Origin of the sequence: Paenibacillus sp. FSL R7-0048 (assembly GCF_038004505.1) — a bacterium.
Classification (GTDB): domain Bacteria; phylum Bacillota; class Bacilli; order Paenibacillales; family Paenibacillaceae; genus Paenibacillus_AQ; species Paenibacillus_AQ odorifer.
On record NZ_JBBORF010000001.1, the window covers coordinates 3626145 to 3741487 of the forward strand.

General features: G+C 43.6%; 90 protein-coding genes (2 of these 90 cut by a window edge). 72 read left to right on the forward strand and 18 right to left on the reverse strand.

Annotation, left to right across the window (positions count from 1 at the left end; translation table 11 throughout):
* A protein-coding gene (locus tag NSQ91_RS16280) for an alpha-L-rhamnosidase-related protein (RefSeq protein ID WP_076184643.1) crosses the window boundary here: on the forward strand, window positions 1-2215 show its 3' portion. It extends 248 nt beyond the left edge of the window; the window shows 2215 of its 2463 coding nt (coding positions 249-2463); the start codon falls outside the window, past its left edge; it ends in the stop codon at window positions 2213-2215.
* Between the two features lie 59 nt (window positions 2216-2274).
* A complete protein-coding gene (locus tag NSQ91_RS16285; protein WP_340918810.1) occupies window positions 2275-3315 on the forward strand; it encodes a cache domain-containing protein in 1041 nt (346 codons plus the stop codon).
* Between the two features lie 370 nt (window positions 3316-3685).
* Here the strand turns inward: NSQ91_RS16285 and NSQ91_RS16290 are convergent, their stop codons facing one another.
* Window positions 3686-5413, reverse strand: a complete 1728-nt coding sequence (locus NSQ91_RS16290) for a cache domain-containing sensor histidine kinase (protein ID WP_162164258.1) — start codon at window positions 5411-5413, stop codon at window positions 3686-3688.
* Between the two features lie 31 nt (window positions 5414-5444).
* Window positions 5445-6728, reverse strand: a complete 1284-nt coding sequence (locus NSQ91_RS16295) for a response regulator (protein WP_076303722.1) — start codon at window positions 6726-6728, stop codon at window positions 5445-5447.
* A gap of 270 nt (window positions 6729-6998) precedes the next feature.
* Between NSQ91_RS16295 and NSQ91_RS16300 the strand changes: the two genes are divergently transcribed.
* The 5 genes from NSQ91_RS16300 (at window position 6999) to NSQ91_RS16320 (ending at window position 18031) form a co-directional block, all read left to right on the forward strand.
* A complete protein-coding gene (locus tag NSQ91_RS16300) occupies window positions 6999-9173 on the forward strand; it encodes a beta-galactosidase (protein WP_340918814.1) in 2175 nt (724 codons plus the stop codon).
* A 63-nt stretch (window positions 9174-9236) separates the two neighbouring features.
* Window positions 9237-11402, forward strand: coding sequence for a GH92 family glycosyl hydrolase (locus tag NSQ91_RS16305; RefSeq protein ID WP_340918817.1), 2166 nt, complete (start codon window positions 9237-9239; stop codon window positions 11400-11402).
* A gap of 412 nt (window positions 11403-11814) precedes the next feature.
* Window positions 11815-12912 carry a hypothetical protein gene (locus NSQ91_RS16310; RefSeq protein ID WP_280752981.1) on the forward strand — a complete coding sequence of 366 codons (1098 nt, stop codon included), beginning with the start codon at window positions 11815-11817 and terminating at the stop codon, window positions 12910-12912.
* 25 nt (window positions 12913-12937) lie between these two features.
* Complete coding sequence (locus NSQ91_RS16315) at window positions 12938-17860, forward strand: S-layer homology domain-containing protein (protein WP_340918822.1); 4923 nt, start codon at window positions 12938-12940, stop codon at window positions 17858-17860.
* 30 nt (window positions 17861-17890) lie between these two features.
* Entirely contained in the window at window positions 17891-18031 is a 141-nt protein-coding gene (locus NSQ91_RS16320) for a hypothetical protein (protein ID WP_179086266.1), read from the forward strand.
* A 117-nt stretch (window positions 18032-18148) separates the two neighbouring features.
* Here the strand turns inward: NSQ91_RS16320 and NSQ91_RS16325 are convergent, their stop codons facing one another.
* Window positions 18149-20890: a hypothetical protein gene (locus tag NSQ91_RS16325; protein WP_340918825.1), complete on the reverse strand. Its 2742-nt coding sequence runs from the start codon at window positions 20888-20890 to the stop codon at window positions 18149-18151.
* Between the two features lie 68 nt (window positions 20891-20958).
* A complete protein-coding gene (locus tag NSQ91_RS16330) occupies window positions 20959-21855 on the reverse strand; it encodes a ketopantoate reductase family protein (RefSeq protein ID WP_076190327.1) in 897 nt (298 codons plus the stop codon).
* Window positions 21856-22016: 161 nt separating this feature from the next.
* On the opposite strand from NSQ91_RS16330, the gene NSQ91_RS16335 reads away from it, so the two are divergent.
* From NSQ91_RS16335 to NSQ91_RS16385, 11 genes are all read left to right on the forward strand, one after another.
* Window positions 22017-22595, forward strand: a complete 579-nt coding sequence (locus tag NSQ91_RS16335; RefSeq protein WP_076190326.1) for a TetR/AcrR family transcriptional regulator — start codon at window positions 22017-22019, stop codon at window positions 22593-22595.
* A 594-nt stretch (window positions 22596-23189) separates the two neighbouring features.
* Entirely contained in the window at window positions 23190-23753 is a 564-nt protein-coding gene (locus tag NSQ91_RS16340; RefSeq protein WP_076190325.1) for a TetR/AcrR family transcriptional regulator, read from the forward strand.
* A gap of 73 nt (window positions 23754-23826) precedes the next feature.
* Complete coding sequence (locus NSQ91_RS16345) at window positions 23827-25014, forward strand: MFS transporter (RefSeq protein ID WP_254848961.1); 1188 nt, start codon at window positions 23827-23829, stop codon at window positions 25012-25014.
* A 5-nt stretch (window positions 25015-25019) separates the two neighbouring features.
* The gene (locus tag NSQ91_RS16350) at window positions 25020-26231 is read left to right on the forward strand and encodes an FAD-dependent monooxygenase (RefSeq protein WP_076190324.1); all 1212 of its coding nucleotides are present in this window, start codon (window positions 25020-25022) and stop codon (window positions 26229-26231) included.
* A 141-nt stretch (window positions 26232-26372) separates the two neighbouring features.
* Window positions 26373-28115 (forward strand): sensor histidine kinase, encoded by a 1743-nt coding sequence (locus NSQ91_RS16355; protein ID WP_076190323.1) that lies wholly within the window; start codon window positions 26373-26375, stop codon window positions 28113-28115.
* The gene (locus NSQ91_RS16360; RefSeq protein WP_081387763.1) at window positions 28031-29707 is read left to right on the forward strand and encodes a response regulator; all 1677 of its coding nucleotides are present in this window, start codon (window positions 28031-28033) and stop codon (window positions 29705-29707) included. The genes NSQ91_RS16355 and NSQ91_RS16360 overlap by 85 nt, the downstream gene beginning before the upstream one ends.
* On the forward strand, window positions 29704-31446 hold the full coding sequence (locus NSQ91_RS16365; RefSeq protein WP_076190321.1) for an extracellular solute-binding protein: 1743 nt from the start codon (window positions 29704-29706) through the stop codon (window positions 31444-31446). The genes NSQ91_RS16360 and NSQ91_RS16365 overlap by 4 nt, the downstream gene beginning before the upstream one ends.
* A 227-nt stretch (window positions 31447-31673) precedes the next feature.
* A complete protein-coding gene (locus NSQ91_RS16370) occupies window positions 31674-35024 on the forward strand; it encodes a glycoside hydrolase family 9 protein (protein WP_076190320.1) in 3351 nt (1116 codons plus the stop codon).
* Between the two features lie 121 nt (window positions 35025-35145).
* Entirely contained in the window at window positions 35146-36105 is a 960-nt protein-coding gene (locus tag NSQ91_RS16375) for an ABC transporter permease (RefSeq protein WP_038574490.1), read from the forward strand.
* Window positions 36106-36118: 13 nt separating this feature from the next.
* Entirely contained in the window at window positions 36119-37054 is a 936-nt protein-coding gene (locus NSQ91_RS16380) for a carbohydrate ABC transporter permease (protein ID WP_081383287.1), read from the forward strand.
* A 90-nt stretch (window positions 37055-37144) separates the two neighbouring features.
* Window positions 37145-38707: an ABC transporter substrate-binding protein gene (locus NSQ91_RS16385; RefSeq protein ID WP_076303712.1), complete on the forward strand. Its 1563-nt coding sequence runs from the start codon at window positions 37145-37147 to the stop codon at window positions 38705-38707.
* 102 nt (window positions 38708-38809) lie between these two features.
* Here NSQ91_RS16385 and NSQ91_RS16390 read toward each other — a convergent pair whose 3' ends face one another.
* The 4 genes from NSQ91_RS16390 to NSQ91_RS16405 form a co-directional block, all read right to left on the reverse strand.
* Window positions 38810-40570: an ABC transporter ATP-binding protein gene (locus NSQ91_RS16390; RefSeq protein ID WP_036677200.1), complete on the reverse strand. Its 1761-nt coding sequence runs from the start codon at window positions 40568-40570 to the stop codon at window positions 38810-38812.
* On the reverse strand, window positions 40570-42321 hold the full coding sequence (locus tag NSQ91_RS16395) for an ABC transporter ATP-binding protein (RefSeq protein ID WP_076130605.1): 1752 nt from the start codon (window positions 42319-42321) through the stop codon (window positions 40570-40572). The genes NSQ91_RS16390 and NSQ91_RS16395 overlap by 1 nt, the downstream gene beginning before the upstream one ends.
* 118 nt (window positions 42322-42439) lie before the next feature.
* Entirely contained in the window at window positions 42440-43495 is a 1056-nt protein-coding gene (locus NSQ91_RS16400) for a HAMP domain-containing sensor histidine kinase (protein WP_081383288.1), read from the reverse strand.
* Complete coding sequence (locus NSQ91_RS16405; RefSeq protein ID WP_036677195.1) at window positions 43492-44166, reverse strand: response regulator transcription factor; 675 nt, start codon at window positions 44164-44166, stop codon at window positions 43492-43494. Before NSQ91_RS16405 ends, NSQ91_RS16400 begins: the two co-directional genes overlap by 4 nt.
* A gap of 325 nt (window positions 44167-44491) precedes the next feature.
* On the opposite strand from NSQ91_RS16405, the gene NSQ91_RS16410 reads away from it, so the two are divergent.
* Window positions 44492-45457, forward strand: coding sequence for an aldo/keto reductase (locus NSQ91_RS16410; protein ID WP_076303711.1), 966 nt, complete (start codon window positions 44492-44494; stop codon window positions 45455-45457).
* 36 nt (window positions 45458-45493) lie between these two features.
* Window positions 45494-46345, forward strand: a complete 852-nt coding sequence (locus tag NSQ91_RS16415) for an aldo/keto reductase (RefSeq protein WP_076281834.1) — start codon at window positions 45494-45496, stop codon at window positions 46343-46345.
* A gap of 116 nt (window positions 46346-46461) precedes the next feature.
* Here NSQ91_RS16415 and NSQ91_RS16420 read toward each other — a convergent pair whose 3' ends face one another.
* A complete protein-coding gene (locus tag NSQ91_RS16420; protein ID WP_076303710.1) occupies window positions 46462-47958 on the reverse strand; it encodes a glycoside hydrolase family 43 protein in 1497 nt (498 codons plus the stop codon).
* A gap of 174 nt (window positions 47959-48132) precedes the next feature.
* On the opposite strand from NSQ91_RS16420, the gene NSQ91_RS16425 reads away from it, so the two are divergent.
* The 7 genes from NSQ91_RS16425 (at window position 48133) to NSQ91_RS16455 (ending at window position 59066) form a co-directional block, all read left to right on the forward strand.
* Complete coding sequence (locus NSQ91_RS16425) at window positions 48133-49047, forward strand: ArsR/SmtB family transcription factor (protein WP_340918844.1); 915 nt, start codon at window positions 48133-48135, stop codon at window positions 49045-49047.
* A gap of 193 nt (window positions 49048-49240) precedes the next feature.
* Window positions 49241-50221 (forward strand): phosphotransferase enzyme family protein, encoded by a 981-nt coding sequence (locus NSQ91_RS16430; protein WP_340921500.1) that lies wholly within the window; start codon window positions 49241-49243, stop codon window positions 50219-50221.
* A gap of 71 nt (window positions 50222-50292) precedes the next feature.
* Window positions 50293-51216, forward strand: coding sequence for a phosphotransferase family protein (locus NSQ91_RS16435; protein WP_340393537.1), 924 nt, complete (start codon window positions 50293-50295; stop codon window positions 51214-51216).
* Window positions 51217-51443: 227 nt separating this feature from the next.
* Window positions 51444-54095: an endo-beta-N-acetylglucosaminidase gene (locus tag NSQ91_RS16440; protein ID WP_340918847.1), complete on the forward strand. Its 2652-nt coding sequence runs from the start codon at window positions 51444-51446 to the stop codon at window positions 54093-54095.
* Between the two features lie 285 nt (window positions 54096-54380).
* Window positions 54381-56996, forward strand: a complete 2616-nt coding sequence (gene ppsA, locus NSQ91_RS16445; RefSeq protein WP_340918850.1) for a phosphoenolpyruvate synthase — start codon at window positions 54381-54383, stop codon at window positions 56994-56996.
* A 92-nt stretch (window positions 56997-57088) separates the two neighbouring features.
* Window positions 57089-57697, forward strand: coding sequence for a TetR/AcrR family transcriptional regulator (locus NSQ91_RS16450; protein WP_076133162.1), 609 nt, complete (start codon window positions 57089-57091; stop codon window positions 57695-57697).
* 172 nt (window positions 57698-57869) lie between these two features.
* Entirely contained in the window at window positions 57870-59066 is a 1197-nt protein-coding gene (locus NSQ91_RS16455; protein WP_340918853.1) for a metal-dependent hydrolase family protein, read from the forward strand.
* A gap of 49 nt (window positions 59067-59115) precedes the next feature.
* Here the strand turns inward: NSQ91_RS16455 and NSQ91_RS16460 are convergent, their stop codons facing one another.
* Together NSQ91_RS16460 and NSQ91_RS16465 are read right to left on the reverse strand one after the other, a co-directional pair.
* The gene (locus NSQ91_RS16460; RefSeq protein WP_405168259.1) at window positions 59116-59841 is read right to left on the reverse strand and encodes a LysE family transporter; all 726 of its coding nucleotides are present in this window, start codon (window positions 59839-59841) and stop codon (window positions 59116-59118) included.
* Between the two features lie 59 nt (window positions 59842-59900).
* Window positions 59901-60422, reverse strand: a complete 522-nt coding sequence (locus tag NSQ91_RS16465) for a DUF3231 family protein (protein WP_036677170.1) — start codon at window positions 60420-60422, stop codon at window positions 59901-59903.
* Between the two features lie 179 nt (window positions 60423-60601).
* Here NSQ91_RS16465 and NSQ91_RS16470 point away from each other — a divergent pair, with 179 nt between their 5' ends.
* A complete protein-coding gene (locus tag NSQ91_RS16470; protein WP_175617339.1) occupies window positions 60602-60772 on the forward strand; it encodes a hypothetical protein in 171 nt (56 codons plus the stop codon).
* 644 nt (window positions 60773-61416) lie between these two features.
* On the opposite strand, the gene NSQ91_RS16475 is transcribed toward NSQ91_RS16470, so the two are convergent.
* Window positions 61417-61965, reverse strand: a complete 549-nt coding sequence (locus NSQ91_RS16475; protein ID WP_076130485.1) for a TetR/AcrR family transcriptional regulator — start codon at window positions 61963-61965, stop codon at window positions 61417-61419.
* A 182-nt stretch (window positions 61966-62147) separates the two neighbouring features.
* On the opposite strand from NSQ91_RS16475, the gene NSQ91_RS16480 reads away from it, so the two are divergent.
* The 3 genes from NSQ91_RS16480 (at window position 62148) to NSQ91_RS16490 (ending at window position 64991) form a co-directional block, all read left to right on the forward strand.
* A complete protein-coding gene (locus NSQ91_RS16480; protein ID WP_076184955.1) occupies window positions 62148-63149 on the forward strand; it encodes an NADP-dependent oxidoreductase in 1002 nt (333 codons plus the stop codon).
* A 232-nt stretch (window positions 63150-63381) separates the two neighbouring features.
* Window positions 63382-64134 (forward strand): SDR family NAD(P)-dependent oxidoreductase, encoded by a 753-nt coding sequence (locus NSQ91_RS16485; protein WP_076130487.1) that lies wholly within the window; start codon window positions 63382-63384, stop codon window positions 64132-64134.
* Window positions 64135-64418: 284 nt separating this feature from the next.
* Entirely contained in the window at window positions 64419-64991 is a 573-nt protein-coding gene (locus NSQ91_RS16490) for a TetR/AcrR family transcriptional regulator (protein ID WP_076130488.1), read from the forward strand.
* Window positions 64992-65212: 221 nt separating this feature from the next.
* Here the strand turns inward: NSQ91_RS16490 and NSQ91_RS16495 are convergent, their stop codons facing one another.
* Entirely contained in the window at window positions 65213-66922 is a 1710-nt protein-coding gene (locus NSQ91_RS16495; RefSeq protein ID WP_076130489.1) for a glycoside hydrolase family 2 protein, read from the reverse strand.
* Window positions 66923-67072: 150 nt separating this feature from the next.
* On the opposite strand from NSQ91_RS16495, the gene NSQ91_RS16500 reads away from it, so the two are divergent.
* From NSQ91_RS16500 to NSQ91_RS16515, 4 genes are all read left to right on the forward strand, one after another.
* Entirely contained in the window at window positions 67073-67915 is an 843-nt protein-coding gene (locus NSQ91_RS16500) for a helix-turn-helix transcriptional regulator (RefSeq protein WP_076184951.1), read from the forward strand.
* Window positions 67916-68028: 113 nt separating this feature from the next.
* Window positions 68029-68811: an ABC transporter ATP-binding protein gene (locus NSQ91_RS16505; protein WP_076130491.1), complete on the forward strand. Its 783-nt coding sequence runs from the start codon at window positions 68029-68031 to the stop codon at window positions 68809-68811.
* Between the two features lie 296 nt (window positions 68812-69107).
* Window positions 69108-69791, forward strand: a complete 684-nt coding sequence (locus tag NSQ91_RS16510) for a MarR family winged helix-turn-helix transcriptional regulator (RefSeq protein ID WP_076130492.1) — start codon at window positions 69108-69110, stop codon at window positions 69789-69791.
* 234 nt (window positions 69792-70025) lie between these two features.
* Window positions 70026-71378 carry an MATE family efflux transporter gene (locus tag NSQ91_RS16515; RefSeq protein WP_340918861.1) on the forward strand — a complete coding sequence of 451 codons (1353 nt, stop codon included), beginning with the start codon at window positions 70026-70028 and terminating at the stop codon, window positions 71376-71378.
* A gap of 129 nt (window positions 71379-71507) precedes the next feature.
* On the opposite strand, the gene NSQ91_RS16520 is transcribed toward NSQ91_RS16515, so the two are convergent.
* Window positions 71508-72485 carry a biotin--[acetyl-CoA-carboxylase] ligase gene (locus NSQ91_RS16520; protein ID WP_340393557.1) on the reverse strand — a complete coding sequence of 326 codons (978 nt, stop codon included), beginning with the start codon at window positions 72483-72485 and terminating at the stop codon, window positions 71508-71510.
* 246 nt (window positions 72486-72731) lie between these two features.
* Here NSQ91_RS16520 and NSQ91_RS16525 point away from each other — a divergent pair, with 246 nt between their 5' ends.
* The 14 genes from NSQ91_RS16525 (at window position 72732) to NSQ91_RS16585 (ending at window position 87246) form a co-directional block, all read left to right on the forward strand.
* A complete protein-coding gene (locus NSQ91_RS16525) occupies window positions 72732-73283 on the forward strand; it encodes a biotin transporter BioY (protein WP_076277335.1) in 552 nt (183 codons plus the stop codon).
* A gap of 119 nt (window positions 73284-73402) precedes the next feature.
* Window positions 73403-74836, forward strand: a complete 1434-nt coding sequence (locus tag NSQ91_RS16530) for a helix-turn-helix domain-containing protein (RefSeq protein WP_340918869.1) — start codon at window positions 73403-73405, stop codon at window positions 74834-74836.
* A 161-nt stretch (window positions 74837-74997) separates the two neighbouring features.
* Entirely contained in the window at window positions 74998-75705 is a 708-nt protein-coding gene (deoD, locus tag NSQ91_RS16535) for a purine-nucleoside phosphorylase (RefSeq protein WP_076130497.1), read from the forward strand.
* Window positions 75706-75752: 47 nt separating this feature from the next.
* Window positions 75753-77057: a purine/pyrimidine permease gene (locus NSQ91_RS16540; RefSeq protein WP_076302118.1), complete on the forward strand. Its 1305-nt coding sequence runs from the start codon at window positions 75753-75755 to the stop codon at window positions 77055-77057.
* Between the two features lie 15 nt (window positions 77058-77072).
* Window positions 77073-78254 (forward strand): NupC/NupG family nucleoside CNT transporter, encoded by a 1182-nt coding sequence (locus NSQ91_RS16545; protein WP_036677141.1) that lies wholly within the window; start codon window positions 77073-77075, stop codon window positions 78252-78254.
* A 20-nt stretch (window positions 78255-78274) separates the two neighbouring features.
* On the forward strand, window positions 78275-79462 hold the full coding sequence (gene deoB, locus NSQ91_RS16550) for a phosphopentomutase (RefSeq protein WP_076190302.1): 1188 nt from the start codon (window positions 78275-78277) through the stop codon (window positions 79460-79462).
* A gap of 386 nt (window positions 79463-79848) precedes the next feature.
* Window positions 79849-81552, forward strand: a complete 1704-nt coding sequence (treC, locus tag NSQ91_RS16555; protein ID WP_076281817.1) for an alpha,alpha-phosphotrehalase — start codon at window positions 79849-79851, stop codon at window positions 81550-81552.
* Between the two features lie 50 nt (window positions 81553-81602).
* Window positions 81603-83573, forward strand: a complete 1971-nt coding sequence (gene treP / locus NSQ91_RS16560; RefSeq protein ID WP_340918875.1) for a PTS system trehalose-specific EIIBC component — start codon at window positions 81603-81605, stop codon at window positions 83571-83573.
* A gap of 164 nt (window positions 83574-83737) precedes the next feature.
* Window positions 83738-84457 (forward strand): trehalose operon repressor, encoded by a 720-nt coding sequence (treR, locus tag NSQ91_RS16565; RefSeq protein WP_036677129.1) that lies wholly within the window; start codon window positions 83738-83740, stop codon window positions 84455-84457.
* Between the two features lie 23 nt (window positions 84458-84480).
* Entirely contained in the window at window positions 84481-84594 is a 114-nt protein-coding gene (locus NSQ91_RS32065; RefSeq protein WP_139330042.1) for an RCC1-like domain-containing protein, read from the forward strand.
* Between the two features lie 175 nt (window positions 84595-84769).
* Window positions 84770-85780, forward strand: coding sequence for a phosphotransferase enzyme family protein (locus NSQ91_RS16570; RefSeq protein ID WP_076190299.1), 1011 nt, complete (start codon window positions 84770-84772; stop codon window positions 85778-85780).
* Window positions 85781-85917: 137 nt separating this feature from the next.
* Entirely contained in the window at window positions 85918-86505 is a 588-nt protein-coding gene (locus NSQ91_RS16575; RefSeq protein ID WP_076184931.1) for a DUF1349 domain-containing protein, read from the forward strand.
* A 157-nt stretch (window positions 86506-86662) separates the two neighbouring features.
* The gene (locus tag NSQ91_RS16580) at window positions 86663-86926 is read left to right on the forward strand and encodes a hypothetical protein (protein ID WP_081388227.1); all 264 of its coding nucleotides are present in this window, start codon (window positions 86663-86665) and stop codon (window positions 86924-86926) included.
* Between the two features lie 128 nt (window positions 86927-87054).
* Window positions 87055-87246 (forward strand): hypothetical protein, encoded by a 192-nt coding sequence (locus tag NSQ91_RS16585; protein ID WP_076130505.1) that lies wholly within the window; start codon window positions 87055-87057, stop codon window positions 87244-87246.
* Window positions 87247-87338: 92 nt separating this feature from the next.
* Here NSQ91_RS16585 and NSQ91_RS16590 read toward each other — a convergent pair whose 3' ends face one another.
* Window positions 87339-88151 carry a class I SAM-dependent methyltransferase gene (locus NSQ91_RS16590; protein WP_339281041.1) on the reverse strand — a complete coding sequence of 271 codons (813 nt, stop codon included), beginning with the start codon at window positions 88149-88151 and terminating at the stop codon, window positions 87339-87341.
* A gap of 431 nt (window positions 88152-88582) precedes the next feature.
* Between NSQ91_RS16590 and NSQ91_RS16595 the strand changes: the two genes are divergently transcribed.
* On the forward strand, window positions 88583-89848 hold the full coding sequence (locus tag NSQ91_RS16595) for a YncE family protein (protein ID WP_340918881.1): 1266 nt from the start codon (window positions 88583-88585) through the stop codon (window positions 89846-89848).
* A gap of 71 nt (window positions 89849-89919) precedes the next feature.
* The gene (locus NSQ91_RS16600; protein ID WP_339167884.1) at window positions 89920-90114 is read left to right on the forward strand and encodes a hypothetical protein; all 195 of its coding nucleotides are present in this window, start codon (window positions 89920-89922) and stop codon (window positions 90112-90114) included.
* Window positions 90115-90248: 134 nt separating this feature from the next.
* On the opposite strand, the gene NSQ91_RS32070 is transcribed toward NSQ91_RS16600, so the two are convergent.
* Entirely contained in the window at window positions 90249-90776 is a 528-nt protein-coding gene (locus NSQ91_RS32070) for a DUF1036 domain-containing protein (RefSeq protein WP_445670804.1), read from the reverse strand.
* Between the two features lie 560 nt (window positions 90777-91336).
* Here NSQ91_RS32070 and NSQ91_RS16610 point away from each other — a divergent pair.
* The 4 genes from NSQ91_RS16610 to NSQ91_RS16625 all read left to right on the forward strand — a co-directional run bounded on the left by NSQ91_RS16610 (window position 91337) and on the right by NSQ91_RS16625 (window position 94153).
* The gene (locus tag NSQ91_RS16610; protein WP_076184924.1) at window positions 91337-91972 is read left to right on the forward strand and encodes a TetR/AcrR family transcriptional regulator; all 636 of its coding nucleotides are present in this window, start codon (window positions 91337-91339) and stop codon (window positions 91970-91972) included.
* Window positions 91973-92179: 207 nt separating this feature from the next.
* Entirely contained in the window at window positions 92180-92320 is a 141-nt protein-coding gene (locus tag NSQ91_RS16615) for a hypothetical protein (RefSeq protein ID WP_179086262.1), read from the forward strand.
* A 241-nt stretch (window positions 92321-92561) separates the two neighbouring features.
* Complete coding sequence (locus tag NSQ91_RS16620) at window positions 92562-93572, forward strand: LLM class flavin-dependent oxidoreductase (protein WP_076130511.1); 1011 nt, start codon at window positions 92562-92564, stop codon at window positions 93570-93572.
* Between the two features lie 65 nt (window positions 93573-93637).
* A complete protein-coding gene (locus tag NSQ91_RS16625) occupies window positions 93638-94153 on the forward strand; it encodes a nuclear transport factor 2 family protein (protein ID WP_340918888.1) in 516 nt (171 codons plus the stop codon).
* A gap of 195 nt (window positions 94154-94348) precedes the next feature.
* Here NSQ91_RS16625 and NSQ91_RS16630 read toward each other — a convergent pair whose 3' ends face one another.
* A complete protein-coding gene (locus NSQ91_RS16630; RefSeq protein ID WP_340918891.1) occupies window positions 94349-94999 on the reverse strand; it encodes a helix-turn-helix transcriptional regulator in 651 nt (216 codons plus the stop codon).
* Window positions 95000-95165: 166 nt separating this feature from the next.
* Here NSQ91_RS16630 and NSQ91_RS16635 point away from each other — a divergent pair, with 166 nt between their 5' ends.
* The 9 genes from NSQ91_RS16635 to NSQ91_RS16675 all read left to right on the forward strand — a co-directional run bounded on the left by NSQ91_RS16635 (window position 95166) and on the right by NSQ91_RS16675 (window position 107398).
* Window positions 95166-96569 carry an MFS transporter gene (locus tag NSQ91_RS16635; protein WP_340918893.1) on the forward strand — a complete coding sequence of 468 codons (1404 nt, stop codon included), beginning with the start codon at window positions 95166-95168 and terminating at the stop codon, window positions 96567-96569.
* Window positions 96570-96590: 21 nt separating this feature from the next.
* Complete coding sequence (locus NSQ91_RS16640) at window positions 96591-96947, forward strand: HesB/IscA family protein (RefSeq protein ID WP_076130520.1); 357 nt, start codon at window positions 96591-96593, stop codon at window positions 96945-96947.
* Window positions 96948-96970: 23 nt separating this feature from the next.
* Entirely contained in the window at window positions 96971-97255 is a 285-nt protein-coding gene (locus NSQ91_RS16645; protein WP_076217679.1) for a HesB/YadR/YfhF family protein, read from the forward strand.
* A 155-nt stretch (window positions 97256-97410) separates the two neighbouring features.
* Window positions 97411-98208: an AraC family transcriptional regulator gene (locus tag NSQ91_RS16650; protein WP_254848963.1), complete on the forward strand. Its 798-nt coding sequence runs from the start codon at window positions 97411-97413 to the stop codon at window positions 98206-98208.
* A gap of 208 nt (window positions 98209-98416) precedes the next feature.
* Entirely contained in the window at window positions 98417-99727 is a 1311-nt protein-coding gene (locus tag NSQ91_RS16655) for an NtaA/DmoA family FMN-dependent monooxygenase (protein ID WP_340393584.1), read from the forward strand.
* Between the two features lie 25 nt (window positions 99728-99752).
* Window positions 99753-100802: an NAD(P)/FAD-dependent oxidoreductase gene (locus NSQ91_RS16660; protein ID WP_340918897.1), complete on the forward strand. Its 1050-nt coding sequence runs from the start codon at window positions 99753-99755 to the stop codon at window positions 100800-100802.
* A 25-nt stretch (window positions 100803-100827) separates the two neighbouring features.
* Window positions 100828-101775 carry an ABC transporter substrate-binding protein gene (locus NSQ91_RS16665; protein WP_340918900.1) on the forward strand — a complete coding sequence of 316 codons (948 nt, stop codon included), beginning with the start codon at window positions 100828-100830 and terminating at the stop codon, window positions 101773-101775.
* 133 nt (window positions 101776-101908) lie between these two features.
* Window positions 101909-103828: an AraC family transcriptional regulator gene (locus NSQ91_RS16670; protein ID WP_340918903.1), complete on the forward strand. Its 1920-nt coding sequence runs from the start codon at window positions 101909-101911 to the stop codon at window positions 103826-103828.
* A gap of 273 nt (window positions 103829-104101) precedes the next feature.
* A complete protein-coding gene (locus NSQ91_RS16675; protein ID WP_339167898.1) occupies window positions 104102-107398 on the forward strand; it encodes a chitinase N-terminal domain-containing protein in 3297 nt (1098 codons plus the stop codon).
* Window positions 107399-107535: 137 nt separating this feature from the next.
* Here the strand turns inward: NSQ91_RS16675 and NSQ91_RS16680 are convergent, their stop codons facing one another.
* Entirely contained in the window at window positions 107536-108210 is a 675-nt protein-coding gene (locus NSQ91_RS16680) for a hypothetical protein (RefSeq protein ID WP_340918906.1), read from the reverse strand.
* Between the two features lie 239 nt (window positions 108211-108449).
* Between NSQ91_RS16680 and nikB the strand changes: the two genes are divergently transcribed.
* From nikB to NSQ91_RS16720, 8 genes are all read left to right on the forward strand, one after another.
* On the forward strand, window positions 108450-109388 hold the full coding sequence (gene nikB / locus NSQ91_RS16685; RefSeq protein ID WP_340918909.1) for a nickel ABC transporter permease: 939 nt from the start codon (window positions 108450-108452) through the stop codon (window positions 109386-109388).
* Window positions 109389-109411: 23 nt separating this feature from the next.
* Window positions 109412-110257, forward strand: a complete 846-nt coding sequence (nikC, locus tag NSQ91_RS16690) for a nickel transporter permease (protein WP_076184910.1) — start codon at window positions 109412-109414, stop codon at window positions 110255-110257.
* Window positions 110254-111039 (forward strand): ABC transporter ATP-binding protein, encoded by a 786-nt coding sequence (locus NSQ91_RS16695; protein WP_340918912.1) that lies wholly within the window; start codon window positions 110254-110256, stop codon window positions 111037-111039. The genes nikC and NSQ91_RS16695 overlap by 4 nt, the downstream gene beginning before the upstream one ends.
* A gap of 37 nt (window positions 111040-111076) precedes the next feature.
* A complete protein-coding gene (locus NSQ91_RS16700) occupies window positions 111077-111925 on the forward strand; it encodes an ATP-binding cassette domain-containing protein (protein ID WP_340918915.1) in 849 nt (282 codons plus the stop codon).
* Between the two features lie 18 nt (window positions 111926-111943).
* Window positions 111944-113617: a nickel ABC transporter substrate-binding protein gene (locus NSQ91_RS16705; protein ID WP_340918918.1), complete on the forward strand. Its 1674-nt coding sequence runs from the start codon at window positions 111944-111946 to the stop codon at window positions 113615-113617.
* Window positions 113617-114369: a class I SAM-dependent methyltransferase gene (locus tag NSQ91_RS16710; protein WP_340918921.1), complete on the forward strand. Its 753-nt coding sequence runs from the start codon at window positions 113617-113619 to the stop codon at window positions 114367-114369. Before NSQ91_RS16705 ends, NSQ91_RS16710 begins: the two co-directional genes overlap by 1 nt.
* The gene (locus NSQ91_RS16715) at window positions 114370-114966 is read left to right on the forward strand and encodes a class I SAM-dependent methyltransferase (protein WP_076126515.1); all 597 of its coding nucleotides are present in this window, start codon (window positions 114370-114372) and stop codon (window positions 114964-114966) included.
* A 256-nt stretch (window positions 114967-115222) separates the two neighbouring features.
* A protein-coding gene (locus NSQ91_RS16720) for an alpha/beta fold hydrolase (RefSeq protein WP_076190287.1) crosses the window boundary here: on the forward strand, window positions 115223-115343 show its beginning. The gene runs 869 nt beyond the window's last position; only the first 121 of its 990 coding nucleotides appear in the window; the start codon lies at window positions 115223-115225; its stop codon lies beyond the right edge, outside the window.

Here is a 115343-nt window from a genome sequence, read left to right on the forward strand (position 1 = left end):
TGAAGAATTCAGTCTGGACAATGTTCTACAACCAGGTTTAAATGTGCTTGCTGTTATGGTCGTTCATTATGCAGGGACTACGCCCTTTGAACTGGGTGAAGACGGACCTTTGTCCGTCTGGCGCTCGCAAAAAGGCGGGCTGCTTGTGGAAGCGGCAGTTACACAAGGCGGGCAGCTAGTACAGGAGCTAAATACGGATAGCTCATGGAAAAGTATTAAGGATCGCAGCTATAAGCTCCAGCAGTTTCCGATCATACGCTGGATGGGTGGACTGGAAGAGGTGGAGGGTGTCGAAGCGCTGCTGGATTGGACACTGCCCGAATATGATGACAGTGCCTGGCTTGCTACCGGAATTGTGCAACCGGTGCGGGATGAATATGGCCAATTAACCCCTTGGCAGCTGGCCCGGCGTCCGATTCCGCTGTTGTATGAGCGGGAGCAATTTTTTCTGAAGCTGATGCGCAGCAGTAGCGGGGAAGGGCATGCCTTTTTTGAGGAAGGGCATAGTCTGGAGCTGCGAAATGGAGATGGCGGCGCTTCACCCAACGCAGTACTGCCTTCCGCTGGAATAACAATAGAAGCAGGGCAACATTTTTGGTTGGAGTTGGATGCTGGCGAGCTAACCACAGGGTATTTGCAGCTTAGACTTCTTGGAGGCAAAGGTAGCCGGATTACCCTACTATGCGCTGAGTGTTATGAAGAAGAAACGGGGGATGATGAGATTCGCCGCAAAGCTGTCCGCGATAATACGAAGGAACATGTATTAAGAGGCGGTTACGACAGCTATCACCCGGCAGGTTACGGCATCTCTGCGCGGATGGAAATCTACGAACCGTTCTGGTTCCGTACCTTCCGCTATGTACGGCTGGAAGTGCAGGCTGGTGTCGAGCCTCTAACGATTTCCAGCTTTAGCTATAGGGAGACCGGATATCCACTGCAGCCGGAAGGAAACTTTCACTGCTCCGATGAACAATATAACCAACTATGGGAGCTCAGTATACGAACACTTCAGCGCTGCATGCATGAGACCTACGAGGATACTCCGTATTATGAACAGCTGCAGTATACCATGGATACCAAACTGATGATGGAGTTTACGTACCTATTATCAGGGGACGACCGGTTAGCGCGGAGAGCTATGGAAGATTATAAGGCCTCTCAGCTACCAAACGGGATGCTGCAAAGTCGCTATCCCTCAGTGCTGCCGCAGGTCATTCCTTCCTTCTCCCTATATTGGATCGGAATGATTCATGACCACTACAGATCCTTCGGGGATATGGCCTTGGTGAATCAGTACCGGTTAGCGCTGTTATCTGTGCTGGACTGGTTCGATCAACATCTGACTCCGGAGGGTCTGGTGGACAGAACGCCCCGCCAATATTGGAATTACTTCGATTGGGTGGAGGAATGGCCGCTCGGCGCACCGGATTGTACGGATGATGCACCCGCAACCGTACTGAGCCTGATGTATGCGGCCGCGCTGGAGCAAGCGGCTGAATTGCTTGCAGCCAGCGGTTGGACACAGATTGCTGGTGAACTGCGTCAACGCAAAGCGGCGGTCAACGCTGCGGTAATGGATTGCTGCCGGCTAACGAACAGTCTGCTGTTCCGCGACAGTCCGGAGGCAACTGCGGGAACGCAGCATAGCCAGCACACGCAGGTCTGGGCGGTTTTGGCGGGCACAGTGGATGTTGTAGAAGGGGCGGCACTGCTGGAGTCAACGTTAACAGACACATCACTGGCTAAGCTTTCGTTGCCGATGAGCTACTATCTATTCCGCGCGCTAGAGAAATGCGGAATGTATGACCGCTCGTTCGGACTATGGACACGGTGGTTGAAGCAGTTGGAGCTTAATCTCACTACACTTCCAGAAATAGATTCAACTGGCACCAGAAGTGACTGCCACGCATGGAGCGCACTGCCGATCACTGAGTTCACCAGAGGGATATTGGGTGTCCAACAAGGAATAGAGGGAATAACTATAAAGCCCCACTATGGAGAACTGCGGCAGGCCAGCGGAACCGTAAGTACAAGTATCGGCCCAATAAACATCAAATGGGAGATCCGTTCAGTAACAGGACAGGAGATCTTCCACATGAAAGCTTTTTGGCAAGCCGGATCGGCAATTACAATAATTCTGCCTAATCATGAAGTGCATGAGACAGATGAGGGTTCCTTTTACAAGGAGATCGACATTAGTCACCTTAGCTGTTAGTCTGATTTCAGTTGATTTTGTTTTCATGATTCATACACCGGAGGGGATGGGGAAGTCATATGTTCAGATCGTTCGGCCGCAATATCCGCCTAATCCTGGTGTTGTTCATTACTGTCTATATTGTCGCTTCGAGCTTCATTCTGTACCGTACTATGGAGCATAGAAGCCTTGACATGCTGCGGCAGCTATCCGTTCAGTACACTGGCCAGCAGCATAAGAATACACTTCTGTTCATGAACTGGCTGGAGGAGACCTCGAAGCTTATATCCAACAACCAGGTGGTGCAGAATGCGCTGAAAAAACCAACATATGACGGGGCAATCTCTCCGATACTTGAGGGCATACGTTCTTCCAGTAGTGACATTCTCGGCATTTACATTTGGGGAGAAGCAGGGGGAACTTACTCCTCAAGCAATGTTTCCGGGTTGCTGCCCTTTGCAGAGATCAAAAAAGAACCAGGGATGGAACAATTTCTAAATAACCGAGAGCAGGCTTTGCGCTGGACGGTGCTGAACCGGGAGCATCTAATGAATGCACCTTCGGATCTGCGCGACCGTCTGTTACTTGAAGTAAAAATTCAGGGTTCGATGGGAGACATCCTTGGTCTGCTCTCGCTCGAAGTGGAGATTGACAAGCTTTACAGCTTCTACCTATCTGGCGAGAATACAATCTACGGGGGAAATGAAGTTTACCTACTGACCGGAAACGGGAAGCTATTGAGTGCTGCCGATGTCCCGAAGGAGCGCCTGCAGGAGATCAAAGCAGCACTAGTTACTTCGGAAAAAGCTACCTTGCCTGAGCCTGTGACACAGGGTATCGATCAAAATAGTACAGGCAGAGGTGATGCAGATCTGCTGGAGCGGGAAACGGCTGACGGCCTGATTTTGCTCTATCCACTACCGGAATCGGCAGAGCGGATTGTCACCTATATCTCAGCAGATGGCATGAATGCAGAGCTGCGAACGTTTAAGTATTTAATGCTCGCCCTGAACCTCGTAGTGTTCATAGTGTTCTGGCTGCTGATCTCAGTGCTTAGCGGCAGTATAGTTAATCCACTGAAGCAGTTGTACCTGAAGATTAATTCAACAATGAAAGACTAAGATAAGATGGAGTCTGAATCATGAAAATCGCTAACCGAAATGTATTTCATACATCTAGCGTGGGCAATAAACGGATGAAGTAAGATATAGTTGTATTCAGTACACTTATTATTCGGAAAGTTAGTTGCTTCCAACAGAATTGGAACGTATAGATGTACCAAATACACTTAAACTTCTGCTCGCTGCAAAAAAAGGGTGCTTTAGCTGTATTAAATACAACTAAAGCACCTATAATTCTCGAAAGTATCTTTAATTTGCCACTACTCAGAATAAAACAAGAAATCGTCTTTTTAAGCAAAGTAGAAGTCCCGCCTACCCACTCAAAAAGGATCGATTTCTTTGTTATGTCCGCATTTATAAACTAAATTCGCTAATTGGGCAGTTCCTTCTTCAAGTTGATCGTAACTGTGGTGCCTTGCCCCGGTGTGCTGGAGATACTTAAACCATATTGAGGGCCATATTCCAGTTTAATTCGTTCGTCCACATTTCTTAGTCCATACCCGCTCTGAAACAACACATCTTCCTTGGCTTGGCTAAGCGTCGCACCGTTGGAAAATCCCACCCCGTCATCAGTCACTGTGAAGCGAATCTCATCTGCCACTAATTCGCCTTTAATCCAGATTCGGCCCATCCCGCGTTTCTCGCTGATGCCGTGTTTGATCGCATTCTCTGCAATAGGCTGAAGAATCAGCTTCAGAATGCGAACCTTGCGCAGCGATTCCTCAATCTCGTATTCAATCTCGAACTTATCCGGAAACCTCATTTGCTCAACTGTCACAAAACTCTGCACCAAGCGGATTTCTTCGTCCACGGTCACGAACTTGTCGCCTTTATGCAGGCTGATTCGAAAAAAGGTAGCTAATGAAGAAATCAGCCGTTCGATATCGGGCTGCTTCTTCAGTCGGGCAATCCAGGCAATTGCATCCAGTGTGTTGTAGAGAAAATGGGGATTGATCTGTGATTGAAGTGCGGTCAGCTCAGCTTTCCGTTGCTTTTCTTTCTCCTCATCTTTCTCCAGCATTAATTGGCTGATCCGCTCCACCATCTGATAGTAGCTGTTCTCAAGCTGAAAAATCTCATCAACCTGACCGCGCTGTTCATAAACAGCGGCCAGATCTTTTTTGCCAAACAGGCTCAGCTTCTTCTTCAAGTTCAGCAGTGGACGGGTGATTTTGGCTGCCAGATAGAAGGAAAAAATCAGCAGCACAATAAAGGTAACGCTGGCGAACAAAAGCGCATTTTGATTGCCTTTGGCGATTCCCGAGAGCAGTTTGTGATTGGAAATCACGCTGGTGAATTCCCAGCTGACCCCAAGTGTCTCCAACCGGGGATTCAAAGGATAAGTAGCAATGATGTAGGAATTTCCGTTATCTGACCAGGTACGATAGCCTTCTTTTTTACCTGGGCGAAGAGGGGCGTTTTCCTCCAAAAAATTGCCCAAGAGCCGTTTGTCGGGGTGAGAAATAATCCGATTGTCGGAAGTCAGGAAGGAGTAGCCGATGCCAGTGAAGCTGGAGGAATACAGGTCCGCCAAAGCAGCCTCCCTGACATAAATGATCACGACCCCGATATTTTGTCCAGTATTGAAATTGCGGAACTGCTGGCCGAATGGAATATACGCATTGCCTTCTCCATCCCGTTTGATCTCACCGACAACAGGCATGCTGCTCTCCTGAATGCGTTTGATGAACAGGGCTTCAGGCACTTCCAGCATCTGCTCCTTAGACTGGTAAGAATAAAGCATATTATCGTTGGTGCTGATAATTACATTACCCACCAGGTCGTTCTGGGCCAGCATACCGTCGATGATAGCTCCAATTCGCGATTCCTTGTCAGCTGACGGCAGGGAATCGTTATTGATGATTTGGTAGATATCACTGTTCACCAGAAACCGCAGAAACAACATTTGAATGTCATCGACCATGAGCTCCACGCTAAGCCCAATTTGGCGCTGAGTCTGAACGACATGGCGGTACAGATCCTTTTGCAGGTAGGTATAGGAATAAAAATTGAAAATAACGAGCATCAGCACCAGATGCAGAGACAGTCCTGCTAACAGAACAACAACAATCCGGCTTTTGATCTTGAACCGCCTCATCCAGGAATCCATCCGGTTGGCTAGTCTCCGCTTACCCATAGGTTTTTGCATATTCGCTCGGCGGGATGCCCGTCATTTTTTTGAAGATCTGGCTAAAGTATTTGGAGTCAGTGAAGCCGACCTGATTGCCAACCTCGTACACCCGATACTTCGGATTGCGCAGCATACGTTTGGCCTCCTCGATACGGTATTCCGTCAGACATTCGTAAAAGGTTTTGTTCAGATCTTTACGGAATAGATGCATCAAATGGGTTGGACTGACGAAGACCGCCGCAGCAACCATCTCAACGGTAATGTTTCCGGCATAGTGCTCCCGGATAAAAGCGAGTGCGTCCCTGATTTCACGCCGGCACCGAGCCCCAGCCTCTTCTTCAGCATACAGCACACGTTCAATGCCAGAAAGGGCACGCTGCGCAGCAAGTACAGCCTGCCGGTATGAATCTACGATCCCGTACCATTCTCCCGCAGGTTTACCTATGCCGACGCTTAAGGCCTGGCCGAAGTGCTGTTGGCTCCATTCAGATAGTTGTTTGCCCAATTTTCGTGCAGAATCTCCGGCCAGCTCTGGTTCCCCGGTCCGAAGGATCATAACCCACTCCAGATGGCTGTCCCGGAATAGACACAGTTGCTCAAAAGAATGCGCTTCCAGAATAGTCGCCGCTGCATCCTCCAGCGCTTTGCCTACAGTATTTCCTTGAAGGCCGTTATCAGGAGGAAAGGTAATGGACAGCGGTATGATAGCTTTTCCAGGTTCCAATTGCAGTTCCAGTAATTTTATCTTATTTGAAATAAACTCTTCGTCATGCAGTTGGTCATGCAGCAAATCCTGCCAGAACTGCTTGGAGATCGAGGCCAATTCCTCATTAAGCTGTGAATACCGCTTGGAGAGTTGCTTTTTGCCAAGGATTTCATCCCCGACGCTTCGAACTGTATTTGCAAGTTCTTCTATATTAATGGGCTTTAGCAAATAGGTGGAGGCGCCATAACGCAAAGCAGCCTGCGCATATTGAAATTCGTCATAACCGCTGAGCACGACAATCCCTACGAGCATGTCCTGTTCCCGTATTTTTTCGATGAGCTCAAGACCGTTCATATACGGCATACGAATATCGGTAATGATCACATCTGGACGGTGCAGTAGGGCAAGCTCCAATCCTTCCTCGCCATTGCTGGCTTCTCCTATGATCTCGACGTTGTATTCTGCCCAGTCTATGGTCTGGGTGATGCCCATGCGGACCAGATATTCGTCATCCACTACAAGCGCTTTCAACATTGGCTTCACCTCGAAGTAGTTTCTAATATGTCTTACAGCCATTATAAACATGAAACCTCTTAAAGAGGAGGTATAATTTCTGAGGTTGTCAGGATCGCAAACGATTTCGCAGTATATTCCCCGCTGACTCTGCGCAGTGACTGCCACGTAGCGTATGGATCAAACATTTCAACAGCTTCGCAAACCGTTTCATAGGATTCCATCCTAACTTTTGCCAAATCCACTGTGATAGACTTTAAGCGTAAAAGAGCAGTAAGCGCTTTTATAAACATAGAGAGATCGAAATTGAACGTTGTAGGAGGAGTACACTAGATGCAAGATTCATTTATTCCATTTGGGTTTCAATATTACCGTTCCCCGACCCCCTTCCGTGATCAATGGGAACAAGACCTAAGCAATATTGCCGGACAGGGCTTCAATTGTGTGAAATATTGGGTACAATGGCGCGCGAGTGTGTCCAAAGAAGGGACCTATCATTTCGATGATATTCAGGAGCTAATGGATATTGCGCAGAGGAATGGTTTGAAGGTCATTTTGAATGTAATTTTCGACGTGGCGCCGGCCTGGTTCTATAAAAAATATCCTGATTCCAAAATGGTTACAGCGGACGGTTTCACTCTGGAACCAAGGGCGATTAATTGCCGCCAGATCGGCGGAGCGCCGGGGCCCTGTTATCATCATGCAGCTGCCGCCGAAGAAAAGGCAAAGTTTCTGGCGGAGACGGTGAAGACTTTTAAGGATCATCCGGCGCTCTGGGTCTGGGATTTATGGAATGAGCCTGAACTAACCACAGGAATCAAGCGCAAGCTGTCTTTTGACAACCAGGTGTGTTATTGCGAGCAATCGCTGTGGGTGTTCCAAGAATGGCTAAAAAATAAATATGTTACTTTGGAAGCTCTCAATGAATCATGGCAGCGGACTTACGGAAGCTGGGAGGAAGTAGAGGCACCGCGTGGACAAGGCGTATTTAATGATCTGGTGGACTGGCGCCTGTTCATGTCCGGTACTCTAACGGATGAGCTGCGGAGCCGGGTAGATATAGTGAAGTCACTGGATCTTTTGCATCCTGTTATGGCCCACACTGTGCCCGCCCCTATCTTTAATATGATTACAGCGGGTTCGGACGACTTCAAGCTGGCTGAGCCCTGTGACTTGACAGGCAATAGCCTTGGGTCCTCGGCCTGGTCTGCTGATCTACTGATCTCTGCCGCCAAAGGTAAACCCATTATCAATTCGGAGATTCATGCTTTGCCAGGCAATACTGCAATGAAGCCGCGTCAGCCGGACCTGCGGGAAATGAAACGGCATATTCTGACCCCGCTCGCTCGTGGCATCACGGGATATTTGTTCTGGCAGTACAGACCAGAGATATTGGGACAGGAGGCCCCTGCATGGGGCAGTGTATATTTGGACGGAAGTCCAACCCCATGGTACAAGGATATGGCTCATCTAAATAAGCTGGTGCAAAACAATAAGCAAGAGCTGATGCATGCAAAACGGCGCGGAGACGGGATTGCCATTCTGTTCAGTCCGCAGAACCAGGTTGCTAACTTTGCGGCACATGATCATCTGGACACCTACAACGATTCCTTACAAGGCGCCCATAAACTACTGCATGAGCTCAATTATAAAGTTGAATTTCTGCATGAGACGGATGTTAACGAGAAGACACTGGAGCAATACCACTGCTTGTGGATGCCTTATCCTCTATATTTGAACCGCAAACTGTGTGACATCCTACGCCAGTGGGTGGAAAAGGGCGGGATTTTGATTTCAGAATGCTCGTTCGGAGCACTTCAGGGAGAGAATGGCTGCCACAGCTATACGGTGCCCGGTTATGGATTTGACCAGGTGTTCGGGGTCCGTGAGACTTGGATTCATTCCGCTGAGAACCTGGATCACAGCTATCATCAGGTTGCGTTCGAATCACGGACAGCGATTCCGTTGCGGAATGTTATGGAGCATAGCAAGGCGGAGGAATCGGCAGCAGACGATACGGCGCACGGATCCTATTACAAATCGGATATCGAGCTGGAAAGCCATGTGAAGGTACTGGCTGAATTTGCCGAGGACCGCATGCCTGTGTTGACTACCGCCGCTTATGGCAACGGGCGTGCCGTATGGTTTGGTACCTTGCTTGCGGCTGCCTACTGGCAGGATGGACATCCCGGAACGCTTCAGCTGGTGCGGGATCTATTACAGAAGGAACTAAAGCTGCAGCCGTATGTACAAGCAAGCGGTGGTGTCCGCGCGGATCTCTCCGAGTGGGAAGGTGAGCAGGACCGAGGGGCATTTCTTTATGTTCATAATGAAGGGGATATGGCGGTTAAGGCTGACGTTACGCTGGGTATTGTTTATACTTCTGTCGAACCGTGGTTTGATGATGGCAGCGCTGAAATTCAACCAATGAATCTATTGAAACCCACAACTACAAAACTGACTGTGCGGGTGGAAGCTGGAGATGTTCAAGTATTCCGATTATCTTAACCGGTATCAGTAAAGAGCGGAGAATATAGAGCCGGTGAAAACTGGCTAAAGGAGTGTATCTATTTGGGTTGGTTAGATTATGTAAATCCATTACAGGGGACGGAGTCAGATTTCCGGTATTCACATGGCAATACACTGCCACTTACAGCGATGCCATTTGGTATGGCGGCTTGGTGCCCGCAAACCTATGAAGCAGGTGGAACCTGGTTCTTCCACCCGCGCCATCGCCACCTAGAGGGCATCCGGCTGACCCATCAGCCCAGCCCGTGGATCGGAGATTATGGGCATCTGACCCTGTTGCCGCAGACAGGTCCACTGCTCCTCAGTCCCGGTTCACGTTCTTCTTCCTTCAAAACGGAAGAGATGCAAGTGTTCCCTCACTATTTCGATATGTTTCTTCAACGTTACCGCACCCGGCTGGAGCTGACTCCAACCGAACGTTGTGCAGCGATAAGAATAACTTTCGCTGAGAGGCAGCAGAACAGGCTTATTATAGCACCTCTGAAAGGTGATTCACATCTCACCTTCCAGCCGGATAAACGTAGAATCACCGGCTACACAAGAGGCCATACCGCCGGGGTGCCTGATAATTTCGCGATGTATTTCGTGTTCCAGTTCGATAGGGATTTTCACATGGAGGAGTCGGGAATCTTTAACGGAGATTATCAGCCACTGGAGACCCATGAAGGGACTGGCGAACGACTGGGCGCTTACGTAGGAATAGCTGCACCGGAATCTGGCATAGTGGGAGTGAAGTGCGGGACTTCCTTTATTAGCGGAGAGCAGGCGCTGCTTAATCTGAACCGAGAGATTGGGGAAGACAGCTTCGGAGAGATCTTGAATAGAGCAGAGGCAAGCTGGGAAGAACGGTTGGGGCGCATTGTTGCTGAAAGCGCAGATGAAGAGAACCTCCGCACCTTTTACAGCTGCATGTACCGAATCTGCCTGTTCCCGAGAACGTGGCATGAATATAACGAGCAGAACGAGAAAATCCATTACAGCCCTTTTAATGGCAGCATCTGCCAGGGTCCAATGTATTCGGATATCGGGCTGTGGGATGTATACCGAACCAGCCTTCCTTTATACAGTATCCTATTCCCATCTTTATTGGGTGAGATTATGCAGGCGTGGACATTGGCATACAAGGAGAGCGGCTGGCTGCCAAAGTGGCTGTCACCAGGGGAGCGCAGTGCCATGCCCGGCACACTGATTGATGCCGCAGCTGCGGATGCCGTGGTTAAAGGCATCGGCGGATTTGATACAGAGGTACTGTATGAAGGTCTTCTGAAGCATGCAGATCGTCCATCAGTGGACGAGAAGCTGGGCAGAAGGGGCCTTGAATTGTACTTGCAGCATGGTTATCTGCCGCATGACCGTTTCCATGAAAGTGTAAGCAACACGTTGGATTATGTATACGGAGATTTCTGTATTGCGCAGATGGCCAAAACACTTGGCAAAATGGATGATTATGAGCGTTTTATGGCTCGGGCACAGAATTATAAGCTGCTGTTTGATCCAACAGTTGGGTTTATGAGAGGTCGCAATGAGGACGGTACTTGGCAGGAAGCATTTGATCCTCTGGAGTGGGGTAATCCGTTTTGTGAAGGCGGGGCTTGGCAGGGGAGCTGGGCAGTGCCCCACGACTTCCCGGGACTAGCCGGGCTGATGGGTGGTGAAGAGGCTTTTGTCCAGCGTCTGGATCAGTTGATGACCGAGGAACCGGTATTTAAAGTGGGATCCTATGGTTTGGAAATACACGAAATGTCGGAAATGGCCTCCGCCGATCTGGGGCAGTTTGCCATCAGCAATCAGCCGAGCTTCCACATTCCTTATATATTTGCCAGACTGGGTGTGCTGTCCAAAACGCAATATTGGGTCCGCAAAACCATGACCGAACTGTTCAGCAGCCAGATGGATGGTTTACCCGGCGACGAAGATAACGGCAGCATGGGTGCTTGGTTTATTTGGAGCGCCATCGGCCTGTACCCTTTAAGTCCCGGAATTCCTGAATATGTGCTCGGCAGCCCGCTTTTTGATAAGGTAACTATTCAGCTTGAAAATGGGCAGCAATGGATCATTGAAGCAGAGAACAACAGCCCCGCCAATGTGTACAGCAAATCGGTCCACTGGAACGGATCGCTATGGCAGCACCACTCTCTGTCACATGACGAGATTGTCAAAGGTGGAGTCTTGAATTTCTGTATGTTTTCGGGCGCATATCCGTCTTAAGAACAATGCAAGGCAGTCTGGAAAATTCCGGACTGCCTTTGTTTTTATTAGATGATTTTACAATCAAAAAAATTGAGGAACACACTGAATCAGTGATGATTGCAAATCGACTTTTCTATAAATCACTCCGATCCCGTAATTGCATGGATATCATGCTTGATATACAACAATTTGCTGCTCAATCCCGACAAACGCGCTGAATTCCTGCACATTGTACAACATTCCACGTTCGAATACGTAACTTCTCTATTCTCCGCAGCATTTTTTATGGGGCGAAAACTGGCCTTTACGGTCAAATCGTGAAATGGCAAACCATTTCGCAGCTTTCCCGCCTGTTATTTCAAGGTAAACATGTCTAATATCGAAGAGAATGAAAGCGCTTAACACCAAGGAAGAGAGGAGGAATCAATATATGACTCTAAAACTTCATTCCAAAAGAAATCAGCTAATCGTTATTCTGACCGCTCTGTTAGCAGGAAGCCTGCTGCTGATTGGTGCGAAGAAGTTGCAAGATCCACAAGCAGAAGAAATGCTTCTGACCCTTAACGGGCAGGAGGCCACAGCAGCGGAGTTCAACTGGCATCTTCAAATGAATCGGGCACTGATTGTTGATTATTTTAAACAAACTTACAACGCCGACTATTCAAAAGACTTCTGGTCTGCCTACTATTCCGGCGAAAATCCAATGCAGAAATGGATCAATACAGCTCAAACTCAGCTTTTGACGAAGCGGATGGAGCTACAGCTTGCTCAAGAAGCAGGAGTCGTAACGGATATCAGTTTTGAAGGTTTTCTCAAGGAAATGGAGCGCGAGAATAATCGGCGGAGTCAGGCAGCAGCGAATAAGGAGGTGGTGTATGGTCCTCTTCATCTGGAGGCGCAGGCCTATTTCAGTTATTACATGAGCAACCTTGAGGAAGCCACGATTGAGGCAATGCGCAGTAACGGAAGTATCGTGATTTCAGACGAACAGGTGAAATTGGAATATGCAGCAAATCTAATTGCGAAATATTCTCTGCCGGGAACGATTCGTCTGGAATGGGCAACGCTTCCCTTTGGCCCAGAAACAGAGTACAAAGATCAGCAAAAAGCCTTAGAAAGAATGGAAAAGCTCCATGCAATAGCAACAGCGACAGCAGCAACAGATTCTTCAGGCACAGGCTTCCAAGACCAGGCAAAAGAGTTTGGCGTAAACGTTGGCGAGGTGAAAATAACAAGTGCTTCACGGCGAACAGCAGCTCTGGAAAATCCAAAGGTATTGCTTACCGCAGAGCAACTGGCGCCGGGAGAGATTAGCAGTTTGTTTGCTGAAAATGGGGCTATCCATCTACTTTACTGCCTGTCGGCAGATGATGCAGCTGTTCAGCCGCTCGATCATGTGAAGGATGCCATCGCACTGAATTTGGCGCAGCAGAAGTATAGATCCATTGTGGACGAAAAGCTGTCCGAAGCTGTCGTGGAATGGAATTACCCGATGGCTGAAGGTCTCGCAAACCAAACCATCCAATAAATGTTCAAGGGGGAATAATACAATAATGTTCAAAAAACTCGTAAAATCACTGCTTATAATGGTGCTGATCTTCACAGCGCTGCTTCCCGTAATGGGCGTTTCTGCCCATTCTGAAGAGACGAATGCCGATGATTTCTCAACCCTACCGGCAGCGGAACACAGGTCCGAGAACTGGCTAATTGACAGTAGTAATCCTCAATTTTTCGGAGGAGATGCAGCCCGGCTGGTCAGAACCTCCACGGAGACTGGCTATGCCATTTACCCTTTGACTGGAGTTCAGTCGTTTACGCTTCAAGCGTATTATTTCTCTGGTTCCACGGCTGTTATCAAGTTCTACGGATCGCCAGATGCAGATATCTGGACGGAGCTTCCAGCCATCAACGACAGTCCCACCGCAACCGGTTCTGGCTGGTACGGAACAGTATATACACCCTCGGGGGCGCTGCCGGATGGTGTCAATTATGTCAAAATTGAAGTCAGTGGTGACCTCGATACCTGGCTGATGCAGCTTGGGCACCTTACGCTCTCCAATGTGTCGCTTGCACCACAAACGATTGTTGATGAGCTTGACGACATTGCACAGCTTTATACACACAGTACAAATTGGTCTTTAGATACAAGCAATCCCGCTTTTTTTGGTGGAGATCATTCTCGTGCGGTGAGAACAGCAGACTCAGCAGAATCACTCGTGTACCATTTGCATAATCTGCAACATTTCACAGCCCGCATGCATTCCTTTGCCGGGTCTAGCGGGACTATCAAGTTCTATGGTTCGGCGGATGCATCCACTTGGACAGAACTTTCTGCTGTTCATGAACCTCCACAGGCCACTGGTGATGCGGCTTGGACCGGGACGAATTATACTCCGGCACAGGGGATTCCTTCCGGACTTCATTACTTAAAAATAGAACTTAGCGGTGATTCCGCACCCTGGCTGATGCAACTAGGATCGGTCACCTTATCCAACCGCTTGCCTGGAGATGGAGGGAGCAGCGGTGGAGACGGAGAATATTATGTGGATTCATTTGCAGGCAGCGACAACAACGATGGAAAAACACCGGAGACTGCCTGGAAGACCTTTTCTATAGTGAATCAGACTACCTTTGAGGCTGGGGATCGGATTTTATTAAAGAAGGGTGGAATCTGGAACGAACAATTATATCCTAAGGGCAGCGGCACAGATGAAGAACCGATTACAATATCTGCCTATGGGAGTGGAAGCAAACCGATTATCAATGGTGGAGGCATGGCCGGAGCAGCTGTATACCTACGTAACGCCTCGAACTGGGTGATTCGGGATCTTGAGGTCACTAATTATGCTTCCGAGAGGGGAACTGTTTACCGGGAAGGTATTATGGTGGAGAATGCTAATGGAGGAACATTAAGTAATATCCGCATTCAGGATAACTATGTCCATGATGTATCAAGCAGTTTCCGTTATCCGACGGTTTCCGGAGCCGAAGGTGGCCCGCATGCGTTTGGAGGTATCTCCGTATATGTGGGCGGAACGACGGGCACGGACAAGTTCGATGGGGTATGGATCGAGGGCAATACAGTGGAACGGATAGGCCGGACCGGTATTGTGGTATGGGATCAGCGTTTTAACGGAGCAGACTATGCTACGGTCAATGTTACGATCCGTGGAAATTATGTCAAACAAGCCGACAGCGACGGTATTCTCACCTTCGGTGCGGATGGAGCGGTGATTGAGCATAACATAGCGGAGGAAGGCGGAAATTATTCCGAAGAAGGCGAGTTTAACGGCTCTGCCGCAATTTGGCCGACTCGCGGCAAGAATAATATCGTCCAGTTCAATGAGTCTTTTAACACGAACAAACCAGAGGGAGATGGTCAAGGCTTCAATCTGGATATCGATACGATGGACAGTGTGGTTCAATATAATTACAGCCATGGCAACAAAGGCGGATTCATGCTTTTTGTCGATGCCCGTTTGACTCCAGGCGTGCTGACAGGCTCCTCTAACAATGTAGTCAGATACAACATCAGCCAGAATGATCTAACGCATACGTTTAATTTTGCAGGCGGGGTTACGCCAGATACACAAATCTATAACAATACTATCTATATCGGAGCTGGGCAAAACACCAAAATTATCGATCATGAATGGGATGACGCAGGAAATATTAACGCTCCATATTCTTTTAGGAACAATCTGGTCTACAACCTTGGTCAAGGAGGTTATAATCTGCCAGGGGTGAACGGTAGCTTCGACCATAATCTATTATATGGCAACCATCCAGTAAGCGAGCCGGAAAATACCAATCCTATCACAGCAAATCCACTCTTAGTTGCTCAGGGCACCGCCGGAATGGGCTGGAATACAGTGGACGGTTACAAGCTGAGAGAGGGGTCTCCTGCACTTGGGGCCGGTGCTGTCATTGCAGACAACGGTGGGCGGGACTACTGGGGCAATCCCGTTTCAGCAGCAACTCCACCGAATATTGGAGCTTATAATGGACCCGGACTTGATCCTGCTACGCTTCCAGAAGCCCCTGTAGATGATCTGCGACTATATTTTCAAGGTTTAAAAATTGCTCCTCATATTACAGATGGTAATAACGGCGGCATGTCGCTACAACTTCAATTTACGAACAGTTCCAGTGTGGATCCTCTGAGAATTAAAAAGATTTCCTGGACCCTAGGGGAAGAGACTGGTCAGATCAGCGGTAGTGAATCGCAATTGTCTGAAATTGCCCCAAATAGTGGATTTACTTATTCAATTCCACTGCCGGGATTCTCTGAAGGGGTTAAATATCCTCTTGAGTTGACAGTTGACCTTGAAGGTTATGAGACAGTTCACCTCAAGCAAAACATAGATATTAACCGGATGCAGCATCAGGCCGATACACGAAGTCCAGCTCTGATTGATCTTGCGGACGGAACCCCTTTGCTCAACGGATATAAGGGTGCGGATGATCTTAGTGGAACAGCGCAACTACGCTGGGATGAAGAACACATTTATTTGACCGCCGATATCCGCGATGATGTATTCAGCCATAATGCCGCCGGGATTAATATTTGGCAAAATGACAGTATTCAGTTCAGTCTTGCTCCCGGTGTACCGGGCGATAGTCAATCCTGGTATGAATACGGAATCTCGCAAACCCCAGAGGGGCCGCAAATATATCGTTGGCTGTCCATGAAAGGTGCAGCTACCGGAGTGTTGACTAAGGGAACTTTAAGTGTGACCAGAGATGAGGCGACCAAGGTTACCTCATATGCACTGGCACTACCTTGGAGCGAAATAAGCCCGATCCGTCCAGCGGCGAGCGATATCTTAAGCTTCAGCATGCTGGTTAACGATAATGATGGCGCGGGTCGAAAAGGATATATTGAATGGGGATCAGGCATTGGCGCTGCGAAGGACGCCTCACTTTTCCGCACCTTCCAGTTTATGAACGTAGAAGGTGAAGAAGAGACCCCACTGAGTGATAATGCCGATTTGAGCGTTTTGAGTATGGACGGTACAGACATCCCTGGGTTTGACCGTAAGAAACTGACCTATACAATAAATGTGCCCTTTTCCAAGACAGCGGTGGCTGTAACTGGGACACCTTCTGATGCAGAAGCCAAATTGACGGTAACGAGCGGAAGTGAGCTTAAGGTAGGAGATAACAGAATCGATGTTAAAGTTACCGCTGCGAACGGCATAACAACTAAGACCTACACTTTGAATGTAGTGCGGAGTGAAGAAGGTGGGGGAACAGATACGCCTGGCAATTCGTCCGGCAGCAATAATAGCAACACAAATGAGAGTAGTGGAGGAAAAATAGATAGTCCAGTGAATATAATTTCAGCGGGCCGTATTCGCACTCAGGGTTCACCCGGTGCTGAAGGAATAAAAATTGCACAGCTTTTCACAGGAGAACTCCAAAAAGCGATGAAGGGAGTGCAAGATGGAGCTTTAGTACTTGAGCTTGCTGAAGAGGATGCGACTGCCAGTGGTGTGGCTTTTCAAGTGCCCATTCCCGAACTAAAAGATAATGTTACTTCCCTAACTGTAAAAGCAGGTGCTGCCACAATAACACTTCCAATTAACACTTTAGGTGAGAATATTCCAGAGGGTGCCCGGCAGTTGGAGCTATCTATCCATTTTGTTGATGCGTCAACCCTTCCAGTTGCCATAAAAGAGAAATGGAAAACGCATGCTTTGTTCCGGATCTCAATGACGGTAGACGGTAAGTCCAAAGAAACATTAAGCCCTTCTGCGGCAATGAAGGTATCATTTGGATATGAATTAAACCCTGATGAAGTTCCACATCAAGCCATCGTCTACTCTGTTACCGGCGAGGGAGTGGCCGAAGTGGTCAAAAACTCCAAATACGTATCAGGTACAGGCAAAACAACGTTTACAACAAGGGATTTTGGACTCTATGCTGCAGCTAATGCAAATATCCACTTCTCTGATGTTGATTCAGGCTCCACAGTCATCTTGGAAGCTTTGGCTTCCCGTGATCTTATTCATGGCACAGGCGGGGGCAAATTCGAGCCTGCCCGGCAAATTACAAGAGCGGAATTTGTTCAGCTGTTAGTATCAGCGCTAGAACTTCAAGCCGAGAGTAGCAGTACTTTCAAAGATGTGAGTTCAAATGCTTGGTATTACCAAGCTGTCTCAACAGCTCTGGCGCTAAAGCTTGTTAACGGACGTAGCGAAGGCGTATTTGCCGCAAAAGAACCTATTTCCCGCCAAGAAATGGCTGTTATTCTGTTTCGCGCTCTGAGTTTAACTGCTCTCCAGTCGGATATCTCCGGCAAGGCAGCAACTTTTGCCGATGAGAATCAAATCGGTTCTTACGCGATGGATGCGGTTGAGTACCTGCGGGAGACAGGAATTGTCAACGGTTATACCGACGGTACCTTCAGACCACTGAGCCTGACCACACGTGCGGAAGCCGCTGCTTTAATTTACAGAGTAATGGAATTGTAAGCACCAAAGAAGAGCTAGAGCCAAGTTCACTTGGCTCCAGCTCTTTTTGCTTTCGGAAATGATAATTGGGATGGTGACGGCAGTTTCAAAATCACGATGAATCTGGCTGAGCTGGCGAACAGCAGCGGGATCACACGTAGCAAAGAAATGACCGTAGTCGTTAAGGAATAGAACAGGGACAAAAAATCACAAATTCAGGCAACCAGTCGCCGAAAAAACAGGGATGACTGGTTGCCTTTTTTGAGTTATAAACTGCATTATAAGGGAACTGGAATCTTGAATATTCCTTTAATTACTATACTTTTTCAAAGCATCTGCCATATCCAATTTATATTGATCTACTTTTTTTAAATTATCGATAGTTGCTACAACCATTTGGAAAAGATACTCAGATGTTCCTCCTAATTTTAGATTGTTACGTATTAAATTCATTACAATGTCCAAAACGATTGATGACGGAATGAGGACATCTGTAAGTCTAAACGTATGAGAAAAGGATTGTGACCCTAAAGGCCATGGTAAGTCAATCGAAAAAGAAACCGGCACTTTAATATCCAATTTGAAATTTTTCATATTTAAACCTTTTTCAAGTTGATTCTGGATCTCCCCAAAAATATAATCGTTAAAAATCTCAGAAAATTTTGTAAAAGTAAAGTCAGAAACGTCTCGGCAAAGATCCACGAGCTTACGAGGATTGAACTTGATTTCTTTCACTGTCATAACAACAGGAGGGATGATTGCTTCTTGAATTATAGCTTCGACTGCTCCTCTTAACCCTTTGAAAAATTCATCTTTTACTTTACCGGCACCGATTAGAGAAAAAATGTTAAACGTTAATACGTCAGCGGCTTTTTCAGCGATTTCCATTACCGGTTCAATCAGTTCTTTCATTAGTTTTTCTTGCATCAGCTTAGTTATGAAATCGGTAATAGTATTTAATATCTTGGCTATTTCATTTAGCCAGTGTTCGATTATGGCGAGTAGTTCATCGATCAAGGCTTGAAACAACGCTGGAATCAGTTTTAGAGCGAATTGAATCATATGATCAGTTAAATGATTTATCAATATTTTGGCTATTGCTTCTATTTCAGCCATTTGAGGCATCCACATCGGATCGCTTTGCAAATGGTTGGCGAAGTCCACGGCGTTACCTTTTATTGGACTAAATATGTTTAGAGCATTTTCAAAAAGCTGTTCTTGTGCTTCAGGTGTCAAAGGCGCTACCATTTCCGCAATAATTTTAACAGCTGCCTCCAACGGTTTCTTTAAAATATCTTGAGCTCCAAGTGGTCCAAGAACATTTGCAGCCTGACCTGCAGCTTCGCGAAGAAGACCCTCGATTTGTTCATTAACTGAAGTCTGAATTCCGTCCATGACATGAATAACGCTTCTTCCAAGCATTGTGAGTAATACGCTGGATAATGCTTCTTGCATAGTTTTTATGTCAAAATTTTGAAATCCATTAACGATCTCTGGAATCAGAACATCAGAAGTCAGTTGTATGCAGGGAATCAGGGCTTGCTCAAACAGTATCTTAATCTCTTCCTCGCCAGCCAAAGTGTTCGAGATTGCAGTTTTTCTAGCACTTATTTCCGTATCCACATAATGATCGAAAGCTTGGTTTATGGCTCCAAGTGTTGATCTAAAAGAGTTTTCCCCTGTAGTCAAAGGAAATGAGGGACTAAATAAGAACTTCATTGCTTCTTGGGCAGTTCCTGAAACGGCAGGTTTCAGAATTGCTGCTATCTCCCGAACGCTATCTACATGTTGAATGGCAATCGTCAAAGGTTTATCAAGTAGAAATGAAAGAAGATCCCCCTGGTTCAAATTTGTGTCAGACGGACGGTTCAAATCTGTATTAATTGCACTTTTGACAGCGGGAGGAGGTTGGTAAGACAATTGTGCCGTAAAAGTAGGCATGGTTGCTTTATCTGCAGCTTGCACTGCAAGGGGGAGCAACAAAGCTGATACCCACAAAGCAGAAATACTTCGGACAAACTCCTTCTTAAGCTGCTCGTTTTGGATTAATGCTGATAATGAATCTAAACGAACAAAGATTTCATGGTTATCCGGCACTAACTGAAAAGAATTAAAACCTTTCAGGGTTTGAATGACTTCTGTGGTTTGTTCAGCTGGTAAAGAAGCAAGGCCAAGTAAACGAAGGATCTCTTCCTTAAAGAACACATTCATAGTCAAGAAGAACAACGATTGGAATTGCCCCCCAATAAATGTAAGAACGGTTTGCGCTAGTTTTTCGGTATTGCTCCCGGTACCTTCATTTAATTGTCTACTGACCTCATAGGCTGATTTCACTCCTATCCTCAGCATAGTACCGAGCATTAATGCTTGTTCCTGCTGTGTGTCAATAGCTTTATTAACAATGCCCTCAATTAAGCCGTTCCCATAACGATTGACCAGTTTTGCAGGATCGGGGAATTTAAAATTGATGCCACCTCTATAGCCACCCCCCGCAATAAATCCCATTCCCGCCTCATAGACAAATTGGAATCCAGATTCCCCTAGAGTAGCTGTCTTATGTAAATTACCAAGCATAACAAAATTGGCATACGCCATAAAACCAACCGCAAATTGGGCATACAAATAACCTTCGAGCTCTGATTCTTCTAACAATAGCTCAATCAATTCACCGGATAAACCATTTCCTGACGGTTTATTCTTCAGGATTTTCAATAACTCTTTAACGGTCATATTCATGCTTAATCCAGCCGCTACCGCCGCTTTAAGAACGGCTTGAAGTCGACCGGCTAGCCCGGCTTCGTCGAATAGATCCAGGGGCGTTTGTATCTGTACTTGGAGAAGAAGTGAAACTTCGGCACTCCCCAATATTTTTAATTCAGCCCATTTATTTAATAAATTATTGATTTGTGCCATAGCCTGTGCGCCTAACTTATAGTTCATTCCTCTTCTCAAGCTACCCTGGCCCGCAACTAAGGTCTGTCCCTGAATATTTCCCCAGTTTTGAGTTGTTGTACTTTGTTGAAAGATCTGCTGATCTTGATTCAGTGGCAATCTAACACCTCCATATTTACGTTGTTTTAGTATTAAGTAATATGGGCTATGAACTCATTTGATAACTTTTATGGAAAAATTTGCTTGGACAAAAACGAAAACTTCTCATGAAACTTTTCATCCAATAACATTATTTCTGCTTTTCTGCTGATAGCTTGGTTTCCAAACTTAACATCAATGATAAATTCATCACTCAGCATCTGCCGATACCGGGATATAATCTCTTCTTCCATCAATTCTCCCATTGACTTCGTTTCGGCCGGGATTACAGGGATTCCAGCTTGCTCTACCAAGTGAAGATTTTGTTTGATATCTGTAGCTACTTTGCTAAGAATGCTTTCACTTATTGCTGTCTCAATATCTACCATTCCTTCATTCGTATAAAAATGCTTGTTGACTGCTGCGAGTGCAGCATGTGAAACATGAAATGCTTGAATATCTTTTTGTATTTCATAATGCATTTCAGCTGTTTCGAATATCAAAGCAAGCTCCTTAACTCTTTCGGTCGTTTGTCCATTTATTTCACCAAAATAAGTTTTGGAACCAAATTGAGCGTATAAAATATCCTCTTTAATGTCTCCACCTGCACCAGGGAAACCTGGAAGTAACCGATCACCTACGATCTCTAGCCAGGAATTATAACCAATAGTGTTGGTCAGTGTAATTATTGTTTTGCTCTGATTATTTTTGATCGCAGACAGGGCAGATTCTGCCTGATCATATCGTACAGGAACAAAGATAAAATCATAGATGTCATCATCTGCAAGCTTTTCGACCGTCTTAATGGATAGTTGCTTTATCCTTCCGTTGTCGTTGTATCTCAAACCCTTCCGCTTAAGTTCATCCAGCCTTTTTCCCCGAGCCAGTAAAGTGACGTCAAACCCCGATTGTGCAAATCTAAGAGCGTATAAACTGCCAATCACACCAGCCCCAAAAATTAGAAGTCTATTTTGTTTTATGTTCACTATTATCATTCCTTCCGACTAACTAGTCACTGATTGTTTAAGCAACATCTGTTTGATAAGATAATAGTATGGCAAGTTTATGCTTACAACCGTCAGTGTAAGAAAAGAGTTGCATAGACAACAAATTCCGATAATTGATGTTTTAGAAAGGGGATATTCAGATGGTACATCAAGAAGATCCGAGAGTAATACGGACTCGCCTGTTAATAAGAGAAGCTTTCAGAAATCTTTTACAGACTAAAGGATTTGATTCAATGACAATAAAAGATATCTCACAGAAAGCTACGATAAACCGGGCTACTTTTTATGCTCATTATGAAGATAAATATGCTTTACTCAATGAATTTACAGAACAGTCTTTTCATCAAATGATTCCTGAACAAGTAATAAATGCACGGGAGTTTTCAGATGAAATATGTAACCAGCTGATCTTGTTGACTCATCAGTACATCGTTGATTTTTATCAGAAATGCAGAATGGATTCCAAATCCATTGCTAAGGTGGTGGATGAGAAAGTGAAAAATATGCTGCAGCAAATCATTGAAAACATATTTCTGAGAGGGGATAAATACGATATTGCAGACCGCCAACATACAAAGATCATTTCAGCAATGACAGGTTCAGCGATCTATGGCGCTGCATTTTCTTGGTTAATTGAGGGGGAGGCTGATCAGACCGATTTACTTGTGGACATTGTTCGTCCTTATGTAATGAGTGGCCTGGGACTCTTGATAAGATAGAATAGGAGCGCTTACAAGTATTACTCTCGGGACAAATCCCACGAACATTAAAATTTAATCACTTCGCCAAGATTATTAGAAAGGTGGAACCTATGGTTGATTTTGACTGGTCATTTTGGGAGACGGTATTACTATATTTCATGCTCATTTTTTTCGAATCACCAGTAGGTATAATTATCGTAATTATTTTTGTTATTATTTTTATTATGTTTATAGTTGATAAAATCAAGAGAAAAAGAACAAAGAAAAAACAATGATTAACTTAGCTTTGATATCCATGATTTATATGTGAAAATTTAAATAAAAAGGATCATATTGTACATATCGCACATATTTAATCAGTCATCGAATCCTTAATTGCAAATATCCACGAAAACTAACGCTTCGGACCATTCCGAAGCGTTAATTTTTGTATGCGCAAGTTATGTTTCGTCATCTACCGCATGCCTAAATCCAGAAAATAATAATTTTCAAATTAACTATTTTAAATTTTATGAAAATGATATAAGATAGTGTAACAAATGAAACGATACGTATCGTACTATAATTACATCCTTTTAATAACTTAAATAACATCTAGGAGGTGAAATGAATATGAACGTGAAAAACAAAGAACCTCGAAGTAAAAAAGAGATTCTTACTGCAACACTTGAAATGTTAGAATCCAACAGTTATTCATCTTTAACGATTGAGGCGATTGCAGCACAAGCTGGAGTAGGCAAAACAACCATCTATAGATGGTGGGAAAATAAAGCGCGTCTTGTACTGGACGCTTTTCTAATGACCGTAGAATCAGAGTTTGAATTTGATAGTAATAAATCCATTCAGGATAACTTCAAACAACAGCTTGAAGCTTTAGCTCGTATCCTCAATAGCAAAATCGGGAAATCCACTTTAACTATAGTTACAGAGAGCGAAGAAATCGCGAAAGATTTTTACGTATTGTTTTTAATGACAAAAAGAAATGAAGCCAAACAATTACTCCAAGCAGCCATAGATATGGGAGAATTGAAACCAGCAATCAACCTGGATATAACTTTAGATCTGCTTTATGGTCCCATATACTTTCAAATTCTCATCTATAAACAAATTCCGGATGCGGATTACATAAACGATTTGTTGATCCATGTCTTGGAAGGCATCAATATTGCAAATTAATAGTAAACCGGGGGATATTTACTTTATGAATCAGACGATAGACGTTCAGAATTACAATAAGAACTATTCATTAATGACGATTATTTTATTTTGGTGTGGATTAGTTATTTTAACTAGCATGTATATTACAATTCCATTATCCGAAGTATTTTCACATGCCTTTCAGATTAGCTCGAGTGAGGCGGCTTGGATTGGGAGTTCATTTTCTCTTTGTTATGCTCTGGGCTGTCTTTTGTATGGACCTTTTTCAGACAGATATGGACGTAAAGTATTTTTAGTAGCCAGCATTATTGGGTTAACCGTAGTTACGCTTGCATTAGGATTTGTGGATAGTTTTTACGGGCTTATTATGCTCAGAGGAGTGCAAGGCCTAGTGGCTGCTGCTTTTGCACCTATTGCGCTAGTGTATGCAGGGGAGATGTTCCCGCCTCATAAAAGACTAACAGCCGTCGGATTTATAAGCTCAGGACTGTTAATGGCAGGTATAGTAGGCCAGGTTTTTAGTGGGATTGTTAACGAAGCTCTTGGCTGGCGTGCTATTTTCTTTATTTTGGGAATTGTGTATGGTATTACTTCAGTGATAGTAATGAGGTTCCTTCCTAAAGATGAAATGCTAAGACCGAAAGAAAATGTTCTGCGGAAGTTTAAACAAATGACAATTCTGCTAAAACAATCACAATTGCTTTTGGCTTTTGCGATAACCTTTATGCTTCTATTAACTTTAGTTGGCATGTACACCGTTTTGGGAAGTTATTTAAGCTCAGCTAAGTTTGGTCTTTCCTCACAGGATATCCTTTATATTCGTGCATTTGGAATCGCGGGGATGCTTTTATCACCCTTTTCCGGAAGAATTGCTCAAAAACTTGGAATGGCCGCTGTTCTAAGGGGAGGCTTAGCTTTAGCTGCAATTGGGTTGCTTGCTCTAGGTTTTAGTACGAACCTGCCACTTCTTGTCCTAATGAGCGTTGTATTTGTGGCTGGTATCGCGCTGGTAACTCCCGTTATCATCTCAATCGTCAGTCAATTAGGGGGAAATGCAAGAGGGTCTGCGATTTCATTCAATGCATTTATTCTATTCCTAGGCGCTAGCACAGGCCCGATATTAGCTTTGAAATTACTAAAAACAGAAAATTATTCGTTATCCTTTACTATATTAGGTTCTATTCTTTTATTAGGTTTTTTAATCTCTCTTTTTCTTAGATTATCGGCTAGGGTTCCAGTAGTGAAAAATGAACGGGCTGCTACTTTACCCACAGAGTGATAGGAATGAATAAAGAAACGGAGATTTGCATTGTTGGTGGTGGACCTTCTGGTCTCTTTCTAGGGCTGCTGTTAGCCAAAAACGGAATTAGAGTTACCGTACTGGAAAGTCAAACAAGCTTTAATCGCAAGTTCAGAGGAGAAGTTCTTCAACCTCGATTTGTAAGGCTCATGAAAGAGTTGAATCTGGAGCAGCGTCTTGAAAAGTATGAGCATATAAAATTATTTAATGCTGAAATATGGAATAATAAGAAATATATCACTCAAATTGATTATGAAAAAGAAATGCCGGAGGCACCTTACGCAATTAAAATAAAACAATCCGTCCTGTTAACTTTTCTTTATGATCTGGCAAAGGATTTTAGTAATTTCGAGCTCATTTTTAACGCAAAGGTCACTTCAACTATTAAAAGTGCAAATCGAACTGTCGGAGTAAACGCCTTAGTAGATGGACAAATGACTGCGATCCATGCTTCTTTAGTAGTCGGAGCGGATGGACGGATGTCGACGGTTAGGAAGACAAGCGATTTTTCTTTTAAGTATAAAAAAGAAGATTTTGATTTAATCTGGTGCAAAATATCGACTAATGAGTTCAAGCTAAATCAAAAACTCCTTTTCAGATTGTCTGATTTTAGTAACTTCATAGGGCTTCCTTATTCCTCTGATTGTGTGCAGATAGGTTTTACAATGAGGAAAGACCAATGGAATTCCATAAAAAGCAAAGGCATCGAACCATTAAAGCTTGAATTCATAAAGGCCTTTCCTGAGCTTAAAGAAGACATTGAAAAGATCATTGATTTCAAATCGTTTGTTTCTATCCAATCAGAGACTTTCATGGTGGACAATTGGCATAATAAGGGTTGTATTCTAATCGGTGATTCTGCACATTGTTCCTCACCACTCGGAGCTATCGGATTGTCCTTGGCTTTTGAAACAGCGCTGGTCGCTGCTGAACTTATTGTTGCATCAAAATTAGAGCCAAATCATGAATACAAGTGTTTAGATCGTTTGCAGCCCATTCGTAATCGGGAAATTCGTTTTGTGCATTTTGCTCAACAGTTGATAATCAGCATGGCCGTTAAATCCCCTAAAGGGGTTAAAAAATTCTCGCTAGCCTGCATGAAACTGATGGGAAATAGCAGGATCGCAAGATATTTAATGCGGAGATTCTTTTTGGGGAGTCCTAAAATAACGGTTGATAATGCCTTCAAATTTTAACGCAGCCTCATTCCTAAGTAGAGTTCATTGGGAATGAGGTTATTTTAATTTGCTGAAACGCAAAGAATTTGTATAGAAAACGCTTTCTATCCATTGTAAAATACAGGTTGAGGTGTAATTACAAAAAAGGATGGAAATCCCATGCGGATCAAATTTAATATTTTTCAGAAAATGTTAGTGTTGTTGCTGATTCTGCTAACTCCGGTCGTGGCGCTGTACTATTATTCTACCTCTAAGAGCATCAACGTCATACAGGAGGAGCTTATCAAAGCCAGCCTGAACCGGATGGAGCTCTTCGTGGCACAACTGGATGCCAGCATTGAGAAGTTCGACTTAGTCTCCGCACCTATGCTCGTTGACACGAACGTGCTGGAATACCTTTACAACCTCAATATGAGCGATTATTCCCTAATGAAGACAAGGCTGCTGATCCAAGAGAAGCTGTCGCTGGCCAGCGCATCGGGCAACTGGCGCAATGACGTGACCGTCTATTTCCCGCAACGAGACGATAGTATTTCTTCTTCCCCCTCCTATGAATATGACCTTAAAGAGTTTGATAGCCGATTTTCGCTAGGGTGGAGCTACAGCGAAGATTTGGAGATTGGCTCCGGTTTTACTCGAACTTATGTCACTACGGGTTACAAACCAGCCCGTCCGGACGATCTGGATGTTGCCGTTCGCATTAACCTCTACAAGTGGAGCTTTGAAAATTTGCTTGATACCTACAAATCTGGTCACTCTGACAACCCGTTTTTTTACAAAGAAGGACATGCCATCATCGCCAGCCGATCCGCAGATGGGTCCAAGATGGACCAAATTATCGCGGAATTAGGCGACAGGATCAATAGCCGGAATTCAAGTTTTTTAATTCATTCCTTCGACGGCAGGCCTTATCTGATTACCTATTATTATTCCAATATTCTTGAGTGGCATCTCGTCGATTCTGTTCCACTTAACCAGATTATCGGACCTATCAAGCAACAGAGGTTATTATTTGGAGCTTCTTCGATTATTTTGCTCCTATCCTGTATTACCGCCGCGTCTGCTTTGTACTGGAACGTACATCGACCTATCTTCCAACTTGTGCGTGCGGTGCAGAGGATTAAGGAAGGCGATTACGCGTACCGGCTACCGAAGAAATCAAACAATGAATTCACGTTCCTGATGCAGAACTTTAACGAGATGGCGACGCAGATCCAAGATCTCATCGAGAATGTCCTACAATCGCGTATCCTTGCGCGTGATGCCACGCTAAAACAGCTACAAGCCCAGATCCATCCTCATTTTCTGTACAATTGTTTGGGTTTCATCATTAATATGACCAAGATGGGAAAGAATCGGGCTGTTATAGACATGGCGTATCATTTGGCCGACTATTACCGGTATACGACGCGAATGGATAATCAAGGAGTCAGCCTGGGTGAAGAACTGGCGTTCGTGCGCATTCACCTCGAGATTCTTCGGCTTCGCAATGAGACGCTGTCCTACAGCATCGAACTGCCTGAAGAGTTGGCGGAGCTGCGAATTCCCCGGCTTCTTATCCAACCAATCGTGGAGAATGCGATCGTGCATGGACTTGAGAACGTCGAATATCCAGGCCGGGTTGAAATTAGAGTTTACGTCAATGAAGACCAATTGCACTTGGAAGTGGAGGATAACGGAAAAGGATTAAATAAAGAACGGATGGACCAACTGCAAATGGAGCTTCATATTCCGGCCAGCGAATATGCAGGCTGCGGTCTTTGGAACGTATATCAAAGACTGCAAGGCAACTTCGGTTCAGACGCTCAAATTGAGTTTTGCCCGTCCAGACTGGGTGGTCTAAACGTGAGGCTGATTTGGAGACAGGGGATGAAAGAAGAAACGAAGGAGGAAGAGCATTGAATAGCCTGCTTGTAGTTGATGACGAGAAACATTATGCGGACAGTCTGGCAGATACGATTCCATGGGCGACACTTGGTATCTCCCGCGTTTGGAAGGCATACAGCGCGAGCGAGGCACTTGCTCTGATAGACTCCTTCCCCATTGATATCCTTATGACGGATATCCGTATGCCGCGCATGAACGGCCTGGAACTGATCGAACAGGCCAGGCTTCGTATTCCAGGGCTGAAGTGCCTGCTGCTCACAGGTTATGCGGACTTCGATTACGCCCGAAAAGCGATTGAGCTGCAAGCGCTCGATTACCTGATGAAGCCCGCGAAGGACGAGCAGTTACTTACGGCAATGGGCCGGATCATTAAACAGCTTGAGCAGGAGCGATCAATCGAACAGGGCTTCCGTATCTACCGAGACAATAGTGCAGAACTGAAAGCAGGGTTGTTGCTCAAAGTACTCAGCGGAAATCTGAATGGCAAGGTTCTTGCAGAGAAGTTAAAGCTGTTTGACCTGCCTCTTCCGATACCAGGTCACGTCTCAATGTGCCTTGTCCGGTTGGGTTCCCCTTTCGACGGACAAGATCTCTATTCGCAGTCACTGATCAGGTTCGCGGTAACAAACATGCTGGAAGAATTGCTGATGGACCGCTATGACTGCTGGTCGGCAGCGGATGATGAAGGAAACCTGCTCGCTCTGGTATACGACCTATCAGGAGCACCACCTGATCCGGAATGGGTGCTTGAGCGGATAGAGCGATTAAAGCAAGAAGTACAGCGTTTGCTTAAAGGTGAAATTTCTGTAGGGGAAACCGACTGTCTATTCCCGGAAGAACTGCAAGCTAGTTATATGACAGCTAAATCACGATTGGATAGTGACAGTTTTTCGGGTGGACAGGTGCCAGAGCGGAATGAAGAGGAAGCGCGTCTTATGCGCAAGCTCTATGAAACGCCTCTGCTGACACATCTTTTGGAAACGGAGCAATGGGAAGCGGCGGAAGCTAAGATCCGAGCGTTCGTGTCACCGCTTATGCATACGGGTTCACCTTACCTCATGCGCGACGTCTTTTTCTTTCTCTCCAATGCCTTCCAGTATATCGCGAATCGTAGTGGCAGGACGCTGGCCCAAATGCTCACTCCTGAGCAATCGGCTTTCGTTAAAGGAAAAGCAATGCTGCACGCGTCGCAGCTGGAAAGCTGGGCGCTCGACTTACTACGCACACTTCGCGATAAGCTAGGGGAGGAGACCGAGGACCACAGCCAGGTGATCGTCCGGAAGACGCAACTCTACATCCAGAAGGAGCTGGACAAGGACTTGTCACTTACTTTGCTGGCCAAACGCGTCTTCGTACATCCTAACCATCTGTCAAAAATCTTTAAGCAGTGCACAGGCACTACCGTATCCCAATATATTTACGAGCAGCGTATGCTCAAAGCCTGCGAGATGCTCAAGCATACAAATAATAAAATCTACCATATTGGTGAAAGCATTGGCTATCCCAATACTAACTGGTTTATTCGGAAATTCCGTGACTATTATCAGGTGACGCCCCAGGAATTCAGGGACAGATACCGATCGGGAATGGAGGGATTGGGCCGGTGAAGAAGCAAAAAAGAAAGGCCATCTTTCTATGGGCAGTTCTGAGCGGAGTGCTGCTAGTTTCCGGCTGTTTAAGTAGCACAGGGAAAACGGCACAGAACAGTATATCCAATGGGGAAAAGAAGCCGGTATGGGACTTTAAATACGATCCGCCTATAACGATCACAACAGGAATCGTAGACGAGAATCGGCCTAACGCATTCAAGCCAGATGAAAGCCTTACAGACAACGTGCATACCCGCTGGATGGAAGATAATCTGGGAATCGTCACGAAGTTTGATTGGATTGTCAGCAAGTTCGAAGATGCAGATACCAAAATTCGGCTCGCGCTGGCTGTGAATGGCAAGCTGCCGGACACCCTTAGCGCTGAAGGAGACATCCTGAAGTATCTGCTCAAAGCCGACAAGTTGCTTCCGCTGGATGATGCCATCGAGAAGTATGCTCATCCTAAGCTAAAAGAAGCGCTGGAGAAGTACGCTTATACCATGGCAGAAGTGACCAAAGACGGCAAGATATATGGACTTCCCCGTTTTAGTGCAGGAGATGAGGGAACGGTCATGTGGATCCGTAAGGATTGGCTTGAGAAACTGTCGCTGAACCCGCCTACGACGATAAGTGAGTTGGAGAACGTGCTGAAGGCATTTTCTGAACAAGATCCTAATGGGAATGGCGAAGATGACGAAGTTGGTCTATCGGTTCCGCTGAAGGAAGGTCCCTGGAGCTGGATGGGGCAGACAGATGCGATTTCCGGAGCTTTTTCAAGGCAGATGATTAGCACGTCTGACATCAAACTGTTCTGGAATGAAGACGAGAAGGGCAGCTTGATCTTTGGCGCCGTACACCCGGATGCTAAGAAATACCTGGAAACGATGGCATCCTGGATGGCGAAGGGCTATATGGACAGGGATGCAGGCATGCAGGACCCGAGCCAAGCGTCCGAACTGGCGGTTAACGGAATGGCCGGTGTCATGTTCGGCCCGTTTTGGATGGGAGCCTGGCCGCTCGGCGATACAGTGAAGGTCGATCCCGAAGCGGCTTGGCAGGCTTACCCCCTTCCTGCCGGACCAGATGGGTTAAAGGGCAAGGCACAAAAGCCGTTGTACGGTATCTACACGGTGTTCAGCAAGGATTTCACGAATATGGAAGCCTGGTTCGCTTATTATAACAAGTTGCTTGCCAAAAATTTCGGCCCGGATGACCCGTACTTCGATCCCCGATTCGCACAAGGGTTTCACGAAGGTTACGATTATGTGATCATGAACGACAAGGTCATTACTGTCAATTTCGCCACTGAAGGCGTGCCGAATGATAAGTGGCCGCTTGCGGACGGGTCTTCAATGGATATGCGCTGGATGCTCTATCCGCTGACAGGTGGCGCTCCAGCCTTGCCTTATATGAATGCGGATGCAATCAGAAAATTATCTGAAAATTCGGAAGCCATAGTGACGACGCCGATCGAACAAGCCATTAAAGGTTTGAATTCGGCTCAGCTTACGGCGGCTGGGGTGGCGATTGCCGAGCAGGGACTCGAAATCCCAAACCGATACCACGGACCTTTAACGGACGGGATGGAGAAACACGGAGTGTTCCTGCAGAAACTCGCAACGGAGAGTTATCTGAGCATCATTTATGGCGAGAAGCCGATCTCCTACTTTGATGAGTTCGTAGCCCAATTTTACAAGAATGGCGGCGACGTAATCACGAGAGAAGTAAATAATTGGTACATGGAAAACAAGCCATAATATTGTGGCTTGTTTTCTTCTATGTTCCTTTATTTCTTCTATATAACAGGATTAACTTCGTGAATTAAAATGATTTTATTAGAAAGCGTTTTCAAAAAAAGAGGTGATGGTATACGAAGTTAATCATAGAGTAACTCTCACTAACTAAGTGTAAACTTTCGAACTGATTTTTGTATGAAGCGGAGCGAAGCAGTTTATGCTCACAAAACTTTTTAGGAGGAGAGGTAATGAGGAAAAAAGTAAGCGTGTTTCTGGCATTAACTATGTTTGTGGCTATCTTTTTTTCAAATCCGATCAAGACTAATGCGGCAACCCCCGAAGCGCCTGCAGGGTGGAGAGACTTACTAGATTACCAAATATTCAGTAATATATCCGACGGTTGGGCAGGAGATAGCGGGTTTGGATTGGAGACGGAGAACAGCAAGCTTCCCATTGATTCTACAGCAATGTACAATGGATTGCCTTCATTATTGTTGAATGCGAAGACGCCTACCAGTCCTTCCTGGTACAACGCTTTAATTACGGTTGCCGGCTGGAAAGCATATGACTTTACCTCTTATCATCCAAATGGATTCCTTGAGTTTAATATCAAAGGAAATGCGGGCGGAGAGTCCTTTTTACTGGGCTTCAAAGACCGGGTATTCGAAAGAGCTGCCGGCAATGAAATTACCACTACAGTAAACATTAACAACTACGTCAACATTACTACAAGTTGGACCCATGTGAAGATCCCGTTAAAGGATCTAATTCAGGTCTCCCAAGGAATTGATGTATCTTCCATAGATGCATTATCCATCAAGAATAATGGTTTTCAACCTTTAAAAGTGTGGCTTAATGACATTAGGGTTACGTCTCCCGATAAGGAGAAAGAGTACGCCCCCATCAAGGTCAATCAATTAGGGTATCCCGTAGATGGAGTAAAGCAAGCGCTTGTAACCGGTTTTGAGGATGTGCTCACGGTCGATGCAGGTACTACGTTTAACATTATTAACGCCACAAATAATTCGACAGCTTACTCCGGAACGCTTGTACTCACCAAAAATTATGATGCTATCGATAGCGGGGAGCGTATTTTTACCGCCGATTTCACAAATTTAACGATTCCGGGAAAATATTATGTTTCAGTGCAGGGTCTTCAGAATTCGCCCAAGTTCACTATCGGCGAAGCTAACGAAATCTATGAACCCTTTTTAAATGACGTAACAAGATACTTCTATTACCAGAGAACCGGGATTAATATTACCAGCCCATACACTCAAAATTATCAAAGAACAGATTTTACCCCTGACACCGCAGTGCCTTTAATGTCTAACCCTTCCATCAAAAAAGATGTTTCCAAGGGATGGTACGATGCGGGTGATAAAGGCAAGTACGTTAACGCAGGAGCCAAAGCCTTGTCGGATCTCTTCTGGGCCTATGAAATGATGCCGGAGAAATTTACAGACAATCAATTTAATATTCCTGAGAGCGGAAACGGCATTCCCGACATCCTGGATGAGGCAAGGTGGGAACTGGAATGGATGCTCAAAATGCAGGATGCTGCAACTGGCGGTTTCTATGCTCGAGTGACCTTTCAGGATGATGACAATATGGTAGACAGAGAAATTATCGATAAGGATACGGTAAGCTCGCGGACTGATATCAAAACGACCGCCGATACAGCTACCGCAGCCGGTGTATTGGCACATGCCTACTTAATTTATCAGAATATTGATCCGGCTTTTGCCCAAAGTTGCTTGGATGCGGCAATAGACGCATGGGGGTACCTGGAAGCACATCCGGAAAATATTCGGACGCCTAACACGGGCAGATGGCCTTACGATGTGACGGATGACGCTTCGAATCGTCTGTGGGCTGCAGGCTCCCTGTACCGATCGACCGGCGATGCCGAATACAATGATTATTTCCTGGCGAATTACACCGATATGGGAATATTTTTTGAGGATACCCTTGATTTCGCCAGTGGTTGGGCAAACACCTGGAATACAGGCTTCTTCAGTTATCTGAAAGCCGCTAATCCGGACTCCGGAGTCTTAAGCTGGTATTCGGATAAATTCCAGCAATGGTTCAATGACAAAGTGAGCAGATATAACGATAGCCCTTGGAAAAGCATCATAAAAGATGGTAACTACTATTGGGGAATCACCATGCAGGTTGCGGACACACCGATGGAAATGATCATCGGTACGAAGTTACTGGGAACTTTTGAGAGCAACCGCGCTATCATTAATGAGATTAACAATAGTCAGTTAGACTGGATTCTTGGCCAGAACCCGGTGGGCGTATCTTTTGTATCAGGTTACGGCGATAACAGCGTGAAATATCCGTTCAGCATCATGTATAGAACAGATGGATTACCTGGTGTACCTAAGGGATATCTTGTCGGAGGACCGAATAAATACTCCAACGACATAACCGTAGGAAACCAGATATCAAGATTTGCAGCCAAAAACTATACCGATAACTTCCAAGAATGGACTACAAATGAACATACCGTTTATTGGAATTCAGGGTTGGTATTCATTGCCGCATTCGCAACCGGAAATAGCAGCAACTCGACCATTAGTCCAACGACTGCTGCCTTTGATAAGAAAACAGCAAATCAAGCTGATATTCCGGTGACTCTAACGTTGAACGGCAACACGCTCACCGACATTAAGAACGGTACGACATCTCTCGTTGTGGACACGGACTATACCGTTTCGGGCAACACGGTCACTCTACACAAGAGCTATCTCGCGCAGCAGCCAATCGGCAAGGCGAACCTCACTTTCCTGTTTAACGCCGGTTCATCTGCTACGCTATCCGTTGCTGTGAACGATTCGTCGGTTATTAACTCGGCGATCAGTCCGATGACCGCTGCCTTTGACAAGCAAACCGCGAATCAGACCGACATTCCGGTGACCTTGACGCTGAACGATAACACACTCATCGGCATTAATAATGGCACGACTGCCCTAGTTGCTGGTACGGACTACACCGTATCAGGCACGACAGTGACGATTCAGAAGGCATATCTGGCTGCCCAACCGGTGGGAACAACGACGCTGACGTTCAACTTTAGCGCAGGAGCAAGTGCGAATCTTGAGGTCTCCGTGGTCGATACCCCCACTGCCGAAAGTGGTTCTATCAAAGTGCAGCAGTACAATTCTCCTGTTACGGCAACGAGCAATTCGTTGAGCCCTCGGATAAAGCTGAAGAACACCGGTACCACGGCCATCAATCTGTCCGACGTGAAGCTTCATTATTATTACACGATCGATGGGGAGAAGGACCAGAATTTCTGGTGCGATTGGTCCACTGTCGGCAGTAGCAACGTAACTGGCGCCTTCGTCAAGTTGCCGGCTCCTTTGACAGGAGCTGATCATTATCTGGAAATCGGCTTTACGAGCGGAGCCGGAAGTTTAGCAGCTGGAGCCAGCATTGAGCTTCAGATCCGCATGAACAAGACCGATTGGACGAACTATACGCAGACGGGAGATTACTCCTTCGATCCGACCGATTCGACTTACACCGATTGGAGCCATACAACTGGCTATATCGCAGGCGCTCTTCAGTGGGGAACAGAACCTCAATAAGTAACGTCACAATTGACGTTACGGCTCAATAGTGAAAACCTGAACTCCCCATTACCGCCTAAACAACGGTGTGGGGAGTGTGTAAGACAGTGAAAGGAGTGCAACAACTCTATTGAAAGCTATGCCGCTTCCTACAAATAGGAAACCAATACGTACTGTACGTAATTTTTCCATCGTGAAGAATCTTCGTACTTACTGGATGTTCTACGCAATGATGCTGCCGGGAATCGTTCTGCTTGTAATAAATAACTACATCCCTTTGTTCGGGATCGTTATTGCTTTTAAAACAATCAATTACCAGGACGGAATCCTGGGAAGCCCATGGACAGGGATGAAGAATTTCGAATATCTGTTTGCCTCGAAGGATTCGTACATCATCATTCGCAACACATTGCTTTATAATTCGCTGTTTATTGTATTGAACATGGCGCTTCCTCTAGGGTTCGCCTTGATGCTTAACGAGATGAAGAACCGCTTCCTCTCGAAGCTACACCAAACGATCATGTTCCTGCCATACTTCCTGTCGATGATCGTCATCTCGTACTTAGTGTATGGGTTCATGAGCGACGAGCGAGGATACTTCAACGGCACGTTGCTGCCGGCGCTTGGTCTTGATTCCGTACGCTGGTACTTCACGAAAGAAGTGTGGCCGATCGTTTTGCCGATCATTAACACGTGGAAAAACATGGGGTACTACACGGTTGTGTACATGGCAGCAATCATTGGTATCGACGAGGAGTACTACGAAGCCGCGACAATTGATGGGGCAAACAAGTGGCAGCAGATCAAGAAAATCACGATTCCCTTGATCATGCCTGTCCTCACGATTATGACTTTGCTGCAGGTTGGCCGGATCTTCAATGCCGACTTTGGTCTATTCTTCCAAGTGCCACGTGAATCGGGGGCATTGTTCCCTGTGACAAACGTTATCGATACCTATGTCTACCGCACCTTCCTGACCGTTGGGGATATCGGACTTTCCTCAGCAGCAGGCCTGTTCCAATCAGTCGTTGGTTTCATCTTGGTTTTTGTATCTAATTGGGTCGTTCGCCGCTTTAACCGCGAGAACGCGCTGTTCTAAGAGAGGAGCCCTTATGACCAATACAATGAGTAAATCCTTATCTGGGTCCAATCCAAAGAATCAGCTGTCGGGATGGGCGTCAACCCTCATCAACATCTTCTTTGTCATCTATTCGGCGCTCTGTATCCTACCGCTTTTGCTGATTCTTTCGGTATCGTTCTCCGATGAGCAGTCCGTTATGACACACGGATATCGATTTATGCCCGAAAATTTCAATCTGGCGGCCTATCGATTCCTAATGAAAGATATCAGTCAAATCGTTCATTCCTATGGAATCTCACTAACCGTCACGGTGATAGGTACGATACTAAGTGTCATCATAATAGCTCTGTATGCGTACCCCATTTCACGGAATAATTTTCCGCAGGCTAAGTATTTTACATTTTTTGTTTTTCTAACGATGCTGATTTCCGGCGGCTTAGTCCCTTGGTATTTGGTATATGTACAGATGCTGGAATTAAAAGATACACTTTGGGCACTGATCATGCCGCTGATCATGTCCGCATTCTGGGTACTGATCATGCGCACTTTCTTTAAGGAGACCGTACCTGAAGCTGTGCTGGAGTCAGCAAAAATAGATGGGGCAGGGGAGCTACGGATATTTATCCGAATTGTATTGCCATTATCTCTGCCGGTTCTGGCAACCGTTGCACTGTTCCAAACACTGACATACTGGAACGACTGGTTCCTAAGCCTAATGTTTATTACAGACAACCACAATATATCCGTGCAGTACTTTCTTTACAAGATGATGGTCAACATCCAGTACTTATCCAGTAACCCGAACGCGATGGCTGAAATTACCCGAGCTGGCGGAATGATCAACTTCCCGAGTGAAACGGTGCGTATGGCGATGGTGGTTGTAGGTGTTGGACCTATTGTATTTGCTTACCCGTTCTTCCAGAAATACTTTATCAGAGGCCTGACAGTAGGCTCCGTTAAAGGCTAAGATTGCCGATCACTTACGTGGGCACGGAAACGGCTAAAACCAGTATATGGTTTAGCATATCATTCTATTTTATGGGGGGATTACTTGAAAATGAAGGATACGAAAAGCAAGGTTTCACTGCTTCTTACACTGATGCTTATTTCAGCATTAGCCACTACGGCTTGCGGCAATTCAAACAACTCGAACAACGCTACACCGGATAATGCCGGAAAAGAAGGCGCCACACCGAGCTCATCAGCGAACTCAACCACCGATAACACATCCAATGAGCCCTCGAAGCTGGAGCCCTATAAACTAAAGCTGGTCTACGAAGGAGCTCCACAGGCGGACGAGGCTATCGTCGAGGAAGCGCTGAACAAGATCTTGACCGAAAAAATAAACGCGACGGTAGATATCGCACCAATCGATTGGGGAGCATGGGATGATAAGACTAACCTCATCATCGCTTCTCGAGAGCCCGTAGACATTCTATTTACAGCCTCATGGAACGGGTATGCAAAGAACGTTGCCAAAGGTGCTTACTTAGATCTCGGTCCCTTGCTCGATCAGTATGGCCAGGGCATTAAGGATAGCTTGGATCCAGCTTTTCTCGATGGCTCCAAAATCGGCGGCAAAAATTATGCAGTCCCTACTAATAAAGAATTGGCATCGTCAGGGGGCATTGTGTACCGGAAGGACATTGCCGATGAACTCGGCATCGACATGAGTAAAGTGCAAAAAATCGAAGATTTAGATGCTGTTTATAAGATCGTTAAAGAGAAGAAGCCAACCATGTATCCGCTGTATACAACGGGTGGCACGTTCGCCTCTCACTCCTTTGTGGAATTGGATTTTTTAGGTGATACGACGATACCTGGCGCTATCGATAAGAATGGCACGGAAGCGACAGTCAAACCGGCCGAAGAGTATCCCCAATACTTAAATGCATTAAAAGTAACCCGTGATTTCTTCCAGAAGGGGTATCTTAACAAAGATGCGGCCACTTCCCAAACGTCATCCCTTGATGCTTATAAGACTGGCAACGTATTCTCCACTGTAGAGCCTCTCAAGCCAGGCAAAGCAGAGGAAATCGCATCCGCGACAGGACTTGATGGCAAGCTTGCCCAAATTACTCTGACAGGTAAAACGGTCGCCACATCGGAGACTACCGGCGCCATGTTAGCCATCTCATCAACGTCTAAGAATCCGGAACGCGCCATGATGCTGATTAACCTGCTTCATACAGATCAAGAGATTATTAATCTGCTTAACTTCGGTATTGAAGGTACACACTTTACACTTAATGGTAATGTTATGACGCAGACGGAGAAGTCAGGACAGTACGCACCGGGCGTCGCTTGGGAGCTGGGAAATCAATTCCTGAACTATGTCTGGAGTTCGGAAGCTCCAGACAAGTGGGAGCAGTTCAAAAAGTTCAACGAAGGCGCTAAATCATCGCCGGCACTGGGCTTCACCTTTGACAGCGAGCCAGTCAAATCCGAAGTCGGAGCACTAGCAAACGTTCTAAGAGAATATCAAAAGATGCTTGAGACCGGCTCGGTTGATCTGGACAAAGAATTGCCGAAATTTATCGCCGCCCAAAAATCGGCTGGCCTAGATAAAGTCATTGCTGAAAAGCAAAAACAGCTTGATGAATTCCTTGCCAGTAGATGATATGTGTTCATAGCAAATAAAGGACCTACTCATTGTTCTGGATAAGAACAATGAGTAGGTCCTTTTGACTTTCGTTATTTAATTCACAGTGTCAACTAGGCTTTAAGAGGCTTGGTCGAATTGGCTATTATAAAGCTCCGCATAAAAACCATTTTTGGCAAGTAGTTCTTCGTGGCTGCCGCTTTCCAGGATATCGCCTTCCTTCAGAACCAGAATCACATCGGCGTTCTTAATGGTTGAGAGTCTATGCGCAATAACAAAAGAGGTTCTTCCCTCCATGAGCTTATCCATTGCCTGCTGAATCAAGAGCTCTGTTCTTGTATCGACTGAGCTTGTAGCTTCATCGAGGATGAGCATTGGGGCATTTTTGAGCATCGCGCGGGCGATCGTAAGCTGTTGCTTTTGGCCCGTGGATAAATTAACTTTGTCATTTAGTATGGTATTATAACCGGCACTTAAGGTCTGAATGAAATGATGCAAGCCTACCGACTTACAAGCATCTTCAACTTCTTTATCGGTTACACCTGTTTTGTTGTACACTAGATTTTCCCTGATAGTGCCCTCAAAAAGCCAGGTGTCCTGCAAGACCATACAGAATAGATCATGGATGTTTTCTCTTGTTAAGCTGCTGATGGGGGTATCATCAATATATATTTCTCCGCCCTTTAATTCATTAAACCGTATTAGAAGATTTATCAGTGTAGTTTTACCTGCGCCGGTAGGACCGACTATAGCAATTTTTTGCCCAGGCTTAATCTCTGCAGAAAAATCTTTAATCACAAGTTTATCTGAATTTTCATAAGCAAATTGCACATGTTCAAAATCAACTTTGCCCACAGCAGTTTTAAGATGTCTTTCTTTATGACTTTCATTGTCCATTTCGTCAGCATCGAGGAACTCAAAGACACGTTTGCTTGCCGCGGAAGCCGATTGCAGACTTTGTGCGGCTTGAGCAATCTGAGAGAGCGGTTGTGTAAAGTAACGGACATACAGTATAAAGGCTACAATGACCCCAAAGGATATCGTTCCGTTCATAGCAAGTACAGCACCAACTACACAAACGGCCACAAAACCTAGATTGCCTATAAACATCATAATCGGCATCATAAGACCGGAGAGGAACTGCGCTTTAAATGCACTATCTTTAAGATTCATATTCAGGGATTCAAATGTATTGCGCATTTGCGATTCACCATTGTAGGCTTTCACTACAGTATGTCCTGTATATACTTCCTCCACATGGCCATTGATTTTCCCTAAGTATTCTTGCTGACTTTGAAAATACTTTTGGGATTTTTTCATAATTGCCGCTATGAGGCCAAAGCCAATGATAGTTGCAACAACCGCCGTAATAGTCATGATCACATTTGTTTTGAACATCATGATGATGGATCCCGTAAAGAGGGCAAGGGCAGTTACCAGTGTGCCGACGCTTTGGTTTAAAGCTTGCCCGATCGTATCCACATCGTTGGTAACCCGGGACAGGATGTCACCGGTTGTAGAATTATTATAATAAGAGATCGGAAGTTTGTTCATTTTGCGTGAGAGATCGGCTCTTAAGTTTTTGGAGACCTTTTGCGTAACTGCGGACATAATTAATCCTTGTACCAAAGATAACACAGCGCTAAGGATATAGATAAATACAAGGAAAAGGCCGATAGAAGTTACTGCTTCCATATCAATTCCGGTGACGAGGCCGGCCGTGATCAAGTCTGTCATCTCCGAAAGCTTATCCGGTCCAAGCAGAGTCAGAACCGTACCGATTGCAGCACTAATAATAGCTATAAGAACTACAGGGATATATTTTCTGCAATAGTGGAGAAGTTTGCTCCACGTGTTGAGTTGCTCTTTGCTTTTGTTCATTAAGCTAGCTCCTCCTTTGAAAGTTGTGAGTAAGCAATCTCTTGGTAGACATCACAGGTCTGCATCAATTCATCATGTGTTCCCATGCCTGCCATTCGTCCGGCTTCCAGTACAATGATTTTGTCTGCATCTTTGATTGTACCGATCCGTTGGGCAACGATTAGTATCGTTGTACCGCTGGATTTTTTCTTCAATTCACTTCGCAATTTGCGATCCGTCTTATAATCAAGCGCTGAGAAGGAATCGTCGAAGATTAATATTTCAGGACGACGGGCAATGGCTCGGGCAATGGAAAGACGTTGTTTTTGACCGCCAGACAAGTTCGTACCGCCTTGAGAGACATGAGCCTCGTAGCTTCCTTCCATCTTTTCAACAAAATCTGAAGCTTGAGAGGTGTAAATGGCATCAACAACATCAGAGGACAGATCACTGCCATTATCGCCAAAAGCAACATTAGAGCTCACCGTGCCGCCAAACAAAATCGCTTTCTGAGATACATATCCCATTTTATTGCGCAGTGCAGTTTGCTCATATTGGTTAACATTAATACCATCCACCAACACTTCACCTGCTGTAGCATCATAAAAGCGAGGAATCAGGTTCACGACGGTACTTTTTCCGCATCCGGTTGAACCGATGAAGGCTACAGTTTCTCCTTTTTTCACCGTAAAGCTGATATCTTCAATAACGTATTCTTCTGCATCCGGATATTTAAAGCTGACATTTTTGAATTCGACCTCACCCAACCGATTTGCCTTGGAGGAAGTAAGGGATCCGTTCTCTAAGCTTGGCTTAGTATCCAGCACTTCATTGATTCTTTTAGCGGATACATGGGCACGAGGCATCAGGATAAAAATCATGATCAGCATCATGAATGCCATAACCACCTGCATCGCATAGGATGAGAAGACAATCATATCTGAAAATAAGCCCATCTTCGCCGTACCATTGGCATTTTGAATCAAAATAGCACCAATCCAATATATTGCGAGACTTAAACCGCTCATAATCAGAGAAATACTTGGCATCATCATGGACAGTACATTATTGGCGAATAAATTCGTTCGGGTAAGCTCGCTGTTGGCTACGCTAAATTTATCTTCCTGGTAGCTTTCCGCATTATACGCACGAATGACACGAAGGCCGGTAAGATTCTCTCTTGCAACACGATTAAGATTATCAGTCAGTTGCTGCAATTTTTGGAATTTCGGAAGCACTAGCACGATCACTATGCCGACAATAAGAATCAATACCCCAATGGCGACACCGGTAGCAAGCGACCACTGCCAACTCTTGCCTGTAATTTTGAGCATTGCCCAAACGGCAAGGATGGGAGCCTTCACCAGCAGTTGCAGACCGATGACAATCAGCATTTGCACTTGTGTAATGTCATTTGTTGAACGGGTAATTAAACTAGCTGTAGAGAAGTTGTTGATTTCTTCCATAGAGAAAGACTGTACCTTATCAAACAATTTGGAGCGTAATCTTGAAGAGAAGTTGGCGGCAATTTTAGCGGCGATCCCTGCCACTATAATTGATGTGGCTAAGCTGCCGAGGGCACAGAGCAACATCCAGCCTCCGGCTGCAATGATTTCGCTCATTTCACTCCCTGGTATCTGTACAAGACGAGTAATCTCGCTCATATAACCGGGCAATTCCAGATCCAGCCATACCTGTGTGACAATGAATAGGATGCTGATACCGATTAGGGCCCATTCCTTCGGTTTTAAGTACTTAAGTATAGTTACCATACATCTGACTCCTTTATGTGGCGTTGCTTAAATGATAACGAAAGAAGATAAACTGAAAGTTAACTTTTCTGAAAAATAAAAAAACCTGAAAGAACGATGAGGTTCTCCAGGGCTCGCACTACATTCCAATCGGAATCGTAACTGTAAATGTGGTTCCTTGTAATGGAATGCTTTCGCAAGAAATGGTTCCATGGTGTAGATGAATGATTTTTTTAACAATTGCTAATCCAAGTCCATTGCCTGCAGTCGAGTGGGAAGTATCCTGCTGATAAAATTTATCGAATATCTTAGGAAGAGCCTCAGGATGAATACCGCTTCCGCAGTCATGAACTAGAATCACCAGGTTATCTTCGTTTTTCTTCATCTTAACTTCAATTTCACCATGCTCAGGAGTGAATTTGATCGCGTTATCCAATAAATTTAACCAAACCTGATTTAAAAGCTCTTTATTGCCGGAGAGTTCATAATCCTGAATATTAACATTCAGCTTCAGGTGCTTCTTCTCAAATTTGGCAGCCAGTAAAAGCACAGACTGGCGAATTTGTTCCCCAACATTAAACCGCATTTTGTTTGTCAGAATCTTTTGCGTCTCAACCTGCGTCAGCTCCAGTACATTCGAAGCAAGGGAGGCAAGTCTGGTCGATTCCTCAATGACAATATCTAGATATTCATCACGTTCCTCTTTAGTAAGATCATCATTCTTTAAGACTTCAGCAAACCCTTTAATAGATACAATCGGTGTTTTGAATTCATGGGAAAAATTGTTTACAAAATCAGTTCGCAGAATTTCGATACCCCCAAGCTCTTCAGCCATACGGTTAAAGTTCTCTGATAGAATTTCAAACTCTGGCGGGCTTTTGAGCTGGAGCCGCATGGAGAAGTCACCACTGGCAAGACGCTCTGTGGCCTCTATAAATATCCGGATGGATTTTACCATTTTCCGGCTTGTGATGGCTGATATCGTGGTACCGATAATTGTACAAGCGATTAATACCATTATGGGTAGTACGAATCCATCCTGGGCAAGCTCTTCGTTCAACAAACCAAAAACCTGTGCGAGAAAGAAGAGTAGTCCTGTAATCACAACGGTAATAAGAAAGATGAAAAATATGATAAGAGAAAAATAGATGGGAAGGCTGATTCTGTTGCTGAGCTTGTTACTTATTTTGCTCACTGGCTTCGCACCGCCTTGTATCCAAGACCTCTGACGGAAACCAGTTCAAACTCTGGATAAGCGTCAAACCGTTTCCGCAGGCGATTGATGTGCACATTAACGGTTGTATCCGTACTTTCACTTTCCATGCCCCATATCTCGTCCATAAGCTGGATGCGCGTGAAAATCCGTTCAGGATAGGACAACAACTTATACAACAAATAGAATTCTTTTTGCGGAAGCGTTTGTTTCTCGTCCTCCCGGGTTACTGTCAATGCGTCATAATCAAGGATCACTTTACCCACTACTAATTTACGGGCACTTGCGATTTGCGAACGGCGAAGCAGTGCTTGGATTCTGAGCAGCATTTCTTCGGTATCAATGGGTTTGGTCATATAATCATCAGTTCCAATCCGGAACCCCTTTTTCTTATCTTCAGGCAGCTGTTTTGCTGTAGCCATAAGAATGGGGACCAAGCTATCGGCATCTCTTACTTCCTTGGCGAATTCATAACCATCCATATTAGGCATCATGATATCCAGAATGATTAGATCAATATGCTGTGAATCAAGGACCTCCAAAGCTTTAACTCCGTCTTCAGCAGTTACAACATCATATCCTTCGCGTTTCAGAACAGCTTCAAGAAGTCTTCTTACATGCTTATCATCTTCAACTACGAGTATGTTAATCATTACTGTTCACTCCAATAGTAGGTTTGTATCCATTATTACCTGTGGGGAATTTGTTTTAAAGGGAGCAGAATCAATATTTATCTAATCTTAAGATTTGGTTTGAAATCCTTGTAGTCGATATAAAGTGACTCATACATAGGGAGGATTCAATGAAATGAGAGGAATAGGCAATGATTTAATACTATTATGATATCTGTTTTGTGAAAAATTGTTGCATACTAAAATAGTACCCAAACTAATTTAGCTGGATTAACGTGCTGAACAATAATGCAGCTTACTTGAACGTTGAACTTTGACTGAACTTCATGCGAAAGGAAGATCACAGATGCAAATGCGTAAATTAGGAAATAGTGGCTTGGAAGTTTCGGCAATAGGGCTTGGCTGTATGGGAATGGATCATGCCTATGGAAAGCCAGCCGATCGTAATGAAATGGTTAAATTAATTCGCAGAGCAGTTGAACTAGGATGTAATTTCTTTGATACTGCTGCTTTTTATGGAGATTCCAATGAGGAATTAGTAGGCGAAGCCCTTGCACCACTAAGAGATCAAGTTGTGATTGCAACTAAATTTGGAATTTTAGGACAAGAAGCTGTAGACGGTCAACCTCAACTTATTTTGAATAGCACACCAGATTCTATTCGTGAACAAATAGAAGGCTCATTAAAAAGGTTGGAGGTCAATTGCATTGATTTATATTATCAGCACCGAGTGGATCCGAATGTCGAACCTGAAGCTGTCGCAGAAACAATGAAAGATTTAATAGCTGAAGGGAAGATTAAAACATGGGGAGTCTCTAATGCACCGATTGATTATATGAAACGTGCACATGCTGTATGTTCGATTACTGCAACCCAAAATCAGTACTCCATGATGTGGCGTGAACCGGAAAAAGAGTTGTTTGAGCTTTGTGAAGAGTTAGGAATTGCTTTTATCGCTTACAGTCCATTAGGAAATGGTTTCTTAAGTGGTAAATATACCAAGGAAACCAAATATGATGAAGGTGACTATCGAAGTTTCATGGGAAGATTCAAACCTGATGTGATTGATCATAATCAAGTGTTATTAGATTTAATTACTCAAGTTGCAAAAAGCAAAAATGCAACACCAGCTCAAGTCGTACTCGCGTGGGAATTAGCTCAAAAACCATATATCATTCCAATTCCAGGCACTACAAAATTAAACAGATTAGAAGAAAACCTATATGGAGCTGATCTCAAATTAACAAAGGAAGATGTAGATAGTCTAAATGAAGCTTTGTCAAAACTGGATATTGATAGTTCACACTTTTAAATAGAGCTATATCATCAACTAATAGGAGGATTTTTTATGCAAAAAGTTATTTTGAACAATGGTGTTGAAATGCCGATACTTGGTTTTGGGGTTTTTCAAATTCATGATGAAGCTGAATGTGAACAAGCTGTTTACGATGCGATCATGTCAGGTTATCGACTGATAGATACCGCAGCCTCATACCTAAACGAAGAAGCGGTGGGAAGAGCCCTCAAACGGAGTGGAGTACCAAGAGAGGATCTATTTATTACTACGAAATTATGGGTTCAAGATACAGGATACGAACGTACAAAGGAAGCATTTGAAAAATCCCTTTCAAGATTGCAACTTGATTATTTGGATTTGTATTTAATTCATCAGCCATTTGGCGATGTGCATGGTTCTTGGCGGGCGCTGGAGGAATTGTACCGTGAAGGAAAAATCAGAGCGATTGGCGTAAGTAACTTCCAGAACGATCGTCTGATTGATTTGATTATTCATAATGAAGTAACTCCTGCAGTTAATCAAGTTGAGACACATCCATTCTGCCAACAAATTGAAAGTGCTGCATTCATGAAAGAAAACAATGTTCAGATTGAATCATGGGGTCCATTTGCTGAAGGTAAAAACAACATGTTTCAGAACGAAGTTTTAGTATCAATAGCCCAAAAATATAATAAATCTGTTGCCCAAGTGGTTTTACGCTGGTTGACGCAAAGAGGAGTTGTTGTGATTCCAAAGTCTGTCCGGAAAGAAAGAATAATTGAAAACTTTAATATCTTTGACTTTGAATTAAACTCAGAGGATATAGAACAAATTGCGCTGTTAGACACAAAAGAGAGCTTGTTCTTTTCACATAGAGATCCTGTAATGGTAAAAGCGTTAAGTACAAGGAAGCTGGATATCTAATTTTTCTTAGGATCTTGTTGGTTTTGATAAAAGAGGGGTTAACCATAATTAAGGGGTTAACCCCTCTTTTATTTATAAGACCCTTAGCCTTGAACAGTTCATTTTAATTTGAAGGTTTAAGAATAAAGGCAGCTAAAGCTTGTGAATATCGCATTATAATCTTGATCTTCTCCAGTGGCGTACAAACCAATAAGCACACCTGTGAATCCTCCGGCTATTTCAGAGGATAGATATTTGGTTTGCGCAGCTCCGAGTAAGATCTCAATACCGTCTACCTGGATATAAAATTGATAATGCGTTGGACTGCTTTTGACAACTAATGAAGCATGGTTGCACTGACCTATATTTTTTGTTTTTTCAATGGATTTGATATCTCCGATATTCAGCCGTTCGATAATCTCATAACCCTCTGGATGTTTACGCAAGGCCAAATCATAATGGTGATTTTCGTCCATGTAAAGTGTAATTCCGGCTTCACCATTCGTAAGGCTGACTTGGCACGAAATAATTGCGTTAAAATCTTTTTGACGAATACCAATAAATGTCGGAGTAGCCGGGATATCTAACGTAACTGCAGTTCCTTTAAGCTTTATTTTATCAGCTTCTAACCGATAATTTTCTGTAACCGGGTGACGCAGGTAACACCAGTCTAAATTCCAATCTGTGTTCTCGAACGTAAAGACTCTTTTCTCCTGCTGAATGACTGTGTCCGCAATACGATCAGTCTCGAAACTTATAAGTGTGGTACCTTCATGACCTGCTGTAAACCATCCATCCTCGCCAAAGGTAATCGGAGTTAGAAAAACCTCGCGCCCCAAATGGTGATAGGTAAGATACTGGCCAGTCTGCCGGAATCCAAGATGTAACAGCCACCAATCCCCCTCATGGTCTTGTACCAAATCTCCATGTCCAACTCCCTGAAGCTCGTAACCGCCTAAATTTCGATTAGTCAATACGGGGTTATGCGGGTAGGCTTCGAATGGGCCAGTAGGAGAATTGCCCCTTGCATAAGTAACCATATGCCCATATTCGGTTCCACCCTCAGCAGCTAGCAGATAGTATTGTCCATTAATTTTGTATAAATGAGGACTCTCCAAATAACGCCCACCGGATCCTTGCCAGATTGAACGGCTTGGCGACAGCTTCTGCCCAGTTTCAATTTCAATTTCACATTGGACTATACCATTAACTCCGTAATCGTCTGTCCCATTACTCATGAAATACGTTTTGCCGTCTTCAAAATACAAATCCGGATCAATACCGCCTTGATCTACATTAATCGGATCAGACCATTCGCCGTAAATATTGTCAGTCCAGACATAGAAGTTCTGGCGCAGAGTGTCATTAGTGGTCGTCATGTAGAATCGTCCATTATTGTACCGCAGGGTGGGGGCGAATACACCACCGGAGCTGTCCACAGTATCCAGTTGAATCTGGTTCTTTCGGGTTAAGCAATGACCGATTTGGGTCCAATTAATTAAATCTTTGCTTTCAAAAATCGGAACACCGGGAAAATACTGAAAGGAACTGCAGACCAAATAATAAGTGTCTTCAACTTTACATGCGCTGGGATCAGGATAAAACCCTTTGATGACCGGGTTATTGTATTTCATTTCTCCACCTCATTAATAAATTCATATAAATAAGAATTCAATATATTTAACTACTAAGAAAATTAAACACTATTGCTTATAGGTTTTCAATGAATCGGGGTTGAAGATATACGTTATATTTATTAAATTAATATATATGTAATTTCAATAAGCACAGGTCAGGTGATTATGATGATGATCAAAGCAAACGGCGAAGCAAAATTCATGTCGTTGTATGAAGCGCTGGCAAGCGAAGTCAGATGGAGGATTATGAGCCTCATTGCAGATAATGAAATGAATGTGAAGGAGATCGCGGCTAAGTTAGAGCTTAGCCCTTCCATAGTTACTATGCATATCCGAAAGCTCGAACAAGCTGGACTTACAGGAAGTCACAGGATACGCCTAAACGGAGGAACACACAAAATGTGCTTCCTTAAACAAAAAAGAGTTGAAATCGAACTCCCCACTGCCACTCAAACTCCGAGGATCAGAGAGCAGAGCATTTCAGTCGGTCATTATACCTCGTTTGATGTCCATCCTACATGTGGTCTTGGGACACAAGAGAAAGAGATTGGGGTTTGGGACGATCCCCGCTATTTTCTCGATCCCGAGCGGGTCAACGCCGGCATTTTGTGGTTTGGGAGAGGTTACGTAGAGTGCAAAACGCCTAACTACTTACTTCCCGGTCAAATGCCCGAGGCCATCGAGATTTCAATGGAAATTGCTTCTGAAGCGCCAGGCTTGAAAGATCATTGGCCTTCGGATATTGAGTTCTTTTTTAACGGTGTGAAGCTTGGAACTTGGACCAGTCCGGCAGACTTTGGAAGAGCGGCACGAGGCATATATACTCCGGATTGGTGGCATCGGAATGTAAATCAATACGGGTTATTGAAGACGCTCCGCATTGACACTTCGGGCACATTTATTGATGAAGAAAGGATGTCGGACATTACTGTCGCAGATATTTTGCTACGGGAACAATTCTGGACGCTTCGGTTCGCAGTTGACGAGAAGGCTGTTAATGTTGGTGGTTTGACACTTTATGGGGCTGGATTCGGTAACCATGACCAAGATATTTTAATTCGTGTGTACCTAGGAACGATGACCTAATGAAGCAGGATAGTTCAGTTATAGTTGTTTTCTCCATCCAGTTTATCAGCTGGAGCTGGTAAACTATCCATATATTGAAGAAGTTGAGAGGAGAGATATTCTGAATTATAACGAGGTTATTAAAATCGCTGATACACACTTACTTCCATTAGTGAATGAATTGTACGGATAGGAAGGTTATGAAATCAGGCTTATCAATGCACATGAAGGAGGACGGAATGTCGCATATAACTGTGATAAAGCTGATTCTGAAGCAAAAATAATCAGAATTGCCTTCTTAAGTGACAGAAGCCGAGAAGATATTTTGGGTGAAGTGGAATATATCAGGTATTTGTACGAGCATGGAGGCAGTGTTTCGAATGTGGTCAACTCCCAGAAGGGGAATCTGCTGGAAACGATAACTCTTAATAATCATACCTTTTTTGTCTGCTTGTTTGAAAAGGCCAAGGGGGGTATGCTCGCGGAAAATAATTATCAGTATCGGGAAGGCGTTCCTATTACGGAATACTATTATAACTGTGGCAAAGTTCTTGGAAAAATGCATCAATTATCGAAGGGTTATACACCTGTCCATTCCCGGTATTATTTTTTTGATAAATACAATGCCGATTATATAGATAAGCTAATACCTGACTCGTTATCTCTGTTGAAAGAGAAACTGGTAGATCTCTTAACAACCTTAGAAGGGATGGACAGGAATCACGAGTCTTTTGGGATGGTTCATTTTGATTACTGCGATGGGAATTATATGATCGATTTTGATACAGGGCAAATAACTGTTTTTGATTTCGATAACTCCTGCTTTTGTTGGTATATGTATGACCTGGCAAATCTCTGGACACTTGGAGTGGGCTGGATACAATTTGAACAAGACACTGATAAACGCAAACAGTTTATGGATGATTATTTTAAAACAGTCCTTGATGGCTACAGATCCGAGACCAGGATCGAAGATTCGATGTTAGACACATTGCCATTGTTTATCCAAGTAACCCTCATGGAAAACATCGTTGATGCATTCGAGGTAATGCGGAACAATGGTGAAGACCCGGAATGCGATGAAGAGCTGTCATATCGTATAAAATGTCTAGAAGACGATATCCCATATGTAGGATTTTTCCATGAAATTTACTCATGTGATGAACCCTTTGAGTATGAGAAACGAGATATTTAGGATGAGGGTGTTTTTGATATGCTGCGGATAAATTCATATGTAGACTCAAATAAGCAGGAGTTGGAGTAAATATGGCTTACGAAAAACCGGAATTGACCATGAGTGAAATTGAAAAAGTACTGTGGAATCATCTTGGACAGGGAGCGGCTGAGATTACACCGTTGTCTGGCGGCAATATAAGCAACGTGTTTTCTTTTATTTTAGAAGGAAAAGACTATGTTGTGAAATTCAGCGATTTGGAACGAGCATATGAGACCGAACAATTTGTATCTAATTTGCTACTCGACCAAGGTATCCCTTTCCCAAAATGTTTGGGGTTAGGGAGGACTAATCAGTTAACCTATTTGATCATGGAGCGAATGGAAGGTCGCAATCTATCCGATTGTACAGCAGAGGAACAAACCCGTCTGATGCCGGAAATTATCGGCATTTTAACAAGAATAGCCGAAGCGGATATTGGGGGAACTAACGGTTATGGTTGGATCGGACCTGACGGCAATGGTTCCTATTCATCTTGGAAAGACTTCGTCATTGCCGTAAATGCGGAAGATCAGACGGGGACATTCTGGGAGAATTGGCATGAACTCTTCCGCACGTCTTGCTTGGAAAGAGACGTATACGAAGAAATCTATAGTCGTTTGATGACCTATGTACCCTATAATGAATCTAATAGAAGCTTTATTCACGGAGATTTTCAACAGTGGAATATGTTGTCCAACGGAACACGGATAACCGGCATTATTGATGGAAATTGCATGTATGGCGATTCTCTCATAGACCTTGCGGTTCTCGACAAGCATATGCCTTGGTGTGATGTCATTAACACATATCAAAATTATCAAAAGAAAGCTAGAATAGTAACCCCGAATTTTGAGGAGCGGCTAATCGGTGCCTATTATTTTAAGGGACTCGATGGACTTCGATTCTATGCTAAGATGGGCTGGACAGAGGCTTATCAGGACACACGGCATTTTCTTTTAAACCTAAAAGTGTAATAACTGAACGCTTTACCTTATCCTATACATTTAATAGCCGCATAATTGCGGCTTTTTGTATATAAATATCAAATTTCTAGGAGCAAATTCCCCACTGGGATTATAGCCTAGGCTGACGACCTGTAATAAATGCACCTGAACTTGCCATTAATCCACTATCTATAGCTTTGTCCAACTTGATAAAATGTAAGCGCAATCATTTAATTAATCGATTGGAGGAGTATGGCATGAAAAAGATTGGGGCAGGTTTTATATTCTTACTTGTGATGTGCGCAGCCTTATCCACAACTGCGTTCGCGAAACAGCCTTATTCATCCTATTGGTTTCCGGAGCAATTGCTTCAGTGGAGTCCGGCATCCGACCCGGATGCGGCATTTAACCGGAGCACAGTCCCGCTGCAGGACCGTTTTGTAGCAGATGGAGTCAACGCTCATGCAACCAAAGCGCCAAAAGTCATGGCTTTATCAGCACTGAACCCGGGAACAAGCGGAGTTCCATCGCAGGGTTCAAGCAAATTCGAAGCTAACACATTTACCTATTGGCAATATGTTGACAAGCTGGTCTATTGGGGTGGTTCCGCGGGCGAAGGGATCATCGTACCTCCAAGCGCTGATACGATCGACGCGGCTCATAAAAATGGCGTGCCGATCATCGGAACGGTGTTCTTTCCACCAACCGTATATGGCGGGAAGTATGAATGGGTCAAGCAGATGCTTCAGCAGAATAGTGACGGCTCCTTTCCTGCTGCTGACAAGTTGATCCAGGTTGCGAGCCATTACGGATTTGACGGCTGGTTTATTAACCAGGAGACTGAGGGCGGAACGCCGGCCGACGCACAGCAAATGAAAGCTTTCCTAAGTTATCTGGAATCACACAAGTCAAATTCTATGCACATCGTATGGTATGATTCCATGACCAATGAGGGCAGTATCAGTTGGCAAAATGCACTTAACGACAAGAATGCGATGTTCCTGCAAGACAATAAAAAGCAAATTACAGACAATATGTTCCTGAACTTTTGGTGGAAGGATCTTAAAAGCTCGGCAGAGAAGGCTAGAAGCTTGGGCAGAAGTCCATATGACTTGTATGCAGGCATCGATGTCGAAGCCAAGGGTTACGATACAAAGGTGAACTGGAATCTGTTGTTTCCGGATAAAGATCCTGCCGTTACTTCCCTTGGTATTTACCGCCCCGATTGGGCTTTTAACAGCGCAGAGAGTATGGAAGATTTCTTCGTACGCGAGAATAAATTCTGGGTGGGTCCAAACGGGAATCCGAGTAACACCTCGAGTGATCAAGCCTGGAAAGGTATCGCTAACGATGTGATCGAATCATCACCAATCAATGAGCTGCCTTTCACCACCAACTTCAACACGGGAAGCGGACAGAAATATTTTGTAAGAGGGAAGCAGGTGCGGGATAAAGGCTGGAACAACCGGAGTCTGCAGGATATTCTTCCCTCCTGGCGCTGGATTGCAGACAGCAAAGGTACCCCGCTTTCACCAGTGCTCGATTGGTCCGATGCCTATTACGGCGGCAGTTCGTTGAAGGTATCAGGCGTGCTGAACCCTAACAATGCGACACATTTGAAGCTCTACAAGACCGACCTTAAGATCGAAGCAAGCACAAAGCTGTCTATTACGTACAAAACACAAAATAAGCCAAGCCTGAAGGTTGGTCTTGCATTCGCAGATCAGCCCGATCAAAATATCTTCCTTAATGTGAAGGATAAGACATCGCCAGACTGGACAACTGAAACATTGAATTTGACCCCATACAAAGGGAAACGGATCGTAGCGTTGTCACTGTATTTTGATTCTAAGAATGAGGTTAATAATTACAACATTCAAATTGGCCAGCTCTCCATTCAAAATGCTAATGACCCGATCAAACCACTACCCGCGGTTCGCGATCTTAAGGTCACTCAAACTGATTTTCGCAATGGTATTTATGGAGATGCCAGATTACAGTGGAAACAGCTTGACCAACAGGTCAAGCAATACGAAATCTATCGAGTGCTTCCAGATGGCAGTGAGATGTTCATAGGTGCAACACCAAATCATGTGTTTTACGTTCCTGAGATGCGAAGAATAGACAAAGAAACTATCACAGTATTGAAGGTTGTTGCCGTCAATGGAAGATACGAGCAAGGTCAATCCTCTAGCGTGAAGATCAGCTGGCCGGATTATCCAAAGCCGACTGCGGAGTTCAAAACTGATCAAACCCTAGTCGCTCCAGGCGAGAGCGTAAACTTCACCGACCTGTCGACTGAAGTGACAGAAGGATGGTCATGGACCTTCGAAAGCGGAAGCCCCGCGGTCAGCACATCAAAGAACCCAGTTGTGACGTTCGCTCAGGAAGGCGTTTATAGTGTGACACTGACTGCAACTAACAGCTCGGGCCAAGACACAATTACGAAAAAAGAGCTCATCACAGTGAGTAAGGAAGCTGGAGCAGTGAAAAATCTGGCACTTGGTAAAACTGCAACAGCCGATCATGCCTGCGGGGAAAAGGAAGGGGCACCTAACGCCGTAGATGGTAAAGTGACGGATAACAGTAAATGGTGCGCAATTGGCAATCTGCCCCATTGGCTTCAAGTCGACCTCGGCGCCGAACATCAACTCAGCGCTTTTGTCATCAAGCATGCTGAGAGCGGAGGAGAGTGGACCGGTTTTAATACCAGTGATTATACGATTCAGGTCAGCAGCGACGGAACGAACTGGACGGATGTCGTCAACGTCCAAGGAAACTCGGCTGCCGAGTCGACTGATTCAATTGCGTTAGTAAAAGCCCGCTATGTAAAATTATTGATTCTCAAACCTACGCAGGGAGCCGATACGGCAGCGCGAATCTATGAGTTTGAAGTGAAGGGATTATAATATACCCTATTACGTCATTCTAATATTAAAGCAAATAAACCGTAGGCCACTTGAGGGGCTACGGTTTATTTGCTTTAACACTAATGATAGCTGAAATCAAAAAAAGAACCTGATTTATCTAATCAGATTCTTATATATTGCATATGAAAAGACACGATGATATAATCAACTCACGACTGAAATTCTATAGTTAGGCATGGAAATCTCATCTTATATATTTATTTTATCATGCCGTTAAATTCTTGTCAATTTTTTTCTCAATTTAATAGTTAGGAGCGATAATAAATGCGTTCTTTAGTTCTCGGTTTTCAGGAAGTGGACAATACACAGCTTTTGCTCGTTGGCGGAAAAGGGTTAAATTTAGGGAAACTATCACAAATAGAAGGAATACAAGTACCAGAAGGATTCTGTATTACAACAGTAGGATATCACCAAGCCCTCGAACAGAACCAAACGTATCATGCTTTGTTGGATCAACTAACTATGCTAAAAGTAGAAGATCGGGATCAAATCGGTGAAATCAGTAGGAAGATTCGGCAAATCATTATGGAAGCAGAAATTCCTTCCGATGTTGTGAAGGCAGTTTCTCACTATCTCACCCAGCTGGGTGATGAACATGCTTATGCAGTGCGTTCTAGTGCGACCGCTGAAGATTTACCACATGCCTCTTTTGCAGGTCAACAAGATACCTATTTAAATATCATCGGCATAGAAGCAATCCTTCAGCATATCAGCAAATGTTGGGCTTCTCTATTTACGGATCGTGCCGTAATCTACCGTATGCAAAATGGATTTGACCACAGTCAAGTTTATTTATCCGTTATCGTTCAAAGGATGGTTTTTCCACAGGCTTCAGGCATTTTATTTACCGCTGATCCGATTACTTCTAACCGGAAACTACTATCCATCGATGCCAGTTTTGGACTTGGCGAAGCTCTGGTCTCTGGCTTGGTATCTGCCGATGGTTATAAAGTACAGCAAGAGAAAATTGTCGATAAGAGAATAGCGACCAAAAAATTGGCTATTTACGGATTAAAAGAAGGCGGAACAGAGACCCGGCAGATCGAAATCGATCAGCAAGAGACTCAAACACTTACTGAACAACAAATTTTACAATTAGCAAGGATAGGCAGACAGATTGAAGCTTATTTTGGTTGCCCACAAGATATCGAATGGTGTCTGGCTGAGGATACATTTTATATCGTCCAGAGTCGGCCAATCACGACTTTATTCCCCATCCCAGAAGCGAATGATCAAGAAAACCACGTTTATGTATCTGTTGGTCATCAACAAATGATGACAGATCCCATGAAACCGCTGGGATTGGCTTTTTACCTGTTAACGACTCCTGCACCTATGCGTACAGCTGGCGGAAGATTGTTTGTTGATGTCACACCAAGTCTTGCTTCATCTGGCAGCAGAGAAATGATCATAGAAGCCTTAGGTAAATCTGATCCCCTCATAAAAGACGCACTCATAACCATCGTAGAGCGAGAAGATTTTATGAAATTTTCGGCAGATAATGAAAAGGCTTCTACTCCGAGTAAGAGCAATGCAAGCCTGCCACCTAGTGATTCTCAAGTACAACTCGAAAATGATCCGACAATCGTTTCTGACCTCATTAAGAGCAACCAAGCCTCGATAGAAGAGTTGCAACAAAACATTCAAACCAAATCAGGGGCGGAGTTGTTTGATTTTATTCTGGAAGATATGCAGCAGTTAAAGAAGATTCTATTCAACCCACAAAGTATGCGTGTGATTATGGCGGCTATGGATGCTTCAGCATGGATCAATGAAAAAATAAACGAGTGGTTGGGTGAAAAAAACGTAGCGGATACGCTTTCTCAATCTGTACAAGGCAATATAACTTCAGAAATGGGTCTGGCGCTACTCAATCTCGCAGATGTGATTCGGCCTTATCCGGAAGTCATTGATTATTTACAGCAGGTTAAAGATGATAATTTCTTAAATGAACTGGTTAGCTTTGAGGGTGGGCAGGAAACCCAAGACGCTTTCTATGACTATCTCAGTAAATACGGAATGCGATGTACCGGAGAAATCGATCTTACAAGAACTCGTTGGAGCGAAAAACCAACTACACTTGTCCCCATGATTCTCAGTAATATCAAAAACTTTAAACCTAATGCTGGCCATCGGAAATTTGAGCAAGGTCGACAGGAAGCTTTGAAAAAAGAACAAGAGCTATTAGATCGATTGAAGCAATTACCCGATGGTGAACAAAAAGCGAATGAAACAAAACGAATGATTGATCTCATCCGGAATTTCAGCGGGTTTAGAGAATACCCAAAATACGGCATGGTTAATCGCTATTTCGTTTATAAACAAGCTTTACTGAAAGAAGCTGAACAACTAATACAATCGGGAGTTATTCCTGAAAAAGAAGATATATACTATCTCACTTTTGGAGAACTATGCGAAGTTGTAAGCACAAATAAATTGGATTACCAGATCATCAGCAAACGCAAAGAAGAGTACAAATTATTTGAAAAACTAACTCCACCACGTGTTATTACGTCTGAAGGTGAAATCATTGCGGGTAAGTATAAACGAGAAAACCTCCCAACTGAAGCTATTGTAGGTTTAGCGGTTTCTTCCGGTGTTATAGAGGGACGTGCGCGTGTCATCTTAAACATGGAGGATGCTGATCTAGAAAACGGAGATATATTAGTTACCTTATTTACTGACCCTAGCTGGACTCCATTGTTTGTATCTGTAAAAGGCCTAGTTACTGAAGTTGGTGGACTAATGACCCATGGGGCAGTTATTGCGCGTGAATATGGCTTGCCAGCAGTTGTCGGAGTGGAGAATGCTACCAAATTGATAAAAGACGGGCAACGAATTCGTGTGCATGGAACAGAAGGCTATATCGAGATATTGTAATGGCTGAATCACGAATGTGGTTTGACAAATTCAATCTTTTGAATTATTTTTAATAGTGAATTATAAATTCATTATTAAAGGTGAGGGGCAATATGCAGTCTAAAAAAGATGAAGTGAAACAGGAAATTGAATCCGCCGCTTTAAAGGTATTTTTCCAAAAAGGCTTCTCTGATGCCAAAATGAACGATATTGCCGATGAAATTCAAATTTCTGTTGGAAATATTTATACTTATTTTAAAAATAAAAAAGAGTTGTTCTATTCGGTTGTTCCGCCGTCTTTAGTGGACTATTTGAAGAATGTGTTAGTGGAAAATATTCGCATCGATAACCAGACTTTTTTTGATGATGTTAATAATGAGAAAAAATCAGCTATCGTTCAAGAGCAAATAACTATATTAACCCAGTACAGCAGGCAGATTGTTATTATTTTTGAAAAGAATAAAGGGACCGTATATAGCAATGCCAAAAACGAGCTGATCGATCTGATGATCGAAACTAAAAGGCCCTATATTAAGGATCATTATAAAAGATACGAAATCGGAACCGAAGAAAATATGATTCTGCTGAAGATCATCGCGAACAATGTCATCAATATGATTCTGGATTTATTAAAGCACGAGATGAGCGCCGATAGCCGGAAACGGATTTTTGAGGCATTAAGCTTATACTGGCTGCATGGACTAAAAAGCTTAAACGAATAACGTCAATGCGCCGAATTTAGGTGTGGGGTGGAACTGGCGCACAACACTGCAATGAGGGACAACCAAGTGGATATGCACATTTAGCATCTACGAGGGTCCCTATTTTTTTAATCCAATAATGAATAGTTAATTCACTATTGAAAGGTGTAATCATGAAACGGGGGAAGCTACGATGAAGATAGGTTTTGCGTTTAAGGACTGCAATGTTATATATGGAGATGCAATAAAAGGCACAGAAACCCATATGACTATTTTGATTCAGGAAAACGGATTGATTCAAGAGATCGGGAAAGCAAGCGCTGTAACTGTCCCGACCCATTACCAAACGATCGATTGTTCGGGGAAATATGTGATGCCCGGTCTCATCAATGCGCATGCCCATCTTTTTGCCGATGGGAAGTTGTTTACGCTGTCTGCCAGTGAAGGGCTGCTGAATTTTGCGTTTCATCATATTTTGGATACGAGACTGGGCAGAAACGTATTGAAGAAACGGATGAAAAACAATGCCCTAACCGCACTGCATTCCGGAGTAACAACGATGCGTAGCATAGGTGAATTTTTTTATACTGATGTTCTTTTGAGGGATGAGATTAAGGCAAATCAATTTATTGGACCTAATCTTTTGGTATCCGGGTATTTCCTGAGCGTAACGAATGGCCACGGTGCACCTTATTTGGCTTTGGTCGGTGATTCACCATGGGAAGGGAGAAGAAATGTAAGAATCAATGTAAAAAACGGAGTGGACCTAATCAAAATATGTGTAACTGGCGGGGTTACCGATGCCAAAAGGGTCGGAGAAGCAGGCCGCTTGCAAATGACGGAAGAAGAGGTGGCTGCGATTTGCGAGGAAGCTCATAAAATTGGGATGCGTGTGGCGGCACATGCAGAAAGTACCGAAGGTGTAAGAGTTGCGTTAAAGGGTGGGGTGGATACTATTGAACACGGCGCGGAGATGGATGAGGAAATGATCAGGCTGTACAAAAATAATCCCAGAGCCTTAAAGGGCTACACCGCTGTGATCCCTACTTTACAAGCAGCTTATCCCAGTGCGAAATTAGATCCGAGCCTGACAAAGTTGAATACAACCGTTAAGGAAAATGCCCGGCTTGTGTATGGCTCTATGTTAAAAGGGCTACAGCAGGCTATAGAACATGATATCAAAATTGGTGTGGGCACGGATGCCGCTATGTCCTATGTAACCCACTATGATCTTTGGCGTGAGCTTGATCATTTCATGCGACAAACAAAGCTGAACGTAAGTCAGGTTATTGAACTAGTAACCAAATCAAATGCAGAGATTTTGGGAATCGATCACCAGACAGGGACAATAGAAGTTGGCAAATATGCGGATTTAATCATGATGGAGTAAAACCCATTGGAGAACATAAAAGCTTTGTCGAATGTAGCTATGGTTATGGTCAGAGGGAATTTAATACAAACACCCTCTGTGAACAGAATTCAAGCAGTGGACGAGCTGCTGGATACGGTTTGGAGTATTTAGGAGTGAGATAAATGATTGTAGAAGCACGTTTGGGTATCCTAGCTATTCTTAAAAGAACAGCGCCCCGAAAGAGGCTGGAGGCGGCAGCCATGGCTACATCCCAGAGTAAAATCCCGAGGACGATCGCTCCACTGTAGATCAATAACTGCTGAATTGGATACTCGCTAACCACATTAGCTAATATTGAGCCGTATATACCCAGCCAAAAAAGGATGGAGAGGGGATTAAACAAGGACATCAGAAATCCCGAAAGATAAGATTTGGACAGTGAGACATCGTTTCCCCTCATCTCAATCCCTGAAATTTCTCTTGTATTTTTAATGCTGTCTACACCTGAATAGACGAGGACAAAGAATCCGAACAACCATAAAAACACTTTAACAAACGGAGCATCCAGCAGATGAATGAGGCCAAAATAAACAAGCAGCATATAGATGATATCGGCACTAACCGCCCCTAAACCAACTATCCAGGCAGGCATAAATCCTCCGCGGAGTCCCTTGTCCAGCTGTGCTGCATTAATGGGTCCGAGAGGTGCCGAGAGGGATAATCCTAGAATCATATAACCTATAAATACGTTAATGTTGTCCTCCTCCTTAATATAGATAACATATTCTAATAAAGGTAGTAGTAGGACAAGCAAAAGAAGGCCCGCGGATGATTGCAGGCCTTCTTTTATAAGAAGCTGAAGAGTGAGTAGAATTACGCCTTAACGGATTCAGGTCGTTTGACAAGAAGAGGTGGAGGAATCAACCAGCCCTTTTTCTTAGTCAAATGTAGAATTTTAAGGCCGATGGCTGCTTTGGTAAGGTGATATTTAGCAAACAAAGCCCCTATATCTTCTCTGATCGATTGTCCCATTGCCTGACTACATGCCACAAGTCCAACAGCATTATCAGCTGCAAGTTTGGCAGCAATTTCAGGATCTGTGAAACGTGCCCCTACAGGAATATCTTCAAGCTTGGCATCGGGCCGATTTGGCATTACTGGTGCAGATGCAATACCTTGCTCTGAGAGCAGTGTATCACACTCACTGATTTCAAGCTCCGCTTGATCAATTAAAGCTCCTAATATTTTTTTCAGGTCATTGTCACCAGCGTGATACATATAAGCTCTGTAACAAGAGAGTGCTCCCTTTGCTACCATAGAGGCTTGCCAAACCGTAAAAATCTCTCCATAATGCATCGGTTCTTCTTTGGGGTTACCGCCTAGAATCCCTGTCATAAACAGTCTCCTTTATTGTTGAATTTGAACAAACATTAGCATGCCCACAAAAACACGGAAATTGCAGCTTTTCACATAAAATTGGTATGTCAATTTGAGGCGTCGTCATCCGTGCAAGTTTAAGGATAAATGTGAAAATAAGGAACGATAAAATTGAACACGAGTTGTGGAGGAATCAAATGTTTTTCAACGTGATGATTGCAAGTATAATTGCCTTTGCATTCAATGAAGTTGCTTATCACTGGAGATGGTGGAGTGTATCTCCAATCAAGGCAGGGATGGATTGGGAGTCATTAAGACTTCCAACACCTTTGGTAAGTGCTCGGCTAATCAAACAAATGATAACCTGAATGAAAGGAATGTTAATGCAACGGGTAATCATAATTCAACAGCGGTCGAGAATGGAAATTACCGAGCGCAGGCACTCGGGGATGAGAATCGAGGCACTAATATGAGGTGGTTGGGTCTCTTAGGGTTGCTTGGACTTACAGGCTTGGGAATAGAAGCCGAGAAAAAAGCTAAACTTTTTAGAGCTAAAGGGAACTGTAGGGGGAATGGACACTCTATGGTTCGAGATTCGGCAATTACGATCTGGATATTGTAATCCGCTTGCACTTTAACGATATTTATTAATTCGATAATCCGCTGAATGAAAATAAGGAATAAAAAAGAGATCTGTCTTATTACAACAGACCTCTTTTTATAAGTTGTAATCTTAGAAGAACCAATAAAGGTTTACGCCGTGCGGCGCATATCTAGCACCAGCCACAGGTTCCAGAAGTCGTCCGTAACCTGCACATGTTGGCATACTCAGTGAGGAGTTCCGCGTATTCCATCGGAGCAGGACTTCGTAATGATAATTTTATTCCGAGTTTACGAAAATTGGCGGAACCGGACAAAAGTGGGAGAGTAACTGCAGTACTTCAGAAGACAGAAGCTTCTGGACCATGTTTATGATTGAAGAATAATTTTTTTAAAACTAAGGGATTTGAATTCATAGACCCTGTTTGATTAAACTCCAGATGCGTTCAAACCTGTCTTGGTAGTCAGGTAAATTCCAGGATTCTTTGAAGGATGGGAGGCTAAATACTGCAAACGCAGAGAGAATCGCCTCAGCCCGTTCCAAGTGGGGATCGTGATAGTCCATGAAGCCGTCAATGATTTGGTAGGAATCCCAGAGAACATCGCGTAATACCAGTGGATTGCTATCCACGTATTGAGTATTCAAGGCAAACATCTTGGGATTCTCGTTATAAGCGCGTTTTTTTGCGTTAACAAATGCCCATAGCCAATCGTGAAGCAATTCTTGCGGTTTAGTTAAATTAGTCATATCTAATTTAATTTGTTCTGAAATCATCCGGTTGAACCAGCTCTTAGATACAGCTGCCCAGAGCTCTTGCTTATTTTTAAAGTGCTTATAGAGCGCTGCATGGGTGATACTTAATTCATCCGCAATTTGTGAGAGTGTCACTTCGGATTTTTCCGTGCGTTTAATTAATGCCTCAGCTGTTTCAATAACAAGCTCTTGAGTGATTTTAGCCACCGACTGTCAACCCTTCTTTCTTCAATAAATTCCTTTTTGTCGTTTATACACTTGCGAGTATTTTAACATATGAAATATCCAGTAACAATTGTTGACTTTTGTAACTTATAGTTTTATGCTTGTTGTGTAAGTTACAAAAATAAATAAATGTTACTTTTTTAACGCATAGGAGGTCATTTATCATGAAAGCAGCACAGATCACCAAATATTCAAAAAAGTTCATAGTAAAAGTGAACGATATTCCAATCCCAGAAATAAGTGATAACGAAGTCTTGGTCCAGGTGAAAGCAGCAGCAGTTAATCATTTGGAATTGCTCATTGGTACCGGAAGTGTAAAGCTGATTCAGGATTATGAATTCCCATTAGTACTTGGTAACGAGCTGACGGGTGTTATTGAAAAAGTGGGTAAGAAGGTGCAAGGTTTCAAAGTTGGCGATGCAATTTATTCACGTCTGCCACTACAAAAAATCGGTGCCTTTGCGGAATACGCGGCAATTAATGCAGATGCCATCGGGTACCTACCTGCCAATCTGAATTTTGTGACTGGTGCTGCTGCGCCATTAACAGGATTAACAGCTTATCAAGGATTAAATGAAGAATTAGATGCTAAAGCAGGCGAAAGCGTGTTTATCCCTGGAGGGTCTGGTTCATTTGGCCAAATGGCCATTCCTATCGCCAAAAGCATGGGGCTCAAGGTCATCATCAGTGGAAATCCAGGAGCACGTGAACGGACAATGGCCGCTGGTGCAGACCAATATATTGATTATACGACTACGAACTATTGGGAACAGCTTAGTGATGTTGATTATGTGATGGATACCTTAGGATCCAGCGAATTTGATCATGAGCTTTCAATTATTAAAGCAGGAGGCCGCCTTCTTTCTCTGCGGACCGGTCCTAACAAACGTTTTGCAGAAGATTTGGGCTTCTCTGGCTGGAAACAAAAGCTCTTCACCATCGCCGGGGCTAAGTATGATCATAAAGCGAAGAAAAAGAAGATTCAATATCATTTCATTTTTGTTCGCAGTGATGGCGAACAATTAAAGAAAATTACGAAGATTATTGAAGATAATGGGATTGTACCAGCAGTGGACCCTACAGAATTCCATATAGAAGATATTAACGAAGCACTGAATTTTGTTGCTGAAGGTCATCCTAAAGGGAAAGTTATTATCAGATTTTAAGGAGGGGGCTCAATTGTTGTCAAAAAATTCTTTACTGATCATTCTAGAATTGATATACTGATGCAAATTAGAGTTAATAGTGTAGTTTTTTTACCTTAACTAGAATGATCGTTCTTGAATATTTTGAAGAAATTTATTAAGGGAGGGATGAATGAGATACAAGTTTAATCGTGAACAAAACTCTATTGAAATGTTGTTAAATGATCAAAAAACTTAAAAGGGAGAGAATAATATGAAATATACAGTGATTACAGGAGCAAGCTCAGGAATTGGGTATGAAACAGCATTAGCGTTTGCTGCACGCGGTAAAAATTTAATTTTGGTAGCTAGAAGATTAGATAAATTAGAAGAACTTAAATCAACAATTCAGAATATTGATCCTAATGTAGATGTTATTGTTCGTTCAAGTGATCTGTCTGTTACAGAGCAGGCTCACACACTGTATAACACTTTGAAGGAATACCAAATAGAAACCTGGATTAATAATGCAGGACTTGGTGAAGCTTCTTTTGTGGTAGAACAGAATTTAGATAAAGTTGAAATTATGTTACGTGTTAACATCGAATCCTTGACGATCCTTTCTACACTATTTGTGCGAGATTATGCTGATGTAGAAGGAACTCAGTTAATTAACGTATCCTCCGCACTCGGATATGCCATTGCTGTTGGGAGCGTTGCTTATTCTGCATCTAAATATTATGTTAGTGCCTTCACCGAAGGGCTTGCAAAGGAACTAGAGCTTAAAGGCGCGAAATTAAAAGCAAAGGTTTTAGCACCAGCAATAACTGAAACGGAATTTGTGAAGAAATCTATAGATGCTGAAGAATTTGATTACAAAGCAAACATGCCTAAATACCACACTGCCAAACAAATGGCGAGTTTCATGGTAGAGCTTTATGATAGCAATGATATGATAGGAATTGTTGACCAGAACTATGACTTCAATCTGAGAGATCAAATCTATCCAATTATATCTGAGTTTTAAATCGAATTAGATATTAGTCACTAAAACGATCGTTGAAGAAACTGGAGCAAAAAGAACTGGCTTCCCTATTCTTAAACGTGGGGTACAACTTTTTTGCATACGCTGGAAAAAGATTGGACTCTGGATTGTTTATAAGCAGACAAAGTAAGAATTCTTCGGTAAGCATCAGTTAAGTTATCATGTTATGAATAAAATCAAGCATCTTGCTTGATTTTATTTACGTTTTATATATTAGTTTGCGGATCGTTTACTTAAATGTATAATGATTGCTTGAGGTGATTACAATGGCAAGAAGCAAAGAATTTGAAATTAATGAAGTACTAGATAAAGCGATAAAACTATTTTGGATGCAAGGTTACGAGAAAACTTCAATGCAAGATTTGGTAGACTGTATGGGAATTCACAGAAGAAGTATCTATGATACATTTGGTGATAAGCACGCCTTATATTTGACGGCACTCCAAAGGTACGAATCTACTCAAAACAAAAAAATGAGATTCTTGGTTGAGAAACAAGAACCCGTAAAGGAGATCATTCGACAATTTCTAGAATCTTCGATGAGGAGCGAAGGAGAACCTCAAGGATGTTTCATAGTTAATTCGGGTGTGGAGTTGGGAGTACTGGATCCGGAGGTTGCATCCTTTGTTGAGAATAGCTATTCAAAAACGGAGAAGTTGTTATATGACCTCGTTCAGACTGGCCAGCAAAGAGGTGAACTTAGAATTTCACTGGAGCCCGAGGCTATTTCCCATTATTTAATGAATGCCTGGTTAGGACTACGTACAATGGTAAAAACGGCAACGGACCATGGGAAATTAACAAGTATTATTCATACCATACTGATCACTCTAGATTAAAACTCCTTTATCTATCTGCAGTGTAAGAGGACAAGCACTTGTATCGAATGCCGAAAATAGACAATCAACTTACTGCTACCCGAGTACGCGAAGAATAGAACCGACTTAATACGCCCAGCTTAACTATATAAATATCGCGTCCGACACCAGCTGTAAGGAACTAAGAATGCAGACACTAAAAAAAACCATGTTGACGATGGGCTTCTTAGTCAATGTGGATATTAATCTGTCCAAGATTGATAGATACGGCGCACTTCACGGAAGGATTGTTTAGGTTTGCGGTATTCATTAACCAGACCCTTGTTGTTGAAGCCGCGGGCACGGTCGCGAAAGTTCTTGCTGCTGCTCTTCAGATCGCCGCGGATGTCTGCAAACTGCCAGATGTAAGTCCCGCCAATTTTCGAATCATTTTTGAAGATCGCCAGTGCTTCAGTTACAATATCTGCCTGATAATCCTCGCTGAACAATCTCTGCTCCCAGCCCACATCCCCAAATAGTCCAGCACCACCGAATTCGGTCATGAGCACTACCTTGTCACCGGCTCCCATCTGCTCCGCACGCACATGGAACTGTTCCAGCATGTCTTTAAAGCTGGCTGTATCGCCTTCGTACCAACCAAAATATTTATTAATACCGATAACATCGAATAAAGGAAGTAGAATATCTTCGAGTGGATGCATCGTAGCGTAGGTGACAAGCCTAGTACTGTCGAGTTTCTTCACCAATCCGACTAGAGCTTGTGTGAAAGCATATGCTTCTTGCGTCCGGGTATCAATCTCATTATGAACGGACCAAAAGATCACACTTGGGTGATGCATATGCAAGCTGATCATTTCTTCAATCATAGTCAGTGCACGCTCCTGGAAGAGAGGCTCACTTACTGTTTCGTTCGGCAGAAAGGCTCCCCATATCGGAATTTCGCTCCAGTATACAATCCCTTGCTCATCGAGTAGATCAAGCCAATATGGGCTTTGGGGATAATGAGAACCCCGGACGGAATTGCAACCTAACTCCAAAATGATACTGAGCTCCTTGTGCATCAGCTTCGGAGGGAAGGCGAAACCCCACTCAGGATGCTCTTCATGTCTATTCACACCCTTAAGATAAACGGGTGAACCGTTAATTAGAATCCGATGATCCTTTGTTTCAATATAGCGAAAACCGATCCGTTCAATCTTGTCGTCTTCCTCTGTCCGCAGTTGAAAGGTATACAGTTCTGGAAGACCTACGTTCCACAAACGTACTTCAGGCATAAGCAACTTGAACGTATGACTGAGGGTCTGGCCAGTTTCAATCTGTACTTCTTCCGAGTGCAATTCATGTCCGCTTTCGGAGAATGTGATCTTTGTAGTGTGCTGCTCCTTAAAGAAGGAATGGAGCCTCACCTGAACAGTGACATCGGCATCTGGTCCATGCAGTTCATAATCAATCTTCAGTTGTTCGATGTAAAGTTCAGGCAAATATTGCAGCTCCACCGACCGTATGATTCCCCCATAATGAAACCAATCCACCTGCTCCGTAGGAATCGTAAGTCGGTCCAAGGTGCTGTCCGTCCGGACGATAATCTCATGTTCTCCTGCCCCTAAGGAAGGAACAATAAATTCAAAAGGTGTAAATCCTCCATAGTGATACCCAAGGTGCTGCCCGTCCAAATAGACGTCGGCGTGGCCCAGCACGGCATGAAAGATGAGTCTGACATGCTGCGAATTCACAGTCTGTATTTTTTTACGATACCAACCGACACCTTCATAATCGTACATTCCCAGTTCATTATTCCAGCACGAGGGCACATAAAGAGACTGCCAAGAATGTGGAAATCGCTCAAACCATTTTTCTTGAACACCCGTATTTAACGGATCCTTCATGAAATCCCAAGGCCCATCCAACAGCGCAGTTCTCCGAATTTGATACTCGCTAAAAGTCCTTAACAAGTGTGTTCCTCCTTTATTTCCTGTAATGTATTGTGAATTTCAGACATCTTGATAATATGGATAGTAACATTTGGAGTTTAAGCATTGAATAGAAAAAAACGTTACCGTCTTGTTTAAATCGCTCTTTTAGCAGCAGGAGGGGATTATTAATTGGAAGAAAATGATTACAAGCTGAATGACCTCACAGTGCATATCCATTTTGTACTCGACAAAGCTACTTATCCCGGCTGGGAGGACATCCGTAACATGGTAAATGTGCACAGCTTGTACTGGATTCATGAAGGTAAAGGGGTTTTCCTGACCAATGTTGAGCACAAAGTAGAGGCTGGAATGCTAATCTATTTAAAACCAGGCCTTAAACTGTCCATGCGCTCGCAGATGGATGCTCCACTTCGCATAACGATGTTGCTCTTCGATTGTGCAGAGCTTGGTTATGATGCGGTATGGAAGGAAGTCAAGCCAATCGTAAAACTGAGACTTCCCTTCTTAAGCCAATATAACCAACAGCAAGCTGAGGAAATTAGCCAGCTGGTCTGGGGGATTCACCAGGACTGGCTGCCCGGACTAACCGATGGCATAGCTGTATCCCGGGCTAAAATGCAGATCCTACTGCATATGCTGCACCAGACCGTACAACCGGACTGGAATCTGATGGAGTCTGGAGCTTTCGCCGCCTTCGAACAGATCAAGAAAACTCTCGAGAACGACTATAAGGATCATCACCGGATTGAGAAATTGGCGGAGAAATACGGCATTTCGCCATCTTACTTGCGGAAGATGTTCCTGAAATTTACGGGGATGGGGCCAAAGGAATACCATATGCACTTACAGAACCAGCAAGCTTGTCGTTATCTGGTTTTTACCGATTATCCAGTTAAGGAAATCGCCAAATTATGCGGGTACTACGAAGAATATCATTTCAGTAAGATTTTTAAACAGCTTAACGGGATCCCTCCGACAGTATACCGAAACAAACAGAGAATCAAAGATTAATTGTCCGTAGAACCGCTGGCGAGAAAATCTTGCGTTTATGTTTTTTTACGGGAAGGACTTTACCATGATAATATTGAACTCATTGAAGCATGTTTAAGGAGGGAAAATTGGGCATGATTATATCACTCAAAAATGTATCATGGCAACGTGATACGACAATGATCTTACGCGATATGAATTGGGAAGTGAAGCAGGGACAACACTGGTGTATCGTCGGTCTGAATGGATCAGGAAAAACGACGATGCTAAACGTCGTGAACGGCTATATCTGGCCGACAACAGGACAAGTCGAAGTGCTGGACCATCGCTTTGGCGATGTGGATTTGAGAGAGCTACGCAAACGAATCGGTTGGGTAAGCACCTCCTTGCAGCAGAAGCTGTACGGCCATCAGACTGCCCTGAACATCGTCCTAAGCGGAAAATTCGCGACGATTGGTCTGTATGATAAGACGAATGAAGAGGATCAAAAGCAAGCCGAGGAGTTAATGGAGTTTCTAGACTGCTCTTCTTTGGCTGGTCGTACATATGATACCTTGTCGCAAGGACAGCGTCAGAAAGTCCTCATTGCACGCGCACTAATGGCCAATCCAGATCTACTAATCCTTGATGAGCCGTGCACGGGACTAGATATTTTTGCACGTGAACAGCTGCTGCAGATGATCGAGAAGATAACAAAGCAACCTGGTGGACCAACCTTGCTGTATGTAACCCATCATATCGAGGAGATAACACCATGCTTCACGCACACGCTGCTGGTAAAGAACGGTGAAATCTACAAAGGTGACGAGACAGTAAACTGCTTGCAGTCAGATGTTTTGAGTGATTTCTTCGATACCCCCGTTGAAGTACAGGAACATCATAACCGCAAGTGGCTTACACTTGCCGGTGATAAGTAGAATATCAAGGCACATCGAATAGGCGAGCAAACCGCTCTGAAGTGGTTTGAAGGATTGCTTGCAGATATAAAAAATGAAAACTAATCACAATATAATTTTAAAATAACCCGCGCAATGCGCGGGTTTTGTATTTGTTTGCAAGCTTATAAGCCACGTCCATAAACAGTCAAACAACATATTAACGGTACCTGTAAAAAAACATTTTGACATATCTAACAGGTACCGTTATAATACAAATCAACAGGTACCGTTATAAAGTTAAACAGGTACCGTAAAAACTTAATGGAGGATTCATTATGGACATGAATACTGAATTGTACGAAAAACTCGCGAAACTGCAATGGCTGTTGCAAAGGCAACACTTGAAGTCTCATGCCGCGGTTGGTCCTATGGCCGACGCATCACGTGGGCAAGGGAGGATATTAGCGTTTCTTCGGATGAAAGACGGTATCAGCACCAAAGACTTATCCTATATGTTGGACATCCGTGTATCATCCCTCAATGAATTGCTTGGTAAACTGGAGAAAGCAGAATACATCACCCGTAAACCCTCAGAAACAGACAAACGTATCATGTTGATTTACCTAACGCAAAAAGGACAAGAGGAAGAGAAACAAGAGATAGACAGCGGCAACATATTTTCTCGCTTATCGCCAGAAGAGCAGATAGCTTTCGGGGATTACCTAACTCGCGTCATTACAGCTTTGGAGGAAGAACTTGGATCGGACGGAGAACGTGATTTGATGGCTATGTGGATGGAAGCTGCCAAGGCGCGTATGGGAACAGAGGAATTTGAAAAAATGATGGCTATGCGCGGACAAATGCACAGAATGTGGGGAAATTCTAGGGACGAACGCTTTAGCGGAAGGTTCCCTGGATTTGGCGGAGAAGGGCGTGGTGACATGCGCGGATTCGGCTGGCCTTCCAGCGATGACAGTAATTCGTCACCTGACAAGTCACATGGCCCAGACGATAAGTAATTAAAGTCTTTTAGCAAACAGTAGCTGAGGCGCTGCCTTTCCACCAGAGAAAGATGAACGGCAAAGGCAGCGTAATGTGAAACTGAAGAATAGTCAAATTTCGTACGCCAAATCTGAAAACTCGTCGTTAGGGTACAGGTTTGCTTGTTGCTGCGTCACGGATCATATTGGACCGATAGTTAGAATTCTAAGTAATTTCAAAAAACAAAATAAAGAAAGATAGTGGTGAACCTTATGGATGCAGAAAACCTCCATTACTTTGAAAAAGCACCTGTCGCAAAAGCCGTAGCTCACTTCGCAGTACCGATGATGCTAGGCATGTCGATGAGTGTCATATACTCCATTTTGAATGCCTATTTCCTTGGTACACTGGGCAATACTGCGATGTTAACCGCACTCGCACTAACTTTACCGTTATTCGCCGCCATTATGGCGCTAGGTAACTTGATTGGTATCGGTAGCAGTGCATTCATCTCCCGTTTGCTGGGAGAGAAAAAATATGATGATGTAAAGCATGTGTCTTCATTCGCCTTTTACAGCAGTTTAGCTCTCGGTCTTATTTTGATGGCTGCCGGCATCCCGTTGATCGATTCAATCGTTCATGGCTTGGGAGCGACGCCTGACTCCTTCGGGTTCACGAAGGACTATGTCACGATTATGCTTATTGGTTCACCTTTCGTCGTTCTATTCTTCACGCTGGAGAATATCGTGCGCTCGGAGGGGGCAGCGATCACTTCGATGATCGGCATGCTTCTCAGTGTTGTTGTGAATATTATTCTCGATGCGCTAGTCATTTTCGTCTTCCATTGGGACGTGATCGGGGTTGCATCTGCTACAGTCATTTCTAACTTGGTTGCAAGTGCATTCTACGCCTTCCACATGGGATATAAGAGCCAATTCCTAACCATCTCTGTAAAATGGTTCAAAGCTTCCAAAGACATTCTCAGCAATGTATTTAAAATTGGAGTACCCGTTTTTGTTATGAGTCTCTTCATGGGTGCAATGTCACTTATCTTTAACCGTTTTCTGGTCGAATATGGGGAGCAGGCCATTGCGGCCTTCGGAATTTCATCACGATTATTACAATTTCCAGAGGTTATTCTGATGGGCTTATGTGAGGGAGTCGTGCCGCTGATTGCCTTCTCTTTTACAGCCAATAAATTACGCATGAAGCATACCATTACATTCACAATCAAAGTGACTGTGGCATTAGCAGCCGTGTTCGGCATTATTGTATATCTGATTTCCGACCACTTAATCGGTTTATTTACGAATGACCCGCAATTAATTGAACTGGGCAGCTATATTCTTCATGTAACGTTCTTATCCCTGTTCATTTCAGGAACGACCGCGTTGTTTACGGGGATCTTCCAAGCGACAGCACAAGGAACCGCCGCCTTTATTATGTCAATTATTCAAGGTGTTACTCTGATTCCAGTATTGCATATCGCTAATCGAATGAACGGTTTCCACGGAGTAGTCTGGTCGCTCGTCATTTCAGATGCTGTTGCGTTCCTTGTGGGTGCCATCATGCTGTATGTTCTGCGGAACAAATTGCAGCCTGATTTAGATACTTTAGTACAGTAGAATCCTAAGCTTTAAGTTGATATTTTAAGTTCATCTAAAAAAACCTTGGATCAGCAAGGTTTTTTTGGCTCGTATGATGAAGCAGCCTGCCATGAGGCAGCACTAGCTGCTTTGGAGGAGAAGCTCCAGTTAAATTTTAATGCTGACTTCTCCACTTGAAAGATATTCCTCGTCACCATTCTCATATCTGACTTTCAGATGGCAATCGTCATCGATATCAATGGCTGTTGCTTTACGTTGTTCATTATCCTTTATCACGGTCACAGGTTCGCCAAGTGAAATTAACCTTTTTTTGTATTCGGAAAGAAACAATCTGTCCGTTAAATGCTCATAATATCTCATGAAATGGTTTAGTACTTCTGCAACGAGACGGTTGCGGAGATCACCATAAGGATTGTTTTCGGAAATTACAGTTGTCGCAATCTCGGTAAGATCATTGGGAAAGCCTTCGGAAGGGAGGGCTACATTGATACCGATGCCGAGAACAGCATAATCAAGCCAGCCGTTTTCCAGTGACACGGATGCTTCGGTAAGGATCCCGCATACTTTTTTACCTTCCATAAAAACGTCATTTACCCATTTAATCTGCGTTTCTTTACCGGATACGCTCTCGATAGAAAGGGCTACAGCTACAGCGGCGCAAGTGGTCAATAAAGCTGAGTCTGTTGCGGACAGCTTGGGACGCAGCAGGATGCTCATATAGATACCCGTTCCAGGTGGAGAAAAAAATTTCCGGCCCATTCGCCCGCGACCAGCTGTTTGTTCTTCCGAAAGAATCACTTTACCTTCAGCTTCTCCATTTGAGGCAAGGTTTTTTACGGCTTCATTCGTGGAAGATATGGTCTTAAAGACTTCAACACGTAACTTTTGCCCCTGAGTATCCAGGTACTTTGAAATTGCACTGGTTGATAAGATATCCGTTTGTGGTGACATGGAATATCCTTTATTGGTTACAGCTTGTATGGAATAACCGTCTGTCTGTAAAGATTTTATGGCTTTCCAGACCGCGCTGCGCGTCACGGATAACTGAACGGCTATTTCCTCGCCGGAAAAATATTCACCCTTATTACTGTCGAGCAAGGCAAGAATATGTTCTTTTACTGTCATGAACTTAAACCTCCAAAAGTATAACTCTCCGACCAAAACCCATTGAATAGATTAACATCCAACGATTGCGACTGATACTCTAATTCTATATAACAATATGAAAAACTCAAGCATGGTATTTCATTCTATTGTAAACCATATATTAATTTATGGTTTACAATAAAGAATATCTCCATTATAATTCAGCTTACTGGACGTATTTACTAACCAGAATACAATCATTGATATCCAATGGAGGTCATTTTTTTGAAGACAAAAGAACTTATTTATGCTGCATTATTCGCAGCACTTATCGCGGTGTTGGGGATGATACCGCCCATCCCCCTCGGCTTCATCCCCGTTCCGATCACTGCCCAGACGCTTGGCGTCATGTTGGCTGGATGTTTTCTGGGGAAACGGATGGGCGCCCTCAGTCTCATTATTTTCATCATACTAGTAGCGATTGGGCTGCCTGTACTGACTGGCGGTCGCGGTGGAATCGCGGTGTTAGTTGGACCTTCTGCAGGATACATATTTAGTTTTCCAATCGCGGCCGGCCTTATTGGCTGGTATTCCGAAAAAATCTGGCCGAAGGTTCGAACTTGGAAGCTGGTAGCTATCAACATAATCTTCGGTGTATTACTAGTGAGTCTGATTGGTGCCCCTGTCATGGCATTGATAACCAATACTTCGATCTGGGCTGGTCTTGTCGGAGCGTTGGCCTTTCTTCCGGGAGACATCATCAAAGCCGTTATTGCAGCCGTCATTACGATGCAGTTGAAAGCAATAAGCCCTATAGAAGAAAAAACACAAATATAATGTGATGTGAAACTCGGGTAAATAAAACCCGGGTTTTTTTATTAAAAAATAATAGGGTTATGGTTGCGAATTTGTTTATACTATAAAAATTAAAACGAAATTGAAGTGGGTGTAGAAAAATGGATAAGGGATTTAATTTAGCTAGTCAACTATTAACGCTGCTTGATACAGAACATAGATGGTTTACCTTAGCGGAAATAGAAAAAAGTTTAGGGATCTCTGATAAGACCATCCGGAAGATGGTGGAGGAAATCAGCAAGCAATTACCATCTACTGTAACCATTGAGGTTTCTAGAGGAAAGGGAATAGTTCTTCAACGTGATGGGCGAAGTACGATTAGTGAAGTGATTTCTTCTATGTTCAGACAAACCATCTTTTATCGGCTAATGGATTTTTTGTTTACGAATGTGGGTCGACTGTCTGTGGAGGAGCTCTCCGAAGCCATGTTTATGAGTACCTCATCTTTAAAGAAATTGATTGTGCAATTAAATAATGATGATCTAAAAGCTTATAAGCTACGCATTAGTTTTTCTACCCCCATGATCAAAGGGAATGAAATGAATATTCGATATTTTTATTGGAAGTTATATTGTGATGCGTATGAGTTTACAGGCTGGCCCTTTGCGAATGTTGATTTTGCTTATATTAATCAGTTAATCACAAATATAGAAAATGAGAATAACATTGTATATTTTATCAATTCCAAAAGGAGATTATCGTTTTTGTTGGCCATTGTTATAGAAAGAGTGGCTAAAGGAAAATGTGTGAAAATCGACGGAAATGCTTACCCTTGGGAAAAGGGGATGTTTTATTTCCCAGTGAAAACTATTGCAAAACGTCTTGAGGACAAGCTGTCCCTTGAATTTCCAAACAGTGAAATATTCTTTATGCAATCCATGGTTAGTCTCAGCCAATATCATTATTATGAAGGGTCAGAGATCACTCCGATGAAAGAAGTCGAATTACACAAGGATAAAGAAGAATATCAAATGGGGAATCTGCTTCTAATGTTATTAGCAAAGGTATACCCGAACTTAGATATGCAAGAACGGTTTATTTTGGAGATTTACGGGTTCTTTGACAAGCTATTAATCGAAAATGCCATTCCTGAATGGATGATGATTTCAACAAGTCATTTAACAACATATGTTCAAAAGGAATGCCAGCAGATTTATCAAGAATTGCAAACCTGTATGCAAACGTGGAATAAAACTTACCCTTCCGTTTTGTTTAATCATTTTCATTTAACAAAGCTAACCTTAATTGTCCGCTCGAGTTTACGTTATAAAAGTAAGAGGGCCTTTTTAGTGATCGGGGAAGAATTTTCAATTCGTCATTACATAGCAGATTTGATAAAGAAGGAGATTGGGGATCAGTTGATCCTTAATACTTCCATAATGAAAGGCTTGACCGACGAGATCATGCAGCAAAATAATATCGATCTTGTCATTAGTAATATCCCGGTTGGATTAACGACAGTGCCTGTTGTTATTATTTCCACGATCCCCTCTAAAAGAGATTTAGACAACATTCGTAAAGAACTGCTTTTATAATTTGACCAATTATTTTCCGTAAGCTCCGTAAGTTTTTGGTCTAGTTTGTAATGTTAAAAAACCTTATGCTCAATCTAGTTTCGAAACTGATTTTACTTGAAGGCAAGTGGAAAGCGATTTCGGTAAACCTCAGTTTACTATTAAAAGTTGGAGGAAGAACTATGAGTAGGCATTTAGGTGCAAATAAGGGAGAAATAGCAGAGCTCGTTTTGCTCCCAGGAGATCCCTTACGTGCAAAGTTTGTGGCAGAACACTTTTTAGAGGAGGCTTATTGTTATAACGAAGTAAGAGGGATGTATGGATACACTGGATTATACAAGGGTGTGCCTGTGTCGGTTCAGGGGACAGGAATGGGAAATCCATCGATGAGTATCTATGCAACAGAATTGATCGTCGATTATGAAGTTAAGAAATTGATTCGCATTGGTACATGTGGCGCGATGCAGGAAGATATCAATATCCGCGATATTATATTAGCCCAAGCAGTATCTTCAGACAGTAATATGACGGAAAAGATCTTTCATGGCTGTAATTTTGCACCAACGGCAGATTTCTCATTGCTAATGAAAGCATATCAACAAGCACAAGCTAAAAATGCAAAGGTGTTTGTTGGTAACATCTATAATTCTGATGAATTCTATCGTGAAAATTTAGATCGGCTTCATAAGTTCATGGATTTCGGTGTATTAGCTGTAGAAATGGAAAGTACCGCCCTATACACTTTAGCCGCTAAATATGGTGTAAAAGCGTTATCGATTTTGACCGTCGGCAGTCAATTGTTAAGACAGGAGCACCTAACTCATAAAGAAAGTGAACAATCCTTTTATGAAATGGTCGAAGTAGCTCTTAACACAGTCGTTGAAGGCTGATTTATTGATAAGAGTGCAGTGTTGTTAGAAAAGAGAGTGAGAAAGAAATGAAGGTAATACTGTCAGGATTGCAGTGGATGATTTTTATGATCGCTGGTGCAATTGCTGCACCCATTGCTATCGCAGATTTATATAACTTAACACCCATAGAGACTTCTGGACTCATTCAGAGCACCATGATTACTTTAGCAATAGCTGGATTTTTACAAGGCCTGATGGGTCATAAATTCCCTATTCATGAAGGTCCAGCAGGGTTATGGTGGAGCATTTTTACCATTTACGCGAGTTTAGTGGGGGGACTCTATTCCTCTAACAACGGCGCTTTACAGGCTTTAAGTGGAGCGATGATCATTAGCGGAGTGTTGTTTATCCTAATTTCAGCATTTAAGCTAATGGATAAAATCGCTCGTCTTTTTACTCCAACCATCACCTTTATTTATTTACTTTTATTGATCTTTCAATTAAGCGGATCTTTTATGAAAGGGATGATGGGGATTACCATAGCCCACACCATGTTAGATGTTAAAGTATTCATCCTTAGTGTGATCGTGGTCTGCATTACCTTTTGGTTAGGCAACAGCCGCTTTGTATTACTAAGCCAGTTTTCAATAATTCTCAGTATAGTGATAGGCTGCCTATTATTTATAATCTGCGGTAGTATGCCGGCGGTTTCTCGTGCGGATACTCTATTTAAGCTGCCGGAAATATTCCCATTTGGAACACCCCGATTCGATGCCGGGACAATTACTACTGCATTTTTACTAACCCTATTATTAATAACCAATGCAGTGGCATCCATCCGTTTGATGGAGACCGTTATGAAACCAAAGCAAGGGGATCATCGTCGTTATTTGCGCGCCGGGTTTACTTCTGGAATTACGCATCTTATTAGTGGTGGTTTAGGAGCGGTCGGCTCAGTCCCTATTTCGGGAGCGGCGGGATATGTTGAGCAAACAGGGATGAGGGAGCGCAAATCATTTTTAATAGGCTGCAGCTTAGTGATCTCAATATCCTTGTTTCCGCCTATGATGAATTTCATATCTGCCATTCCAGCTCCCATAGGCTATTCTGTTACCTTCGTCATTTTTGTGAAGATGGTCGGACTAGCGCTAAAGGAATTGAAAAAGGTTATTCATGAAGAGCGAACATTTATTGTCAGTGGGCTTTCCCTTTTAGTGGGTGTAGGTTTAATGTTTATTCCTGCATCAGCTACGGCCCATTTATCTCCGATCGTGATAGCCATTTTAAATAATGGATTAATATGCGGAAGCCTGTTAGCGATTATTTTGGAACAAGGGTTAATGTGGAAAGATGCATTTCGATATGAGGATTCCAAGAAAATTAACCGATAATTTGGAGGGCTAAAAATGCATTATCTAATTTCTATTGCTGGTCTGGTTATTGTTCTATTACTGGCATGGCTAGGAAGTAACAATAAGAAAAAGATTAAATATCGTCCAATCATTGTAATGATTGCTATTCAGATAGGTTTGGGATTAATTATCCTAAAAACGAGCATTGGAGAATTTTTGATTAAAGGGTTTGCTGATAGTTTTGCAAAATTACTTGGATACGCCAATGAAGGTACTGACTTTGTGTTTGGCGGCATTGCAAATGAAGGGGCGCATACATTTTTCCTTTATGTTTTGATGCCCATTGTTTTTATGTCAGCATTGATAGGGATTTTGCAACATTACAAAATACTGCCATTCATTATAAAGTATATTGGTTTGGTGCTAAGTAAAATAAATGGCATGGGTAAATTGGAATCTTATAATGCAGTTGCAGCCGCAATTGTCGGACAAAATGAAGTATTTATTTCGGTGAAAAACCAGCTTGGACTATTGCCAAAACATCGCTTGTATACATTATGTGCGTCTGCAATGTCTACGGTATCCATGTCAATCGTTGGTTCCTATATGACGATGCTAGAACCTCGGTATGTAGTAGCTGCATTGATATTAAACCTATTTGGCGGATTTATCATTTCATCCATCATTAATCCGTATGAAGTTACACCTGAAGAAGATATTGTTGAAGTTCAGGTAGAAGAAAAACAAACGTTTTTTGAAATGCTGGGCGAATATATTATGGATGGCTTTAAAGTAGCCATAGTAGTTGGGGTAATGTTAGTTGGTTTTGTAGGAATCATTGCTTTAATTAACGGAGTCTTCAGTGGCATATTCGGAATCTCGTTCCAAGGAGTGTTAGGCTACGTCTTTGCACCCATCGCCTTTCTTATCGGTGTGCCATGGCATGAAGCTGTTGAGGCCGGTAGTATTATGGCGACAAAGCTTGTTGCGAATGAATTCGTTGCTATGCTTGACTTTGTTAAGATTCAAGAAGGTTTAAGTGGCCGTACTACAGCCATTGTCTCCGTTTTTCTAATCTCATTTGCTAACTTTGGGTCGATTGGTACCATTGTGGGTGCAGTGAAGGGATTGAATGAAAAGCAAGGGAATATCGTCGCACGATTTGGATTAAAGCTGTTATTTGGCGCCACACTTGTAAGCGTTTTATCAGCTTTGATTATCGGTATCATATTCTAGTTGATGCAAGGAGTATTAACATGAAACAAACACCCCGGTTTAAGCGGATTTTCGTCATCGTTATGGATTCTGTAGGCATTGGTGAAGCTCCAGATGCTGACAAGTTTGGGGATGCAGGATCACATACATTACGGCATATTGCAGAAAAAATGAATGGGCTACATGTTCCTGCGTTATCCAAGCTAGGGTTAAGTCATATTGACCCAATACCCGGAGTTCCCAACGTAGAGCACCCTTTAGCTTATTGGACCAAAATGCAGGAAGCTTCTAATGGAAAGGATACGATGACAGGTCACTGGGAGATCATGGGCCTACGAATTGATGTTCCTTTCAAAGTGTTTCCTGAAGGGTTTCCTTATGAATTAATTAATGAATTAGAAGAAAGAACAGGACGAAAGGTGATTGGGAATAAACCCGCTAGTGGTACAGCTATTCTCGATGAGCTTGGACAAGAGCATATGAACACAGGTGCACTCATTGTCTATACTTCTGCAGATTCCGTGATTCAGATTGCGGCTCATGAAGAGGTTATTCCTTTGGAAGAACTGTATCAAATCTGTGAGATTGCCAGAGAGATTACTTTACGTGAGGAGTACATGCTAGGAAGAGTGATTGCTAGACCATTCCTCGGGCAGCCCGGAAATTACAAAAGAACATCGAACCGTCATGATTATGCCTTGAAGCCGTATGGAAGAACCGTGATGAATGAGCTCAAGGATGCCGGGTTCGATGTACTAGCGATTGGCAAGATCTCAGATATATACGATGGGGAAGGTGTCACCAAGTCTTTCAGAACAGTGTCTAACATGGATGGCATGGATAAACTCATGGAGACCCTTCATACTGATTTTACAGGACTTAGTTTCTTGAATCTTGTCGATTTTGATGCACTTTATGGCCATCGTAGAGATCCGATCGGGTATGGGAAAGCGCTAGAAGAATTTGATGATCGATTACATGAAGTTCTAGCGGAGCTATGTGAAGATGATCTTCTTATAATTACGGCAGACCATGGGAATGATCCCATTCATGCGGGCACGGATCACACCCGTGAATATGTTCCTTTACTCCTCTACAGTAAGAGTTTCAATCGACAAGGGGAGCTGCCTATATCGAGGACTTTTTCGGATATTGGAGCAACAGTTGCTGATAACTTTGTTGTGACCATGCCCCAATTTGGTAAGAGCCTCCTACAGGAGCTTAAATAAACTATAATTTGAATAGACACTTTGAATAGAAACAGGATACCTAACTTGTATTAGTAAAAGGTATCCTGTTTGTTTTTTTATCTACATATCTTTGTATCTAAAAAGCTGCCGAGAAAGCGGCTTTTTTTGTTATTACGGATCAAATACTAGGGTAATAATCAATTATTAAAGGGGTTAATTTTAGAGCCACCTGTCGCTAACCCTTTTTTCGATGAATCGCATTCTAATACAACGTTATAAATAATCTAGTTTCTACTCATACCACTCCTTCTATAGTTATAGTATTGACAACCTGTATATACAGGTTTAAACTGTGTGAAGTGTTTGAACTTGTATATACAGGTTTAATGGTTGAAATAAAGGAATTCTTTTTGGAGGTGTTCAACTTGAGTCAGTCCCAGTATTCGGAATGGTGGCGCCGCTCCACGGTGTATCAGGTGTACCCGAAGAGCTTTAAGGACACTACAGGCAACGGAACAGGAGATATTAAAGGACTTATTGAGAAATTAGATTATTTGCAGAAGCTTGGAATCGATATTGTCTGGTTACAGCCGGTTTATGTTTCGCCGCAACATGATAACGGTTACGATGTAGCAGATTATGAAAATATTAACCCGGATTTCGGTACGATGGAGGATTTTGACGAGCTAATACAGGAACTGCATAGACGCGAAATGAAGCTAATGATCGATATCGTGGTTAACCATACCTCGACTGAACATGAGTGGTTCAAACAGTCCATTTCAAGCAGGAACAACCCTTTCCGTGATTACTATATTTGGAAGGACCCGGCTCCGGACGGCGGTTTACCCAACAACTGGCAGTCGAAGTTCGGGGGGCCTGCCTGGCAGTTCGACGAAGCGTCGGGACAATATTATCTTACTCTCTTCGATAAAACCCAAGCGGATCTGAACTGGGAGAATGAGAAGGTACGTAGAGCAGTGAATGATATGATGTTATTCTGGGCTAAAAAGGGTGTCGACGGCTTCCGCATGGATGTAATTAATTTAATCTCCAAAGATCAGCGCTTCCCTAACGATGACGGGAGTGTTCCACCGGGGGATGGACGTAAATTCTATACTGACGGTCCACAGGTCCATGCATACATCAAAGCAATGTATGAAGAGGTGTTTGGTCCGTTTGAGATGGTGACTGTAGGAGAGATGTCCTCAACTACACTGGAGCATTGTATCCGGTACTCAAGTCCCGAAGAGCGGGAATTTTCCATGACCTTCAATTTTCATCATTTAAAAGTCGACTATCCGAATGGACAGAAGTGGGAACTGATGCCTTATGATTTCGAGGCAATGAAACGGTTGTTTGCGCAGTGGCAGACCGGAATGCAGAAAGGCGGAGGCTGGAACGCACTATTTTTTAACAATCATGATCAACCGCGTGCTCTTTCCAGATTCACTGATGATAAGGTCTACCGTGTGGAAAGCGCCAAGCTGCTCGCGACAACTCTGCATGGCCTTCAGGGAACACCTTATGTATATCAAGGGGAAGAAATCGGTATGCCGAATCCGGTATGGAAAAGTATCGATGAGTTCCGCGACATTGAGTCACTAAATATGTACCGCATTCTGTGTGAACAGGGGAAAAGCCCGGAGGTTGCCCTCAGCATTCTACAGGAGCGTTCGCGGGACAATTCACGTACGCCGATGCAGTGGGATGACAGCCGGAATGCCGGATTTACCACTGGTACTCCATGGTTGAAGGTAGATGAGCGGTATCCAGACATCAATGTGCAAAAGGAACTGGAAAACCCTGATTCCATCTTCCACCATTACCGCAAACTGATTGCACTACGCAAGGAGTATGGAGTATTCATAGAAGGTATTTTCAAGAGACTCGATGAAAGACATCCTGAAGTCTTCGCTTACGCCAGAACAGGAGTTGGAGAGACACTTGTTGTGGTCTCGAACTTCAGTAGTAAAGAGATCTCTTTCCGCTTTAAAGATAATCACTGGACTGAATTGTCGCCAAGTGGTAAGGACGAGCTTCTGATTGGGAATACAGCAGATGCACCATCATTAACACAAGAGCTTCAGCTTAGTCCTTATGCTTCCTACATGTGGTTAGTCCGCTAACGAGGTGTACTTGAGAAGGAGCACACATCAATTTTGTAAGGAGTGAAGATATGGCTATAGACCGCAAAAATGTTGAAGATATTGTACGGGCGGTTGGGGGCAAGGAGAATATTGAGGTTGCGACGCATTGTGTAACCCGGCTGAGATTCTCGCTGTATGACGAGAGCAAGGTGGATTCGGAAGCCCTGGACCGTAACGAACTCGTAAAAGGACAATTCTCTACGCAAGGGCAGTTCCAGATCGTTATCGGACCAGGAACTGTGGATAAAGTATATGATGAAATGATTCAGATCACTGGTGGTGCCCGCTCTTCCAAGGATGAGGTGAAATCAGCGGCAGCACGGAAACAGAATCCACTGCAGCGGGCGATCAAAACACTGGCTGATATTTTTATTCCGATTCTTCCGGCCATCGTAACCGCAGGTTTGCTGCTTGGGATTAATAATATTTTGACCGGACCTGGTATCTTTTTTGATAGTAAGTCATTGGTAGATGTCTATCCTGCATGGAAAGACATTGCTGCGATTATTAACACGATTGCCAGCACAGCCTTCACCTTTTTACCAGCCCTTATCGGTTGGGCAGCTGTTACACGTTTCGGGGGCAGTCCTCTACTCGGAATCGTGCTGGGTCTCATTCTCGTACATCCGGATCTATTAAGTGCCTACAGTTATGCAAGTGCTTCAACTGAGGGAACCGTTCCGACCTGGAATTTGTTCGGCTGGCATTTGGAGAAGATCGGTTATCAGGGGCAAGTATTGCCTGTACTGGTTTCGGCCTATATTCTGGCTAGACTGGAGAAGTTCCTCAACCGCCGGGTGCTTGATTCCATTAAACTACTGGTCGTTGCTCCAGTGACCCTGCTGGTTACAGGTTTTCTGGCCTTCACCATTATCGGACCCGTTACGTTCGCCATTGCCAATGCTATCACCTCGGGTTTGATCTATGTATTTGATCATTTTGCGCTCCTTGGTGGTTTGATCTATGGTGGATTCTATGCACTTCTGGTCATCACTGGGATGCATCATACTTTCTTGGCAGTCGATGTTCAGCTCATCGGCAGTGAGGGTGGCACCTTCCTCTGGCCGATGCTGGCGCTCTCCAATATTGCGCAAGGCGCTGCGGCACTGGCGATGATGTTCGTTGTTAGAGAACAAAAGGCAAAAGGTTTGGCGGCTACGTCTTCCGTCTCTGCATTCCTCGGCGTGACTGAACCGGCAATCTTTGGGGTGAATATCCGCTATCGCTATCCTTTCATCTTCGGGATGATCGGCTCAGCAATTGCCGATATGCTCCTTACCGTTAACCAGGTTCGAGCTTCATCCATTGGCGTAGGGGGAATTCCCGGTTTCCTTTCGATTTTCCCGAATCAGTGGGGCGTTTTCTTTATTGGCATGGTTATTGTTCTCGTTGTGCCATTTGCCGCCACAGTATTGTACGGACGTTCTGTAGTGGGTCGTTCCGAAAAGAACACAGCTACAGAGGCTTCTAGTACTACGAGCGAACCAGAGGAATTGAGTAGCCGTCATTCCGTTCAAGGGTCACAGGAATCAGTTAATATTCTGGAGCTTGTCTCCCCGCTTAGTGGAACTGCAGTATCGCTGGAACAGGTGCCCGATCCTGCCTTTGCTGAAAAGCAAATGGGTGAGGGAATTGCAATCGAACCTTCTGAAGGGAAAGTATATGCTCCCTTTGATGCTACAGTAGCCCATGTGATTAAGAGCAAACATGCGCTTATACTGGAGCATGCCAGCGGTGTTCAGGTATTAATCCACGTTGGAATTAACACGGTGGCGCTTAAAGGTAGCGGTTTTACCAGCCTGAAGAATATTGGTGATAAGGTGCAAGCAGGAGAGCTTCTACTAGAATTTGATATGGAAGCTATCCGCGCAGCAGGTTACCCGGTGATTACTCCAATCATCATTCCTGCAGGTCAGGAGATGGTCGAGAAGATCGAGGAGAAGACCGGACCAGCTACGGCCAAACAAACAAGCATCTTGACTATTCATCTCAAGGGTTGATAAAGGCTATATTGGCAAAGACTTTATACTTTAGAAAGACAGCCCCTTGGGGGCTGTTTTTCTATAAATATAAGAATTTATATGTTTAACGCTATAAATTCCCCTCCAATTGAATCGATGCTTCCAAAGGCATGACGTGATACAATAAAGGGCGGTGATCAAAATTGAGAGAAAATAAATATTTGCAAATTTATAATGAATACAGCAATCAAATCCATTCTGGACAATTGCTGCCGGGAACCAAGCTGCCTTCCGAAAGTGAACTCGCCGAAGCTTACGCCACTTCACGAGAGACCGTGCGCAAAGCGCTGAATCTACTTTTCCGTGAAGGATATATTCACAAAATTAAGGGCAGAGGCTCCTTTGTGCTTGACATGACCCGAATGGATTTCCCTGTTACCGGTTTGATTTCATTTAAAGAGATGGCCGATACCCTGGGTACTGCCTCACGGACACTGGTAGAGCGGACGATACAAGAGCCGGCAGGCTCCGCAATCGCAAGACATCTGCAGATTCCACCTGAAACTCTGATTTGGAAGGTTGTTCGCGCCAGAGAAATTGAAGGTGAACGGATCATTTTGGATAAGGATTATTTTCGTGCGGATATTGTTTCCTTTCTAAGTGAGGAAATCGCGGAAGGCTCAATCTATGAATATCTGGAGCTGGAATTGGGACTTAAGATCAGTTATGCGAAGAAGCTGATATCCGTTGAGCCTTCTACCGAGGAGGATCATAGACTGCTCGATTTGAAGAATTTTACGCATATTGTAGTAGTACGAAACTATGTGTATTTGGAGAACACGGTGCTTTACCAATATACCGAGTCTAGACACCGGCTGGATAAATTCCAGTTCGTGGATTTTGCTCGAAGGGTGAGGCGATAAGCTGATCCGAGGGTGTCCCAGTTATCAGTGTATCCGCTGGTGCCTTGCATAGCATGGCTCTGAAAAGCGATGGAAACGTATGGATATGGGGAGCGAACAATGAGGGCCAGCAGAACCTGTTGCAATTTCGCTTGTAGAAGAATCTTATTAGATTTGAAGAGTAGGGAATTTCATGCCTAAGTGGCAATGAATTCCCTATTTTTATAGGTGAGTCAAAAAGAGAAAACTCTTTTCATATTCATTCTTTATCATTACAGCTATCCGTCTAGACTGTTAAAATGATGGAAGTATGGTAGACAAAGGAGATAAGCAATGAATAATGGCTTTCGGATCAATACTGAGGAGAACCGACACCGAACTCTGAGGCAAGTAAAACAAGCGGCGTTTCATGCTTTACAGGAATATGAAATAGACTGGAACTCCATTCACTTCATTCAAGTATCCGAACATGTCACCTTCCGCATTGTAAACGATGTGGGGGAACAGTTCTTGCTCCGCATTCACCCGGATAACAAACAACGCGAAGGAACCATTTCAGAAATTGAGTGGTTGTTCGCTTTGAAGAGCAAGGGCCTCCTCTTGCCCGAAGCTGTAATCAATCGTGAAGGTGCCTTTATTACGGAAACATCGGTGTGTGACGGACAACGGTTTTATTCGAGCTTAATGCGATGGGTCGAGGGAAAGCATGTAGACAAAAGCGAACTAACGGAGGAGGGCATCCGTAAAACAGGATCATTGATGGCAAAGCTTCATGAGGCCAGCTCTGATTTTAGTCCTTCCAGCGGCTTTACTCGTCCTTCTTGGGGTGCACTGAGCTTTAAACGGGACTGGGATCACCTAAGTCTACATCGCAAACATTTCATATCGGATGAGGGTTTTAAGTTATATTCCGCAGCCGCCACTAAAGTGGCAACATGTCTCGAAACGTTCACAAGACATGAACAAAATTATGGGATGATCCACGCGGACTTACATAATGGAAATGTCATTTTTCGGGATAATGAACCTTATCCTATCGATTTTGGCAGGTGTGGCTTCGGCTATCATCTTTACGATATAGCTCAGGCTATTATGGGATTATACCCAACACAGAGAGCTTATTTCGTCGAAGGATATCAGAGAATCAGGAAGCTGGAAAATGAATATATAATGAAGCTAGAGTGCTTCTTAGTCATGGCAATAATCGAAGCCTATAGCTTTCATGCAGAGAATCCGCTAGAGACCGAGGGTTTGATTGAAGAGCAGCCATATGCTCAAGCGATTTTGAGAGCGTATGTAAACGGGACAACCTTTTTATTTAATTCTCTGGATACTTCAAAATAAAAGATTAGAAAATGATGTGCGTTATATTTTTCAAATGGTATTATTAGGATGAACTGCTGAAAACTATTTAAATTGTATTTGGAATCTTAGCAATGAAAATGGTTGACAAAACTTTATAAAAAGTGAGGAGTAGAGCAATGAACTTTGATAAAGAACAGCTTTTTTGGATAAATCCAATCAATGATTATTCTATTACAGAAAACAGGATTGAATTTGTAACGATGCCGAATACAGATTTTTGGCAACGAACCTATTATGGTTTTAGAAATGATAATTCACCTGCACTGTTAATGAAAACTGCTGAGAAGTATTTTTCATTTATAGTAAGAACAGATTATGATAGTACACATAGATACGAGCAGTGTGGGATAGTCATCTATCAGGACAGTGATAATTGGTTCAAGGCATCGGTAGAATATGAAAATGAGGAATTCCAAAGACTTGGAAGTGTGGTTACAAATCACGGATATTCAGATTGGGCAACAACTGATATCGATGCAAACATTAAAACTATGTATTATAGACTAAGTCGACGCGAAAGTGATTTCTGTATTGAAAGCTCTTTGGACGGGACTATATTTGAACAGATGCGTATTTTTCATTTGTTTGAAGGGAATGAGGAAATAAATTTTGGCTTATATGCTTGTAGCCCAGAGAATTCTTCATTTAAAGGTGTTTTCACCGAAATGGAAATTACAGAGTGTAAGTGGTTGGAGCATAAATAGTCGTTTACGCAGCTGAAAGTGAATATTACTCAAAAGGGCCTTCCTAAAAGGAAGGTCTTTTTTTAATGGAGTGGTTATAAAGTTGTCATCAGTTTCCGATTTCTATAGTTATCCATGTGGTAAAATTAGGATAATTGGATCTTGGGAGGCGAGGACATTGAGTCTTGTGATGATCATTTTATTACTGTTCTTAAATATTCCAGTATATAAATTTTTATTTCGCGTGTTCTTCGTGAATAAAGATGATTATAGCGAATCGATTAGGCATACTTTTACACCTAACATCATTTCATTATTCCGGGGAGAGTATTGGAAGGATAGAATGAATACGGCAAGGCTTCAGTTTTTTATACTCATTTGCGGTGGGATTGTTGTTTTGGAATACCTTGTTCTGCATAAAATAATTGATATTTTTCGTTAACTAGAACTTCATTTAGAAACTTCTGCTTATGGTGAGCAGGAGTTTTTTTATCTTGCATAAGCACCGCCCTATTATGGAAAACTTATGTAGTGCGAATAAACAGCATGAATCTATTTTGCGAGGTGATAATGATGACAAATCAAGATCCGCAGGAGCTTCTTAAAAGTAAACACAAGCTGGATGAGCAGAAGAGGCAGTTCACAAATTTTGCCCGAAGTGCTTCCGGTCATGGTGAAGCAGAAGCAGGCCAGGAATTCAGTAATGACCGAGTGCCAGATGATCAAAACCGCATGAAATCTGTTGAGAACAGACAAGATTGATCTTAAAAAGCTATCAAATAAGCCGATCCTTTTCTGGATCGGCTTAGAAAAATAATTTTTACGTTGTAAGGTTGTTCAATAGGTATCGGATGCTAGAGTTTTCTTGCTTTAATTACAAAAGTTACAGGAAGCATCTTTGCTTTTTTTGCAAAATCGCTTTTATCGTCCCGCGACTGCATAAGTTCATCATCAGATTGCTCAATCATTTGCTCAATAACAAATCCAGCTTTAGATAGCGCATTCACATAAGTTGATAATTTACGATCCGATAAAGTTAGCGTACTTTCATCAAGAGATACTGAATACCAAGATTCATCGAAATAACATTTTTTAAAAACAAGCATATCATTTTCTGCAACAACACATTTGTGTATAGGGTGAGACCAGCTGAAAATAAATGATCCATCTTTTTTAAGGTAAGAAGCAATCCGGCTAAAAGTACCCTCAAGGTCAGTTGTCCAGCCTATGGCATAAACCGAATATACAAAGTCAAAATAATCCTCTGGCAGGCCACATTCTTCTTCCATGGGTGAGCAGATCAATTTTGCTGAAAGACCGTGCTCCGTCAAAAGTTGCCTAGTCTTTTCGATTTGGTTCTCTGCTATATCCGTACCCCATAGTTCAGATGCATTGCGTTCCCCCAGATATTGCAAAGATTGACCGCTTCCACAGCCTATCTCCAGCAACTTTTTCCCTGAGACATCACCAAAAAGTTGGCATTGTTCTTCCGATACAAATGCTCCATAAAGAGGAAGTGCAGTAGCTCCTAAAACTTCATTTCCTTTTGTATCCCAAAATAAGCTGTTTGTTTCATGAATAGAGTTCGTATCCATATCGACCGAGATGGCAACGCCAACCTCACCAGCGCCTATAACATTTGTTCTATAACCAGAATTTTTGTCCATGCAGACACCCGCCCCAAATATAGATTTTATAAGCCTAAACATATCTCCCGACTTGCGCGTAATCCCAATAATATATATCGAACACGAACAAGCTGAGGGATTAACCATAGAATAATCTACCATTTTTCCATGAACATATCCATCCAAAATTTCCAATTGTGAAATAAAGCATGAATTTCTGTTTATCACTCGCAGGGGGAGCCAGAATAAGTATGAATGTTACGATATTTTAATTTACGAGAAGGATCAGTTTTTCATGCTGCTCTAGGCATGCAACTGGACTCGCACACACCTTTCCTAGATAAATAGGCAGTCAAGCTATAATTTAATTCTAGCTATTGTATAGTCCAATCCCGACTACAGTTCTTACATACATTAAAGAGAGACTGGTAGTTTATATTAAATCTTTAATTAAGGGAGGATTCACTAGAATGGCCATTCTATCATCAGGACCTATTGATAATAGCGCTGTGAGCGGTTTCAGACCTACTGAACAGGTGACGGTCAAGATTGATAACCGGGATGCGTTAAATCAGTCCGCAATTCTGATCCAAGGGTACAATTTAACCCTCACAAGGACCTTGTATGTAAGCGAGCTTGTTACTATTTCTCCAGACGAGGTGATTACAAGAAATTACTTTGCCAATCTGGATGCCTATGAGTTTGTCTTTACAACGGAAGGTCTTGCAGAATTACAGACGGAAATTTCCATGTGGGGCAAAAATACAGACGGGGAGCTGGTTACCGCCCACCGGCTTGTATCATCTGAGCTGCTGGGAACTGAAAATGGGGGAGCCACAGGCTCCGTTAACCGCATTTATGTTTCCAATTTCAATAGCAATGATGTTTCTGTGATCAACGGGGCAACAGGTGCGGTGATAGTAGTCATCCCTGTAGGTGTGAATCCTGCGGGAGTAGCCATAAACCCGTTAACTAATCGTATTTATGTTGCTAATTTGAACAGCGACAACGTATCCGTTATCGACGGAGCGACCAATACGGTGCTGGCTACCATTCCTGCCGGGGATGGAGCAGGTGCTGTCGCGGTCAATACTGCTACCAATGCTATCTATGTTGCTAACTTTAATGATAATAGTGTTACTGTCATTGACGGATTAACCAACACAGTGGTGACTACCATTATTCCCGCCGGCGGTTCTCCTTTTCCAACGGGGATCGGCGTGAATTCTTTAACCAATACTATTTATGTAGCTGAATTCAACTCGGATATTGTTACCGTCATTGACGGGTCTACAAATATGGTTATTACGCAGATTCCCGTTCAGGTTAATCCATTTCGGGTGGGCGTTGATCCCTTAACGAACCGGATTTATGTCTCGAACTTTACCAGTAACACCGTTTCAGTCATTGATGGAGCCAGCAATACTGTGATAACTAACTTGCCTGTAGGAACGACTCCGGCTGAATTGGGAGTGAACATATCAACCAATGCCATCTATGTGCCAAACCGGGATGACGACAATGTGTCGGTGATTGGCGGATTAACGAATACGGTGATTACTACCATTCCGGTCGGGAATAATCCTAATGGTGCAGGAGTTAATCCATTGACCAACCGCATCTATATCACCAATCAGGATGATAACACGGTATCGGTCATTGATGGGGTTACCCAGACTGTGATTAGTGTTATTCCTGTAGGTGCACGTCCGTTCTCAGTCGGTGTCAATCCGTAGGAAGCAAGGACAAAGAATTTAGTACACTCTAAATTCTGTTCTTCATCTTACCGCAGGGGGTGAATCATACGATGAAAATAAAATCGGCAGAAGAAATTATGATCCTATTGTCGAGTATGGACAAAGAGCATTCTGCAGCACGTATCTACGTTCCGGGCATAGGTGAATTCACGATTGTACTACAAAAGAAAGAGGGTAGCAGCGGGACAGCAGCAGAAGAACGCATAATACCGGCAGCAGGGTTAACAAGGAACCCTTATCTTTAGTGATAATCAGTAACTCAACCTTCTTCCGGTAAGGAAGAGGCTGGGGGTTTGTATCTTGAAGTTTTGTATATGAGAGAAGTTGAAACAGTCTTGGACTGAATACGAAAGTCCAAGACTGTTCTACTTTTTTCCGCCTAATGTTTCGAGATAGATTTCCTGCCTGCAGCAGGTTGTACTACTCGAAGACCTTTAATAGGAGAGGTAGTCCGGCCAACATTTTTCCTTTTACCAGGAACTGCCGTGTTGACATTTAAAAACTTAGATTGACTTTGAATACTAGTGGATACAATATTAACCGTGTAATTTCTGTAGTTACCAATACTGATTTTTCTCAATCCAAGCCTTCTACAAAGCGGAGCAGCACAGTAACCTGCGCCACCACAAAGTTTGAAAGCATTTTGCGGTAGAGTAAGATAGTTAACACCTGACCATACAAGACGCCTATCTGCAGATTCGGCATAGTAATATATCTCACGATTGTTGACTGCCCCATTCAATACCTCTACCGTTTGACCTGGATTAATTGTGTACCAACCTACCGCTTCGTACCAGCTGGGCCAAGGTATTAAGGGGATAGAGCCCTTATTACACCTTGCAGAGGAGTAATATGCAAAGGCAACATATATGGTTACACTGGTACTATTACGAAAACTAAGTCCCATTGCATTCAGCTCCTTTCTTTTTGATAGAATAAAGTATGCAGTTTAATAGAAGAAAGGAATGGACATTAAGAAAATAATTTCGAATCGATTGGGTTGCTCATGTGAAGAGCCAGGGTAGATAAATTAAGAAGAGACCTCTCGCGTGCCGTCCTTTATCTATGTCATCCTATTTATCGATCGAACTTATTAATTCGTCAGAGGACGTAGATCTGTTCTGTTTGGTCCGAGTCAAAAAAACATATGTGGATGTATATATTAGAAACATAACACCTGCAGGGTTGTAATGAGTATTTGCTCTGACTAATAGTTAAATTAATCCCAGCATTTGTCATACAGACGCTCCCTATGTGTCGATGAAATATCAACAGTGACTTTAGTGAAGAAATGCGTGAACTGGTATACACACTAGGCAAAACTTTACTTAGATTTCTGGTCGAACTCCGCAGACCTGTTCCAAGGCTGACTTATTTCCAATGACATGTACAACATTAAGAGTATCAAGTAAAATGGCTGATATAAGAATTCTGAATGTATTGGTTTGATCAGGGGGGAGTTTTACAATGAAGAAAAAGGTACTAACTGAACGTCAGTTAAAATCGCAACAAGTCAAAGAAAATATACATAATGCAGCCATCAGGATGCTGAAAGAATATGAATACGACTATTTAACGGTTCGTAATGTATGCAAAGAAGCCAACGTATCTACAGGTACGTTTTATCATCATTTTAAAAACAAAGATGATCTTTTGACCTATTATTTAGCATACGGGTACGAAAAGTACATGGATGAAAACGAGATTCTGTTTGATGATGATGTGAAAAAGAACATCGCTCAAATTTATCATATTTACATTTCTTATTGTATGGAGATGGGTATTGAATTTTTATCAAATTACTATTCCACTAAAAATAAAAGCTTAAATACACGTGATAAACATTCCCCTGAAGAAATCCACAAGGTTCCATTTTTTGAAAAGTCGATCATTGCCATAAAACATGGGCAAGAACAGGAATTTATATCGCCAGATGTAGATATACATGAAGCTGCTAATGATATTTGCACTTTAGTTAAAGGACTCATCTTCGAGTGGTGCCTGACAGATGGGAGCTATGACCTACAAAAGAATGTTCAAAAAATCTTAAGGATTTATTTGAATAGTATAGTTACAGAGGCGTATAGAGCTTTGTACGAATAAATTTTTGGAAATAGTTATTTGACAACTATGGATTTTTGCTTTAAATTTAGAACATGTTCTAGAAATCGTTATTTGTTCTCTGGGCAACGCCAACCGGGGGTCTTTATGGAGACCTTAGGATGAAAAACTATTTACTGAGCGTTTGAGTACTTTACACGGTGATCGTCTTCCCCTAGTGGCAGTAGGTTTTATTCATAGTCCAGAAGAATGCTAGACATCCTAAACAGTGGGATTACTCTTGTTGCCAAGGGTCGGGAATTTATTGTGGAACCGCATTGGGTGAAGAAGGTGATGGATGGGAATGAAGGAGATATTGCTTGGGAGAAACTATTTTTTATCGAAGGTTAGGTACCCGTGGCGAAAAAAATGAATAGGGTGGTGTAAGGGCGGAACTATGGATTAAAATCTCGAAGTAAAGCAAAACATTCTAATTTAGAAAACTAGTAAACATAAATAACAGGATAATCATATTAACCTTTTATATGCATGCGCATGCAAATATATGGGTGTTTTCAAAATAAATACGCCAACTAATTGTTCAATACGAGGATAATAAATATTCCCTTATAAAAGGAGCCCTTTGAGAAACATGATTTCAATAAACATATTGGACTATTCGCCAGTGGACGAAAATTACGATGCACAAGAAGCATTGATTCAGACAACGGAGTTGGCAAAAAGAGCGGATCAACTTGGATATAAGAGATTTTGGGTATCAGAGCATCACCAAATGCAGTCCTTAGCAGGAAGTACTCCTGAACTGCTCATGATGCATCTTGCGGCTTCAACAAATCACATAAGAATCGGTTCTGGAGGAGTGATGCTTCCTCATTATAGCTCGTATAAAGTGGCTGAAAACTTCCGGATGCTAGAGGCTCTGTACCCTAATCGTATTGACTTAGGTATAGGAAGAGCTCCCGGAGCAAATAGATTAGTCACTCACGCACTTAATGAAGAGAAAACTAGACCACTTTCCTATGAGCAACAAGTTATGGATCTAAAAAGTTTCTTAACGAATGATTTTCCAGAAGAACATCGTTTCAAAGATTTGTTCACTACGCCTGATATTTCTACAACTCCAGAAATGTGGGTCTTGGGTGGGGGAGGAGGAAGTGCCAAAATAGCTGCTGACAATGGCGCTGCATATACGTTTGCTCATTTTATTAATCCTTATGGAGAAGGGATAAGAGCAATAAATCACTATCGAGAAAACTTTAAACCATCCAAATTGTTTAAAGAACCTCATGTAATGATTGCTGTATTTGCTGTAATCGCAGAAACAAATGAAGAGGCAGAAGAGCTCGCAAAAGCATTTGATTTATGGCTTTTGAAAGCTGAGTCTGCACAAACTCCAAATTCTTACCCTTCAATTGAAACTGCAAAGATCTATTCATACAGTTCATTTGAGAAAGAAACTATTCATCGTAATCGCAGTCGCGTTGTAGTTGGTGATGTAAATCATGTTAAGGAACAAATTGAGAATCTTGCAAAAAAATATGGAGTGAACGAAGTAACTATTCTGCCAAATATCTCAGGAGCTAATAATAGAGTTAAATCTATTGAACTGCTGGCGCGAGCTTTTAATTTGAAAGAATTATAATTTTTATTAAGGATTAGAAAAACGGAGCACAACTATCAAATTTATCATAGAAGGGGAAGTCAAAAATGTTGAATTTAAATGAATCATTAAACGATAATCTAAGCTTAGAACAAAGAATAGCTCGGTTAGAAGATATTGAAGCAATCAAACAGTTAAAGTATCAGTACGCACGTTATTGTGATAACCATTATGACCCGGATGGAATCGCCTCATTATTCATACCAGATGGACATTGGTTAGTTACTGGTATTGGTGGCGAGGCAACAGGCCATGATGAGATAAAGAAGCATTTCGTTGCAGCTTCTAAGGATATTGTATGGGTCGTACATTATATAACGTCACCAGAAATCGTAATACCTTCTGATGGGAATAGTGCTATTGGAAAGTTTTATTTGAACTGTCTTGCTACCATTATTAATAAAAATGACAGATCCCAAGAAGACGCAGTAGTAATGACCGGGAACTATGTTGATCATTTCGTTAAGGTAAATGGAAAGTGGTACTTCAAAAAATTAAGCGGTGCTATAACTCAAGCGTCTGAATGGACAGATGGTTGGGTTCGTAAGCCTTGGATTGATTGAAGTATTCCTGCGTTATAAACCATTAGAGGGTAAAAGCTAAAATATAACAACCCACAGCCAAGATCATATTTATTATAAATCTTGGCTGTGGGTTGTTATTTATTTGTAATGAATATTATGATAATGGTTCATATCGCTAGTCATTGGATGCTCATGTGTGACATGGAAAGGGTTTGGAAAGTGCCACAGCAATTGTCAGAGTCTAACCGTATAAACACAGTTTCTTCCTCCCGCTAATATGTACTCCCCCCGTTCAATATGAACATTATTACCTAGAACAGTTTTAAATAGATGTAACTCATTTTTGCATAACCCGGTACATACAGCAGCAGCTTCACAGATCGGGCAATGTTTCTCAATGAATAAAAGACTGCCATCATCCTGCTCCTTAACCTCGGCCATATACCCTTCATTTGTTCGAATCACGGCCAGTTTCTCCAGCTTCTCTCTAACGTCTGCTGTATCACCAAGATGCTGAAGATATTGTTCTTGCATATTCTTATTTCGAACAGCCAGCAGCTTGTCCAGCCCCTCATTTCCGAAAGCTTCTTTCATGGAATGGATCAGACTGACGGATAAATCCGAATATCCGCTTGGAAAAAACCGATCGGCCGCGGGGGTTAAGATCCATAGCTTGGTGGGCCGCCCCATGGGACGGGACTCTTCTATATTAGTAACCAGCCCTTCTTCTTTCAGCGCATTCAAATGTTGACGAATAGCCATTCCAGATAGCGAAAACTGGGAGGAGAGTGCCATAACATCCATTCCCCCTTGTTGCTTTAACAAATCAATGATCGCTCTTCGGGTCTTGGTTGAGACATCCTTTTTGGTTTGATTTCGGCTCACGTTGCACCTCCTACTGAAACAACTAAATCTACATCACAGACTACATTTTAAACAAAAATGTTGACAAAGTCAAAGCTGGACTGTAGCTTAGACATTATAAACAAAAATGTTTACTAAGTGTCCGGATACGATGTATACATACCAATTTCCTTGGAGGTCACATTTCATGTCGTCTAATCATCAAAGTATTTTCAGCCCACGTTATTTTGCACTATCCATAGGTATTATTCTGTCAGTGATGGCCGTTGGATTCGAAGGCCTGTCCGTAACCACCATTGCCCCTTCAATTGCTAGAGATTTGAACGGCCTTAGCCTGTTTGGCTGGATATTCAGTACGTATCTGCTTGCGCAGATTATCGGGACTCTGGTCGTCGGTCGAATCATAGATAGAAGAGGACCTGCAGTACCGTTCACTATCGCACTTCTTTTGTTTATCGTTGGGTTGATTGCTGCCGCAACATCAGGCGATATGTATACCATGATAGGATCACGGGCCATGCAGGGTTTGGGTGCCGGAGCTATGATGACTTGTGTGTACACAGCAATATCCTTAAGCTACCCGGATGAATTACGCGCCAAAATACTCGGAGCATTTGGTACGGCCTATGTTCTTCCGTCCATGCTCGGTCCATACGTTGCAGGTCTTATCGCAGATCAGTGGTCCTGGCGGTTTGTTTTCTGGGGAATATTACCGATCCTGATGATTTCAGCACTGCTTAGTTTACCTGCGTTCACGAAATTAAAAACACCGAAGACGCAAGGGGATATCGGAGCTTCATCAACTTGGAATGCGTTACTGTTAACGATGGGTACAGGGATTTTCTTAGTTGGTCTAAGCATGCTTCCGAGCATTATGGGATTTGTTTTAGTCATTATCGGCTTAGTACTTATGATATTTCCGCTCCGCAAACTGCTACCGAAGGGAGCTCTTACGCTTCGAAGAGGTATGCCAGCTATTCTGGCAACACGTGGGCTGTTCTTCGCTGCCTATACCAGCACACAGAATTTCTTGGTATTGGCTCTAATCGATGTGAAAGGAATAACGCCTTCTCAGGCCGGATTGATTGTAGCGAGTGCTGCGTTGAGTTGGTGCGTCATAGCGTATCTGCAAGGACGGTGGGATTCGGCAGATCAGGGCCGTAGACGGCATACGCGAATTATTCTGGGTGTATTGCTGCTTGCCATAGGGATTACTATCGTATTTTGGATACCCGTTGTGACCGTTACCGTAGCAGTTATTGGACAGATCATCGCTGGAATCGGCATTGGATTGGCGCATCCGATTAGCGGTGTTGTGGCGTTTTCTCAGACAGGAGAAGGAGGTGTCGGCAACACCTCGGCAAATCTGCAATTTGCGGATTCTTTTACACCCGGTGTGGTTATCGGGATCGGCGGTTCCATCCTTGTGGTTTGTCAGGCTGGCGGAATGTCACTCCAATCCGGATTAATTGTAGCAATGGGTTTCCATCTCTTGTTGATTGTAATGAGTTTATTTGCGAGCACTCGGATCTCACCGGTAGCTGAACAAATAGGAACGGGTATCCAATCTTTAGGTTTGAAAAACAAATAAACGAAGGAGGAGTTCACAATGATCATCGAGGTCAGTGACAAAGCATCAGAAAAAATCGCCGAAATCTTATCAAGTGCGAATATCCGAAATCCATTTCTAAGAGTGGGTGTTGATGAAGGGGGATGCAGTGGACTATCCTATACCCTAGTCGTGGATGAGCAGCAAGCAGAAGAGGATATTATATTAAATAAACAAGATTTTAGTATATTGGTTCACCCGAATAGTATTCCATATATTGACGGTCTTGAAATTGACTATGAAGAGAGTGGAATGGTAGGCGGATTCACTATGAATAACCCTAATGCAAAAGCTTCATGTGGATGCGGAGCCAGTTTCAGAATGGCCAATTATCGTGGCGAAATAAAAAAATGTGATTAAACAGCAGGAAGGAGAGAAGAGGAATGATATCATTTGCAGTATCCGAAAAAGCATTGGATTCATTTAAGAATGAATGGGGTTTGGAAGAGGGGCAATATGTAAGAATTTACGCAAAATATGCCGGTGGAGGCTCTGATGCTTTCACTGTTGGAATTAATGCAAGTGCTACACCGATCGATCCCGCATGGGTTCAATCCATTGGCGGATTTCATTTCTTTGTTGAAAAAACTGATGTTTGGATTTTACAGGATGAACTTCTTCAAATTGATTGTAATGAAAACGGCATATTTTCAAGCAAAATCTCCTGAGCATCTTCTTGGGTTGCAGTGTACAGTAGAATATCTACTACACTTCTAGCAATTTCGCATACTATTGTCTATACTGTTTTAAATAAATATCAGAATTGGATCTGATTTTTATAAGAAGCATGGTGCTAGGAAGCAGGTGCAGAGCATTGATAAATTTGGACAAATTAGCAAAGGCATTTACTAAAGGTGTCTATGAAATAGAAGATAGAAGCCGCTTAGTCATCCAGCCCAAAAGCTTATTAAGTGAATTCACCACCGTTAAGCATGGATTTCTATTTATCATTCGCGGGGGAGCCAGAATATGTGTGAATGGAACGGTATATGAATTACGGCCAGGATCAGTTTTTCATGCTGCTCCGGGCATGCAGATGGATTCGCAGGTTATAGGACAATCTGAGCTCGAGTATTACTCCCTTTTTTATAAATTGGATATGCCGGAAGAATTGAATAGTACTCACGAATTTGACTCTCATTTCAAGCTGGAGCCGGGAGCGAATCTAAAAATTATTGAATTACTAATTATGCTCCATCAGAATGCCCATCCATCCGGAGAAATTGGGAAGCTGCGTATCAAGGAGTTGTTCTTAAGCCTGATGCACCAGGTTCTGATTGCGTGCAGTTACAGAGAGAACGATCGTTCTCCGAATCAAAGAATGGTAGACGAAGCCCTTGCGTATATTAAACTTCATTATATGAATTCACTTACACTCGGTGAGTTAGCGGAACAGCATGCAATGAGTGCCAACCGCTTCTCTTACCTCTTTCATAAATATACGGGACTACGACCCATCGACTATGTTGTTAATTATCGTTTGGAACGGGCCTGTGAATTACTCAAAGCAGGTAATTTTCCTATCCGCGAGATTGCTGACCGTGTCGGTTATGACAATCCACTATATTTCAGCCGATTATTCAAAAAGAAATTCGGTGTTTCTCCCTCTGCCTATAAATAATGTACATAATGAGCTTCTTGTACTTGAACTACGTCTGCAGCTACTGGTGATAAGCCAGAAGTGCAGACTTTTTTTATTTAGATTAAATAATGATGCATGCTGGATTTGAGATTTGTACATTTGAATTTATTTAAATTTTTGATAAACTCACCTTTGTAACTGAGAATCATTATCAGTAAATTGATTTATAAATGAAAGGCTGGTAGATATGACAGAAAAAAGACCCAAACAATTATGTATTGGCTTGTCCTTAAATGCAACCTGGATGAAAGGAGACGGCTGGCGGCACCCGGATAGCGGAGTAGAAAAGATGGATTCTATTGATTACTATATTGATTTGGCAAAAATGGCTGAGAATTCAAAGCTCGATTTTCTTTTCAGAGCTGATTATCTGTATGTTAGCCCGCAGATGTTAGGAGATTCCTCAAATTTCGGCAGCCCAGACCCTGCATTGTTTTTTGCAGCGATAGCTCGTGAAACCGAGCGGATCGGACTGGTAACGACGATTTCCACTACTTTTAATCCGCCGTATGTTGTTGCAAGGCAGCTGCAGTCCTTACACTGGCTGAGCAATGGACGCGCCGGCTGGAATATTGTCACTTCTATTGAAGGCGCCGATAATTTCAGCGCCTCACCCATGCCGTCACCGGAAGAGAGATATGCCATGGCTATGGAGTTCACGGATGTTGTATGCAAGCTTTGGGAGAGTTTTCCGAATGAAGCGATTGTTATCGACCGTCAGTCAGGTATGTTTTCGGATAAGGATAAAGTGACTGCCATTAATCATTCCGGGGAATTTTTCAGTGTAAAAGGGCCGCTTACTTTGCCTGCTCACAAGTCAGGAACGCCGCCGCTATTCCAAGCTGGGGCTTCGGAAATTGGACGGAATTTCGCCTCATCTGTAGCTGATGCTATTTTTGCCGCAATGCCGGATATCGAATCGGGAGTGGAACTAAGGAATGATCTGAGAAGAAGAGCGGCTGAGCAGGGCCGTGATCCGGATGCTATCAAAGTTTTGCCGGGCTTATATTTTTTCCTGGCCGATACGCGCGAAGAAGCACTTGAATTACATAAAGCTGCACATGCGAATTTAAGCCTTGAACGCAGACATGCATCGCTCAAATCGGTGCTGGGTCTTGACTTAAGCGGTTATCCCTTAGATAAGCGAGTAACTGCCGATATGTTACCCGATTCCAGTCAGGCTGTCCGCAGCCGGACTCATGCCGAATTGTTACGGCGGTATATGATCAAAAACCAGCCTACAGTGAAAGAAATCTTGGACAGGCCGGAGGTTGTCGGATCTGCACACTGGGTATCTGTCGGGACAGTCGAGGATGTGCTGAACGATATTATTGAACGGTTTGAAGCGGGGGCTATAGATGGCTTCATCGCCCTGCCAGGCGGCTCGGAACAATCTATGGAGCTGTTTTTTGAGAAGTTGGTACCGGAGCTGGTTGAAAGAGACTTATTCCGGAGCGAATATACGGGTAGCACTTTCCGTGAGCATTTAGGGATTTAAAAAAGAGAAATGAGGCGATTGAACGATGCATGAAGAGGAATTGTTTGATGTTACGATTATTGGCGGCGGTCCGGCTGGATTATTTGCTGCATTTTATAGCGGACTCCGTGAAATGAAAACCAAAATTATAGAATTCCAACCTGTGCTTGGCGGCAAGGTGCATGTCTATCCGGAAAAGATGATCTGGGACGTGGGAGGCTTACAGCCTATTCTTGGCTCGCAGCTTATTGAACAAATGGTTGGTCAAGGGATGACTTTCCAACCGGAGGTTGCCTTTAATGAAAAGGTCACATCCATCTCGCAAGATGAAGCAGGTTACTTTATTTTACACACGGCCGCAAACCGGAAGCATTTCACTAAAACTGTCATATTGGCCATTGGAGGAGGCATTCTGAAGCCGGTCAAGCTCGAAATCAAGGGTGCCGAAAGATTCGAAATCACAAATTTGCATTATACGGTGAAGTCACTTGCCCGCTTTAAAGAGAAGACTGTCCTAATATCGGGAGGCGGCCATTCTGCTGTAGACTGGGCGAATGAACTGGCTCCGATTGCCAAAAAGGTGTTTCTGACGTACCGGAAAGAGAACTTAAAGGGGCATGAAGCCGATATTTCACGCTTGGCAAACAATGGCGTAGAGTGCTTGTTAAATACTTCAATCGAAAAGTTGATTGCAACACCGGATCACGAAAGAATAGGGACTGTACTGCTAAAAAGTAATGACAACGGAGAGGGATTTGAGCTGTCTGTCGATGAGGTCATCATTAATCACGGTTATGAGCGCGACAAAGAACTGCTGGTGAACAGTGAAATTAAAATGGATCTGTGGGAACACCGGATTTCAGGATCAGTAATGAGCGGGACATCCGTGCCGGGTATTTATGCGGCAGGGGATGTTCTACATCATGATGGGAAACTGCACCTGATCGCGGGGGCATTCCAGGATGCTGCCAATGCGGTAAACCAAGCCAAACAATACATCACACCGGAGGCAAATTCGTCCGGGATGGTGTCTTCACATAATGACCTGTTCACGCAGAAAAACCGTGATTTAATGAAGCATTTATACAGACAGTAATGATAACAACTCAAGGGGGAGCCAAATGAAAAGACTATATGGATGGATTGCATCCTTAATTATACTAGCAGGATTACTGGCTGGGTGTTCCGAAACTTCAGTCACGCCTACACCAGAAGTTGGCAAGATCGAAGAAGCAGGATGGCCAAGAACAATTGCGGATGCCAGCGACAATGGAGTGGTGCTCGAGACACGACCTGAGCGTATAGCGGTTCTGCATCCCTTGTATTTAGATTACTTTTTTGCTCTTGATACGCCTCCAATCGCATCAACTAACGCAGCGGAAGCGATGAAGGATTTTGCTACTTTACAGCCTTACGCTGGAACTGCTGAAATCATTGATTTGGGCAGCAGCAATGCGAATCTGGAAATGATCATGGATGCAAAGCCTGATGTGATTGTAACCTTCAAGGGTTCTGTTGATAGCAATTATGAAGAGTTGAATAAGATTGCACCAGTCATCTTAATTGACTACACCGATACCTGGGAAAAAACGACGATGCTGTGTGCTCAGATTGTTGGTAAAGAGACATTAGCGGAACAAGCCATTAAGGAAACCCAAGAAAAGATTGCAAAAACAAAAGAACAGCTAAGTAGTCTTGAGAATAAAACCTTTGCTTTACTACGGGTCGACGGAAAAGCTAATTTTAATGCTCAAGGCTCTAAAAACACGATGTACTACAATCAAACTGTAGGCTTCGGGTTGTTGCCACCGAAGGGATATCCTGAAGAGGGAGGGGCCCTTTCTCTGGAAGGGATATACAGCATGAATCCTGATTATATTATTATCCAGCATGATATGAATATCGCAAAGGCAGCCATCAAGGACAAGGAAACTTCGAACGTGTGGAACTCACTGGAAGCAGTGAAAAATAATCATGTTCTTATCTTTGATAACTCACTTAATAGCGCAAGTATCCTGGCTGTCCGTTTGGCTGCAGATCATTTTCTGCAATTGGCGTCTGAACAATAAATTTATATTAAAAAATCCGATTGCACCTTTTAGGGCAATCGGATTTTTGTTATTAAGTTAAATATCTTGACTATTATTGATAATGGTTATCATTTATGATGAGGATTAGACAGATAACGGAGGGGTAGTCATTATGCACAAAAGCAATCAAATATTGCTTTGGGACCAAGCGACGGTCAAGTTATTGGATGTGCGCCATATTGAAAGGGTTCAAGGCGAAATTCTTCATAAGTACAAGATTCCTGCCAGTATATTTTTACTTTCGGTACAAGGGAGCGCTCAAGTTCAGTTAGATCACTCTGAATTTTCTTTTACAGGATTTCAAGTCCTGCATAGCGGGAAAGGGGCGATACTTAATATTGTTCCGACAAGTAAGAATTTTGTTTACTATATCATTTATTACCGTGCATGGATTCAAGAGGAGGATCTGTTCCAATCACAATATTGTTTTTCCCCTGATGCACCCATTTTACTTTATAACAAAATGCAATTGATGTATCTAAAATGGAACGAGCAAGAAGAGAGACTCAACGTAAAATCACTTTTTTATCAATTCATTCATCAGGTTTTAAAAGAATTACATAGAAAAGAGACTGAGGTGAAACAGACCAGTGTTGCAGTCCAAGTAATCACCTACATTCAGGAGTACTATGCGGAGCCAATTACATTAGATTCTCTTGCGGAAGTATTTAATTTCAGTGCTTATCATTTGTCATCCTTGTTTAAAGAGTACACAGGTATGAGTCCGATTGATTACTTAATTCGGTTTCGGCTTGAACTTGCAACAGAGCTTCTAATAACAACAGATGCTTCGGTCGGTGAAATATCAGCAAGCGTTGGTTATAAAGACGTATATTATTTCAGCCGAATTTTCAAGAAAAGAAAAGGTGTATCCCCTGCACATTTTAGAACAAAAGAGTCACAGCGGCCAAAAGTTGCTGAAAGTCCATTAAACTTCCCCACATCCTCTATTTTTGAACCCATCGTTCAACAGTATATTAATAATGATAATCATTATCATAATACGGAAAAAGGGGAATTACATATGTTTAAAATGACAAAATCTCAGACGACGGCCGCTTTACTGCTTTGCGGTTCTCTATTATTAGGTGCTTGCTCAAGTGGGACGGGTACTGCTACGAAGGAACAAAGTAATGGGAATGGAACCGTAAATCAAGCAACATCAGAAGAAAGTACGAACACTCGAATAGTATCAACGCCTAAGGGAGATGTGGAAGTACCAGCAGAGCCGAAAAGAGTGGCGGCTGACCAATATATGGGGCATTTATTGAAATTAGGAATTGTACCCATCGGAGCAAGAACGTTTATGCTGGATGAAGGCTGGATGGAAAAAGCGGACATACCCAAAGAAACGATCGAGAAAATTGAGGATTTAGGGGATTTCCCTTTAAATCTGGAAAAATTAACGATGCTAGATCCGGACTTAATTATCGGTTCGATCGATGAGAACATAGAACAATATGAGAAAATTGGGACCACTGTTTTTCTGCCTTATTGGGAGGGGTTAAAAACAGCAGGGCCGCTTGATAAATTTAGGAGTGTAAGCAGAATATTCGGAAAAGAAAAAGAAGCAGAAGAATGGATTACGGAATATGAACAGAAAGTAGCTGAAGCAAAGTCTAAACTTGCCGGGGTTATCAAGGAAGGGGAAACCGTTTCGATTGTTCAGTTTTCACAAAAGGCGGTATACGTCTTAGCGGCAAAGGGAGGAAACTATGGTTCTTCCACTATATACAATATGCTTCAGCTGCCTCCAACAGAAAGTGCAAAAAATATGGCGGAGGGATTTGAATCGATTTCATTAGAAGTGCTTCCAGAATATTTAGGTGATTATGTTTTTGTTTATAATGGCGATGCGGATGCTACCAATATAGCAATGGAAAGTAACATATGGAAAGGCATCCCTGCAGTGAAAAAGGGCAAAGTTTATTTGTATGGTGATAATTATCATGATGAATTCGTAATGGAAGATCCTTTTTCATTAGAGCTTCAGCTTGATACGATTGTGAATTTGTTACTTGGTTATCAGTAAATTAGGAGAGAGCGAAACGGAGCATTTATCCGTTTCGTTTTTTTTTGCTAATATCCCGATAGTCCAATCCTTCATCATAAGCCTCAGCAACTGTGACTTTTTTCATAATACCCTTTCTATATTCGACCCGTTTTATAGGCCAAAAGTATAATTTTTACAGCAGTTTACATAAATCTATCTTTTTTTTAATTGTTTTGAGATAGGATAGTAGATGTCTAGCAGGTGGGTATTTATGGTAATTACTCACCGGACTATATCTTGAGGAGGAAGGGTATGAAGGAGAAGAATTCAGTTTGGAAAAAGAGGCTGATGAACAGCACTCTAGCTGTGGCGGTGGCCGTACCACTTCAGCTGTTCACGTTCGGAGCCGGTTCGGCGGTATTCGCAGAAGGACCAAACGATCCTGCGCCGTACATTGAGGCCAAAGTCGTCAATGAGCATGCAGGCCAGAAGATCCTGTTCGACAACACCCATGAGCAGACTGCGGGAGCAGCCGATTGGGTGATTGACGGCGCTTTTTCAGACTTTGGGAATGCCCTTGCCCAGGAAGGCTATTATGTCAAAGAACTCCGCAAGACGACTCCAATTACTTTGAGTGATCTTTCCGATTATGATGTCTACATCGTCGCCGAATCCAACGTGCCCTACAAAGCAAGCGAGCAGCTTGCGATGGCGGAATATGTGGAGGATGGCGGCAGTATTTTCTTCATCGGCGACCATTATAACGCCGACCGCAACAAAAACCGCTGGGATGGTTCAGAAGCTTTCAACGGCTACCGCCGTGGAGCGTGGGACAATCCAGCCAAAGGCATGAATGCCGATGAGGTCGCTTCTTCAGCCATGCAGGGTGTGGTTAGCTCTGACTGGCTGGCGGACGAGTTCGGTGTCCGTTTCCGCTACAATGCGCTTGGCGACATTAACGCAACCAACGTCGTGGCTCCCGATCAAGCCTTCGGCATTACAACGGGCGTATCAGCGGTAGCTATGCATGCCGGTTCAACGCTGGCCATTCTAGACCCAGCCCGTGCGAAAGGTATCGTCTACCTGCCGCAAACCAATGCTGCCTGGGCCAATGCCGTAGACCAGGGGGTCTATAACGGCGGCGGTGTGGCAGAAGGTCCCTATGTGGCAGTTGCTAAAAAAGGCGCCGGCAAGGCAGCCTTCATCGGTGACTCATCTCCTGTAGAGGATGCAACACCTAAATACCTGCGCGAAGATACCGGCGCCAAGAAAACAACTTACGATGGCTTCAAGGAAGTGGACGATGCCACACTGCTGGTTAACACCGTGAACTGGCTCGCCGAGCAGGAGAGCTATACGGATTTCACCCAGGTGAATGGCCTGACGCTAGATCAGCCGACAACACTGCTGCCATTCGAGGAGCCGGCGCTGTCCACTGAGCCGCAGCCGGAGCCTTGGGCTCAACCTAATGCTGGCTACAAATGGTATGATCGCAGCACCTTCAAAGCAGGCTCCTACGGCGGACCGGCAGCCACTGCAAGTGCGGTTTATAACTTCACGCACCAGGCTGTGCTGCCAAATGCACAGAATTTTCAGATTCGGGTGAGTGCAGATAATCTTCCTGCAGGCACAAGCGTATCCGGCTTCCAGGTAGGTGTCTACCAGGTAAGCAGCGGCGCCCAAATCGCCAAGATTCAGAACAGCGACGGTACCTGGCCAAGCAGCTACGGCTATAGCTCCTCATTCAATCTGACAGGTGATCTGAACGGTCATGCCTATAAGGATCTGACGATCCAGATCAAGCCGGGCACCACAGCTGCATCCAATCTGCGCCTTCGCCAGAACAGTACAAACCTCAAGACTGAATCGGTGACGCTGGGCAATGTTCCTGCTGAACCGCTTCCGGCTGAGGAAGATCCCATTCCGGCTACAATCTCTATCAGCGACTCCCGGGCTAAGGCAGCCGGATCACTGGTAACGGTGGAGGGGACCGTGACGACTGAGCCGGGTATCTTCGGCGGACAGTCCTTCTATCTCCAAGATGGAACCGGTGGGGTTTATGTCTTTCAGAGTCAGAGCGGCTTCCACGTGGGCGATAAGGTCAAGGTAACAGCGTCCACCGCATTGTACAACACAGAGCTGGAGCTGACAGAAGCAGTGCAAATTGCGAAGACGGGCACGGCGACACTACCGCAGCCGATTGCGGCGAGCATGGTGAATGATGCCAACCAAGGCCAATTGGTTCAACTGAACGGTGTGACCGTGGCGAACATTATCAACGCTACGCCAAGCGGCTCCTTTGAATTCGACGCCGTCAATGCCGACGGGACAAGCAATCATGTGCGCGTGGATGCCCGGACAGGCATTACTAAGGATATCTTCCCTTATACAGAGGGACAGAAACTTAATATTACAGGTGTTGCCGCAATTTTTAAAGGCATCTACCAGCTCAAGCCGAGAAGCCTCGATGACTTCGCCGCAGCAGCAGAAGAGGGAGCTCCGGTAACAACGGCGACGCTTTCTGCCGAGCCTAATGCTTCCGGCTGGTTTAACCAGCCAGTCACCGTTACCCTGAAGGCGAATACAGATACAGCTAATGTTTATTACTCGCTGAACGGCAACAAGGAAGCTGAGTACAGTACACCTGTGGACCTGAAGGAAGACGGGCGGCATACATTGACATACCATGCTGTGCCGGCAAAAGGCAAAGCGGAAGATCTAAAGACGCTGAACCTCAATATTGATACGGCTCCACCGGTTGCCGAACTGAAAGAATCCGGTCATGAGGTGAGAGATGTAGAAGAAGGAGCGCAGCTTTCCTTTGAATTGACTGCTGACGATGTATTGTCAGGTGTAACCTCGAAACAGCTTCTATTAGATGGAAGACCGATTGCCGAAGGCCAGACCCTGAGCGCCGCCGATTTAGGCGCCGGCCCCCACACCGTGAAATACATCGTGCATGACGCGGCCGGCAATACGACTGAAAAGAACAATACGTTTCAGGTTATTGGCGGCCAGGTGATTGCGACTGGTAAGCCAGGACAAGCTGTGCTATCCTCCAACAGCAGCTATGCTAATGGACTTAGTGATGGTAACTATACAGTCACCATGAACCTATGGTGGGGTAATAACGGCACGAGTTACAAACTCTATGAGAACGGCACACTGATTGATTCCAAGACACTGAAAGATGTATCGCCGGCTGCCCAGACGGCAAGTACAGATCTTCATGGTAAGGTGAACGGCACTTATGTTTACACTGCGGAGTTAATCAACAAATATGGCACGACCAAGAGCGATCCGCTTACGGTCACCATAAGTGACTCCGCGCCGGGCAAGCCGATACTATCCGAAGATAACTGGGACGGAGATGGCACCTATAAGGTGTCGATGAATCTGTGGTGGGGGACTAACGCTACAGAATACCGCCTGTATGAGAACGGGGAGCTCATCGACTCGCAGCCGCTGAATGCCCATACGCCTTCGGCACAAAGTGCAGCAACCACTATCAGCGGACGCACTGCCGGTGTGTACGAATATCGGGCGGAGCTGGTCAACGCGGCGGGAGTGACTGCCAGTGATACGATCAAGGTAACGGTCATCCGCTAAACAGACTGACAGTAACAATAAAAGTAAAAAACGAAGAGCGCCGGATTCCAGGCCACTCTTCGTTTTTTACATTACCATTAGTTCAATTGTGCCTCGCAAAAAGCCCTGGTTCGCACCAGGGCTGCAAATCATGTGGATTATAGGCCGCTATCATCGGTAGTTTCGTAACCATAGTCGAAGGTCTCGATAGTACCATCATCATATTGAAGTGTGAGCTGGTCAATAATAATCGTATGTATTGTATTCTGATATGTAAAATCACTGAAAATAAATAAAGTATCATTGGGCTCAACCGGCCCCACATATTTAAGTGAAAAGCTGCTCTTGCCGTTCAGCTGATCATTGGAAGGATCGCCTACTGGATTAAACGTGCTGATGTGGGCTGTGTAATAATTGATCCTTTTTCCAGTTAAGTTGTCAGCTTCCCAAGTAAGCTTAACAGCATCGGCAGAGTTCGTACTATACTTGAATTCTAATGGCGCACCAATCCCTTGCCCGGATGGGGTATCTGCTACTGACAGATCTTCAGAGTCATCACCGACGGGTCCAGTATCATCATCCGAAGGCATATCTTCCAAGACAACGGCTTCCGGGGAAGGGGAAGATTCAGTAGGATTGGATCCAGTAGTGTTGGATTCAGCAGCAATAGCAGCTTTATCTAAGGTACTAGGCGGTATTTCTTCGATAACGGGATTACTTGCCACAGTCTGCCCATTGAAGCGTGTTTCAACGCTAGGGGCCACGTAAATCCCTAAAAGAAAAGCTATCATGATGGATAAAACATAGATGAGGACTAGATTGAACCGACTCAAATACACACTTCCTTTATTGTTATTTTTAATATGAACCTACTTATAATGACATGATTCCTAAGGATTTGACAATATTATTGTGAAAAATAGTTGCGACTGTGCAGAGACCAAATGTTTAAAGATCAACTCATTTAATAGGGGTTGATTTTTTTATGTCCTACATAAAATAAATCAATTTAAGACTATTAATTTAAAAAGATTATGCTATAATCGTAATTATTACGATTAAGATTTTGGAGTTGAATGCCATCAATCGATACTTGTTGCAACGCTTATTGCAGCTCATCCCCGTGCTGCTCGGCATCTCTTGCATTACCTTTGCGCTGATGCATTTAACACCAGGTGATCCAGCGGAGATCATGCTGCGTGCTGACGGCATCAAACCTACGCAGGAAGCTATTGAGGCGACCAGACATACACTTGGTCTGGATGGTCCTGTACATAAGCAATATTTTCACTGGTTGAACCGGGTATCCCATCTCGATTTTGGCTTATCTTACAGCAGCGGTCGTCCAGTGTTCACAGAGCTGATGAGTCGTTTTCCGGCAACTTTACTGCTCAGTGCCTGTTCCGTATTGTCCGCTATTCTTATTGCCCTGCCGATAGGAGTGGGGTCTGCATTATATCCAGGTAGAATGCTTGATCGACTGGGAAGAGTATGTGCAATGCTCAGTGTTTCAATGCCAGGATACTGGCTAAGTCTGCTTCTGATTTATTATGGTGCGGTGAAGTTTAAGCTATTTCCTGTGATGGGAATGGATGGGGTATCCAGTGTCATTCTACCTGCCCTCACACTAGGATTTGGTATGGCAGGAGTCTACATCCGCTTGATTCGTTCCAGTCTCCTAGACGTTTTGGGCAAGCGTTACATCACAGCAGCTAGAGCTAAGGGGCTGCAGGAATGGAGAATAATCATTCGGCATGCACTTCGTAATGCGCTTCTTCCGAGTCTTACCCTCCTTGGGGTTAACATAGCGGGGCTATTAGGCGGTTCCGTTATTGTTGAAACTATATTTTCTTGGCCGGGAATTGGTAAGTATGCCATTGAGGCGATTTTTGCGAAAGACTATATTGTCATTCAGGGTTACGTATTATGGATGGCTGTTGTCGTTGTCCTGATTAACTTGACAGTGGATTTATTACATCTGCTGCTGGATCCGCGAATCAGGCTGCGGTGACGATTTAGAAGGAGCGGATTGTCATATTTCGTATTAGCTTATTTAAGAATAAGGGAGCAAGGTTAGGAGCGGGCATAGTACTTTTGTTCATATCCGTTGGACTCTTTGCCCCATGGCTCTCACCTTCCGATCCGCTGCAGATTCACATGGAACTCAAACTGGCTACACCTTCCTGGCAATACCCGCTCGGTACGGATCATCTGGGACGCTGTGTCTTATCCCGATTAATCTATGGGACCCGAACCTCCCTGAATGATTCGTTTATGGTGTTGATCGTTGTTTTTGCGATTAGCATCCCTGTTGGTTTACTGGCTGGTTACGCTGGCGGCAAGATCGATCATTTGATTATGCGGATCATAGATATATTGCTTGCCTTTCCCAGCTTAATCCTATCCCTTGCTATTACAGCCATGCTAGGTCCCAGTATGAAGAATCTGCTAATCGCATTTGCTGCTGTCTGGTGGACGGGGTATGCCAGAGTGATACGCAGTATGGTCCTTCAAATCAAGGAAAGTGAATATATTACAGCGGCCAAAGCGTCAGGCACTTCTCATTTACAAATTATTTTCAGGCATATTCTGCTGAACGCAGCCCGGCCTATTCTGGTTCTTGCTTCTATGGAAGTGGGTACGATTATGCTCTCCATTGCGGGTTTGTCCTTTCTGGGTTTGGGAGCTCAGCCGCCTACACCGGAATGGGGAGTAATGCTGAACGACAGCCGTGCCTATATTCAAACGGAGCCGCGGTTGATGCTATTTCCGGGAATGATGATCATGCTGGCGGTTCTGGGCTTTAATCTGTTGGGAGAAGGCTTGCGACAACCAGAGCGTGCTTTCAATTCTGTAGTAAAGTGGGGGGCCAGAATATGATGGCAGAGTCTCCACTGCTGAAGGTCAGTCATTTACGCACCTGCTTTCACACAGGCAGTTATAAAGTTACAGCGGTTGATGATGTCAGTATCGAGGTGAAATCCCGGCAGATTGTCGCACTTGTAGGTGAGAGCGGCAGCGGTAAAAGTGTTACGGCAATGTCCATATTAGGATTAGTAGATTCTCCAGGCATAGTTGAGAGTGGAGAAATCTGGCTTAAGGGTAACAATCTTCGTGAGTGCTCCAGCCGTCAGTTACAGAAACTTCGGGGAACAAAAATGGCTGTTATCTTTCAAGATCCTATGAACGCGCTGAATCCGGTACTTACTATTGGCAGGCAGATCATGGAGACGATTAAACTGCACAAGCGTATATCGGGAAAAGAAGCAAAGCTGCTTGCCATGAGGCAGATGGAGCAAGCAGGGCTCAGCGAGCCTAAATTGCTTTTCAATAAATATCCTTTTCAAATTAGCGGTGGTATGTGTCAAAGAGTAATGATCGCCATCGCCCTGGTATCCGGAGCACAATTGCTAATTGCAGATGAGCCTACAACGGCATTGGATGTAACCATTCAAGCCCAGATTCTTAAAGAGCTGGACCGAATCAGATGGACGAACAATGTCGGCATTCTATTAATTACCCATGATCTTGGCGTTGTTGCGGAGCTTGCAGATTATGTATATGTGATGAAGTCCGGGAAGATTGTGGAATCAGGCAATGTGTTTGAACTCTTTTCTAATCCCGTGCATCCCTATACTAAATATTTAATGGAGTGCAGATAACAACGGTAATATTACATTTTTCAGGGACGTGGTGATCTTGAAGATATTGGAAGCGGTAAGCCTGAACAAGAAATATGGGATGGAAAGGGGGTGGTTCACACGTAATGCCAGAAGTGTTCATGCCGTCAACAACCTGTCTCTCAGTCTGGAGAGCGGTGAGACCCTTGGTTTAGTGGGGGAAAGTGGCTGTGGTAAGAGCACTTTGGCCAGACTTCTGCTGGGACTGGAGAAACCATCCTCCGGAAGAGTTATGTACCGGAACGAGGATTATACGGATTGGACCTTTAGCGAAATGCGCATGATCCGCAGGAAGATGCAGATGGTGTTTCAGAACAGTCTGGCTTCATTTAATCCGTTGTTTACGGTAGAGCAGATTATCGGGGAGCCTCTTCGAAACTATGGAGAGAGGAAGGCTGGAGCCCGCAGGGCCACGGTAGCAGACACACTTGAGCTTGTGGGACTTGAACGGCAGCATATTCACCGCTATCCGCATGAACTCAGCGGCGGACAGCAGCAAAGGGTCGGAATTGCGCGCGCAATCGCCTTGCGGCCGGAGCTGATTATCTGCGATGAACCTTTCTCAAGTCTCGATGTCACCCTGCGAAAGCAAATGATGGATCTGCTGCAGGAGTTGAAGCATGAGCTGGGATTATCCTATGTATTCATTACACATGACTTGTCAGTTGTAAATCGTTTTTGCGACAGTGTGGCTGTGATGTGTCAAGGGGAAATTGTAGAGAAGCAATCGGGTGCAACCATATTGCAGCAAGCAGACCACCCTTATACAAGAACATTGCTCTCCTCGGTACCTGTGCAGGACCCCCGCTTAAGAAAGAAGAGACTGGGAGAGGAGTGGCAACCCAGCCATTCCTATGATGTTAAGTAGAGAAAGGATGTACCAAGAATGAGAACGAACCCTAAGACAAAAAAACTATTATCAAAATCGTTATTCTTTATGCTTCTTGTAATAGTTGTGTTGATATCAGGTTGCAGCAACAGTAATAACAGCAATTCTACGGCTAGAGCCAATAATACCGCCAATAATGAAGCTGCACAAGGATCTGAAGCTCAGGACAAGACAGTCACTGTTGCTATATCGTCTGATGCCGGTATAGACCGATTGGATGCCGGTGCCTATGATGGTTCGATGAATGTGCACGCGATGATATATGAGGGGTTAGTGGAGTATGGTGAAAAAGGCGAAATACTGCCGTCGCTTGCGGAGTCTTGGGATATTTCAGAAGATGGGAAAGTATATACGTTCCATCTTCGCCATGACGTCAAATTCTCTGACGGTACGGAGTTTAATGCCGACGCAGTTAAATTCTCCTTCGAACGCTGGATTAAGGATCCAGCCAATTCGTTAAATGTAGCAACTGCGATGCAATCCCTTGTTGTTGTGGACGAACATACGATTACAATGACATTCAACAAAGCGTATTATCCCTTCTTAACCGAGTTATCCTTTGCAAGACCGGTCCGAATTATCAGCCCTTCCGCTGTGGAACCCGCAGGAGATATTACGGGTAAATTCATCAAAGCGATTGGAACTGGCGCATGGATAGCTGTGAGCTACAAAACAGATCAGGAAGCCGTACTGGTCAGAAATCCGAAGTATTGGGGAGAAATGCCGAAGCTGTCGAAAATTATTTTAAAGGTAATCCCTGATCCACAGTCCAGAGTACTAGCGCTGCAAGCTGGAGATGTTGACATTGCCGGGGGACAAATGGGTAAGCTACCAGTCGAAAGCGTGCCAGTGATTGAAGCAGATTCTTCACTGACCTTGCAAAAAGCACAAGGAACAAACTCACATTTCATGATCTTTAACTACAAAACGCCCGCACTTCAAGATCTGAATGTGCGCAAAGCTATCAATTTGGCAATTAATAAAAAAAGCATTGTCGAAGATCTTATGGACGGTATCGGCAGTGAAGCTCAAAGCCTGTTCCCGCTGACAGTTCCTTATGTGACGGAGTCCAATAATACTTGGTACGGCTTCAATCCGCTGGAAGCGAAGCAACTGCTAGCAGCTGCCGGTTACACGGATTCGGACGGAGATGGAATTGTACAGAAGGACGGAGCGCCGCTTGAGCTTAATTTCGTGCTGCAGCAGGCTGAATATCCCGAATGGAAGTCGATTAGTGAACTGGTTCAGTCTGAGTTAAAGGAGATTGGCATTAGAGTGAATCTTCAGGTTCTTGAGCCGAATGCCTATTACGATGCCTTATGGACAAGCAAAGCCTATGATCTAATCATGTACCGGACTTATGATGATGCCTATAATCCGCATGCATTCTTGCTGTCCCTATTTCATAAAACAGCTGACGCATCTGCTGTCGTATGGTCTGATCCTGGACTAGAATCACTGATTGACACAGCAGTAGGAACAACCGATATTCAGGAACGTCAGACCGCATATGACTCCATTTTCTCCAAATTGTATCAGGAGGCTATGTTTGCAGCTATTTATTTTCCTGACGATATCTTGGCAGTAAATAATAGAGTGACTGGATTTAAACCGGGGTACTCCACCTTTATGCCGGTCTTCTGGAATCTACTCGACATAGGAGAAAAATGATGTTAAAAGAGATTTCGAAATACTGGACATCAAGCTCGGAGAGTTATGACAAAGTCATACAGACTCAATTCCGCAGCAAAAAAACCATAAACCTCTGGAAACAACTGCTTATTAAAGGGTTGGGAACAACTCCCCAGCAAAAGGTGCTGGATGTGGGAACAGGGCCTGGCTTTTTCTCCATACTCTTATCACAGATGGGTCATCTGCCTACAGCGGTGGATACCTCTCAGGGAATGATCGATAGAGCTTCACGAAATTTTGAGAGTTATGGATATAAAGTTCCAGCTTATGTCGCTGATGCTGCCGATTTGCATATGGAGCTAGAGAATAGCTTTGAGGCAGTGGTCTGCAGGGATGTAGTATGGACGATTCCTGATCCACAGAGGGCTTATGCTGAATGGTATCGGATTCTAAAACCGGGCGGGACCCTGATTATTTTTGACGGTAACTATTTGTATAAAGAGAGCAAGACTGTATTCCATAGACTTTGGTATGCCTTGTCCTGGACACTGATTCTACTCACAGAACAAAGAATCCGCCAGCGAAGCAGTCAAGATAAAAGCCTGCTAAGCGAGTTGCCATATGTTAATGTATTACGGCCTGAAGCTGACGAGACAGCGCTGAAACAGGCCGGGTTCCGAACCATAGATGTTCACCGGAACTTTATCCCTGCCCGTGCGATGCCGCTAGATTATTTGAAATACGGTTACCAGAATGTAAACCGGTTCATGATACTTGCCAAGAAGGAGTGAATGATAAATGGGTTTCCTGGCTTCTTCTCTGTGATTCTTTCGAGTGCCGGGCATCTGGTTACTGCGATCGATTGCACCGACAATATGCTGGAAGAAGCACTTGCCCACTCCATTCGTGAAGGTGTAACCGTTACTTTCCGCAAGATGGATTCGCACAAGCTTGACTTTGCTGCGGAGAGCTTCGATCTGATCGTGTGCCGCAATGTCACCTGGAGCCTTACCGATCCGCAGTCAGCCTACAAAGAGTGGAGAAGAGTACTTAAGCCTGGGGGACGGCTGCTGGTTTTTGATGCCAACTGGAATCGCCATCTCTGGGATGAAGAGATGCAGCAAAAGCGAGTAGAGGATCAGCAAAACTATGTAGATAAGGGCTTTGGTGAACTCCCGCATCATAAGGACATAGAGGAGACAGACCGTCTGAGTCTTGTATTGCCGCTGACCAGAGAAAGGCGTCCCGAGTGGGATATACGGACTCTCAAAAAAGAAGGCTTCGTTAATATTTTTGCTGAAGAGAATTTGAACGCAAAAATTCTGGATGAGAAACAGCAAGTCTTAAACCGGTCAACACCGATATTCATGATTTGTGCTGAGAAATAATAGAATAGTGAGAACCTACACATATTAAATGAAGTATACAATAAAAAGCAGCGATCTCTAATGAGAATCGCTGCTTTTTGAGTAAAGGACAAGAACATTATTTCATTTCCGATTTGATGTTAATCTAAAACTTCTTTTTTTTGGGCTTGTTCATATTCCGTTCATATTGTCGTCACGAAGAGTACATCTTGATTGATTACACTTTGAATATGTCGTCAAGGCGGCACTTCAGATACAGGGACAAGGAAGGGAAGAGATGAACGTGGCAAATAAGGTGGAAATAAAAACAACAGGGACTAAGAGCCACAAGAAACGGAACCTATGGTTAAAAATAATCGGAGGTATTGTAGGGGCGCTCGTGCTGTTCATGGGCATCG

Excerpts from the sequence above, each read along its gene's own strand:
- deoB (WP_076190302.1), top strand. The coding sequence starts at position 78,275 with ATGAAACAAACACCCCGGTTTAAGCGGATTTTCGTCATCGTTATGGAT.
- NSQ91_RS16665 (WP_340918900.1), top strand. The coding sequence starts at position 100,828 with ATGAAAAGACTATATGGATGGATTGCATCCTTAATTATACTAGCAGGA.
- NSQ91_RS16350 (WP_076190324.1), top strand. The coding sequence starts at position 25,020 with ATGAATAAAGAAACGGAGATTTGCATTGTTGGTGGTGGACCTTCTGGT.
- NSQ91_RS16290 (WP_162164258.1), bottom strand. The coding sequence starts at position 5,413 with ATGAGGCGGTTCAAGATCAAAAGCCGGATTGTTGTTGTTCTGTTAGCA.
- NSQ91_RS16510 (WP_076130492.1), top strand. The coding sequence starts at position 69,108 with ATGGACATGAATACTGAATTGTACGAAAAACTCGCGAAACTGCAATGG.
- NSQ91_RS16660 (WP_340918897.1), top strand. The coding sequence starts at position 99,753 with ATGCATGAAGAGGAATTGTTTGATGTTACGATTATTGGCGGCGGTCCG.
- NSQ91_RS16395 (WP_076130605.1), bottom strand. The coding sequence starts at position 42,321 with ATGGTAACTATACTTAAGTACTTAAAACCGAAGGAATGGGCCCTAATC.
- NSQ91_RS16675 (WP_339167898.1), top strand. The coding sequence starts at position 104,102 with ATGAAGGAGAAGAATTCAGTTTGGAAAAAGAGGCTGATGAACAGCACT.
- NSQ91_RS16310 (WP_280752981.1), top strand. The coding sequence starts at position 11,815 with ATGACTCTAAAACTTCATTCCAAAAGAAATCAGCTAATCGTTATTCTG.
- ppsA (WP_340918850.1), top strand. The coding sequence starts at position 54,381 with ATGCGTTCTTTAGTTCTCGGTTTTCAGGAAGTGGACAATACACAGCTT.
- NSQ91_RS32070 (WP_445670804.1), bottom strand. The coding sequence starts at position 90,776 with ATGGGACTTAGTTTTCGTAATAGTACCAGTGTAACCATATATGTTGCC.
- NSQ91_RS16370 (WP_076190320.1), top strand. The coding sequence starts at position 31,674 with ATGAGGAAAAAAGTAAGCGTGTTTCTGGCATTAACTATGTTTGTGGCT.
- NSQ91_RS16695 (WP_340918912.1), top strand. The coding sequence starts at position 110,254 with ATGATGGCAGAGTCTCCACTGCTGAAGGTCAGTCATTTACGCACCTGC.
- NSQ91_RS16540 (WP_076302118.1), top strand. The coding sequence starts at position 75,753 with ATGAAGGTAATACTGTCAGGATTGCAGTGGATGATTTTTATGATCGCT.
- NSQ91_RS16420 (WP_076303710.1), bottom strand. The coding sequence starts at position 47,958 with ATGAAATACAATAACCCGGTCATCAAAGGGTTTTATCCTGATCCCAGC.
- NSQ91_RS16490 (WP_076130488.1), top strand. The coding sequence starts at position 64,419 with ATGGCAAGAAGCAAAGAATTTGAAATTAATGAAGTACTAGATAAAGCG.
- NSQ91_RS16575 (WP_076184931.1), top strand. The coding sequence starts at position 85,918 with ATGAACTTTGATAAAGAACAGCTTTTTTGGATAAATCCAATCAATGAT.
- NSQ91_RS16715 (WP_076126515.1), top strand. The coding sequence starts at position 114,370 with ATGATAAATGGGTTTCCTGGCTTCTTCTCTGTGATTCTTTCGAGTGCC.
- NSQ91_RS16570 (WP_076190299.1), top strand. The coding sequence starts at position 84,770 with ATGAATAATGGCTTTCGGATCAATACTGAGGAGAACCGACACCGAACT.
- NSQ91_RS16545 (WP_036677141.1), top strand. The coding sequence starts at position 77,073 with ATGCATTATCTAATTTCTATTGCTGGTCTGGTTATTGTTCTATTACTG.
- NSQ91_RS16505 (WP_076130491.1), top strand. The coding sequence starts at position 68,029 with ATGATTATATCACTCAAAAATGTATCATGGCAACGTGATACGACAATG.
- NSQ91_RS16285 (WP_340918810.1), top strand. The coding sequence starts at position 2,275 with ATGTTCAGATCGTTCGGCCGCAATATCCGCCTAATCCTGGTGTTGTTC.
- NSQ91_RS16480 (WP_076184955.1), top strand. The coding sequence starts at position 62,148 with ATGAAAGCAGCACAGATCACCAAATATTCAAAAAAGTTCATAGTAAAA.
- deoD (WP_076130497.1), top strand. The coding sequence starts at position 74,998 with ATGAGTAGGCATTTAGGTGCAAATAAGGGAGAAATAGCAGAGCTCGTT.
- NSQ91_RS16300 (WP_340918814.1), top strand. The coding sequence starts at position 6,999 with ATGCAAGATTCATTTATTCCATTTGGGTTTCAATATTACCGTTCCCCG.
- NSQ91_RS16645 (WP_076217679.1), top strand. The coding sequence starts at position 96,971 with ATGATATCATTTGCAGTATCCGAAAAAGCATTGGATTCATTTAAGAAT.
- NSQ91_RS16670 (WP_340918903.1), top strand. The coding sequence starts at position 101,909 with ATGCACAAAAGCAATCAAATATTGCTTTGGGACCAAGCGACGGTCAAG.
- NSQ91_RS16615 (WP_179086262.1), top strand. The coding sequence starts at position 92,180 with ATGCTAGACATCCTAAACAGTGGGATTACTCTTGTTGCCAAGGGTCGG.
- NSQ91_RS16600 (WP_339167884.1), top strand. The coding sequence starts at position 89,920 with ATGAAAATAAAATCGGCAGAAGAAATTATGATCCTATTGTCGAGTATG.
- NSQ91_RS16530 (WP_340918869.1), top strand. The coding sequence starts at position 73,403 with ATGGATAAGGGATTTAATTTAGCTAGTCAACTATTAACGCTGCTTGAT.
- NSQ91_RS16620 (WP_076130511.1), top strand. The coding sequence starts at position 92,562 with ATGATTTCAATAAACATATTGGACTATTCGCCAGTGGACGAAAATTAC.
- NSQ91_RS16415 (WP_076281834.1), top strand. The coding sequence starts at position 45,494 with ATGCAAAAAGTTATTTTGAACAATGGTGTTGAAATGCCGATACTTGGT.
- NSQ91_RS16515 (WP_340918861.1), top strand. The coding sequence starts at position 70,026 with ATGGATGCAGAAAACCTCCATTACTTTGAAAAAGCACCTGTCGCAAAA.
- NSQ91_RS16315 (WP_340918822.1), top strand. The coding sequence starts at position 12,938 with ATGTTCAAAAAACTCGTAAAATCACTGCTTATAATGGTGCTGATCTTC.
- NSQ91_RS16655 (WP_340393584.1), top strand. The coding sequence starts at position 98,417 with ATGACAGAAAAAAGACCCAAACAATTATGTATTGGCTTGTCCTTAAAT.
- NSQ91_RS16425 (WP_340918844.1), top strand. The coding sequence starts at position 48,133 with ATGATCAAAGCAAACGGCGAAGCAAAATTCATGTCGTTGTATGAAGCG.
- NSQ91_RS16440 (WP_340918847.1), top strand. The coding sequence starts at position 51,444 with ATGAAAAAGATTGGGGCAGGTTTTATATTCTTACTTGTGATGTGCGCA.
- NSQ91_RS16345 (WP_254848961.1), top strand. The coding sequence starts at position 23,827 with ATGACGATTATTTTATTTTGGTGTGGATTAGTTATTTTAACTAGCATG.
- NSQ91_RS16635 (WP_340918893.1), top strand. The coding sequence starts at position 95,166 with ATGTCGTCTAATCATCAAAGTATTTTCAGCCCACGTTATTTTGCACTA.
- NSQ91_RS16375 (WP_038574490.1), top strand. The coding sequence starts at position 35,146 with ATGCCGCTTCCTACAAATAGGAAACCAATACGTACTGTACGTAATTTT.
- NSQ91_RS16340 (WP_076190325.1), top strand. The coding sequence starts at position 23,190 with ATGAACGTGAAAAACAAAGAACCTCGAAGTAAAAAAGAGATTCTTACT.
- NSQ91_RS16410 (WP_076303711.1), top strand. The coding sequence starts at position 44,492 with ATGCAAATGCGTAAATTAGGAAATAGTGGCTTGGAAGTTTCGGCAATA.
- NSQ91_RS16355 (WP_076190323.1), top strand. The coding sequence starts at position 26,373 with ATGCGGATCAAATTTAATATTTTTCAGAAAATGTTAGTGTTGTTGCTG.
- NSQ91_RS16385 (WP_076303712.1), top strand. The coding sequence starts at position 37,145 with ATGAAGGATACGAAAAGCAAGGTTTCACTGCTTCTTACACTGATGCTT.
- NSQ91_RS16610 (WP_076184924.1), top strand. The coding sequence starts at position 91,337 with ATGAAGAAAAAGGTACTAACTGAACGTCAGTTAAAATCGCAACAAGTC.
- NSQ91_RS16625 (WP_340918888.1), top strand. The coding sequence starts at position 93,638 with ATGTTGAATTTAAATGAATCATTAAACGATAATCTAAGCTTAGAACAA.
- NSQ91_RS16520 (WP_340393557.1), bottom strand. The coding sequence starts at position 72,485 with ATGACAGTAAAAGAACATATTCTTGCCTTGCTCGACAGTAATAAGGGT.
- NSQ91_RS16435 (WP_340393537.1), top strand. The coding sequence starts at position 50,293 with ATGGCTTACGAAAAACCGGAATTGACCATGAGTGAAATTGAAAAAGTA.
- NSQ91_RS16295 (WP_076303722.1), bottom strand. The coding sequence starts at position 6,728 with ATGGCTGTAAGACATATTAGAAACTACTTCGAGGTGAAGCCAATGTTG.
- NSQ91_RS16470 (WP_175617339.1), top strand. The coding sequence starts at position 60,602 with ATGTTTTTCAACGTGATGATTGCAAGTATAATTGCCTTTGCATTCAAT.
- NSQ91_RS16450 (WP_076133162.1), top strand. The coding sequence starts at position 57,089 with ATGCAGTCTAAAAAAGATGAAGTGAAACAGGAAATTGAATCCGCCGCT.
- NSQ91_RS16380 (WP_081383287.1), top strand. The coding sequence starts at position 36,119 with ATGACCAATACAATGAGTAAATCCTTATCTGGGTCCAATCCAAAGAAT.
- NSQ91_RS16710 (WP_340918921.1), top strand. The coding sequence starts at position 113,617 with ATGTTAAAAGAGATTTCGAAATACTGGACATCAAGCTCGGAGAGTTAT.
- NSQ91_RS16590 (WP_339281041.1), bottom strand. The coding sequence starts at position 88,151 with ATGGACAAAAATTCTGGTTATAGAACAAATGTTATAGGCGCTGGTGAG.
- NSQ91_RS16485 (WP_076130487.1), top strand. The coding sequence starts at position 63,382 with ATGAAATATACAGTGATTACAGGAGCAAGCTCAGGAATTGGGTATGAA.
- NSQ91_RS16405 (WP_036677195.1), bottom strand. The coding sequence starts at position 44,166 with ATGATTAACATACTCGTAGTTGAAGATGATAAGCATGTAAGAAGACTT.
- treP (WP_340918875.1), top strand. The coding sequence starts at position 81,603 with ATGGCTATAGACCGCAAAAATGTTGAAGATATTGTACGGGCGGTTGGG.
- NSQ91_RS16585 (WP_076130505.1), top strand. The coding sequence starts at position 87,055 with ATGATGACAAATCAAGATCCGCAGGAGCTTCTTAAAAGTAAACACAAG.
- NSQ91_RS16390 (WP_036677200.1), bottom strand. The coding sequence starts at position 40,570 with ATGAACAAAAGCAAAGAGCAACTCAACACGTGGAGCAAACTTCTCCAC.
- NSQ91_RS16465 (WP_036677170.1), bottom strand. The coding sequence starts at position 60,422 with ATGACAGGGATTCTAGGCGGTAACCCCAAAGAAGAACCGATGCATTAT.
- NSQ91_RS16335 (WP_076190326.1), top strand. The coding sequence starts at position 22,017 with ATGGTACATCAAGAAGATCCGAGAGTAATACGGACTCGCCTGTTAATA.
- NSQ91_RS16455 (WP_340918853.1), top strand. The coding sequence starts at position 57,870 with ATGAAGATAGGTTTTGCGTTTAAGGACTGCAATGTTATATATGGAGAT.
- NSQ91_RS16595 (WP_340918881.1), top strand. The coding sequence starts at position 88,583 with ATGGCCATTCTATCATCAGGACCTATTGATAATAGCGCTGTGAGCGGT.
- NSQ91_RS16705 (WP_340918918.1), top strand. The coding sequence starts at position 111,944 with ATGAGAACGAACCCTAAGACAAAAAAACTATTATCAAAATCGTTATTC.